Source organism: Calothrix sp. NIES-2100 (assembly GCF_963875285.1).
GTDB lineage: Bacteria > Cyanobacteriota > Cyanobacteriia > Cyanobacteriales > Nostocaceae > Aulosira.
In genome coordinates this window covers 5,050,145-5,165,487 of sequence record NZ_CAWNLA010000001.1, presented here as the reverse complement: position 1 = coordinate 5,165,487, position 115,343 = coordinate 5,050,145, and the positions used below count along the sequence as shown (strand labels likewise).

89 protein-coding genes (1 of these 89 cut by a window edge) are annotated in these 115,343 nt (G+C 42.4%); 56 read left to right on the top strand and 33 right to left on the bottom strand.

What is annotated here, in order from left to right; genetic code table 11:
- On the bottom strand, positions 1–636 hold the 5' portion of the coding sequence (rsmH, locus tag AACU32_RS21210; RefSeq protein ID WP_096608105.1) for a 16S rRNA (cytosine(1402)-N(4))-methyltransferase RsmH. It extends 261 nt beyond the left edge of the window; only the first 636 of its 897 coding nucleotides appear in the window; its start codon is at positions 634–636; its stop codon lies off the left edge, out of view.
- 655 nt (positions 637–1,291) lie between these two features.
- Between rsmH and AACU32_RS21205 the strand changes: the two genes are divergently transcribed.
- The 9 genes from AACU32_RS21205 to AACU32_RS21165 all read left to right on the top strand — a co-directional run bounded on the left by AACU32_RS21205 (position 1,292) and on the right by AACU32_RS21165 (position 10,981).
- Entirely contained in the window at positions 1,292–1,855 is a 564-nt protein-coding gene (locus tag AACU32_RS21205; protein WP_096603006.1) for a hypothetical protein, read from the top strand.
- 14 nt (positions 1,856–1,869) lie between these two features.
- A complete protein-coding gene (locus AACU32_RS21200) occupies positions 1,870–2,259 on the top strand; it encodes a hypothetical protein (protein ID WP_096603004.1) in 390 nt (129 codons plus the stop codon).
- Complete coding sequence (locus AACU32_RS21195) at positions 2,195–4,939, top strand: hypothetical protein (RefSeq protein WP_096603002.1); 2,745 nt, start codon at positions 2,195–2,197, stop codon at positions 4,937–4,939. Before AACU32_RS21200 ends, AACU32_RS21195 begins: the two co-directional genes overlap by 65 nt.
- A gap of 130 nt (positions 4,940–5,069) precedes the next feature.
- Positions 5,070–5,861, top strand: a complete 792-nt coding sequence (locus tag AACU32_RS21190) for a hypothetical protein (protein ID WP_096603000.1) — start codon at positions 5,070–5,072, stop codon at positions 5,859–5,861.
- 252 nt (positions 5,862–6,113) lie between these two features.
- Positions 6,114–7,160, top strand: a complete 1,047-nt coding sequence (locus AACU32_RS21185; RefSeq protein ID WP_096602998.1) for a hypothetical protein — start codon at positions 6,114–6,116, stop codon at positions 7,158–7,160.
- Positions 7,161–7,985 (top strand): hypothetical protein, encoded by an 825-nt coding sequence (locus tag AACU32_RS21180; RefSeq protein WP_096602996.1) that lies wholly within the window; start codon positions 7,161–7,163, stop codon positions 7,983–7,985.
- 3 nt (positions 7,986–7,988) lie between these two features.
- Positions 7,989–8,681 carry a hypothetical protein gene (locus tag AACU32_RS21175; RefSeq protein ID WP_096602994.1) on the top strand — a complete coding sequence of 231 codons (693 nt, stop codon included), beginning with the start codon at positions 7,989–7,991 and terminating at the stop codon, positions 8,679–8,681.
- A 9-nt stretch (positions 8,682–8,690) separates the two neighbouring features.
- A complete protein-coding gene (locus AACU32_RS21170) occupies positions 8,691–10,271 on the top strand; it encodes a TrbI/VirB10 family protein (RefSeq protein ID WP_096602992.1) in 1,581 nt (526 codons plus the stop codon).
- Positions 10,272–10,414: 143 nt separating this feature from the next.
- The gene (locus AACU32_RS21165) at positions 10,415–10,981 is read left to right on the top strand and encodes a hypothetical protein (protein WP_096602990.1); all 567 of its coding nucleotides are present in this window, start codon (positions 10,415–10,417) and stop codon (positions 10,979–10,981) included.
- Between the two features lie 48 nt (positions 10,982–11,029).
- On the opposite strand, the gene AACU32_RS21160 is transcribed toward AACU32_RS21165, so the two are convergent.
- A complete protein-coding gene (locus tag AACU32_RS21160; protein WP_096608104.1) occupies positions 11,030–12,175 on the bottom strand; it encodes an RNA-guided endonuclease TnpB family protein in 1,146 nt (381 codons plus the stop codon).
- Positions 12,176–12,227: 52 nt separating this feature from the next.
- On the opposite strand from AACU32_RS21160, the gene AACU32_RS21155 reads away from it, so the two are divergent.
- Entirely contained in the window at positions 12,228–12,368 is a 141-nt protein-coding gene (locus AACU32_RS21155; RefSeq protein ID WP_096602988.1) for a ribbon-helix-helix protein, CopG family, read from the top strand.
- A gap of 123 nt (positions 12,369–12,491) precedes the next feature.
- Here AACU32_RS21155 and AACU32_RS21150 read toward each other — a convergent pair whose 3' ends face one another.
- Positions 12,492–13,742, bottom strand: a complete 1,251-nt coding sequence (locus tag AACU32_RS21150) for a glutamate carboxypeptidase (protein ID WP_339378143.1) — start codon at positions 13,740–13,742, stop codon at positions 12,492–12,494.
- Positions 13,743–14,104: 362 nt separating this feature from the next.
- On the opposite strand from AACU32_RS21150, the gene AACU32_RS21145 reads away from it, so the two are divergent.
- On the top strand, positions 14,105–15,289 hold the full coding sequence (locus AACU32_RS21145; protein ID WP_096602986.1) for an NAD(P)H-quinone oxidoreductase subunit H: 1,185 nt from the start codon (positions 14,105–14,107) through the stop codon (positions 15,287–15,289).
- Positions 15,290–16,084: 795 nt separating this feature from the next.
- Here AACU32_RS21145 and AACU32_RS21140 read toward each other — a convergent pair.
- The 3 genes from AACU32_RS21140 to AACU32_RS21130 form a co-directional block, all read right to left on the bottom strand.
- Complete coding sequence (locus AACU32_RS21140; RefSeq protein WP_096602984.1) at positions 16,085–16,882, bottom strand: hypothetical protein; 798 nt, start codon at positions 16,880–16,882, stop codon at positions 16,085–16,087.
- Positions 16,883–17,408: 526 nt separating this feature from the next.
- Complete coding sequence (locus AACU32_RS21135; RefSeq protein ID WP_096602982.1) at positions 17,409–18,062, bottom strand: glutathione S-transferase family protein; 654 nt, start codon at positions 18,060–18,062, stop codon at positions 17,409–17,411.
- Positions 18,063–18,070: 8 nt separating this feature from the next.
- A complete protein-coding gene (locus AACU32_RS21130; protein ID WP_339378142.1) occupies positions 18,071–18,325 on the bottom strand; it encodes a hypothetical protein in 255 nt (84 codons plus the stop codon).
- A 198-nt stretch (positions 18,326–18,523) separates the two neighbouring features.
- On the opposite strand from AACU32_RS21130, the gene AACU32_RS21125 reads away from it, so the two are divergent.
- Together AACU32_RS21125 and AACU32_RS21120 are read left to right on the top strand one after the other, a co-directional pair.
- Complete coding sequence (locus tag AACU32_RS21125) at positions 18,524–19,420, top strand: LysR family transcriptional regulator (RefSeq protein WP_096602978.1); 897 nt, start codon at positions 18,524–18,526, stop codon at positions 19,418–19,420.
- A gap of 264 nt (positions 19,421–19,684) precedes the next feature.
- Positions 19,685–20,380, top strand: a complete 696-nt coding sequence (locus AACU32_RS21120; protein WP_096602976.1) for an SHOCT domain-containing protein — start codon at positions 19,685–19,687, stop codon at positions 20,378–20,380.
- Positions 20,381–20,589: 209 nt separating this feature from the next.
- Here the strand turns inward: AACU32_RS21120 and AACU32_RS21115 are convergent, their stop codons facing one another.
- Positions 20,590–22,164 carry a DHA2 family efflux MFS transporter permease subunit gene (locus AACU32_RS21115; RefSeq protein WP_096602974.1) on the bottom strand — a complete coding sequence of 525 codons (1,575 nt, stop codon included), beginning with the start codon at positions 22,162–22,164 and terminating at the stop codon, positions 20,590–20,592.
- A gap of 194 nt (positions 22,165–22,358) precedes the next feature.
- Here AACU32_RS21115 and AACU32_RS21110 point away from each other — a divergent pair, with 194 nt between their 5' ends.
- Positions 22,359–22,958 (top strand): TetR/AcrR family transcriptional regulator C-terminal ligand-binding domain-containing protein, encoded by a 600-nt coding sequence (locus tag AACU32_RS21110; RefSeq protein WP_096608102.1) that lies wholly within the window; start codon positions 22,359–22,361, stop codon positions 22,956–22,958.
- A gap of 352 nt (positions 22,959–23,310) precedes the next feature.
- On the opposite strand, the gene patD is transcribed toward AACU32_RS21110, so the two are convergent.
- Positions 23,311–23,664 carry a heterocyst frequency control protein PatD gene (gene patD, locus AACU32_RS21105; RefSeq protein ID WP_096602972.1) on the bottom strand — a complete coding sequence of 118 codons (354 nt, stop codon included), beginning with the start codon at positions 23,662–23,664 and terminating at the stop codon, positions 23,311–23,313.
- Positions 23,665–23,960: 296 nt separating this feature from the next.
- Between patD and AACU32_RS21100 the strand changes: the two genes are divergently transcribed.
- Positions 23,961–26,231 carry a RelA/SpoT family protein gene (locus AACU32_RS21100; RefSeq protein WP_096602970.1) on the top strand — a complete coding sequence of 757 codons (2,271 nt, stop codon included), beginning with the start codon at positions 23,961–23,963 and terminating at the stop codon, positions 26,229–26,231.
- A 112-nt stretch (positions 26,232–26,343) separates the two neighbouring features.
- Here AACU32_RS21100 and AACU32_RS21095 read toward each other — a convergent pair whose 3' ends face one another.
- Both AACU32_RS21095 and AACU32_RS21090 read right to left on the bottom strand, forming a co-directional pair.
- Positions 26,344–27,225, bottom strand: coding sequence for a succinate--CoA ligase subunit alpha (locus AACU32_RS21095; RefSeq protein ID WP_096602968.1), 882 nt, complete (start codon positions 27,223–27,225; stop codon positions 26,344–26,346).
- Between the two features lie 347 nt (positions 27,226–27,572).
- The gene (locus AACU32_RS21090; protein ID WP_096602964.1) at positions 27,573–28,799 is read right to left on the bottom strand and encodes a succinate--CoA ligase subunit beta; all 1,227 of its coding nucleotides are present in this window, start codon (positions 28,797–28,799) and stop codon (positions 27,573–27,575) included.
- 617 nt (positions 28,800–29,416) lie between these two features.
- On the opposite strand from AACU32_RS21090, the gene AACU32_RS21085 reads away from it, so the two are divergent.
- Complete coding sequence (locus AACU32_RS21085) at positions 29,417–31,408, top strand: hypothetical protein (RefSeq protein WP_096602963.1); 1,992 nt, start codon at positions 29,417–29,419, stop codon at positions 31,406–31,408.
- Between the two features lie 149 nt (positions 31,409–31,557).
- Positions 31,558–31,800: a hypothetical protein gene (locus AACU32_RS21080; protein ID WP_096602961.1), complete on the top strand. Its 243-nt coding sequence runs from the start codon at positions 31,558–31,560 to the stop codon at positions 31,798–31,800.
- A gap of 111 nt (positions 31,801–31,911) precedes the next feature.
- Here the strand turns inward: AACU32_RS21080 and AACU32_RS21075 are convergent, their stop codons facing one another.
- Positions 31,912–32,301 carry a hypothetical protein gene (locus tag AACU32_RS21075; RefSeq protein ID WP_096602959.1) on the bottom strand — a complete coding sequence of 130 codons (390 nt, stop codon included), beginning with the start codon at positions 32,299–32,301 and terminating at the stop codon, positions 31,912–31,914.
- Positions 32,302–32,880: 579 nt separating this feature from the next.
- Here AACU32_RS21075 and namA point away from each other — a divergent pair.
- From namA to AACU32_RS21060, 3 genes are all read left to right on the top strand, one after another.
- On the top strand, positions 32,881–33,948 hold the full coding sequence (gene namA, locus AACU32_RS21070; protein WP_096602957.1) for an NADPH dehydrogenase NamA: 1,068 nt from the start codon (positions 32,881–32,883) through the stop codon (positions 33,946–33,948).
- A gap of 389 nt (positions 33,949–34,337) precedes the next feature.
- Positions 34,338–34,721: a hypothetical protein gene (locus AACU32_RS21065; protein WP_096602955.1), complete on the top strand. Its 384-nt coding sequence runs from the start codon at positions 34,338–34,340 to the stop codon at positions 34,719–34,721.
- A gap of 773 nt (positions 34,722–35,494) precedes the next feature.
- Positions 35,495–36,994, top strand: a complete 1,500-nt coding sequence (locus AACU32_RS21060; RefSeq protein ID WP_096602953.1) for a site-2 protease family protein — start codon at positions 35,495–35,497, stop codon at positions 36,992–36,994.
- Between the two features lie 211 nt (positions 36,995–37,205).
- Here the strand turns inward: AACU32_RS21060 and AACU32_RS21055 are convergent, their stop codons facing one another.
- Entirely contained in the window at positions 37,206–38,456 is a 1,251-nt protein-coding gene (locus AACU32_RS21055) for a family 10 glycosylhydrolase (RefSeq protein ID WP_096602952.1), read from the bottom strand.
- Positions 38,457–38,948: 492 nt separating this feature from the next.
- On the opposite strand from AACU32_RS21055, the gene AACU32_RS21050 reads away from it, so the two are divergent.
- Positions 38,949–39,449 carry a hypothetical protein gene (locus AACU32_RS21050; protein WP_096602950.1) on the top strand — a complete coding sequence of 167 codons (501 nt, stop codon included), beginning with the start codon at positions 38,949–38,951 and terminating at the stop codon, positions 39,447–39,449.
- Between the two features lie 617 nt (positions 39,450–40,066).
- A complete protein-coding gene (locus tag AACU32_RS21045) occupies positions 40,067–41,935 on the top strand; it encodes a hypothetical protein (RefSeq protein WP_096602946.1) in 1,869 nt (622 codons plus the stop codon).
- 257 nt (positions 41,936–42,192) lie between these two features.
- On the opposite strand, the gene AACU32_RS21040 is transcribed toward AACU32_RS21045, so the two are convergent.
- On the bottom strand, positions 42,193–44,070 hold the full coding sequence (locus AACU32_RS21040) for a CAP domain-containing protein (protein WP_339378141.1): 1,878 nt from the start codon (positions 44,068–44,070) through the stop codon (positions 42,193–42,195).
- Between the two features lie 763 nt (positions 44,071–44,833).
- Between AACU32_RS21040 and AACU32_RS21035 the strand changes: the two genes are divergently transcribed.
- Both AACU32_RS21035 and AACU32_RS21030 read left to right on the top strand, forming a co-directional pair.
- On the top strand, positions 44,834–45,586 hold the full coding sequence (locus AACU32_RS21035; RefSeq protein WP_096602944.1) for a peptidylprolyl isomerase: 753 nt from the start codon (positions 44,834–44,836) through the stop codon (positions 45,584–45,586).
- Positions 45,583–48,504 carry a peptidase domain-containing ABC transporter gene (locus AACU32_RS21030; RefSeq protein ID WP_096602942.1) on the top strand — a complete coding sequence of 974 codons (2,922 nt, stop codon included), beginning with the start codon at positions 45,583–45,585 and terminating at the stop codon, positions 48,502–48,504. The genes AACU32_RS21035 and AACU32_RS21030 overlap by 4 nt, the downstream gene beginning before the upstream one ends.
- On the opposite strand, the gene AACU32_RS21025 is transcribed toward AACU32_RS21030, so the two are convergent.
- On the bottom strand, positions 48,480–48,866 hold the full coding sequence (locus tag AACU32_RS21025; protein WP_339378140.1) for a hypothetical protein: 387 nt from the start codon (positions 48,864–48,866) through the stop codon (positions 48,480–48,482). The genes AACU32_RS21030 and AACU32_RS21025 overlap by 25 nt on opposite strands.
- Positions 48,867–48,978: 112 nt before the next feature.
- Here AACU32_RS21025 and AACU32_RS21020 point away from each other — a divergent pair, with 112 nt between their 5' ends.
- Complete coding sequence (locus AACU32_RS21020; protein ID WP_096602940.1) at positions 48,979–50,877, top strand: HlyD family efflux transporter periplasmic adaptor subunit; 1,899 nt, start codon at positions 48,979–48,981, stop codon at positions 50,875–50,877.
- A 252-nt stretch (positions 50,878–51,129) separates the two neighbouring features.
- A complete protein-coding gene (locus tag AACU32_RS21015; RefSeq protein ID WP_096602938.1) occupies positions 51,130–51,726 on the top strand; it encodes a Uma2 family endonuclease in 597 nt (198 codons plus the stop codon).
- A gap of 68 nt (positions 51,727–51,794) precedes the next feature.
- On the opposite strand, the gene AACU32_RS21010 is transcribed toward AACU32_RS21015, so the two are convergent.
- Positions 51,795–52,217, bottom strand: coding sequence for a hypothetical protein (locus tag AACU32_RS21010; RefSeq protein ID WP_096602936.1), 423 nt, complete (start codon positions 52,215–52,217; stop codon positions 51,795–51,797).
- 732 nt (positions 52,218–52,949) lie between these two features.
- On the opposite strand from AACU32_RS21010, the gene AACU32_RS21005 reads away from it, so the two are divergent.
- The gene (locus AACU32_RS21005; RefSeq protein WP_096602934.1) at positions 52,950–55,055 is read left to right on the top strand and encodes a calcium-binding protein; all 2,106 of its coding nucleotides are present in this window, start codon (positions 52,950–52,952) and stop codon (positions 55,053–55,055) included.
- Between the two features lie 90 nt (positions 55,056–55,145).
- Here the strand turns inward: AACU32_RS21005 and glsA are convergent, their stop codons facing one another.
- Positions 55,146–56,111 (bottom strand): glutaminase A, encoded by a 966-nt coding sequence (gene glsA, locus AACU32_RS21000; protein WP_096602932.1) that lies wholly within the window; start codon positions 56,109–56,111, stop codon positions 55,146–55,148.
- Positions 56,112–57,020: 909 nt separating this feature from the next.
- Here glsA and AACU32_RS20995 point away from each other — a divergent pair.
- The 8 genes from AACU32_RS20995 (at position 57,021) to AACU32_RS20960 (ending at position 72,395) form a co-directional block, all read left to right on the top strand.
- Positions 57,021–58,109, top strand: a complete 1,089-nt coding sequence (locus AACU32_RS20995; RefSeq protein ID WP_096602930.1) for a septal ring lytic transglycosylase RlpA family protein — start codon at positions 57,021–57,023, stop codon at positions 58,107–58,109.
- Positions 58,110–58,292: 183 nt separating this feature from the next.
- Complete coding sequence (locus AACU32_RS20990) at positions 58,293–59,906, top strand: bifunctional pantoate--beta-alanine ligase/(d)CMP kinase (protein ID WP_096602928.1); 1,614 nt, start codon at positions 58,293–58,295, stop codon at positions 59,904–59,906.
- Between the two features lie 937 nt (positions 59,907–60,843).
- Positions 60,844–61,446 carry a superoxide dismutase gene (locus AACU32_RS20985; protein WP_096602922.1) on the top strand — a complete coding sequence of 201 codons (603 nt, stop codon included), beginning with the start codon at positions 60,844–60,846 and terminating at the stop codon, positions 61,444–61,446.
- A 943-nt stretch (positions 61,447–62,389) separates the two neighbouring features.
- Positions 62,390–63,289, top strand: coding sequence for an alpha/beta hydrolase (locus tag AACU32_RS20980; protein WP_096602920.1), 900 nt, complete (start codon positions 62,390–62,392; stop codon positions 63,287–63,289).
- Positions 63,290–63,728: 439 nt separating this feature from the next.
- A complete protein-coding gene (locus tag AACU32_RS20975) occupies positions 63,729–65,864 on the top strand; it encodes an AMP-dependent synthetase/ligase (RefSeq protein WP_096602918.1) in 2,136 nt (711 codons plus the stop codon).
- A 194-nt stretch (positions 65,865–66,058) separates the two neighbouring features.
- The gene (locus tag AACU32_RS20970) at positions 66,059–68,428 is read left to right on the top strand and encodes a 3-hydroxyacyl-CoA dehydrogenase/enoyl-CoA hydratase family protein (RefSeq protein WP_096602916.1); all 2,370 of its coding nucleotides are present in this window, start codon (positions 66,059–66,061) and stop codon (positions 68,426–68,428) included.
- 160 nt (positions 68,429–68,588) lie between these two features.
- On the top strand, positions 68,589–69,770 hold the full coding sequence (locus AACU32_RS20965; protein WP_096602914.1) for a thiolase family protein: 1,182 nt from the start codon (positions 68,589–68,591) through the stop codon (positions 69,768–69,770).
- A 252-nt stretch (positions 69,771–70,022) separates the two neighbouring features.
- Positions 70,023–72,395 (top strand): acyl-CoA dehydrogenase, encoded by a 2,373-nt coding sequence (locus tag AACU32_RS20960; RefSeq protein ID WP_339378700.1) that lies wholly within the window; start codon positions 70,023–70,025, stop codon positions 72,393–72,395.
- Between the two features lie 69 nt (positions 72,396–72,464).
- Here the strand turns inward: AACU32_RS20960 and AACU32_RS20955 are convergent, their stop codons facing one another.
- Entirely contained in the window at positions 72,465–72,875 is a 411-nt protein-coding gene (locus tag AACU32_RS20955; RefSeq protein ID WP_096602910.1) for a hypothetical protein, read from the bottom strand.
- Positions 72,876–73,137: 262 nt separating this feature from the next.
- On the opposite strand from AACU32_RS20955, the gene AACU32_RS20950 reads away from it, so the two are divergent.
- The 4 genes from AACU32_RS20950 to AACU32_RS20935 all read left to right on the top strand — a co-directional run bounded on the left by AACU32_RS20950 (position 73,138) and on the right by AACU32_RS20935 (position 74,385).
- The gene (locus AACU32_RS20950; protein WP_339378139.1) at positions 73,138–73,416 is read left to right on the top strand and encodes a hypothetical protein; all 279 of its coding nucleotides are present in this window, start codon (positions 73,138–73,140) and stop codon (positions 73,414–73,416) included.
- A 177-nt stretch (positions 73,417–73,593) separates the two neighbouring features.
- Positions 73,594–73,887, top strand: coding sequence for a DUF433 domain-containing protein (locus AACU32_RS20945; RefSeq protein WP_096602906.1), 294 nt, complete (start codon positions 73,594–73,596; stop codon positions 73,885–73,887).
- On the top strand, positions 73,884–74,252 hold the full coding sequence (locus AACU32_RS20940) for a DUF5615 family PIN-like protein (protein ID WP_096602904.1): 369 nt from the start codon (positions 73,884–73,886) through the stop codon (positions 74,250–74,252). The genes AACU32_RS20945 and AACU32_RS20940 overlap by 4 nt, the downstream gene beginning before the upstream one ends.
- Positions 74,242–74,385: a hypothetical protein gene (locus tag AACU32_RS20935; RefSeq protein ID WP_339378138.1), complete on the top strand. Its 144-nt coding sequence runs from the start codon at positions 74,242–74,244 to the stop codon at positions 74,383–74,385. The genes AACU32_RS20940 and AACU32_RS20935 overlap by 11 nt, the downstream gene beginning before the upstream one ends.
- Before the next feature lie 37 nt (positions 74,386–74,422).
- Here AACU32_RS20935 and AACU32_RS20930 read toward each other — a convergent pair whose 3' ends face one another.
- Positions 74,423–77,977 (bottom strand): NB-ARC domain-containing protein, encoded by a 3,555-nt coding sequence (locus AACU32_RS20930; RefSeq protein WP_096602902.1) that lies wholly within the window; start codon positions 77,975–77,977, stop codon positions 74,423–74,425.
- A 168-nt stretch (positions 77,978–78,145) separates the two neighbouring features.
- Here AACU32_RS20930 and AACU32_RS20925 point away from each other — a divergent pair, with 168 nt between their 5' ends.
- A complete protein-coding gene (locus tag AACU32_RS20925; RefSeq protein ID WP_096602900.1) occupies positions 78,146–78,373 on the top strand; it encodes a hypothetical protein in 228 nt (75 codons plus the stop codon).
- A 585-nt stretch (positions 78,374–78,958) separates the two neighbouring features.
- Here AACU32_RS20925 and acsF read toward each other — a convergent pair.
- Positions 78,959–80,035, bottom strand: coding sequence for a magnesium-protoporphyrin IX monomethyl ester (oxidative) cyclase (gene acsF, locus AACU32_RS20920; protein WP_096602898.1), 1,077 nt, complete (start codon positions 80,033–80,035; stop codon positions 78,959–78,961).
- Between the two features lie 767 nt (positions 80,036–80,802).
- Here acsF and hemN point away from each other — a divergent pair.
- Entirely contained in the window at positions 80,803–82,185 is a 1,383-nt protein-coding gene (hemN, locus tag AACU32_RS20915) for an oxygen-independent coproporphyrinogen III oxidase (RefSeq protein WP_096602896.1), read from the top strand.
- 252 nt (positions 82,186–82,437) lie between these two features.
- On the opposite strand, the gene AACU32_RS20910 is transcribed toward hemN, so the two are convergent.
- Together AACU32_RS20910 and AACU32_RS20905 are read right to left on the bottom strand one after the other, a co-directional pair.
- On the bottom strand, positions 82,438–83,091 hold the full coding sequence (locus AACU32_RS20910) for an SAM-dependent methyltransferase (protein ID WP_096608099.1): 654 nt from the start codon (positions 83,089–83,091) through the stop codon (positions 82,438–82,440).
- A 45-nt stretch (positions 83,092–83,136) separates the two neighbouring features.
- The gene (locus tag AACU32_RS20905) at positions 83,137–84,495 is read right to left on the bottom strand and encodes an APC family permease (protein WP_096608098.1); all 1,359 of its coding nucleotides are present in this window, start codon (positions 84,493–84,495) and stop codon (positions 83,137–83,139) included.
- 660 nt (positions 84,496–85,155) lie between these two features.
- Between AACU32_RS20905 and AACU32_RS20900 the strand changes: the two genes are divergently transcribed.
- The 3 genes from AACU32_RS20900 (at position 85,156) to AACU32_RS20890 (ending at position 87,071) form a co-directional block, all read left to right on the top strand.
- Positions 85,156–85,434, top strand: a complete 279-nt coding sequence (locus AACU32_RS20900; RefSeq protein ID WP_096602894.1) for a GlsB/YeaQ/YmgE family stress response membrane protein — start codon at positions 85,156–85,158, stop codon at positions 85,432–85,434.
- A 119-nt stretch (positions 85,435–85,553) separates the two neighbouring features.
- Complete coding sequence (locus AACU32_RS20895; protein WP_096602892.1) at positions 85,554–86,246, top strand: manganese catalase family protein; 693 nt, start codon at positions 85,554–85,556, stop codon at positions 86,244–86,246.
- A gap of 96 nt (positions 86,247–86,342) precedes the next feature.
- Complete coding sequence (locus AACU32_RS20890) at positions 86,343–87,071, top strand: DUF3891 family protein (protein WP_096602890.1); 729 nt, start codon at positions 86,343–86,345, stop codon at positions 87,069–87,071.
- A gap of 19 nt (positions 87,072–87,090) precedes the next feature.
- Here the strand turns inward: AACU32_RS20890 and AACU32_RS20885 are convergent, their stop codons facing one another.
- Positions 87,091–87,981: an aspartoacylase gene (locus AACU32_RS20885; protein ID WP_096602888.1), complete on the bottom strand. Its 891-nt coding sequence runs from the start codon at positions 87,979–87,981 to the stop codon at positions 87,091–87,093.
- 165 nt (positions 87,982–88,146) lie between these two features.
- Between AACU32_RS20885 and AACU32_RS20880 the strand changes: the two genes are divergently transcribed.
- Positions 88,147–89,043 carry a LysR substrate-binding domain-containing protein gene (locus tag AACU32_RS20880; protein WP_096602886.1) on the top strand — a complete coding sequence of 299 codons (897 nt, stop codon included), beginning with the start codon at positions 88,147–88,149 and terminating at the stop codon, positions 89,041–89,043.
- 189 nt (positions 89,044–89,232) lie between these two features.
- Here AACU32_RS20880 and AACU32_RS20875 read toward each other — a convergent pair whose 3' ends face one another.
- Together AACU32_RS20875 and AACU32_RS20870 are read right to left on the bottom strand one after the other, a co-directional pair.
- Positions 89,233–89,652, bottom strand: a complete 420-nt coding sequence (locus AACU32_RS20875) for an Hsp20 family protein (protein WP_096608097.1) — start codon at positions 89,650–89,652, stop codon at positions 89,233–89,235.
- A gap of 276 nt (positions 89,653–89,928) precedes the next feature.
- Positions 89,929–90,219 carry a hypothetical protein gene (locus AACU32_RS20870; RefSeq protein WP_339378137.1) on the bottom strand — a complete coding sequence of 97 codons (291 nt, stop codon included), beginning with the start codon at positions 90,217–90,219 and terminating at the stop codon, positions 89,929–89,931.
- Between the two features lie 363 nt (positions 90,220–90,582).
- On the opposite strand from AACU32_RS20870, the gene AACU32_RS20865 reads away from it, so the two are divergent.
- Positions 90,583–91,386, top strand: coding sequence for a creatininase family protein (locus AACU32_RS20865; protein ID WP_096602884.1), 804 nt, complete (start codon positions 90,583–90,585; stop codon positions 91,384–91,386).
- 42 nt (positions 91,387–91,428) lie between these two features.
- Here AACU32_RS20865 and AACU32_RS20860 read toward each other — a convergent pair whose 3' ends face one another.
- A complete protein-coding gene (locus tag AACU32_RS20860; protein WP_096602882.1) occupies positions 91,429–91,779 on the bottom strand; it encodes an ArsR/SmtB family transcription factor in 351 nt (116 codons plus the stop codon).
- Positions 91,780–91,859: 80 nt separating this feature from the next.
- Here AACU32_RS20860 and trxA point away from each other — a divergent pair, with 80 nt between their 5' ends.
- The 7 genes from trxA to AACU32_RS20825 all read left to right on the top strand — a co-directional run bounded on the left by trxA (position 91,860) and on the right by AACU32_RS20825 (position 99,147).
- Positions 91,860–92,186 (top strand): thioredoxin, encoded by a 327-nt coding sequence (trxA, locus tag AACU32_RS20855; RefSeq protein ID WP_096602880.1) that lies wholly within the window; start codon positions 91,860–91,862, stop codon positions 92,184–92,186.
- A gap of 193 nt (positions 92,187–92,379) precedes the next feature.
- Positions 92,380–93,492, top strand: coding sequence for an alkene reductase (locus AACU32_RS20850; RefSeq protein WP_096602878.1), 1,113 nt, complete (start codon positions 92,380–92,382; stop codon positions 93,490–93,492).
- A 105-nt stretch (positions 93,493–93,597) separates the two neighbouring features.
- A complete protein-coding gene (locus AACU32_RS20845; RefSeq protein WP_096602876.1) occupies positions 93,598–94,263 on the top strand; it encodes a nitroreductase family protein in 666 nt (221 codons plus the stop codon).
- 102 nt (positions 94,264–94,365) lie between these two features.
- Positions 94,366–95,664 carry an MFS transporter gene (locus AACU32_RS20840; RefSeq protein ID WP_096602874.1) on the top strand — a complete coding sequence of 433 codons (1,299 nt, stop codon included), beginning with the start codon at positions 94,366–94,368 and terminating at the stop codon, positions 95,662–95,664.
- Between the two features lie 23 nt (positions 95,665–95,687).
- Positions 95,688–96,377, top strand: a complete 690-nt coding sequence (locus AACU32_RS20835; protein WP_096602872.1) for an SDR family NAD(P)-dependent oxidoreductase — start codon at positions 95,688–95,690, stop codon at positions 96,375–96,377.
- Between the two features lie 103 nt (positions 96,378–96,480).
- Positions 96,481–97,179, top strand: coding sequence for a glutathione binding-like protein (locus AACU32_RS20830; RefSeq protein ID WP_096602870.1), 699 nt, complete (start codon positions 96,481–96,483; stop codon positions 97,177–97,179).
- Between the two features lie 1,305 nt (positions 97,180–98,484).
- Positions 98,485–99,147 (top strand): glutathione binding-like protein, encoded by a 663-nt coding sequence (locus AACU32_RS20825; protein ID WP_096602868.1) that lies wholly within the window; start codon positions 98,485–98,487, stop codon positions 99,145–99,147.
- 156 nt (positions 99,148–99,303) lie between these two features.
- Here AACU32_RS20825 and AACU32_RS20820 read toward each other — a convergent pair whose 3' ends face one another.
- The 3 genes from AACU32_RS20820 to AACU32_RS20810 all read right to left on the bottom strand — a co-directional run bounded on the left by AACU32_RS20820 (position 99,304) and on the right by AACU32_RS20810 (position 102,759).
- On the bottom strand, positions 99,304–101,538 hold the full coding sequence (locus AACU32_RS20820; RefSeq protein ID WP_096602866.1) for a glycoside hydrolase family 10 protein: 2,235 nt from the start codon (positions 101,536–101,538) through the stop codon (positions 99,304–99,306).
- Between the two features lie 521 nt (positions 101,539–102,059).
- Positions 102,060–102,425 carry a DUF5615 family PIN-like protein gene (locus tag AACU32_RS20815; protein WP_096602864.1) on the bottom strand — a complete coding sequence of 122 codons (366 nt, stop codon included), beginning with the start codon at positions 102,423–102,425 and terminating at the stop codon, positions 102,060–102,062.
- Positions 102,400–102,759, bottom strand: a complete 360-nt coding sequence (locus AACU32_RS20810; RefSeq protein WP_096602862.1) for a DUF433 domain-containing protein — start codon at positions 102,757–102,759, stop codon at positions 102,400–102,402. Before AACU32_RS20810 ends, AACU32_RS20815 begins: the two co-directional genes overlap by 26 nt.
- A 516-nt stretch (positions 102,760–103,275) precedes the next feature.
- Between AACU32_RS20810 and smc the strand changes: the two genes are divergently transcribed.
- Both smc and AACU32_RS20800 read left to right on the top strand, forming a co-directional pair.
- Positions 103,276–106,956, top strand: a complete 3,681-nt coding sequence (gene smc, locus AACU32_RS20805; protein ID WP_096602860.1) for a chromosome segregation protein SMC — start codon at positions 103,276–103,278, stop codon at positions 106,954–106,956.
- 59 nt (positions 106,957–107,015) lie between these two features.
- Positions 107,016–107,996, top strand: coding sequence for a PRC-barrel domain-containing protein (locus AACU32_RS20800; RefSeq protein ID WP_096602858.1), 981 nt, complete (start codon positions 107,016–107,018; stop codon positions 107,994–107,996).
- Between the two features lie 771 nt (positions 107,997–108,767).
- Here AACU32_RS20800 and AACU32_RS20795 read toward each other — a convergent pair.
- The 5 genes from AACU32_RS20795 to AACU32_RS20775 form a co-directional block, all read right to left on the bottom strand.
- Positions 108,768–109,394, bottom strand: coding sequence for a Uma2 family endonuclease (locus AACU32_RS20795; RefSeq protein ID WP_096602856.1), 627 nt, complete (start codon positions 109,392–109,394; stop codon positions 108,768–108,770).
- A 78-nt stretch (positions 109,395–109,472) separates the two neighbouring features.
- Positions 109,473–110,042: a hypothetical protein gene (locus AACU32_RS20790; protein ID WP_096608096.1), complete on the bottom strand. Its 570-nt coding sequence runs from the start codon at positions 110,040–110,042 to the stop codon at positions 109,473–109,475.
- A 174-nt stretch (positions 110,043–110,216) separates the two neighbouring features.
- The gene (locus tag AACU32_RS20785; protein WP_096602854.1) at positions 110,217–111,848 is read right to left on the bottom strand and encodes a tetratricopeptide repeat protein; all 1,632 of its coding nucleotides are present in this window, start codon (positions 111,846–111,848) and stop codon (positions 110,217–110,219) included.
- Positions 111,849–112,196: 348 nt separating this feature from the next.
- Positions 112,197–112,403, bottom strand: coding sequence for a hypothetical protein (locus AACU32_RS20780; protein WP_096602852.1), 207 nt, complete (start codon positions 112,401–112,403; stop codon positions 112,197–112,199).
- Between the two features lie 645 nt (positions 112,404–113,048).
- Positions 113,049–113,366, bottom strand: coding sequence for a hypothetical protein (locus AACU32_RS20775; RefSeq protein WP_339378136.1), 318 nt, complete (start codon positions 113,364–113,366; stop codon positions 113,049–113,051).
- Between the two features lie 372 nt (positions 113,367–113,738).
- Between AACU32_RS20775 and AACU32_RS20770 the strand changes: the two genes are divergently transcribed.
- Positions 113,739–115,343: NACHT domain-containing protein (locus tag AACU32_RS20770; RefSeq protein ID WP_445223186.1), on the top strand; the 1,605-nt coding region annotated here is incomplete at its 3' end.

Here is a 115,343-nt window from a genome sequence, read left to right as displayed (position 1 = left end):
TTGAAAAACCCTGGTAGCTGGGTGAATTCTGCCATAACGATATTTTGGCGGCACACTGGAGGCGATCGCCGAAGCTAATTCCACAGTAGTATGTAAAGGTCGCCGTTCGACAATGCGTCTGGCAATGCGCCGCGATAATCTTTCCTCGCCGTATTTAAAAAATATTTCTGCTAATTCTCCTTCATCCCAATCATTAATTACATCAGCCGCAGTTAATGATTGTCTTTGATCCATTCGCATATCTAAGCTAGCGGCGTGGCGAAAGCTAAAACCGCGCTCCGGTGTATCCAAATGGTAAGAGCTAACTCCTAAATCTGCTATTATACCATCAAAAGTACCGTTGGTAAATTCATAAGCGGCAAAGTTGCAACGAATGAACTTTACTTGATCTTCATATGCAGCTAAAGACTTTTGTGCTGCGGCTAAAGCATCCCCATCTTGATCGATGGCTGTTACCTGTACATTCAACGCCGCTTCTAACAATAGGCGAGTGTGACCACCACCACCTACCGTTGCATCTAAATAATGTCCACCAGGATGCACCTCTAAACCTGCAATTAGCTCCCGACTCAATACGGGAATATGGGAAAACATCCCTGCTTCTGCATCCAGTAGATTTTGCGAATCTAAGTTCATGTTGATTTTTGTGTCTTTAAGAAATGGTAAAGAAAAACTTAACAAATTGCAATTTTGAGGATTTGATAAAGTTTTTTGGAAGATTTAGTTTAGTTCTGCGGATGGATGACATATTGACACAGACGGGATTTGCGGATTTTACTTGCCGGAAATGAGTAGCAATTTACAATGGGTATATCTGTGTCAATAGGCATTTTTGCTTATTTGAATTAGGGTGTTCAGGTATTAAACTAGGCCTGAATAAGATACTCCAGGGTATGGGAAAATAGTTAAGTTTAATTTTGATAAACTAATTCCCCTGATATTTGGCATTTACCACCGTAAATTTACGCAGAATTTTAGTCAAATTGATTTTGAACTAATCTAAGTGTAATAAGTTTGTTGTAGCGGCTCGCGACAAACAACTTTTACGTGTATATCAAATTCATCAGCTACATGGAGGTAGAAAAGATTATGAAGATGTTAAGGGAAAAAGAACACCTAGGGGTGGGAAATCGCACGGAAATAAGTAAAAATCTGGCGATCGCGCATAGATGAAATAATAGTTTCTGTAGGACAGAGCTATTTGAGATTAATCATCAATGGGGAAATTGCTCAAATGTTCAAGCAACGTTCCCATCAGCGGAACTTCTTCACAACCTTACCTAGGAGCATGATGAAAGCAGTCAATCAATTTCGAGGGACGCTGAAATACTGGTGGTTGCAGCTAATTGAATCAATACCCTTTTTGCTAGCCTGCGCAGTACTATTAAGCGTTATTAGCCTGAAAAGCCCTGTGTTACTTTTTTGTTTACTCATGGGGAGTTTAATCACAATAGTAATACAGCGCTTAGGAGAGGCAATAACAATACCAAAAAGCCAACTAATCCCACTGCAAATATTAGCAGCAGTCACCCTGTTGAGCATATTCTGGCTAGATTACTTCGCCGCGCCAGCACAAGGGCAATTTTTCAAAAAAGCGGAAGACTTCTTTCAAAACACCCTGACTCAAGGCACAAGCAACGCTGGAGGTACCCAACTAGCAGTAGGATTAGTCTTTAACGTCTTACGGGCACTATACCTACTATATATAGCTGTCGCCCTGATTGGCGTAGTTAACGCCGTGCGAAAAGACGAAGATTGGCAAAACATCGCCAGAACCCCCTTATTAGTTGTGGTTGCTGTCACCATCGCGGATGTATTAACAGGCTTTGTCATTGGCAATAATAATAGTAAGTAATTGAGCGATTTGTGATGTCTCAAGAACCAGACAAAGACTTTCGTCCAGTCAATCAAATTTTAGGCTCTCAACCATCCCTCGGCCCCATACCAGCAGATCAAATCTTACCGTGGACAGTCATTGCCCTAGCAGCCTATTTTATAATTAACGGCATCTTTGGCGGACTATTTCAAGATGAATTTAAAAAATGGATGTGGACATTCCTAATCGCCGCTTGGGGAATGGCAACCTGGTGGATCTTAACTGGTGGTAGAAGTTGGAGCTTTTTAAGTAAATTTATTGGTGTTCCTGCATGGACAAGAGGCTTTGCACGTTATCAAAGCTTGTTGGAAGTAAATCATGAAGCAAAAAATCGGAAAACAAAGCATCGGTACCGCCGGCAACGCCAGGTTAACACCGTTTGAAGATGCCTTACACCTAGCCACAATGCTGCGCGTCTCCTTTAATAGACGAGATATCGGCGCTTATATTTTAACCAAAGGCAACCAAAAAGATAGATTTTGCTTTGTGTTTGGGTTTGAATGTCGTGGCATTCATAGCACCTTGAGAAGAGAACAAATCGATACAATTTTTGACAACATCGAAGCCGGATTAAAAGACATCCCCAGCGGCGAAAAAATGACGTTGCATTTGGGGTCATTTATTGACGACAAAGAACGACAACAAGAATTAGCCGATTTAGCCAGAAATAGCAGTTCTCGGGATATCAAATACTTGTTAATGGCAGAACGAGCCAGAACTAAAGAATTGACAAATTCCGGGATTCGCAAACCAAAATTTCTGCGGATTTATGTCACATACACCGTGGAACCAAATGCTGCCAATGCAGATGATGTAATTGAGAAATTTTTAGCCAGAACCGAAGCTTGGTGGTTGAAATTTAAAGGGGATATTGCCGAAGTAGAAAACCAGCGCCTAGAAACCGTAATTACCAACGCCTATAAACAAGGTTTTAGTCGTTGGGAACAACTGTTATCTAACAAAATGGGCTTAGATATTAAGCCATTAACCGCCACACAACTATGGGGAGAAATCTGGAGAAGATTTAACGATACGCCCCCGATAGAGATTCCCCAATTGCTCACCTTAGATGAAAGCGGACTGCACGAACAAGTTTATTCCGACTTGCCGAGTACGAAACTTTTAGTCGAGAATATTCACAGTACCACCTTACTGATGGAATCTGGTGTTCCTTGTGCAGACAGGCGGTGGGTGAATGTCAACAATCGCTATATTGGCGCACTCACATTTTTAGATAAACCCGGTGGCTGGGCAAATAAATCCTCCCAACTGCGCTATTTATGGGAAGTATTATCCAGAGAAACTGTAGTAGATACAGAGATATTTTGTCAGTTAACAGCCGCAAATCCGGCATTAGTAAAGACTACCTTACAACGAGTCCTGAAGCAGTCAAATATGACAGCCCTCATGGCTCAAGAAAAAAGTAGAACAATTGATGTCAATGCCCAATTAAAATTAAAGAAATCCGTAGCAGCCCAAGAACAATTGTTTGAAGGAGCCGTACCTATATATACAGGGATAGCTATGTTCGTCCATCGTTCTAGTGTTGAACAATTGGATGCAGCCACAAGATATATTGAAAACTGTTTTCAACGCCCAGCCAAGGTAATTAGAGAAACCGAATATGCTTGGAAGATTTGGTTACAATCGTTGCCGATAGTTTGGGAAGGTTTATTAGTCAAACCCTTTAATCGGCGACAGTTATATTTAACTAGCGAAGTTCCCGGATTAATGCCTTTGGTATTAACTAGAAAAGGTGATAGTCAAGGCTTTGAATTAATTGCCTCGGAAGGGGGTACACCGATACATTTAGATTTATTTACCCAACACAAAAATTTAGCATTATTTGCCACAACCAGAGCCGGAAAATCGGTGTTGGTGTCGGGAATTTTAACCCAAGCTTTAGCTCATAATATTCCGGTGGTCGCCTTAGACTTTCCGAAACCCGATGGCACATCCACCTTCACAGATTATACAGAATTCATGGAGGAGAATGGAGCCTACTTTGATATTTCTAAACAATCGAATAACTTATTTGAGCAGCCAGATTTGCGTTCTTTAAGTGAAGAAGAACAACGGGACAGAATGCTTGATTATACCGCATTCTTGGAATCAGCTTTGCTGACAATGGTATTGGGGTCAGCCACAGAAAGCCCACTGCTAGGACAAACTGTACGCTCCTTAATAAATTTAGCATTAGCGGCATTTTTTAGCGATCGCGGTATCAAACAGCGTTATCAAGATGCAATGGACGGGGGTTTTGGTTCTCTAGCTTGGCAAAAAACCCCAACTCTCAAAGATTTCCTCTATTTCTGTTCCCCAGAACATTTAGAACTCGACTCCCTTAGCAGCAGAGTTGAAGATGCATTGAGTCAAATTCAGCTACGCTTGCGATTTTGGCTTTCTAGTCGCGTCGGACAAGCCATTTCCGCCCCATCCAGCTTCCGCACAGATGCCAAACTTTTAGTATTTGCACTGCGCAACCTCTCCGATAGCGAAGATGCAGCCGTACTTTCCTTGAGTGCTTACTCCGCCGCCTTACGCCGCGCCCTCAGCAGTCCCGCCTCGATATTCTTTATTGATGAAGCCCCAATTTTGTTTGAATTTGACCAAATCGCCAATTTAGTCGGCAGAATTTGTGCTAACGGTGCAAAAGCGGGGATTCGCGTCATTTTATCTGCACAAGACCCCGATACCATCGCCAAATCCAAAGCTGCATCGAAAATTTTACAAAACCTCACCACCAGATTAATCGGTCGAATTCAGCCAGTAGCGGTGGATAGTTTTGTCGATATCTTGAAATATCCCAAAGAAATTATCGCCCGTAATGCTTCCGAAAGCTTCTTCCCTCGCAAAGAGGGGATTTATAGCCAGTGGTTGCTAGATGATAACGGGATTTATACATTCTGTCGCTACTACCCAGGTTACGAACAATTGGCTGTAGTTGCTAACAATCCCCACGAACAATCTGCACGCCAACAATCAATGCAACGACACCGAGATAAATATGAAGCAATTTCTGTATTTGCGCGTCAATTAGTAGCCTCATTGCGCGGGAGTTGAGAGGTAGGGGAAGGGACAAGGGGGACAAGGGGGACAAGGGGGACAAGGAGGATGAGGGAGACGCAGGGACACAGTGAAAAACAAATGACAAATGACAACTAACAACTGACAACTGACAAATAACAAACCTATGAAAAAAACTATTATTTTTACCCTCGGTTTAGGATTGCTAGTAACACTACCAGCAATGGCAGAATTAGGCAATGTTTTAGTTGATTTTCAATCCTACTCCGCCGAATTACAAAACTATCTCAAAAATAATTTAAGCACCACATTAAAGCCTGTAGAAATGCAGTCTCAAAATGCAATTAATGAATCTACAGGACAGTTGAACTTACCCAATCCAGTCGCAGCGGGAGATAGGTTAGGAAATGTGGTGATTGTCAATTCCATCTCAGATAAATTCGATAATAATCCGGCGCTCAAATCTACAGTCGCTACTAATGAAATTAATCGCCTAGTTACTCGCAGTTCTGTAGCCAGTGTTTTGGGTAAAAATGGACAAATTAGAACAAAACTCAAGTTACAAGAAACTCAAGACACTCTAGAAAATATTGCTCAAATCGCACAAGAGGCAGATCAAAGCTATCAAAGTATTCTTAATGGCTTACCATCACAACTCACTCAAGCAGGTGCTGCAAGTATTCCGGGTTTAGGTTCGTTATTCAGTGGTCAATCTGATTTACAACTAAAAACTCTCAAAATTCAAAGTCAGCAATCCAAAATTGCAGGAGAAACCCTAGCTCAGACGATGCAAGTCAACCATTTTATGCAATATTCTAACTTAAATTTAGCCAGCATTTCTCAACAAATGGAAGAAAACAATCGGGCGCGGCGAGTTGATTCATCGGCGGAAGCTGCAAGGCTGTTACGCACAACTTCGCAAATGGATTTATTTGGGAGGAAGGAAATTAAAAAGTGAATAGTCATTTGTCATTTGTCATTTGTCATTTGTCAGTTGCCCAATGCCCAATACCTGGTAGGCTGAGTTTCGACTACGCTCAACTATCGCGAAGTCGTACCCTACGGGAAGCAAGCTACGCGCAGCGTCTCGCAGAGAAGCCCAATGCCCAATTCCTGGTAGGCTGAGCGAAGTCGTACCCTACGGGAAGCAAGCTACGCGCAGCGTCTCGCAGAGAAGCCCCATGCCCCATGCCCTAATTTAAACCTTAAAATGCAGTATATTTTACAAGTTCCTGCGGATACAGGCATTAGAGAATTTATCGGCAATGGCGCGACAACTGCCCAAAGTATTGCCGAAAGCTGGGAGAATCAATGGCTAGATTTATTACAAAAAAATCCCAGTGAAAATATTTATGGCGCTTTAACAAATTTAGGTATATTTTTTGCGGTGGGAACTTTATTATTTTTCCTCATGCAATGGTTGAAAGATGTCCTAGAAGGTGAATTTTCTCGTCCCATATCATCTATGATATGGCCGTTTGTGGTGGTGATTTTGTTAAATAATTCTGGAGATGGCAGTATTCTTTCTAGTTTGACTTTAGGGGTACGCAACTTTATCAATTCGGTAAATCAGCAAGTAATCGCCACAGCAGATGCTAACTCGGTTTATCAGCAGGCGCTAAATATGAGTGTGGCGGAAGAGGTGGCTGGTGCTTTACTACGTCCTTGTCAATCTTTGAATGGTGAACAACAATCTCAATGCTTTACTAAAGCATCAGAAAAAATTAATAATCTCTGGCAAGAATATAAAAATTTATATGGTAATAAAGTCTGGATTGAACGCTTAGAAAATAAGGTAAATCAGATTAGCTATGGCACAGGATATATCTCGGAAGGTTCTTTTAATGCATTGTTAGGTTCTACGGTACAAACTAGTATAAAAAACTTTTTAGTTTCCTTACAATATGCTTTTCAAAATTTAATCGAGGCGACGATGTTGCTGATAGCAGCTTTAGGGCCTTTAGCGGTGGGTGGTTCCTTACTACCAGTAGCAGGTAAACCGATTTTTGCATGGCTGACTGGGTTTATATCTTTAGGGATTGCCAAAATTTCATTCAATATTATTGCTGTGTTAACTGCTGCTGTGATTGTGAATGGCCCAGCCCAAGATCCCAATGCTGACCCTGATTTAATGTGGTTCATGATTTTCTTAGGAATTTTAGCACCGATTTTATCTTTATTAGTAGCAGCGGCGGGAGGATTTGCAGTTTTTAATGCGATTGGGAATACAGCTTCTTGGGTGAAAGAGAGGGTATAAATGGTACGGTTATTAGAGAAAAAACAACGTACTGCCAGTATTTTAACAATTTTTGCGATCGCTACTTTTGGATTGCAGCTATTACTGTTGCTGTTTTTAATCGCCCAAGGCTTGAATATTCGCCAACTGAGTGTGAGAAAACAGCCGAATTTTGTGCAGATGGTTGATGGTAAAGCTGTTGATTCTGGTGATGATTTAGTTAGAGATAGCGAAGCAATTCGCCAATTCATTAGTAAAACGATGACATTAATCTTTGACTGGTCAGGAACTTTACCGCCACAATCCCTGGAAGAATTTGGTAAGCCTAAACCAGATTTGGGAATACTAATTAAAACCCCCAATGGTGGTAGTCAAAAAGTGACTACTAGTAGTTGGATAGCTAGTTTTGCCTTTGCTGAAGATTTCCGCAAAGGGTTTTTAGGTCAAATTGCGCTGATGACACCACCAGAAGTTTTCGCCAATAATCCGCAACAAATTATCTCAGGACAATTAGTAATTAAACGGGTTTATCCCCCGAAAGAAATTTCACCAGGTAAATGGCAAGTGGGGATGGTAGCTGACTTGATTCAAACTAAAAAAGCTGATGGCAAAAAGTTAATTGTTCCTTTTAATAAAGATATATTGGTGCAAGCAGTAGATTACTTTGATTATCCCCAATCTGAACAACTAACAGTTTTACAAAAAGCAATTTATTTGGTGCGGGCTGAGAGATTAGAAATTTATGAGATGCGGAATTTATGTTTAATTGATAAGTATGATAATTTGGAAGGAGCAAAATCAACTCAATGTGAAACCGAACAAAAATCTGGCAATTTTACTAGATAAACAATGCAAATACTGAAAACAGAAAATAAAAAGACTAATATCTTACCATTGTTTGCCATTGGCACATTGGGAGTACATCTGTTAACTTTGTTGGTATTGATGTTTCACTGGTCGATTTTGCAGCGATTAAATCGGCAAACAACATTGCCAAGTTTGGTACAATTGGCTGATGGTCGGGCAATTACAGTCAACCCACAAGAAAATTTAGAACGAGATCAACAAACAATTCGGCGATTTGTGGGCGAAACAATGACTTTAATGTTAACTTGGTCACAGCAGCAACCACAAAATACTGTTTGGGAAATTAGTTCTCAATTAGTAACTGAAGATTTTCAGCCCAAATTACAAACCAAAATTAATAACTTAAATCCCAATAAAAAATTAAATAACTACAATCAATCAGATGAGCAGCTATTAGCGATCCAGAGAATTTCTCAACCCGAAAAAATAGCTGAGGGTAAGTGGAAAGTCGAAATGGTTGCTCATCAATTAGTTTTTCAGGGTGCAGATAGACTTGGCGAGTCGATTCCCGTTAATCAACAAATTTATGTCCAAGCTACAGATGAACAAGTTACTTCTTTACCTCAGTCTGCAATTCCTTTGCAACAGGCTGCTTACCGCCTAGGTTCGGCTAGATTACAAATCTACAAGATTTGTGACATGAAAGATAAAAGTTGTTCGGAAAATTCACCCTAAGACGTACTTATGACTCCCTATTCAAGTTCAGCAAAAATTTCTGCAAGTAAGAATTGCCAACTAGAAGAAATTGATTCTCAAGATTGGGAATTAAGAATGGCAAAATTAGTCGGGTTAGAAAATGGAGAATTCTCCTTTGACCGCGATGAAACAATAGAAGAATCAGGTATCTCAGAGCCTGAAATTTCGCAACCATCAGAAGTAAAAACGGAGCAATCTTTTGCCGGAAATCCCTTTGCTAAATTAGGCTTAGTAGGTACAGCGACTTTCGCTGTGGTTCTGTTTGCTGGTGGGTTTTTAACTCAGATGATGAGTAGCAACAATCAAAAACCAAAAAGGAAGAATATTACTTCCCCAGTGAAAACGCCGATAGTAAATGAATCTCCACCGCAAGAGTTAGAAATCGAAAAGTTGAAAACTAAATTAGCACTCACCGAACAAGCAGAGGCGGTGAAACTAGCACAACAACAACTGAGAAATACACAAATTCAACCACAGTCAATAGCCGCAAAACAAACGCCAAAAAGCAACGCACCGAAAATAGTCACAGTTGAACGCATCGTTAATGTACCGCAACCTCCACAACAAGCGATCGCCTCTCTACCTTTACCACCCTCTCAACCTTTACCACCATCCCAACCCCAGCTTTTAGCTGTCAAACCGGATATTCCCCCAGCAATCAAAGAAACTCCCAAACCTAAACTAGATCCCTATCAAATGTGGACAAATCTAGCTAAGTTAGGTAGTTATGGTCAGGTAAGCCAAAATCAACAGACAGCAAATGTCAATAATGCTGAAACTGCCAATAATCCCAACATACAGCAACAGGCAACTAACCCTCAGCCTGAATCAACCCCAGAGCCAGGAACTCAGAATGCAAGCACAACAGAAGACTCAACTCTGATTGCAAATAAACAAACAAAGCAGGGTTCCAAATCCTTAGCAGTCGGGAGTAGCGCTAAAGCTGTGCTAGCCACAGCTGTATTTGGCGAAACCTCTAATTCCGCCGCTAATAATGGCGAGGAAACCGCCAAAAATACATTTGTCGTGCGGTTACAAGAACCTTTAAAAGGTGTAGATGGAAACGTTGCTATACCTGCGGGTACGGAGTTATTAACAGAAATTCGTACTCTTTCCGAACAAGGGTTACTACAGCTAAATGTGGTGAAAGCGATCGCTAAAGATAGTAATGGAATATCTGAAAATAGCTTACCGCCAAATGCCATCATGATTCGCGGTTCCCAAGGTAAACCGCTGGTAGCAAGACAATATCCTAATCGTGGATCATCCATTGCCAGTATGGATATAGGACTGTTTGTTTTGGGTGGTTTAGGTAAAGCCGCCGAGTTAATGAATCGGACTGAATCCCAAGTTGTCACAACTAATGCAGGCGGTACTGTGGTTAGCACTAATAACCCAGAACGCAACATGATCGCAGCAGCCTTAGAAGGTGGGATGAACACCGTAGTCCCGCAAATTGCCCAACGCAATCAACAAGCAATCTCCGACATGATGCAGCGAACCAACGTTTGGTTTTTACCAGCCGGTACAGAAGTTGAAATCTATATCAATCAGACAATGGAATTTTAAGGATTAATGGGCATTGGGCATTGGGCATTGGGCATTGGATATTTCTTATTTATCATCCTTGTTCTCCTTGTCCTCCTTGTCTCCCTTGTCCCCCTTGTCCCTCCTGCCCCCTGCCCCCCTGCCCACTCCTTCCCAGTTCAGCCATGAAGAAAAACAGCAATTTTCGCGCAAATATCTTAAATAATTCTTATTTTCTACCTCTGGCTTCTTTAGGTTTTGTGGCTGCAATCTTATTAGCAGGACGCGCTGTAGCTGAGAATGCTGTTCTGCGATCGATTTTTTCCTGTCAAGCTCAAGGTTTAAGCGGAGTAGTACCTACTATTAAAGTTTGGTATCAGCAGGGTACAAACCTCAGTTTTATTCCGGCGGGAGAAAAAATTAAAAAAGTTTGGTTAAATGACCCGTCACAGGTAACCATAGATTTTGACGGGCCGATGTGTATGCAGTTCGGTCAAGGAGGTAATACAGGAGATTGCCAAAATTCTTCAGCAAACGTCATGCAACTCAGACGGATTAAAAAGCTGCCAATTCCCGGTTTACCTTATACTAACAATACATTATTAACAGTAATTACCGAAGGGTCAGAAAAAACTAAATTGTATACATTCCGAGTTTTATATGGTGATGACAGCCCGGAGTATCATACTTTAGCTGTATTTCCTGATACTTCTACTACAACTGACTCACCTTGCGCGAGACCGCCGCATTGACATACTCACCGACGTAGAACGTCGGCGATTCTTGACGGCTCCCAGCAACTAGCTACTCTTCGTAGTCTTATGGTCGCTCCCCGTCCGTTTAAGGTCGTGCCGATGCCCCATGCCGACCATTTCTATATTTCGGGACGCATTATCATCTCTGTCGTGTTCAGTGTTGCAATTCAAGCACAACACTGAACGAACAGATAAATCAATCTTGCCCCATCGATACCCACAACAAGAACAAGTTTGGCTGGTGGGTTCCCATCTATTAATTACTCTGAAATCTCGACTAAATTTTTCACATTTAGCCTCGCATAATACCCGAAATTCTCGCCATCCCTGCAAGCTAATCGCCCTTGCCAACTTGCGATTTTTAACCATTCCCGACACATTCAAATCTTCCAAAACAATAGTTTGGTTCTCACTAACTACTTTGGTTGATAGCTTGTGCAAGAAATCTTTGCGGGTATCCGCAATTTGATTGTGTCTGTTGGCAATTCTTATGCGAGTACGTTCACGACGTTGAGACCCTTTCTGTTGCCTTGCTAGCTTGCGTTGTAATTTGCGGATTTTGCGGTCTTTTTTTGAGTAATCGGGACTTGCTGCTTTGTCCCCATTGCTCATAACTGCAAAAGTTTGAATTCCTAAATCAATACCAATGCTTTGGTTTTTGGCATCAATATGAATAGGTTCTATTTCTACAACAAAGCTAAGAAAATAGCGGTCTTCGCAGTCTTTGATGACTGTTACGCTTGACGGGGATGACGGTAAACGTCTAGACCAAATAGGCTTAACGTTACCAATTTTGGCTAGATATACGAACGTACCTTTAATTGAAAAACTGTTGAGCGTAAACCTTGCTCCCTGCTTACTTGTCTTCTTTTTGAATCGCGGAGTTCCTGCTTTTTTCCCTTTTCGCTTACCCTTAAGAAAATCAAAAAAGTTCTTGTAGGCAACGCCTAAATCGGCAACTGACTGTTGCAATGGAGTTACTGAAACATCAGACAACCATGAGCGTTCATCAGTCTTTTTGGCTTGTGTAATTACAAGCTTTTGTAATTCGCTGTTCTTGGGAAGTTTTTCGGACTGCTTGCAGATAGCCAAAGCATCGTTATATACAACACGTACACATCCAAACAACTGAGCTAGGCTTTGTTGCTGTTGTGGTGTTGGATAGAAGCGATACTGGTATCTTGCTTTCACTAATTTTCCTCTTGGTTTGTGATGATTGTATATCATCAAGATATACAAAACAATGAATAAAAGCGTATTTTTTCGATTAACAGAGGAAGAGCTAGCACATCTTGAAGACTATTGCCAAGCAACTAAAAGAACAAAGTCTGATGTACTCAGAGAATTAGTTAGGAAGTTAAAAATTAATAAAAAGTCGCCCTAGAAGGGCGAGGCTTCAGACCCATTATTTTGGTGAGGGGGATGGGGGAGTGTGGGAGAGGGTGGGAGCAGGGGGGCAGGGGGGCAGAGGGGACAGGGAGAAATTACTATGACAATTGACAATTGACTAGTTTGCAGATCCCAAATCCATTAACAGCTTGGTGAGTAAGTAAATTCGCGGTGCAATCCGATCCAAATTGATATATTCATCTGGACTATGCGCACCCCCACCTACAGGCCCAAGTGCATCAAGTGTGGATGTGCCCACGGAGGCAGCGTAGTTACCATCAGTACCACCGCCACTGCCTTCAACTCCCAGCTTGAGACCAATTGTTTGATAAATGGCTTGAGCTTTTTTAACTAACGCATCGGTTTTGGCATTGGGTGGAAACGGTGGACGACCTCGTTCTGAGATCACCTTGATTTCAGTGCAAGGCAACAGTTTGTTTTGTGATAACCGCGTAAAGTCACGTTCGAGGCGAGTGTACTCTTGGGCTTGGAGTACCCGCACATCTGCCTGAACCTTGGCAGAATCGGGAATTATATTTCTGCGATCGCCTGCCTGGAAAACAGTAAAATTAACTGTCGTCTGTTTGTTGCGATCGCCAAGGTTTCTCAGTTGCAAAGTTTGGAAAGCTGCCTCCAATAGAGCATTACAGCCTTTTTCTGGTTCAGCCCCCGCATGGGCTGCTCGACCTTTGACTTCAAGTCCATAGTAACCAATTCCCTTGCGCCATGAGGTTACCTTATCTTCTGGGGAGCCAAATTCTAACACCAGCGCGATATCATGTTTTTTCGCAGTTTCTTTGATCAATTCCCGTGAACCCAACGATCCTTTTTCTTCATCTGGATTAATTAAAAAGGTAATCGTGCCAAATTCCTGAAAATTCAGTTCTCGCAAAATTTTCAGTGCTTCGATACCTAAGAGAATTCCGCCTTTGTCATCCATCACCCCTAGACCGTAGGCTTTGCCATCAACAATTTTAAAAGGATGTTGAGCTGCTTTTTCTTTGTCGAATACGGTATCAGTGTGGGCAAGAAGCAGAATCTTGCGTTTGCCAGTACCTTGAATTGTTGCCAGGATGTTCCGTCCAGCGCTAGGCGTTGCATCTATAGTTTTAACGTCAGCATCTACGGATTTCAGCTGCTCAATCACAAGGTTTTCCACCTGAGTCAGCCCCTGTTGATCGCCCGTTGCTGAATCAATGTTGACGAGGGTTTCCAGTATCGCCAAAAAGCCTGATTGTGCTTTCTGGGCTTTGTCATAAACTACTGTATCAGAGGCTGCTACAACAAAATGAGACTGTAAGAGCAGCAGAAACACTGACAAAATGACACCAAACAAACCCCCTATTACACAAGAAATCCGTAATCGCACAAAAGTTTTTTAGGTAAGATTTATACTCAGTTTTTAAACTTAATTTTGGTATATATAGCTAAAATGCACTATATAAGAGGAATTTAACGATATTAAATCACTATTAAGGCATTTAGTAGCAGATATTTTGAAGATAATCCTATTTTCCGAGTCCAGTCAATAACTTATTGCGGATTCCATATAATAATTGAAGAAGTGCAACAAAATTAAACATCAACCAAAATCCCTCGGCTGCCATCTTCTTTCCAACCTAAACCCATTACTCTCAAGAGTCTGATTGTGGCAGACAATATAAATTGGGTCTGGTTGGCATCTACGCGATCCAATTCTAAATTTTCATGAACGGGAGAACACTATAATCTATGGCCAGAATAGAAACCCGCACTGAACCTATGGTGCTGAATATGGGACCGCACCATCCCTCAATGCACGGGGTTCTGCGGTTAATTGTTACCCTGGATGGCGAGGATGTTATTGATTGTGAACCAGTAATTGGCTACCTGCACCGGGGAATGGAAAAAATCGCGGAAAACCGCACCACGATTATGTATGTTCCCTACGTGAGTCGGTGGGACTACGCAGCGGGGATGTTCAATGAAGCCGTCACTGTCAACGCCCCAGAAAAATTGGCAGGTGTGGCTGTACCCAAACGCGCCAGCTACATCCGCGTGATTATGCTGGAATTGAACCGAATCGCCAACCACTTGTTGTGGTTTGGGCCCTTCCTCGCTGACGTGGGCGCGCAAACTCCCTTCTTCTACCAGTTCCGCGAACGGGAGATGATTTATGATTTGTGGGAAGCTGCTACTGGTTATCGGATGGTAAATAACAATTACTTCCGCGTTGGTGGCGTGGCGGTTGATTTACCTTACGGTTGGGTAGATAAGTGCTCAGAATTCTGCGATTACTTGCTACCTAAAATAGACGAGTACGAAAAGTTGGTTACCAATAACCCCATTTTCCGTCGTCGGGTTGAAGGTATTGGCACAATCACCCGCGAAGAAGCAATTAACTGGGGACTTTCTGGCCCCATGTTACGCGCTTCTGGGGTGAAGTGGGACTTGCGCAAAGTAGACCACTACGAATGCTACGATGACTTTGATTGGGATGTGCAGTGGGAAACTGCTGGTGATTGCTTTGCCCGTTACGTAGTGCGGATGCGGGAAATGCGCGAATCTGTGAAAATTATTCGCCAAGCAATTAAAGGACTTCCCGGTGGCCCTTATGAAAACCTAGAAGCGAAGCGTTTAGCTGCTGGGAAAAAATCAGAATGGGATGCTTTTGATTACCAGTATATTGGTAAAAAAGTTTCTCCTTCTTTTAAGATTCCCAAAGGAGAAATTTACGCCCGTGTCGAAAGCGGTAAAGGTGAACTGGGCATTTATTTAGTGGGTGATGATAACGTCTTCCCCGCACGCTGGAAGATTCGCGCCGCCGATTTCAACAACCTACAAATTCTGCCTCATTTATTACGCGGAATGAAGGTGGCAGATATTGTGGTAATTCTCGGCAGTATTGACGTGATTATGGGTTCTGTTGACAGATAGTGTAGACACAAAGCGGTGAAGCAGTGCGTTGGGCGGGTTCCCCGACTTGAAGCAACTGCTGAACCCGGAGGGCTTGTCGCCAGACATCGCGTTTTTTGTTGAAATCAAACACATGCTAGGGGTGCAACGGTCGTTGTGCCCCTACTGCTTTTTTAGGCGTTATTAAGTATTGTAAAATTTTGTGATTTTCCTAGCTATATCAATCACTTTATGATATTAAAATTGCGTTGAAGAACGCAACCCAACAGTTTAAAACCTTGTATGTATTGGGTTTCACTTCGTTCTACCCAACCTACGTATCTGTCGCCTTCTTTTATTTAATTGGTATAATTTACCTCACGCACTAAGCAAAAGTATTCCAGAGAAAAAATATCATACAGCGCATTTCAGGTAAATGAGGTACGCCGGTAGGGGCACGGCACTGCCCATTGGTGTCAACTTAACACGAAACCCACTTGGTGACAACGTTTTGCCCTCATCTTCCCTCTTCCAAGGGAGCTACGATGTACACACAAGTCGGCAAAGTTCATTCGCAGGAGATGAAGTTGACTTATCCTGTTACTGACCCGAATTCAATAAACGACTACCCCAATTCAATAAACGACTACCCGAATTCAATAAACGACTACCCCAATTCAATAAACGACTACCCGAATTCAATAAACCGGAAGCTATCGGCTTAATGGTCTGTCCCATGATTAAGTTGACACGTATGGGCACTGCCCTGACAATTATCTGTACAATCTGCTGTAATTTCTCTATCCTTTGTAATGAGAAATGACACATTAGCAATCATCACTCAATTTCTTCACAACGAATTAATAATGTTTCCATCGCTTCTGCTAGGGAAATTAAGTCTGTCCAAGAGGAACCACTGACTAAATTTTGTGCGTGCGCTAATCGGTTGCGTAGCTGTTCGGCAGATTTGAGAAAACGCTCTCCAAATCGCTTAGATTTTAGTCCCAGTTGCTCAAGAAGTTCTGGTTGATTTAAAACTAACTCTCGCTTATCACAAAATTGCAGATAATCTAACAAATCTGTGGCTTCGTTTCTTTCTTGGCTTTCTCGCCATAATCTTTGAGCAACTTGTAAACGTTCTGGTTTTAATACTTCTTGCCATGAATCTTGAGGATAGTAAAGCCGCACGAGTCGCAGCAGATTCATTTCTAGCAGTGTTACTAAGCCAAACAGCAGCATTCTTGCAGGTGCTTTTTGCAAATCGCCACAGGTAATAATTCCCGTTACTTGATTGCAGTCAAGCACAAATAATCGGGGAGTTTGTTGCAGAATGGGTAACAATTTCATCAGTGGGGTGGAAATAGCGATGAGTTCTTTGGGATGAAACACTCGCTGATAATCGCTGCACTTACCTGATGTGGCTTTTATCAGGCTGGTGCGTTCTACATAGCCAGTGATAGTATCTCCCGACTCCACACCAATCACATCAAAATCCCGTGCTTGCATCCAATGCAGCACTTCTGTTACCTCGGCTTCAGCCGCAACTGCTTTCAGCGGTTCTGCGACGTATTCAATGGTGATGTTGTTCTCAAACAAACTCCGCAAATCTTGAGAACGCGATTTAAGGTGTTTCATCTGCGCTTATTTATAAGTCATCCGCAGCATAAGTATTTCATAACAGCTGACATTTTTTCGGTGCAAACTGTGTACTACTGTGGATGACATCCTAGCAAAAGTTTAACTCAAGTTACTAGTTATTAGACTTCTTGCATAAGTCGGGAAAAGGGGAACTCGGGGCCCCACTTCGTGGGGATTAGGGGTAGGGGGAAGGGGAAAAGGTTTTGTATTATCCCCTTTACCTTTAACCTTTACCCTTTTCCCCCCTCTTGCAAAAAGGACTTTTGCAAGAGGTCTATTCTACACTATGGCTTCGCGCGGCTTCGCGCTGGCATGTAGAATGACTATTCATGATAAAATCTCCTCCAGAGAGAAATTGGTTGAGGTAGATATTAAATAAAAAATTGTCTCTGCTACGTTAATCGACTCAATAGACTCAGATCCCCGAATTCTTTAAGAAGTCGGGGATCTTGTTGTTCACCTATGTATGGGAATTTGCATTTTAATAGACGAATTTAGGGAACGTTGAGGACGGAAGTCAAAACTACAATTCATATTGAGAAAGAACTTCTGTTTCGGTTTTGGCTGCTTGTATCCATTCTTGAATTGCGGGAAGTTCTAAAATTGTCTCTACATATTTTCTAGAAATACTATCTAATTGCACATCGTAAGTGACAAAGCGTAATACGACTGGGGCAAACATGGCATCAGCAATTGTGAATTTGCCAAATAACATATCCCCATCGGCTGCAAATTTTGACCGGAATTGTTGCCAAATGCTGGTAATGCGGTCAATATCTTTTTGCACTTCTGGTGTTAACCCTTTACCTGGTAATTTAGCTCGGCAATTCATGGGCATATTTTGCCGGAGATTTTGAAATCCTGAGTGCATTTCTGCACTAATAGAACGAGCTAATGCTCTATTTATTTTATCTTCTGACCACCAATCCATATCGGGGAATTCTTCTGCTAGGTATTCGCAAATCGCTAGAGAGTCCCAGATGCTTTGATGATTATGTAAAAGCACTGGTACTTTTTTTGAAGGCGAATATTGCTGAATTTTTGATGCAGTTTCAGGGGTGTAGAGAGGAATGCAAATTTCCTCGAATTCCACCCCGAATTGCTTTAAAGCTAACCAAGGACGTAATGACCAAGATGAATAATTTTTATTACCAATTACTAAGGTAAGTTGCGTCATGTTGATTTTTACTGTCTGTAAAGCTGCTCAATCCACATAGTTACATCAACTTCTGAACCGGAAGCGTAGGACTTTCCGGTTACAGGATCGTAAGCTTGCCAATAGATATTACCGTGTCGGTCTACTTTTTGGATAACTTGTAATTCTTGAGGGTCTGCTAGTAGTGTTTTTACGGTATTGTCCCATAAACCATGCAATGCTTGCCCGATTGACGCGAGGATATTACTAGTTTTAGAAGTTATTTTTATCTCTTCGGGTTGCATGCATCTAATATCATTTCTCATAGCATTATTTCCGATAGATGCTCATTACAACAAAACTGTAACAACCCTTGAGTGAATAATCAAAACATGGCTTGTATAGTTTCTATAAATGCCATTTATAGATATCAAAAATCCGAATAGAATATTTTTGACACAATTGAGTCAGGATTTTTCTCACTCTTATCTTTTCAATTCGCCATGAAACTCTCCCAACTTCGAGCCGTAGTTGCTGTAGCAGATTGTGGTAACTTTAGTGAGGCAGCTTTGGAATTGCAACTTTCACAACCAGCAATTAGCCATGCGATCGCCACCTTAGAAGCAGAATTGGGTGTCCCCTTATTTACGAGAGGTCGTCATGGTGCGGTACTCACACCTGCGGGAGAGCGCATTTTATACCATGCCCGTCAGTCATTGCAACATCTAGAGATGATGCAACAGGAAGCGAATATGTATAAAGGGTTACATGGTGGACATGTGCGGGTTGCAGCTTTTCGCAGTGTTGCTACTCATTTATTACCAAAAGCGATCGCTCAGTTTCACGATCAATTCCCAGAAGTGGCTGTAACAATCATCGAGTGTCTTTCTTACCTGGAGGTAGAACATTGTTTGCGCGAAGGACGGGCTGATATTGGGGTGACTTATTTACCGACTAGTGATGAGTTTGAAGTATGGGAAATTATTAGAGATGAGTATGTGGCTTTGCTACCACCAACCGCCAAAGTTAGCACTCCGAAAATTACTTGGGAAGACATAGCTGTCTATTCACCAGTTTTGCTGTCTTGTTTACCCTGCGGACGCAATCTCCACAGCCACATGAAGGTTGTAGCAAATTTCATTCATACTATTAGTGATATTCAGGAAGACTCTACTATTGTCAGCCTGGTAAATCAGGGACTAAGAGCTGCTATTATTCCCCAGCTAGCAGCTGTACCGATTCCGCACAATGTCCAAGTATATAGTTTACCAACACCCCTAGAAAGAGTCATGGGAGTTGCGATTTTAGCTAATGGTCTTCAGATTCCGGCGGTATTCACGTTTTTAGAAATGCTGAATAAATTTGACTTTTATAGTCTGGCTAAATCCGCTTATTTATAATATCAAAAGCTCATTCACGAGTAACAAAGCCTCGTTAATGAAGCTCAAAGCCTGATTTTTAGGTTGGATCTGAACGAACGTTTAGAACTTGATGTGGCATAAAAATTTCAACAATTTTGATGTAATTAATTCTGGGTAAAGGTTGCAGCCGTCGCCTCGCGGCTGGTGACAGCTGCAACCTTTACCCCTTGTTGCTGATTTTACTGGTATATTGTAAACTTCTTAAAAGTATAAATCATGCAAACTAAAACACATTAATAAATAATGAAAGTAAAAATTTTCATATCAGCAGTATTGTTGGCTAATTCTATAGCACTAAATCCATCCTCTGCCATAGAAAAAAATAGTAGTTTGATTGCTAATGATATTAGTTCTCTAAATCAGACACCAGGGAAAATAGTACAAGCTATACCACCAAAAGTGATTAAACTTCGTCTAGCCGATAGTGGTGTTTCAGTAGGTAGCGTTATCACTTGGGGATTTGGGGGTTTGATACAAAAAAGGTCTACTGATTGGGTTCGTTTAGAAATTAGTGATAATCAAGTAAGAGTCATACATACAACCAGAACTACTAATTGGTTAACTCAGTTTTCTAAGTGGTGGGATCATCCTGTGAGAAAAATAGCCTTTAAACCAGATTCTTGCCAAATAGATAATACACAAACCCAAGGGAGTCCAAATATAGAAAACCAACTAAGAGAAATTAAAAGACTATACGATTCTAAATTGATCACAGAACAACAATATCAAGAATTACAGCGTAAAATCATCAATCAAATAAGTATAAATCCCAGCCCAAATGCCACTGTTAATTCAGAATGCGTTGTCTTAGGAGAAAATGGAATAGTAAAACTTCAAGATATGAATTTAGTAACTAAAGGGGAATTTAAAATTGAATATTTAGAGGGTGATGAATGGAAATATGCAGCTTTTAGAGTACCTGCAAAAAACTATGAGTAGTAGATATTGGTGCATTAGGCTGAGGTTTGGATAGGAGTTTTTCCGTCCGGAGAATGTACATTCTATAAGCTTCTTAGGAATTTTGTGGAGACCTACGAACACGCTTATTGCTGGAAACATCAAAGACGTTCATCTACCTTGCCATGATTCGGATCATGGTGAGGCGATTGACCTAAAATGTAACCTTTCAAAACTTTTCAAACATCCTCTTAATGACCCACTGGTGCTTTTGCTCCTGCTCCACCTTTACCTAAAAACAGCAACAAAGGCAATGAGCAAAGAAACGCTACACCCACTACTCGAAATATATCTGCAAAAGATAAAACTGCTGCTTGGACATTTACTGTTTGACTGAGTATAGCTAGTGCTTGTTGCTGTGCTGTGGTTGCGTCCATACCTTGGCTTTGCATCGCCCCAATTAGTAACTCAAGACGCTGAGTTGTTTCTGGATTATAAGGGCTAAGGTTTGTTAACAACATAGCTCGATGAAAAGCTTCGCGTTTGTCCAGTAAGGTAGTGAGAATAGCAATACCAACGCTACCACCCAATTGTCGGGTGAGGTTGTAAAAGCCTGAGCCTGCTGAAATATCTTTTTTGGGCAGCGATCCCAATGTTGCTAGACTCAGAGGTAAAAACATGAGTACGGTAAAAGCCCCACGCCATACCAAAGGCCAAAATAAATCGTCGGCTCCAGTTTGGGAAGTGAGTTTTGATAAATCAAACATCACCATAGCTGTTCCCACACCACCGATCGCAATTAAAATTCTGGCATCGATTTTGGTGGACAATTTACCTAACATCACCATGACAATTGCTGAAGCTAAAGCACCAGGGGCGAGTAAAAGTCCTGTCTGGCTGGCGGTAAAGTGCAGAATACTCTGAGCAAAAATCGGCACAGCAAATAGTGCGCCATACAATCCCATCCCGACGATCGCAGATAAAACACTCCCCGCAGCTAAGGAACGGTGATGTAATACTCTTAAATCGACAGCAGGATGAGGCGTTTTCAATTCTTGCCAAATAAACAGTACCAATCCGACAACGCTGGCGATCGCTAAACTGGTGATGAAGCCAGAAGAAAACCAGTCTTCTTTTTCCCCTTCTTCTAAGAAAGTCTGCATACAGCCAATCGCAATTACCAAAAACCCGATCCCCAACCAATCGACAGCTTGGCTTTGTGTCCGACTTTTGTCTTTATCTTTGGGTAAGAACATCCAACACATCACCACAGCCAAGATCCCAAAAGGAATATTAATAAAGAAAATCCAGCGCCAACCTAAAGCGTCGGTGAGGTAGCCGCCTAAAGTTGGGCCAATTGCTGGGCCGGAAATTACTCCTACCCCAAAGACTGCTTGGGCTAAACCTTGTTCAGCAGGAGGAAAGGTTTCAAATAAAATGGCTTGGGCTTTGGCTAGTAGTCCCCCACCAAATAATCCTTGGGCGATACGGGAAATAATCAGCATTGGGAGATTAATTGATAGCCCACAGATGACTGAGGCGATGGTGAAGCCAATCAGCGAAAAAATAAAATAGGTTTTTTTACCAAAGTAATCTCCCAACCAAGCAGATAAGGGAATTAAAACAACGTTAGCGATCGCATATCCGGTAACTACCCAGGCAATTTCACTCACAGTTGCCCCTAGGCTGGCTTGCATCGAGGTCAGCGCCACGTTGACAATGCTGGTATCAATTACCTCTAGAATTGCGCCTAGGGCAGCAGAAAAGGCGATCGCCCATTTCAGCGGCCCCTGAATATAACCACCTTGATTTACATGAGTTGTCATTTGTCATTTGTCATTTGTCATTGGGCATTGGGCATTGGGCATAAGTTATTTCTTCTCTGGTTCCTTGTCCTTCTTGTCCCCTCTCTTACCCATACGCTACGGTAGCGTATCGTATATAATTAGTCAAGGGCACTGAAGGTTAAGAAACTGGGCGTTAAATTGCCAAGATGTTATTGCTGAGAGAAGATGCGTTTATGAGTAAGCAGATAAATAGCCCTACTGGACGACCACGTAGCACCCATGCTGACCAGGCTATTCTCCAAGCAACCTTGGATTTACTGGCAGAGGTGGGATATCAAAGTATGAGTATAGAAGCGATCGCCTCTCGCGCTGGAGTTGGCAAAACTACCATCTATCGCCGTTATTCTTCTAAAGAAGAACTAGTTGCAGATGCGATTGAAAGTCTCAGGGCGGATTTAACGATCCCTGATACAGGAAGTTTCTGGGGAGATATGGATATTGCGATCGAGAATGCGGCGAAAAAAATCCTCAGTCCCCTTGGTCGTCAAACACTCGCCTTAATTATCAGCACCGCATCTAGCAATCCTCAATTTGCCCAAGTTTATTGGACAAAATACACTATGCCCCGCCGTGAGGCCTTTGCCATAGTCCTGCAAAGAGCAAAGTCTAGAGGAGAAATTCAGGAAAATGCCGATGTCGATCTGATCTTTGATCTGCTGAGTGGGTCGCTATATTACGCAATTATATTTAAACCCACAGATGAGCCGGTAGAAACCTATATGCGCCGGATTACTCAGCTTTTACTTCAAGGTATTGGCCATCAAGAAGAATAAGAGTTGGAGAGGTTTTTTGCGAAAGTCCAATAAAATTTAGTTTTATATAATATCTCTGAACAGAGAAAAATATTATCTGCCCAAAGAAGTTTTTTTGAGTGAGGTGTGCAATTGATTAAAACCTTTGCGCATAAGAATTTCCGATTTTGAGCATCAGAAAATCATATCTTTGGGGATCAAAATTTTGGGTAATTTTTGCCGCTGTTCTCATTCGGGACTCTGCCAAGGGAAGCGTTGGGATCGCACAAGTTCAGCTAGAAGATAAATGATTGTAGAACTTGTTGCGAAAATAGCTGTCAACAATCAGATTTAGGTGGGATGATAAAGAAACACAGAAACAAGGGATTAATAATTATTGTTCCCCCATTTCTTCTCGTCGCAGGATAGCATCACAATATCGGATGAGAGTCGTCAAGCGATCGCTAATTGTTTGCAGCCTAGCTTGTGCAGTTGATACCTGCCTTGCACCTTGGAAAAACATAACGTCAATTTCCAACAGCCGCAGCTGCTTACTCATCTCTGTCCGATAAGACTGCTCCCGCGAGTCTGCCTCAGTTAAAGGTACAATCTGCTGTACAAACAATTGTTTTAAGGAGGCTAAACGCTGTCGCAGTTGATTGCCATCAAGTTGGGTGTTTGTAGCATCAGAGCGGAATTCCTCTAGAAAGCTAGCCAATACCTGATATTTATCTGTATTTAGAGACATCCAGTGCTAGTTAAGATAGTATTAATGTCAAGCAATTTTTTTTCTACAATAAACTTTCTTAAGCTCTTTTTAGAACTAGAAGCCTCAAATCATGCTTTGAGGCTTCATTTGCCAGCAATATATTTTTGGGATGATGAACCGAGAAACAAGCACTGGATGATTACCATAGGCAATACAGGCATCAAATTCATCTGACTTGATTAACTAGCCTTTGGGCAACAGCATTTGCTATCGGCGATGCTGTGATTTTTGTCCATATTTGAACTTATCCACAGATCACCTCTAGTCCCCTTTGTATGAGCACCATAGTTCTCAATACCGCAATTGATGTTCCACTTCCGGAGTGGCTTAAGAAATGCTTAATCCAATCTTCGGTAAGTAGCAGCGAAGCAGAAAATGACCGAAGGTATCATGATGCAAATTTAATCTGTCGAGCATTTGAATTTGCTTATCAACTGCATCAAGGACAATACCGGAAATCCGGCGAACCATACATTTGTCATCCTGTCGCCGTAGCTGGATTACTGCGTGATTTAGGCGGTAGTCCTGCTATGATAGCAGCTGGATTTCTCCATGATGTAGTCGAAGATACAGATATCACAATTGAACAAATAGAAGAGCTTTTTGGAGCAGAAGTCAGGCAATTAGTTGAAGGTGTTACCAAGCTTTCTAAAATAAATTTCAAAAGTAAAACTGAAAGTCAAGCAGAAAACTTTCGGCGGATGTTTTTAGCAATGGCACAGGATATTCGAGTCATTGTAGTGAAGTTGGCAGACCGTTTGCATAATATGCGAACTTTACAATTTATGCCAGAGGAAAAACGCCGCCGTATTGCTCAAGAAACACGAGATATTTTTGCTCCCTTAGCAAATCGTTTGGGGATCTGGCATTTAAAATGGGAACTAGAAGATTTATCGTTTAAGTATTTAGAGCCAGATGCTTTTCGCCAAATTCAACAGCATGTTTCAGAAAAAAGAACATCGCGGGAAGAAAAATTGGCAAAGGCTACAGCAATTTTGCGCGATCGCTTGCAACAAGCTGGGATTAAATGCCTCGATATTAGCGGCCGTCCCAAGCACCTATATAGTATTTACCAGAAAATGCAACGACAGCAAAAAGAATTTCATGAAATTTATGATTTAGCAGCGTTGCGGATTATTGTTGAGACTAATGAGGAATGCTACCGTGCTTTAGCAGTGGTTCATGATGCCTTTCGCCCAATTCCTGGTAGATTCAAAGATTACATTGGTCTACCAAAACCGAACCGTTACCAATCATTACATACTGGCGTAATTGGGCTGACTGGTCGTCCTTTAGAAGTGCAAATTCGCACAATGGAAATGCACCATATTGCGGAGTACGGAATTGCAGCTCATTGGAAATATAAAGAAACTGGTGGTTCTAACACTAGCCATTTAACGACAACAGATGAAAAATTTACTTGGTTACGCCAGTTACTAGAATGGCAAAGTGACTTAAAAGATGCGCAAGAGTATTTAGATAGCGTCAAAGATAATTTATTTGAAGATGATGTTTATGTCTTCACCCCGAAAGGAGATGTTGTCCCTTTAAGTCCCGGTTCTACTAGTATAGATTTTGCTTATCGCATTCATACAGAAGTAGGAAACCACTGTGCAGGAACCAAAGTAAATGGGCGCATGGTTCCACTATCAACCCGATTGCAAAATGGGGATATTGTGGAAATTATGACCCAAAAGAACAGCCATCCCAGTTTGGATTGGTTGAACTTTGTCAGAACCTCCGCCGCCAAATATCGGATTAAACAATGGTACAAGCGATCGCGCCGGGAAGAAAATATTGCCCGTGGTCGGGAATTACTAGAAAAAGAACTGGGTAAAACTGGTTTTGATAGTCTGCTGAAATCAGATGCAATGCAGAGTGTCGCCGAAAAATGTAATTACCATAGTGTGGAAGATTTACTCGGCGGTTTAGGTTACGGTGAAATCACCCTGAATTTGGTGCTGAACCGTTGGCGAGAGGTAGTCAAAGGCCAACAACCGCTTGCTGTCGTCCAGCCATTTCTACCAAAAGAGTCAGCAGCAGCAGCAAAAGCTTTACGAGAAGCGCCGACAACTTCCCGCGCTAGTGATTCGCCAATTGTTGGGGTAGAAGGTTTGGTGTATCATCTGGCTGGGTGTTGTACCCCAATTCCTGGTGAACCGATCATTGGTGTAGTCACACGCGGCAAGGGAATTTCCATTCACCGCCAAGGGTGTCATAATCTCGAAAGTGTAGAGTATGAACGCCTAGTACCAGTACGCTGGAACCCAGCAGCCGAACATAGTTCCCGTCCTCATACTTACCCGGTGAATATTCAGATTGAAGCACTTGACCGCGTAGGCGTTTTAAAAGATATTTTATCTCGGTTAAGCGACCAGGGGATCAATGTTCGCTATGCGCAAGTGAAAACAGCGATTGGACAACCAGCGTTAATGGACTTGGGTATAGATATACGCGATCGCCCACAACTAGAACAAGTGTTTATCCAAATCAAAAAAATGAGCGACATTCTCAATATTCGTCGTGTTGGTCAGATTGACGAGTAGGTCAACAGTCAACAGTCAACAGTCAACAGTCCATAGTCTAAAATTTCTTGACCATGTACCCTGAGCGCAGCCGACGCACCAGAAAGGTTTACCATTGACCATTGACATGATATTATATCATTCCTTTTTTCACCAATTCGGGAATTTGGGAAGGACGTTCGGCTACTGGAACTTGTGCTTCTTGGAAAGCAACTAATTTATTTTGTGCTGTACCAAAGTTAGGATCGCGGCCGATAATGGTTGCTAAAGTGCCAGTTTGCCGCCAATGTTTTCCTGGTGGTGCATGTTTACCTGCAATATAGGCAATTACTGGTTTATCAATGGCTTCGGTAATGTAGCGCGCCGCCGCTTCTTCACTACCGCCACCTGGTTGACCTACTAAGACAATTGCTTGTGTAGTTTCATCCTCATCAAGAATTTGCAGCCATTGCAAAAACGAGGAACCAACAATCGTGTCACTACCAATACTCACACTAATTGATTGCCCTAAACCAGCTTTGGTTAATTCCCAAGCAACTTCGTAGGTGAGAGTACTGCTGCGACTGACAATACCCACATTACCAGGGGTATAAAATTCACCAGGATGAGTACCTAAGAGAATTTTCCCAGGAACAATGATCCCCGGACTATTAGGGCCGACCACCAGCGTTTCACAAGCCTCGGCTTTACGCAGTAATTGCACCATATCTAAAGGAGGCACGCCAGCGGAAATGATGATAATCTGGCGAATATTAGAGGCGATCGCTTCCAATGCTGCATCTAGCACTTGGTAAGGGTTGACACATATAATTGTTGTGTCAATTGTCCCAAACTGTGCTACCACTTCCTCAACCAAATCGAAGACTGGAAGATCGTACAGTTGTTGTCCACCAAATCCAGGATTTACACCAGCAACTAAATTAGTACCATAAGCTTTCATTTGCGTAATATGAGTTGCTGAGATAAATTCACTGAACCCTTGGATTAACACTTTACTGTCTGTCGTTAAGTTCATAAAAAATTAAGGTAATTTTGGCATCCCTGTACCATAAGTTACAGGGAAGAGATTGAGATATGCATAGTGTTACATGATGCAATTTTGACTATATTTTACAAATATTGTCAGAAAAAACTGATTAAATCTAGTTTATGCTGGGAAAATGTCAAATAAGTATTGTAGATCACATTAACTTATTGCCACTACTTTTCAAGTCGCTCAATAATTGGGAAATTTTCCGCCTCTTTTCCCACAGTGCTGAGGCAGAAATCTATACAGATTATTTGCGATCGCAATACTTATTCAACCAACATTTGAACGCCTGTATTCATTTCGGGGATTTTTACTTGCAAGGTAAAATTTTATTACCTTTTATAAGTAGTTAACTTTGCCAGACGGACTGATTCGGCCACTGCCTCATCTAAATTTTCTACTAATATCAGGGTATCGCCTTGGCTTTTAAGTGTGGCTAAATATTTTCTAGCGGCGTTGAACTCAGAACCAGCAAGACGAACTACTAAGCGCGGGAAACCGCCTTCACGACGGTTTTTGTTACCATTTGTACGTACAGCCTGCGGTTGAACTGCACTTTTGTCTTGTTGGAGAAATCTGCTGAGAATTTCCGCAAATTCTGTAGATTCGGGAATACTACCCAAGAGATTGATCAAGATCACTTGTACAGTTTTATCAGCAGCCAAGATTTTCAAACTTGTATCTAAGCGATCGCAGAATGTAGTCTGGGCAGTATCACTTAAAAAAGCATGGCGTAAATTCAAGCACAGACCAGGCTTACCTCCAGCATTGACGACTAAATCTAAAGTTGCCAATACCGAACCAGTACCATTACCCAGAATGCCGATTTTACCGTGCATTTCTAAGTTATCCCATTTGCCCAAATGCCCATTAGTCTGACTATGACCATTAGTTTTGACTATTTTTGCTGCCATTTGGGCGATTTCTGGATGACGACCAATCGCCCGTTGATTGACTCTCACTTTACCATTCAGCGCCATGACTTGACCGGAGGCACTGATTGCTAGGGGATTAATTTCTACTAAGTCTAAGTCTTTTTGCATAAATAGCTGATACATCTTTTCTATAACATCGCTAATCGATTGCATTAGCGTGCCCTCTAAACCTAGTTTCAAAGCTAGTCGGCGGGCATAAAATGGAGAAAATTCCTGTTTGACAACAACATACTGCATTTTTTCTCCTGCCGATTCCCAATCAATATCTGCTTCCTTGCAGCCTAAAAGTACTGGTCGGCAAACAGCGGTATCTAAAACCACTGCTAAATATAATTCTTGCTTAGCATCATATTTTGATTCTGCCAGCACAACCTCTGGTAACTCGCCCCAAATTGGCAAATTGAAGATTGATTGTGCAGCGGCGATCGCATCAATTGTTGTTTCGACAATCCTAACTCCACCAGCTTTAGCCCGTTCAGCTGCATGGACTTGGGATTTGAGGACTACGGGATAGCGAATTTTTAACCGCTTGAGATCTGTGGGATGGTCAATTCGTTGAGAGGGTAATACAGGAATGCCTATTTTCCCAAACCATTCTTTAACTTGGTATTCTAATAAATCCATGAACACGCACCTGGTAGCGACATTATTTGCAAAGTATTGCTGTGAGTATTGTTGTGAATAAAGTTCTGGCTTAAGTCCTAAGCTATAAAAATTTATTTTTCATCGTTCAATTTTATCTAATTCAGCCAGTAAGGTAAATTAAATTTCCCAACCAAAAATTCGGTGGTCACTCAACAAGATGTCATCAATCTCCTCAGTAAATTTTCTAGGTTGTCAGCGAACCACCATATTTATGATTATTTTCAGTCTACTGGAAAAATCTCCATTCCCTTGTGGGTGGAGATTTTGTTAGTAGTAGAGGTTTAGCAATGGTTTTGCCCTACAAATGACCCGCGCAGTGAGGGAGAATGTCCAAAAATTTTATTATGCCCATTTTTCTGCTGTAATTTCTACTTTAAGCACGATTGTCAAATATTACTTTTAGCAGTAGCCAACTTAGCAGCCGCAGATAATTCCAGTCCGGTGGATTTTTGCTCAAAAGTCAGAAGTTGTGTTAGAAAGTTGGTCAATCTGATTATCTGGCTCTGGTTGCTTAAACTGTGCATCTGCATTCAACAAACGAAAGTCCTTCCTTTCCCACCCTCAAAGATAAGAAACACAATATAGAAGAACCCTCTATGAAAGTAGCAGTTCAGCCGGATGACTTACAGCTGCTAACCAAAACTTTGCAGGAACTCTTCCTGTCCGAAGTTTCATCTGGCGGAGTCTTCCAAGTAAAGTGTGCCGTCACTAATGACGAACTGATGATTCTCATTCAACATCCAGTAGGTTTGACAGTTGACACTCCAACACTGTTTCAACTGGTTGAGGATGTCATCCAGTCACTAACAAGCGATCAAGAAGAACAAATTGTACAATGCTTTCTGAGAGTATTGGGTGAACAACGTCCTTATAGCAAACGTTCCCTCTATATTAAGCAGAGGGTGGAAATCGATAAGATAAATGCCTACCCGACTCTACAAGCGAGTGATTTGGACGAGTCAAAGGGTAACTCCTTTGGTAATCGATTAATCTTCCCTTCATTCTCTGACCCCATGAGAGCAGCTACAATCGATGAGAATGATTCAGCATTCACGCCTGGTATCTCCACAAATTCATTCATTGATGAAAATGATTCACCATTTACGCCTGGTGTCTCCACAAATTCATTCATTGATGAGAATGATTCACCATTCGCCCCTGCTGTCTCCACAAATTCATTTATCGATGAGACTGATTCAGCATTCACGCCTGGTGTCTCCACAACTCCAAAGAGCGATGACTCTGAAGAAGAAGCCTTTGACCCCTTCGCAGGCGGGCCAGATTTGTTGATTTCTAAGCCAGCAAAACCAATTAAAGCGATTTTGTTGGGTGTAGTGTGTGTCGGAATTGTTTTGTTAGGTTCCGGAACTTATTTACTGACTAATCCTTGTTTAATATCACAGTGTCAGGCAATACAAAATGCTGAGCAATTGAAAACAGAATCTAGACGATTGATGCACCAAGCTAAATCGGAAAAACAATTATTATCGGTGCAACAGCAAATAGAAGCATCAACTTTAGAATTATCACAGATCCCACCTTGGTCTATTCATCACCAAAAAATCGAGGAGCTACAAGCAAGTTTATCTGGAACGGTGGAAAAAATCGATCAGGTAGTCAAGGCTTTGCAAGCAGGATCTTTGGCGATGAGGAAATCTAAATTGCCTACTACTAACTTAGAGGAATTGCAAGCTAGACAAAAACTGTGGCGACGGGCGATCGCACCATTAGAAGCGATCGCAGCCAATAGCGAATTGTACAATCTAGCACAAGGACAATTACTGGTTTATCGTGCCGGATTAAACAGTATTAACCAGCAATTACTCGTAGCAGAAAAATGGTTAAAGAAAGTCGAAGCTGCTAAAGCTGTAGCCAATGCCGCCTCAGGGCAAGAAACAACAACCAAATCCTTAAAGGACTTACAAAAAGTTCAGTCTACTTGGCAGGTAGCAGTTAATGCTTTGAATATCGTACCCCAGACTAGCTCTGCATACCCAGAAGCACAACAACTGTTGATAGAATACAAACCAAAACTGGCAGCAGCAACCAATCGCGCCACAAAAGAACTATTAGCTAGCAAAACTTACCAACAAGCAATCAACGCTGCAAAGCTTGCCAAGACATATGAGCAAAAGCAACAATGGCAGGCGGCTGTAGCCCAATGGGAATTAGCTGTACAGTCTGCCAAACAAATTGCCGAGAATAGCTTTCAATACCGTCAGGCTCAATCTTTAATAGAACCATACTCTGCCACACTCAAACAAGCACAAGCAAAACTAGAAATTGCGAATAGGTTGCAACAAACCCGTACAGATCTGAATAAAGTTTGCACTGAGGGAATGCGGATTTGTACTTTTATCATCAATAATCAAGAGATTACTGTGCAATTAACCCGTGAATATGACCTAGCACGGCAAAGTAATTTACCTCCTAATCTACCAGGAAAACCAAACATAATTACTAACGGGAATAAGCACTTGGAACTTTTGCAGCAAGCTCTAGGAGTCATCAGTGACAATGCGAACTTGTCCTTGGCTATCTATGATTCCCAAAGAAAACCAGTATATAAGCGATCGCTAGAAGGGTAGCTTTGGGAATGGGGCATTTGTCCTGATTGCCCCCCTAATCCCTATTTTCAAGTTAGATGGTCATGTGATCAATCAGACAACGAGGGTAGGAAAATCTTTCTTCCCTAGTCCTGGTTCCCCTAGCCCCTATTTTCAAGAGAGATGTATTCATGGCTTCTGGGATTTACGCGATCGCTAACATTGGTCGCTTGAAAGTTTTTATTGGAGATATCCACAGTATTCAACTAAATTGGCCGCGAATGTTGGAAATGCTCAACAGTGGCAAATATCCGCACGCAGCGTTACAACAAGAGTGGCAAAAAGTCGGACAGCATCGACATTTCACATTTCATACCCACAAAGAAATTGCAGGCGATCGCGAAATCATTGGCATTGAACAACTCGAAAGATAGCATTAATTTTCAGGTACACAGAGGGTGGCAAATTTTCGACTTGCTAGGGGGTTGAGATTAGCGATCGCTTGTAACATGCTTTCCACTTCCAGAATACTTTTGTTGTAGAAATTAGAATCTTACTCCTAGTTGTCCATTGAAACCACGAACAGAATTGTAACCTGCACCAACAAAAACATGATCGGTAGCACCCACCTGAACACCACCAGAAACCGCAACACCTTTATCTTCTGAGTAATATCCTAGTCCCACATAAGGTGATATAACTGGTAAATTGAGAAATTTCAAAACATCTACTCCTGTAGAACCGTTGGGGCCTGCGCCTACTTCCACACCTAAATTTAAAGCTCTAGCTCCCACCGCATAGGTGACATCGCCATCATTCCCACCCACTGACACCCAAGGTTGTGGTATTAGTTGCGCCCCAGCCTGATTTGGGGTAAACAAACTCAAAAAACCTAGCGATGCAATTAATGTTTTGACAATTACTGCTGTTTTCACGTTACTCTCCTCAAATTAAGTGGCACATTTTAATTGTTTTTTTGAGAATCTTCCTGGTTTTACAGCACTGTTAACCCAGATGTATCTATGATGTGTAATGGTGACGAGTTTAACTTTGCTTAAGTGCCCACTCTCATGTGACAAAATGCGGTCAATATCATCTTACTGGCGCGATCGCAATTTTGTCTTTCTAATTGTCTGTTCCTCTTTGCTTTTGTCATACTTTGAATATATGAAACTCATTTGATGAGTTTATTAGCAGGGATGCTGATTCTTGATTTAGACAGGCACATAGCTGACCTCTTAAACCAAATCTGCATCTTCAACTTGGTATCAAATATCGAAAGCTGTTTGAGTCTGGCTGACATAACTACTAACTACACATGTGATGTAATTGATGATTTTCTTGGCACTTACAACTGTGGAATGTAGCAATGCGATCCTGTTGATTGTTGCTTTGCTTCCCAACTTCAGTGTGTTTAGGAAAACATCTATCTATAGACGTTTCAGCTAATGTGAATTTACTGCGTAACTCTATTACTAATTTCTTTCACCTACCAAGAGAAGGAATCTATAACAATGGCACACCTGTTTGAAGCATTCAGGATTCGTGAAGTTACCTTTCGTAACCGCATTGCGGTTTCACCGATGTGTCAATATTCCAGTACTAATGGTTATGCTAATGAATGGCACAAGGTACATCTAGCTTCTCGTGCAGTTGGCGGTTCTGGTTTAGTCTTAACAGAAGCAGCAGCAGTAGAGGCTAGGGGACGCATTAGCCCCCAAGATTTGGGAATTTGGTCCGATGAACATGTGGAGAATTTAGCCGAAATTGTGGAATTAATTCATAATTTTGGTGCTGTTGCGGGGATTCAACTCGCTCATGCGGGGAGAAAAGCCAGCACGGCTAAACCAAGCAAGGGCGGAAAATACTTGGATGAAAATCAGGAGGGTTGGCGACCTTTAGTTTCCAGTAGTGCGATCGCTTTTAGTAAAGATAGCCCCATCCCTGAAGCCCTAACTATTGAAGGTATTCAACAAGTTACAGATGCTTTTGTCCAAGCAGCCAAACGTTCTTTAACAGCTGGCTTCAAAGTAATTGAAATTCATGCTGCTCATGGTTACTTGCTGCATCAGTTCCTCTCACCCTTGGCTAATACTCGCACAGATGATTATGGTGGTAGCTTTGAAAACCGTACCCGTCTGCTAAGGGAAGTCGTTCAAGGCGTGCGAGAAGTTTGGCCACAAACACATCCATTATTTGTCCGGATTTCTGCTACTGACTGGGTTGACAAGGGTTGGGATATAGAGCAAAGTGTTGCTTTAAGTGACAAACTCAAGTCTTTAGGTGTAGATTTGATTGACTGCTCTTCAGGTGGCATTATACCGGGGATTAACATCCCACTGAAACCAGGCTATCAAACTCAATTTGCTGAACGCATCCGCCGGGAAGCAAATATTGATACAGGCGCAGTCGGCTTAATTACATCTGGTGAACAAGCAGACCAAATTATTCGTACAGGAAGCGCTGATATTGTGCTGTTAGGACGTGAACTACTTCGCAATCCTTACTGGCCGCACCTAGCAGCTAAACAGCTGGGACATGATAAACTCTGGCCGGTTCAATATGACCGAGCTTGGCAATAATATTAAGTCTATCTAAGTTCATCTGCTATCTCGCTCAAGCTGCGGATCACAAAAAATTCGCTTTTTTCTCTGGATATGGTGGGCAATGCCCACCATACTTAATATTTCTTTATATTGTCCAATTGTTAATAACTCTACCGGAATTCCTGTTTAAAGATGTGTCATGAGTAACACATAAATGACATATCAATGACATATCAATGACATATCAATGGTACTTCCACAGATATATATTTGATAAATTGCTTCTGCTAAAATGCTTCTTAATCTTTTATGTTTTACTTTCAAATGTAAAAAAGTTTTGGATGAAAATGTAAAAGATTAAACAAAAATTAGGCAACAAATTTCCGGATTTAGTTTTACTGAATTGAAAAAGGTTCTTGATTGATATGAATAGAAAATTTCTGTTGCATTTGCTCTCCACTCCTACAGTATTTACATCGATGCTGTCTATGGTGATGATGGGTCACCCTGCTCATGCAGCTCTTCGTTCAACCGAAGTCATTTATACTGCTGATGGTCGTGCATGTGTACATTCTCCTCACGGTGCTTATCCCACACCTTTGGTCTGTATTCGGCGGAGTAAAAATAACGCTGTTGCTGCTCAATCAACACAAGTTGTGGCATCAAACCAAGGAACAACTAGCGATGCTGCCAAACTCGAATTTAGTGAAGCAGAGAGTAATGGAGCTATAGCTTTATTTGGTTGTGATTGCCCTGCTTGCGTTAGTGCTTATCGCAATTTACAAGGATTACCTGGATTACCCCTCTAGAATTGCATCAAGAATATTTTTAGATTAAGTAACACATCTATTATCTCAAATAAAAAGGCAAAATTCAACACAATATTGCTGAATTTTGCCTTTTTTTTAGGGCGCGAAGCTGTGTCACTTGTCAGTTGTGTTTGGCTCGGATTTCATGCCTTCCTTGTGATACCAAGGGATTTAAAAAAAATAAATTACCCATATTCCGTAGTGCGAGCATCTTGCTCGATGAATGAACATCAGCTTCCGAGACGTTTGTCCTTCCTTGCGGGAGGCTGCGCCAACGGACACGCTCTCGCGTTCGCACTACAAATTTATTGGGTATTTAAAAAATTGGATGTCCCCAATTCTATGTGAGTTTGCACATTAACGCCCTCACCCACCAAGTTTGGGGCTATACAAACAAAGCCTGCCTAAGCAGGCTAATTATATGCATCTTCATAGAAAATTAGTATGAGCAGTTTTTAAATCTTTTTTTTCACTGACCACTGACACAAACTCCGCTTTGTTGGTGGAGTTTTTTATATTTAATAAATTCATGTGTAACAAATATTTTTTGAATTTGTCTTACATACCCGTAACCCGCCCTAATTAAGTTCGTAGTTAGCACTAAAGTACTGACTACGAAGAACGCAAAGTTTAAATGGTCAAATGCTAGGTCGGGTGAAACGCCAGAATTTATGATGAAAATTTGGGTAAGCCACAGGCAACGTTATAGATTAATTAATGTACCTGCAATACCGCAGCTGTACTAGCTCGGTCTCAAAATCAAAGGTTTAGAGATGTTTACTCTATCAGAAACTTCTATCGTTACAGCAATTGTGCTGGTAGCTTTTGGCATTTTGGGTTGGGGCTTTTATCGCGCCAGACCTTTTGGTAAGCTGGGAATCTTGGCCTGGTTACAGTCGGTGGTGTTGATGGCTCCTTGGCTGTTGTTCTTTGGTTTGTTTGCCGCTGGAGTTTACATCAACATAGTGGGTATATTGTTTTTGGTAGTAGCTTCCGCTGGATTGTATGTTTTCTTAGGGAAGCAGTTGCGAAAAGCTGGACAAGATGCACTACTTCAGCAAAGAGCAACCCAAAGACTGGCTGCTGAGGCTTCACCTGAACTCAATACCGCACCAGATTCCCAGTCTTCCCCAGGAGTTGGGGAACTGAAAATTGAGGTTCTCTCAATTCCAGAAGATGATTTGAATGCAATTAAAGGTATTTTTGGCATTGACACATTTTTTGCTACAGAAACAATCCCCTACCAGGAAGGTGTAATTTTTAAAGGTAACCTGCGAGGAGAAGCGCAGGAAATTCACAATCGGTTGAGTGGAAGTTTGCAGGAGCGTCTAGGCGATCGCTATCGCTTATTTTTAGTAGAGAATACAGACGGTAAGCCTGTCGTAATTGTCCTACCCAGCCGCAATGACCCGCGCCCGATGTCGTTACCCCAAAAAGCTTTTGCGGGTATCTTATTCATCGCTACTATTACTACAAGTTTGGAAGCTGCGGGGTTACTGCTGAATTTTGATTTATTGGGACAACTACAACGTTTACCAGAAACTTTACCCCTAGGTATTGGGACAATGACGATTTTGGTGGCTCATGAAATTGGTCATTGGGTAATGGCTAAACGTCACCAAGTCCGCCTTAGCTGGCCGTTCTTTCTCCCGGCGGTGCAAATTGGCTCTTTTGGTGCAATTACCCGCTTTGAGTCACTCTTACCCAACCGCACGGTACTATTTGATGTGGCTTTGGCGGGGCCTGCGGCTGGTGGTATAGTTTCTTTGTTAATGCTGATTGTCGGCTTGTTGCTTTCTCATCCAGGCAGTTTATTTCAAATCCCCAATCAGTTTTTCCAAGGTTCGATTTTGGTGGGTAGCTTGGCGCGAGTTGTCCTTGGTTCGGCTTTACAGTCTCCTCAAGTAAACGTTCATCCTTTAGTTGTCATTGGTTGGCTGGGATTAGTCATTACCGCGTTAAACTTAATGCCAGCCGGACAATTAGATGGTGGGCGCATTGTCCAAGCGATTTATGGACGCAAAACCGCAGGAAGAGCAACCTTGGCAACTTTAATTTTGCTAGGTATTGTATCTCTTGCCAATCCTTTAGCTATGTACTGGGCAATTTTAATTCTGTTTTTACAACGGGATTTAGAACGCCCCAGCTTGAATGAAATTAGCGAACCTGATGACGCTAGGGCTGCTTTAGGTCTTTTGGCGCTATTTTTAATGATTAGCACCCTGCTTCCCTTGACTCCTGGCTTGGCTGGGCGGTTGGGAATCGGCGGGTAAGAGGGGATGAGGGACTGTGGGGAGAAATGGGACAAGGGAGACAAGGAGAGAAGTCTGAGCGGAGGCTTCCTCCGCTCAGAACTTCGGAGGGACAAGAAAGAATAAGAATTTTTTGCTTGCTTACTCCCTGCTCATTTCCCCCTGCTCCCTGGTCACTGAGCGTAGTCGTTCGCGGAGCGTCTCGCAGAGAAGTGCTGCTCCCCTGCTTCCCCTAAGGTTTCCAGCCTGTGAGCAGATTCGGGTAGGCTGTGCGGGTGGGGAAAATTTGCTGGAAGCTGGTTTGACGATCTAAGGGTTTTTCTTTACTGATGTTCCAGAGGCTTTCATAGAAAAAGAAGGCGACGCCAGCAAAATTGCGATCGCGTACTTTTTGCACTTGTGTTTGAATTTGTTGCATGGGGATAGATTTACCTTTCAATCCAGATAATATGCCGATACTCACGGGAATATGGCTCTTGGCAGCTTTTACTTCTGGATACTCTAATTCGCTGACAAATACATTCAGATCATCCCGATAGATCTGCAAAACTATATCTTCTACCAGTCCCATCCGTTCCCATTTCTGCCAGTCTGCTAAAAAGAATTCGTAGGAAAAACGTTGGGGATTTGGTGCTACAGATACTATACAGTCTTTTTTCACAGCTTTGATGGCTGTGAATACCTGCTTCATATAGTCGGTAATTTTATTCGCTCTCCAGCTTACCCACTCTGGATCTTTAGGATTAGACGAAGGCGCAAGACCACGGTGTTCTTTTCTGTAGAGCGCTACTGTATAAGGATCGTAGCCTAGTTCTGAGGGTAAGCCAAAATGGTCATCAAATTGAATACCGTCGATATTATAGTTTTTAACAATTTCAACGATTAAATCTTGGATAAATTTTTGCACATCCGGACGAAAGGGACTCAGCCAAACTCGGTCGTGGGTTCCTTCTTTGACAATTCGCTCTCCGTTTCGGCGATTAGTCAGCCACTGGGGATGACGTTTGGCTAATTCGGAATCAGCCGGCGCCATAAAACCAAATTCAAACCAGGGAATGACTGTTAAATTTTGTTTATGTCCTTCTTCCACAACTTCTTTGAGCAGATCTCGCCCTTGGAGTCCGGGGGTGGGGTCGAGCGATCGCCCGATGGCTGTGGCAGCAACTTTGCTAGGATACAAGGTATAGCCCCAGTTCCACACTGTTGGGTATACAGTATTAAAATTGAGTTCACTCAGCCGTTGTAAAGATTTTTTGAGGCGAGTCTGTTCAAATAGCACATCACTATCAATATTTGTTAACCAGACACCTCTTAATTCCGCTCCAGGCGATCGCAAAGGCGGACTTTGAGCATTTAAGGGTAAGGAAAGCATCACAGTAGCTACCATGCTCAAAGTCAATATTATGGCAAATATCGCCCGCTTTCTACTTTGGTAAAAATTCCCTCTGACAACAGTCACTAACCGCTTCACCAGTTTGTTCATCATTTGTTACAGGCGTTCTCCAACACAAACCATGACTTAAATAGCCCAACAGAAGTTGCTTTGTTACCTGCTGGTTAAATATTTATACCAATTGTTGTCATGAGTTTACGCCGATGATGTAACCTGATTTTTACCACTCCTAGGAGAGTTTTGCAGAAAATCTGGACACCTGAAGCTTCTTTCCCTGACTTTCCTGTTCTCTGTGCGCTTTGGCAGGGTAATGTAGCCAACAGTGATTTTTAGGTATCAACTACTCAACAATCCTGGAAATTTGGCTGTGTTGTTATTTGAATTACATACCTTCTATCTATTTACCGTAAATGCGGGGTCACACACTCCATCCTCAATTATTAAATCTTGCGTAAGATTACTGTAGGTCATCAAATAAATTGTTATCGAATTTTACCCAAAAATACTTTGGATAACTACTTGGTGAACGAATTAAACTGAAAAAGCTAAGGTACTTTTAAAGACCAAAGGCAGGATTTTATAATGATCAGCAGCTTTAACAATTCACAAGACGGTATGGGGAATACTGTCGCAGCCACCAAACGACTCGCAAGAGCGATGATGGTTTCTGCTGGTGCATTTTCATTAATTTTGGTATCTTGTAACTCTGCTAATAGGCAACAGCAGGTACTAAATCTGTTAACAGAATTCTCATCGGCCCATATCCAAGAGATTGTACTTCCGCCTGCAACGGAAACACTGTATACAACCATCTCAACTACAGTAGGTTTTAACACACCTGATGTATTGATGGTCAGAGGTTTAGAATCTGTAATTGATATTAACGAACTCATCATTAGTACCAATCTGATGCGAGATGAGTTCCGCAAACAGTTTCATTGCCCTTTAGTATTGTGGGTGAATGATGAAATTCTCCGCAAACTAGTTTGGCTAGCACCTGATTTAAAAGATTGGGCAGCTAGTACGATTAGATTTGATGTCCCAAATAATCAGACGATTGAACAACAAGTTCTCAGTGCTTAATACTTCTCAGTGCTTAATACTATTGTGGATTTTAAGTTTGATATTAACTGGGGCTTTTGGTGTGGTATACCTCAAGCCACTCAGTAGAAATTTATGAACGGCTGAATTTTAGATCGCAACACTACATTTAATAATTTAGGAACAAATCATCAACATAGCAGCGTCTATCTTCACATCTGCATCAGAAGATTGACGCTTGTTTAATTTCCAGCTGTTTGGCTTTAGATTTTGGCGTTGTTGTGTGTCAAGTAGCAAGATTGACTAAAAACCTCTCTCCTACTTCTCCTAGCGCCCCTCTCCTCTGAGAAGAGTAGCGGTAGGAGCAGCTTTGATGATTATAGAGGCTTTGAAACTCCCATTCCAGTTAAAAAAGTTTTGACTCACAAAGAAGTGGGAAGGAAGATCAAATAATTTGGAATTTTGCTTGCAAGGATTGTAGTTGGATAATATAATCCAAAATCTAAAATCTAACTTGAAAAGTTCAGAACGTCGGCTTGCGGCGAGCGAACTTTTCGCAAAATCTAAAATTTGGTGAGGGGGTGAGGTTGCAAACATCCTCTTAGGTATTTATTTGCAGAGTAGCAATTATTTGAGTAGGAACTGATTATAACTAGAATATGAAAGGATCTTTGGGTAATTATTCTACCAGCAATCAAGCACGGATTTTCACTGCCTTAGTGTTAACTGGAATTTTATCAGTTGGTAGCGGGTTGACATTAATCAAAAACAGTAGTGCTGCTGCTCTTGAGACTTCACCAGACACAAAAAATGAAGTTCTAACACAAAATTTAAACCAAAACCAATTACCACGTTCAATAGTTAATGTGGTGCTACAGGATTTATCTCGGAGAACGGGAATCTCAACACAAAAACTGCAAATTATTAATTACAGCCAACAAAATTGGCGCAATAGTTGCTTAGAACTATCTCAGCCAGATGAATTCTGTACACAAGCCATAGTTCCTGGTTGGCGATTTGTAGTATCTGATGGTAGACAAAATTGGGTTTATCACACTAATAACAATGGGCGTTCCATCCGGTTAGCTTCCGCACAGACTCCTACAAATAACCCCACAACCCAATTACCACAATCTGTCAAAAATCAAGTTTTGCAAGCTGCATCTGCACGTTTGCAACAACCGATTTCTCAGCTAAATATTATTCAAGCTCAACAACAAGATTGGAGAGATGGCTGTTTAGAATTAGGTAATGCTAATGAAGGTTGTCTCAGAGCTATAGTACCAGGTTGGCGGATAGTTGTGGGCGCAGTTGGACAAAGCTTGGTATATCACGCTGATGAAACAGGTTCCGGGCTGAGGTTAAATGAAAAAGCTAGCCAAACTGCTAGTCAAAAATTACCCCAAACAGTGAAAGATGGAGTTTTGCGCCAAGCTTCCCTGGTTTCCAAGCTATCTATCAGCGAACTTAACATTGTTGCTTATAAGCAAAAACAATTTTCTCGGGGTTGCGAAAATCCAACTATTCGTAATCTTTGCGATCCAATACTAGTATCTGGCTGGGAAGTATTTGTAAAATCAGCTAATAGAATCAGTCCTTGGGTATTTCTCAGTGATGAAAGTGGTTCCCAAATCCAGCTTGCTAGTAGTGATAGGCCAAATGGTAATACTGGTAGCGTTACACCAGTACCAATCCCTCAAGATGAGTTACCACCACCGTTAGATCAAAATGTCGTATTTCGCCAAATCTCTAGTGGTGGCTTGGCGGGTACAACCTATGAAACTGTTTTACTCAATGATGGGCGCTTGATTCGGGTAAAAGTTGGTGATGCTAACGATTCTGAACGTACAGTTCGCCGTGTTTCTCTCCAAGAGGTACAACAGTTTCAACAATTATTAACTCGCAAAAAATTTGGTGAATTCAAAAATTTAAGTTATCCTGCACCCAGCGGCGCAGCTGATTACGTTACCTATACCCTCACCAGCCCAGAAGGTACTGTCAAGTACAACAATATTACTCTATATCAACTACCGCAAAATTTACGAATTGTCTTAAAAGGCTGGAATCGGCTGCGGAGTAATTCAATTGCTGATAGCGGTACGGGTGGTGCAGTAGGTGGTGGAGTACCAATTCCCACAAATGAACTCCCAGCACCGTTAGATAGAGATGTGGTGTTTCGGCAGATTTCTAGTGGTGGGTTTGCTCCTAGAACCTATGAAACTGTTTTACTTAAAGATGGAACCTTGATTAGAGTGCGGATTGGCGATGCTAATGATTCTTCTCGGAGTGTGCGCCGGATTTCTCAGCAACAGGTGCAACAATTTTTGCAGTTATTAGAGCGATCGCGCTTTGCCAAATTCCAAAATTTGAGTTATCCAGCGCCACAAGGATCTGCTGATTATATTACCTATACCCTGACCAGTAAAGAAGGTACGGTGAGATATAACGATATTTCTCAAAAGAACTTGCCGAAAAATCTCTTAGAAGTAGTGAATGCTTGGAATCAGATTGGTAATATTGCTAAATAATCGCTAGTTAGCCTCTGTGTTTTCTGTGCTCTCTGCGGTTAAAAAATCATTTATCGAAAGTTTAACAACCATAGAGAAAAGTTCGAGCGGCGGAAGTCGTCGCTCGAAACTTCGATGAACGCTACACGACACAGACTAAAAATCTAAAAGAGCTTGTAGAGCTTTGACATTAATAGGGAACGAGTTTGAGTCAAAATTTAAGAAATAGCGGGGTTTCCCCCGCCGATTCTGCAAACGGAGCGGAAAAACTGGATTAATTAGACAAGAAAGTTACCAGCATTTAAGCTAGAGGCATTAACTTTTTCCAAGAGAACTAATTTCTCGAAGCCGCCAGATTTTGTACTACCATTAACGTCCAAGTTAACAACGGTATCACTACCAACTTGTTGCAATTTCAGGTAATCAGAGAATTTGTTCTTGCTGGTGAAAGCTGGGCCAGCCATAATATCGCGCAAGTCAATCTTATCCTGATTGGTGCTAAAATCGGTAATAGTATCTCCTTTTTCTTGCACTTGTTTAAAGACAAAGGTATCTTTTCCAGCACCACCAGTTAATTTATCTTGCCCTAACCCACCAATGAGGCGATCGCTTCCAGCACCTCCATTTAGGGTATCGTTACCTTTACCACCCCAGATTCTGTCATTACCAGTACCACCAGTGAGGACATCGTTACCGTTTGTGCCTTTGAGTTCCTTACCAGCTTGAGAATCAGGTGTGGGTTGAGAACCTGAGTTAGATACGGAATTGGGAATTTTGGTGTCTGGGTTAGTATCATCGCTACCAAAGTCTTGCACCCAATAGTTGTGATCAAAACCAACACCGAGTTGGGTATAATTACGATTCAGGATATTAGCTCTGTGTCCAGGGCTATTCATCCAAGCTTGCACCACTTCTTCGGGTGTTTTTTGACCGGCGGCGATGTTTTCCCCCATCGTTTGAGCATCAAAGCCTACTTTTCTCATTCTATCCCAAGGTTGAGAACCATCCGGGCCTGTATGACTAAAGTAGTTTTTCGATGCCATCAACTCTGCGTATTTGTCCGCCGCATAGTCAAGTTCTTTATTGTCTTTGAGTGGTGCTAAACCGTTCTTGGCGCGTTCTTTGTTGGTTAGTTCGAGAACTTGTTGTTCAAACGTACCATTATTATTGCCTGGAGTGGGTGTTGGTGTTGGTGTTGGCGTTGGCGTTGGTGTTGGTGTTGGTGTTGGTGTTGGTGTGGGTTGAGAACCTGAGCCAGAAGAGGAACCAGGAATTTTGGTGGCTGGGTTAGTATCATTACTACCAAAGTCTTGCACCCAATAGTTGTGATCAAAACCAACACCGAGTTGGGTATAATTGGCATTCAAGATATTAGCTCGGTGTCCGGGGCTATTCATCCAAGCTTGCACCACTTCTTCGGGTGTTTTTTGACCGGCGGCGATGTTTTCACCCATCGTTTGAGCATCAAAGCCTACTTTTCTCATTCTATCCCAAGGTTGGGAACCATCCGGGCCTGTATGGCTAAAGTAATTTTTCGATGCCATCAACTCTGCATATTTATCCGCTGCATAGTTGAGTTCTGCATTGCCTTTGAGTGGTGCTAAACCGTTCTTGGCGCGTTCTTTGTTGGTTAGTTCGAGAACTTGTTGTTCAAATGTGCCGTTATTATTCGTTGGTGTTGGTGTTGGTGTTGGTGTTGGTGTTGGTGTTGGTGTGGGTTGAGAACCTGAGCCAGAAGAGGAACCAGGAATTTTGCTGGCTGGGTTAGTATCATCACTACCAAACTCTTGCACCCAAAAACCGTTATCTTTTTTATCAAAACCAACACCGAGTTGAGTATAATTGCGATTCAAGATATTGGCTCGGTGTCCAGGGCTATTCATCCAAGCTGTTACTACTTCTTGGGGTGTTTTTTGACCAAAAGCGATATTTTCTCCAATTATTTGCGCTTCAAAGCCAACTGCTTTGGCTCTATCCCTAGGTTGGGAACCATCCGGGCCTGTATGGCTAAAGTAATTTTTCGATGCCATCAACTCTGCATATTTGTCCGCCGCATAGTTGAGTTCTGTATTGGCTTTGAGTGCTGGAAGACCCTGCTTGGCTCGTTCTTGGTTGGTTAGTTCGAGAACTTGTTGTTCAAAGGTTTTTGTAGCCATCAATCAATCCTCATAAAGATTTGTTCGCATGAACTCAACAGCGATCGCAATTCCGCTGCAACTTTTGGTAGAAGCAAACCTGAAGAGGTGTCAATTAGAGTAGTTAGAGCAAAGCTGTCACAAGCTGTTGTGAATGGTAAAAATCTTGTACTAGAGACTTCAAAGTTACATGTTAGAGGGTTTTTCCTCTCTTGCGACTTCCATATTTAGGGGTCTATTTATACGCCTCAGCGCTGGTAGTTGAATTCAGACCCGTAGGTTAAAAGGAAAAAGATGTAAGTAGTAATACATCAATCGCTTCACCTCAGCATAAAAGATACAGTAGCTTGATTGATCCTTACCTTGTGTCGGTCAATAAACCGTCACATGGTACTTAAAATATATTTTATACTTTGTTTTTTAAGTGATAATTTTTGCAAATATCTTCACCTGTAAGGGTTTTATTAATTTAAAGCCATTGTTATTTAAGTAATAAAAGTATGTTTTACTACTTAAATATTTTTAAAAAACAGTGTAATTAATATAACCTTGTAAAAAAAATACTTGAAAAAGAATATATAATTTGAAGTTTTGGCTAAGTTTGGTAAGATTAACGATGAAAAAATTTACAAAGGCTTATTGAAAAATATCCGGATGCAGTTAAAAATACCTGAACAGAAAAAGAGATAGGGGTAAAACCCTTAGTAACTTTAAATACTCTTAGGCAAGAGATATACAGATTTCTGCCCCAACCTTAGAATGCCAAACGTGCTAGTCAGGACTTATGACGACACAAACATTACAAGTGGGTAACGAAATTCTTCATAGCGAAAAATTACTGTCTTTACTAAATCGTTATCAACTGTTACCACAGGTATTACGCGCCAAAGTGATAGACGAAGCGATCGCATCTTTCTCTTGCACCGAAGCAGAACATCTAGCCGCGATCGCCAAGTTTCGGGAACGTCACCAACTTATTTCACCAGAGGTAGAACAAGCATGGTTGCAAAAAAACCTACTAACTGAAGCAATCCTAGAGGAGATAGCAATCCGTCCGCTATTAATCCAGAAATTCCAACTTGCAATGTGGGGTAATAAACTAGAGTCTTATTTTCTGCACCGCAAAGCAGATTTAGACCGGGTAATCTATTCCATGATTCGTACCCAAGATGAAGGTTTAGCCCAAGAGCTATATTTTCGGATTGTTGAGGGAGAGCATCCTTTCGCAACCATAGCCCAGCAGTATTCCCTAGGCTCGGAAGCACAAACAGGGGGAGTTATCGGCCCAGTTCCCCTGTCTCAACCTCATCCGACAATTCAGCAAATTCTCTATGTGAGTCAACCAGGTCAAATTTGGAAACCGCATTTAATAGCCGATTGGTATGTAATTATTCGCTTAGAGCAATTACTACCAGCCCAGTTAGATGAAAATATGCAACAGTATTTGCTAAATGAACTCTTTGAAGCTTGGATAGAAACACAAATACAAACTCACTTAGAATCTGCTAACCATTGTGTGGAGTATCTCTTGGCATGATGCCAGTTATCACCCAAACCGAAATTGTCGAATTCCTCGCCGCAACTCCCCCGTTTAACACACTCAAAATTGATACCTTAAAAACCGTTGCTCATAACTGCCAACTGTTGCAATATCGCACCGGACAATGGATGCTGGTAAAAGACAGAATGCCAGCACATGTCATGGTGATTTATCAAGGAACTGCGCGGGTATTGGCTGACGACCAGTGGACTAACTCGCAAATTAGTTTAACTGTCGTCGAACAAGGAGAGTTTCTGGGGTGGTTAGGATTGGTGCGGGGGATAAGTTGCGAGGCGGTAATGGCCTCGACAGATGCGATCGCAATTACTCTAGAAGCAGCAGAATTTCTGCAATTGATGGACAAAGAGCCAGCATTTGCCGAATCTGTGCGATCGCGTCCCCACATTAGTGAAGTTTTTGAACTCTTAAGTCGGGAAATCCAGCGTTACGCCGATGCAACCACCGATACTAAAGATTTAGCACGCCAAGTTTGGCAAGAAACACAGGTAGTAAATTTACCGCCTGGAACAGTGAATTCCCAGGACTTTGACCAACAGCGTTTATGGCTAGTGAGTGCAGGTAGCATTGAGGGTATGACTGTTGGCTATCGATTAGCCTTGAGTGACTCTCACCAAACTTGGCAAAACCCAACCCCAGTCCGCTTATTGGGGATTCCGTGGAATATTCCTGAGGAAAATGGTGCGAGTTTAAAAATTGCGCCAGCACCAGAATATCCCCCAGACCCCATAACCGAAAATCTCGCCCCAGCACAAACTATATTTGTAGAGGGGAAGGGCAAAATTGATACCCCTTTAGCCTGTTTCCAGATGTTGAATCAGATATTGGGGGGTACTTTTCGCCGCGATTTAATCCGGAAGTTTTTAACCAATCACCTGAAATCCCAAAAACAGATTTCCTTACCTTTAGCAGGCGCAGTCATCGAAATGATGGGTTTGCAAGCCCATTTAGTCAAAGTTCCTGTTAATGTGATCAACCGCTTGAGTGCGCCAGCCCTAATTTATTGGCAAGAAAATCTCGCCCTGCTGTATAAAATTACAGAGCGGGAAATTGTTGTGGCTGCTCCCGAAACAGGAGTATGTCAATATACTCCCACAGAATTTGCCCAAATTTGGGGACAATCAGGGCAGGTATTGACGGTGGAAATAGCAGAAAGCGATCGCCCCGAAAAATTCAGCCTCCGTTGGTTCATACCTTCCGTCTTTAAATACCGTCTAGTATTGGTTGAAGTTTTGGTGGCTTCGTTTTTTGTCCAGATATTTGGATTAGCAAACCCCATCGTTACCCAAATCATCATCGACACCGTCTTAATCCAGAAAAGCCTGGATACTCTCGATATTTTGGGCATTTTTTTGCTGGTGATTGGCGCATTTGAAGCCGCTTTAACGAGTCTACGGATTTATCTATTTGCTGATACTACCAACCGCATCGATATCCGTTTAGGTTCAGAAGTTATTGAACATTTACTGCGACTACCTCTAAGCTATTTTGAACGTCGCCGCGTCGGCGAATTAGCTGGACGGATTAACGAACTAGAAAATATCCGCCAATTTCTCACAGGGACAGCATTGACAGTAGTCCTAGATGCGGTGTTCTCTGTAATTTATATCGCCATCATGCTGTTTTACAGCTGGATGCTCACCCTCGTGGCTTTAGCGACTGTACCATTATTTGCCATCCTCACAACCTTTGTTGTGCCGATTGTCCAGCAACAGTTACGCAAAAAAGCCGAACGCTATGCTGATACTCAATCTTATTTAGTTGAAATACTGACTGGGATTCAAACAGTCAAAGCACAGAATATTGAATTAAAATCTCGTTGGCAATGGCGCGATCGCTATACTCGTTACATCAGCGCCGGCTTTAAGAATGTCCTGACATCTAGCACCGCTAACTCTATCAGTGGATTTCTAAATCAATTTTCCAGCTTTGTGTTGCTGTGGGTAGGGGCACATCTAGTCATCTCCAATCAATTGACTGTCGGACAGTTAATCGCCTTTCGGATTATAGCTGGTTATGTGACCAGTCCCTTGCTGCGGTTAATTCAACTATCCCAAAACTTCCAAGAAGTAGCATTATCCATCGAACGGCTTGGTGACATTTTAGATACAGCGCCCGAAGTCAAAGCCAGCGATCGCCATAATATTCAACTACCAGAAATTGCAGGTGCAATTAAATACACAGGAGTTTCCTTTGGGTTTAACCCAGAAGATAGCTTAAAACTGATCAACATCAATTTAGATATTGCCCCAGGAACCTTTGTCGGGATAGTCGGACAAAGCGGTTCCGGGAAAAGCACATTGACAAAATTATTACCCCGGCTCTACGAACCTGTAGCTGGAAAAATTCAAATAGATGGTTATGATATCAGGAAAGTAGAATTAAACTCCCTGCGCCGGCAGATTGGCATAGTGCTACAAGATACCCTTTTGTTTGAAGGTACAATTCAAGATAATATTGCCTTAATTCGACCAGAAGCAACCACCGAAGAAATTATCGCCGCCGCCAAAACCGCTGCTGCGCATGATTTCATCATGGGTTTACCTGATGGCTACAACACAATTGTCGGTGAACGCGGTTCCGCCCTTTCTGGGGGACAACGCCAAAGAATTGCGATCGCCCGTACCGTGTTGCAAAATCCGAGATTACTGATTCTCGACGAAGCCACCAGTGCTTTAGATTACGAATCTGAACAACAAGTTTGTCGCCATCTCATGGAGTTTTTTCATGGACGAACAGTTTTATTTATTACCCACCGACTTAACACCGTCAAAAACGCCGACACAATTATCATCATGGATCAAGGTGTAATTGCCGAGCAAGGAACTCACGCCGAACTCATGGCCATGAGAGGGCGGTATTACTGTCTGTTTCAACAACAGGAATCGCAGTTATGAGAGGGATGGGGCATTGGGCATTGGGCATGGGGAGGTGGAAATAGCTTTTGCTCCGGCGTAGCCCGCCGCAGGCATCGCTTAAATAGCTTTTGAGTTCTCCGAAATAGCTTTTGCGATCGCCGAAATAGCTTTTGAGTACTCCGAAATAGCTTTTGCGATCGCCGAAATAGCTTTTGAGTACTCCGAAATAGCTTTTGAGTACTCCGAAATAGCTTTTGGGTTCGCCGAAATAGCTTTTGAGTACTCCGAAATAGCTTTTGCGATCGCCGAAATAGCTTTTGGGTTCGCCAAAATAGCAATTGAGTACTCCGAAATAGCTTTTGCGATCGCCGAAATAGCAATTGAGTACTCCGAAATAGCAATTAAAGCTACAAAGCAGAATTAGCAAAAAACTCAATCACCAATGCCCAATGCCCCATGCCCAATAACAACTGACTATTGACTCTTGACTATTGACAACTACCAAGTAGAACCATGCCAGATTTATCTTTACTGCTAGCTTGCACACAATGTTCCAATATTTCGCCAACACCGGCTAATCAGTGTCAAGAAATTCGTACTGATGAGACAACAAAAGCAAAATCTGATATTGGTAATTGCGTTAGTGAACCAGAAAGCATGGAGTTAGCTTTTTCACCGCCGATTAATCAAGAGACTAGTCCGAAAGATTCGCGAACAGTGGCGCAAACGCAATCTCAAAATCAACCATTATTGCAGCAAAAGAGCGATTATCACAATAATTATGTTGATGCTGTGGGATATCGTCCTTTACAGATAGAAATGCTTTTATCTACGGGCGGTTTTTTATTATTGTTTGCCGTTGGCGGCATATTTTTAATCTGGAAGCGCTTCCCACAAGCCCAGCGTCAATGGCAACTTCTCCTGCAAGGGGATACGGGTATTTTCGGTTCAGGATTGACTTTACCTGAAGAGAAAGAAGAGTTCGATCAGCCCGTCATCCTCAAACAATCTCGTGCTTGGTCTCATGCTATTGTCTGGAGTATAGTTGGAGTCACAACTTTTTCTCTTATTTGGGCTGCTACTGCCAAAATTGATGAATCTGTTCCCGTGCAAGGTAAACTCGAACCCAAAGGTTTTGTCAAAGAGATCCAAGCACCAGTAGGCGGAGTCATTTCTAAAATTCACGTCCAAGAAGGACAAAGAGTCAAAAAAGGCGACTTATTAGTTAGCTTCGATCGCACTACTAGTCAGGCGAAATTAACTTCCCAGCAAGCAGTTCGCGCCAGCTTAATGGCAGAAAATCAGTTTTACCAGATGCAGATGCGATCGCTCACAGCTAATTCTAGCCCCCAGCAGTTAAAGGAAGTACCAGAATTAGCCGCACTCACAGAAAACCGTGCAGCTTTGGTGCAAGAAAATCAACTTTTTCGCGCCGAATTAAACGCAGGCTTGGGAATACGCGACTTAAACCCGCGTTCTCGAGAACGCTTAGTCAATAGACAATTAGAAAAAGAAACTCGGATTGATTCAGTGCGCTTGGATCGGGAACAATTAACCCGCCAGTTAAATCAAGTGCAAGCCCAACTGATTAGTGCTAGAAGTAGTCTGACAACAAACTTAGAAATTGCCAATAACATCCAAACGCTGGTGAAAAAGGGAGCATTCGCCCGTTTACCCTACCTAGAACGACGACAAGCCGCAGACACTAGCCAAGCTGAAGTTAACCGCCTAGTGCAAGAAGAAGAACGTTTAAAATTAGCGATCGCCCAAGGAGAAAAGAAACTACAAAATGCGATCGCCCTTTCCAAAGAAGATTTACTCAGCAAAATAGCCGATAACGAAAAGCGCATCGCTGATATAGATAGTCAACTTACCAAAGTCATTGTTGAAAATAAGAAAAAAATCCAAGAAATTAACAGTGAAATCAGCGAACTTCAGTTGAATATGAAATATCAAGAACTGCGAGCCTCAAATGATGGTGTTATTTTTGATTTAAAACCTCGCAATTCTGGATACGTTTATAACAGCAGTGAAACCATTCTCAAAATTGTCCCTCCAGAAAACCTTGTAGCACAAGTTTTCATCACCAATAATGATATCGGTTTTGTCAAAGCTGGAATGCCTGTAGATGTGAGAATTGACTCTTTTCCTTACACTGAATTTAGTGATATTAAAGGGCACTTAGTTCGTATAGGTTCCGATGCTTTACCTCCCGATCAAACCCATCCATATTATCGTTTTGCTGCTGAAATCCGCTTAGAAAAACAAGCCCTTAATGTTAATGGTGCAGACGTACCTCTCCAATCTGGGATGTCTTTGAGTGCTAATATTAACGTCCGCAAGCGCACTGTCATGAGCATTTTCACAGACAAGTTTTTAGGGAAAGTTGAAAGTATAAAATATACACGTTAGCGGTTGTTTACAAAGTAAAAATAAAATTTTTGTAGGGGCACAGCAATGCTGTGCCCTGAGAATGCTATATATACCTGATACCAATTTGAAAAAAGAATTTGACAAATGGGTAGGGAAGATTGTTATGCCCTTATGAATTAATTTATGTGTCGCAAACATTATTTGAATTGGTATGAGTTTATTCAAAAATCAATAAGGGTTCTATACTAAAATTAGTGAGCGTAAGATTATTCCTGTTCAGAAAGTGTTGTTATGAGCATCCCAGTTGTAGAGTATTTCACCGAAGAAAGACTGGTAACTCTCAAGGATGTTTCGTGGGAGCAATTCAAAGGAATTGAGGCACAGTTAGAGGACAACCGCAATGTCCGACTGTCTTATTTGTCAGGGATATTAGAAATTATGGCTCCCATTGGTGAAAAACATGAGAAAGTGAAAAGTACCCTTGGCTTGCTGCTAGAAGCTTACATGAAACAGTTGGGCATTCGATTTTACAAACGTGGAGGTTTCACACTAGAAGCACCAGGCTATGCTTCAGGTACACCAGATGAGTCTTATAGTATCGGCACAGAAAAAGAAGTTCCTGACATTGTGATTGAAGTCATTGTCACCAGTGGCACAATTAACAGGACAGAGTTGTACAAACCCAAAAAAGTCCCTGAAGTTTGGTTTTGGAAATCTAACGAAATTAAAATATTCCGGCTTACTGAGGATGGCGAGTATCAAGAAGTAAACCGGAGTGGGTTTTTTCCCGAATTAGATCGTGCATTGCTGCTGCACTATATCGCCATACCCGATCAGTACGATGCTGTTGTTGAATTTGAGCAGGCTATCCGCAATCAGCGCAAATAATCTGTACTTTATATAACTAAAAATTTTAGTTACATTCCATGTAAAGCGATCGCTGAGAAATTATAAATTCAACCCCAACCAGAATCGAACTTGGAAGCTACAGATGAATAAAAAGGGTTTTGTGGCTGGCCAATTTTTGCGTATACACTCACTAGAAGATCAGGGTCAATAACTGGTACACCATTGCTCTGAAAATTAGCGTTTTTTGATAGAACCAGCACTACTTGACCTTGGTAAACAACAAAAGGCGGATTTATGCAATAAGTATTGTAAGGGCTGTAAATTCCATACGTCCCGCCATATACCCCGTAAGGATTGCTGATACTGTAAATTCCATACGTCCCACCATACATCCCGTCAGGATTGTTGATTGAGTTTGAGTCATATCGGTCACTTGATAGCACTCCCAAAAATTGACCATCAGCAGCCCATAGCTTACCTACTCCATTAATAGAAACTAGAAAGTCGAGTATTGAAACTAAGATTGACATATTTATTGTTAAAGTATTTTCTTCAGCTTCACACTTAGTATTTTATATAACTACTGTAATAGCACTGAACTTTGAAAATAGTTGGTATTCCACAATATTAGAAGCATCAGCGGAATTCAAGACGCTCCACAATGCCAGGACTTACGGACACAGAGTATACACACACAAGTCACCAGATAAGGCTTCCTTAGATCAGCACTTCGGTGGTAATGAGAGTTTGAGAGGTTTTTTGCGTAAGTCCTAAATGCATCAAGCTGTGATTATTTAGTATTTTGACAACATTTGTGGGTGCGAGTAGACAAATATTTTTTAGCTATCAAATTTTCTCTGTAAAACGAATTTACAGATTTAGAGCATCAAGGTATTTTCATTGAAAAATTAGCCATGAAAATAGAGATTTGTATCCTGGATTATCTATCTTCATGAAGGCACTTTTACACCATCTAGTCACAAGCTAAACACGTCTTTATATAATCTTTAAAAATCTCTTAAAAGTACTTTTAATATTTTATTAAATTTATTTATTGACAAATATTATGATAACTATGGCTAAATCCAATACTTTTCGGTTCAAACATTTCAACTCTTAATTTGCTTTGGGTTAAAGGGTAAAGGGTAAGGGGTTAAAGCTTATTGCTTTTCTTTTTTGTTACCCCTTGGCCGTTTTTTTGCTGCACGTTTTACTCTTGACCAACAAGTATTTTCATTAAATCCAATCATAGGTAATAAAAAATGGTAGAAAAACTTGACCAATATCAAGCCTATATTCCGGCTGCTGTATCTGCACAAGAGTTATCGCTGATTGATAATCTAATTGTCGGAACTCCCTTGGATGACATCCTCCCCACCACTGCGTTGAACGATCTTGTAATTGCCCTAGCCGGAAACGATCGCATTATTGGTAGTACCGGCAATGATATCTTTATAGGAGATACTGGCACGGATACAGTTGACTATAGTGAGTTGGGTCAAGCCGTTACTTTAGAAGCTGCCGGGTTTGTCAAAAAAGGCACAGAAGGTACAGATCGGCTGTTTGGAATTGAGACGATTATTGGGGCGAAAGGAAAAACCAATATTATTGATGGTTCCACCAGTACCAGCACAACCACATCATTAGATGTCAATTTGTCAACTAACAGTCTGGTTGTGAACGGAGTTCCGGGGATTGGGACTTTGAAGTTTCAAGTTCTCAACTTTGCTAGAGTAACTGGGACTTCACAAGCCGACCAAATTATCGGTAGTCAAGGCAATAACTTGCTGACTGGAAAAGAGGGCAACGACCAAATTTTTGGACTCAACGGCAATGATACCATCAAAGGCGATGGTGGTAATGATGTGATTGGTGGCGGTAGCAAAAGTACCATCGTTGGTTCTGCTAGTGACGGGAACGATAGCTTAAACGGTGGCAGTGGCAATGATACCTTAATTGGTGGCAGTGGCAATGACATCTTAGATGGGGGTACTTATTTCGATACCGTTGACTATAGTAATGTGGGTAACGCAATCACCTTACAAGCTGTAGGTGTTGTGAATAAAGGCGCATCTGGTATCGATCAGATCCTGAACATAGAATCAATCATTGGGGCGACAGGAAAAACCAATGCGATTGATGCTTCTACTGGTACGAGTACAACCACATCATTAGATGTTAATTTGTCAGTCAACAGTCTAGTTGTGAATGGGATTCCCGGACTAGGTTCAGTCAAATTCCAAGTTCAGAACTTTGTCAATGTCACTGGGACTTCACAAGCTGACCAGATTCTCGGCGATGGTGGCAGTAACTTACTCATTGGCAAAGACGGTAACGACCAAATCTTTGGACTCAATGGCGATGATACCATCAATGGCGATGGTGGTAATGATGTAATTGCTGGCGGTAGCAAAAGTGGTATCAACTTATTTGCTCGCAGTGACGGGAACGATAGCTTAAACGGTGGAACTGGCAATGATACCTTAATTGGTGACACTGGCAATGACATCTTAGATGGGGGTACTGATTTCGATACCGCTGATTACAGTAATTCGCGTAATGCTATCACCCTAGAAGCTGTCGGTGTTGTGAATAAAAACGGAGCTGGTATCGATCAGATCCGGAACATAGAATCAATCATTGGGACGACAAATCAAGCTAATGCTATTGATGGTTCCACTGGTACGAGTACAACCACATCATTAGATGTTAATTTGTCAGCCAACCGTCTAGTTGTGAATGGAATTCCTCTGCTAGGCGCAGTTAAATTCCAAGTGCAGAACTTTGTCAATGTCACTGGTACTACCCAAAATGACAGCATTTTTGGTGACAGCAAAGATAATCTGCTTACAGGTAACAAGGGAAATGACAACATTTCTGGTCTTGGTGGTCAAGATACCTTAATCGGTGTTGCTCCTGGGAGTGTTAACCCAGGTATTAAAGAAGTAGATATCCTCAGCGGCGGTGCTGATGCTGATAAGTTTGTCGTTGGCGATGCAAAAAATTCTTACTATGTAGGAGGTGGCGGATTTTTTGGTCTCAATGACTTCGCCTTCGCTCAAGATTTCCAGACTGGTCAGGATAAAATCCAATTGAAAAAACTGGCAAACTATATCTTTGGACGAAACTACATTGCTATCCGCCCCCTATTCGACTCAACTACTGGAGAGATAGCCATTGGTAGCGACTTTAAAGATTCTCAGGTGACAGCAACTGTAGATCAGATCGTCAAAAACAATGGTGTCTACGATGCTTCCAAAACAAATATTGCCCAAGACAGTCTCAATTCATCTCTAATTTTCCCTGGTTTTGATATAGTCGCGATCGTTGGTAATGGCTATAGCCTGAATGATATTCAGTTTGTTTAAGTAGCTGGGTGCAAGGAAAATACGGGATAGGGTTGTCATTTGTCCTCTTTGTCCCCCTAGCCCCCTCATCCTTCCCTAGCCCTGGTTCCCCTAGTCCTTAGCGCCTGAACACTCAAATAAATGTAACCCAAGCTGCTGGGAAAGTTCCTCACATACTTTCACCCCCCGGACGCTATTACCACGTCTATCTAATGGCGGCGAAAATACTGCAATTCCCATCTGCTGGGGGACAACGGCCAGAATTCCCCCACAAATTCCACTTTTCGCAGGAATACCGACTTTATAAGCCCATTCACCTGCAAAGTTATACATCCCGCAAGTGTACATCACACTCAGAATGTCTTTAATGTAACTTTTCTTTACCGCTTGTTCTTGAGTAATGGGGTTGATACCTTTATTAGCTAAAGTCGCCGCCATCACTGCTAAGTCACGACAATTTACCATCACCGCACACTGCTGGAAGTATAGATCCAAGGACTCTTCTATATTCTGGTCAATCATGCCAAAGTTGAGCATGAGATGTGCCATTGCGCGGTTGCGATGTCCTGTACTGCGTTCTGAGGTGAATACGGAAATATCAACGAATACATCATGACCAATGTATCGTTTAAACATATCCAGCATCCGGTTCAGGCGATCGCTTGCCCCTGTACCTTTGATTAAACTAGTAGTAGCGATCGCCCCAGCATTTACCATTGGGTTTAATGGTCGATTTGATTGTTCATCAAGGATAATGGCATTGAATGCATCTCCCGTTGGTTCCACGCCAACTCTGGTCAAAACATAATCTCTTCCATGATCCTCAAGGGCCAGTCCGTATGCAAACACCTTGGAAATTGACTGAATGGTAAACAGTTGCTCAAAATCCCCAACTTCGTAAATCTGGCCATCTACAGTCACAATGCAGATGCTAAACAAATCCGGATTTACCTTTGCTAGTTCTGGAATGTATTTTGCTACTACACCTTCTTTTAGTGACTTGTACTGGGAATGCAAGTCCTTGAGAACTTCTAGAAAAGGCAATGCGACTGTTTCTAAATCTCCTTGAGTTGCCATGAGGCTTACAGCTTGTTCTAAAAAATCATACTCGATCCACTATAGGACTTATGCAACAGTCAATAGTTAGTTGTCAGTTGTCAGTTGTCCCTTGTCTCAATGACCATTGACCCTTGACCATTGACCGCCTCAACTAGAAATTAAAAGACACCTGCGTAATTGCTGAACTACAATGTGATTCTATTTTCTCAGTTGGCAAGTTATTGTGTTATTTATCTTGATATATTTTCTTTTTTGTAAAAAATAATACATATGATTATTTTGCCGTTAAGACGTTAGGGATACGGTAATTACTAGTGCTTTATATAACTAATTTTTAATGATTATTGAGTTTGTCATAGCTAAATAATATGTAGTGATTGTTACTTTTTTTATCAAAATTAATTTTGTGTCATCCCTCTGAAGAAAAAGCTGTAACTACTGTTACAGGATGTTTAGTAACAAATGTAAAGATTTGATAAAAATGATAACTTTCAGTATTTATTCGCAAGTTTTAATTTATAAAGTTTTTATATGATTGAGTTTATATAGTCAAATATTAGGGAATGAAAAATTACATATAGAGTCAATATTTGGGGAAATATTTGCAGGTAGCTGGCTCAATTTAATGCTCCGAGAATGTTAATTTTTCATAAGAAAAGTTTTACTTATCAAAAAAAACGTTACACAGTTGAAATCCGCATTTGAGCAAGGTTTGCGGCTTGAAAACAGCAGAAAAATTTGCTAAAGTTACCAAGACTTACGCTAAAACCCTGATCCCCAAGCTCAAAGGTTCGTGTTAGTCTGTTGCAGTTATGAACAAAAAGTGAAAGCGGAACGAGTTCGAGTTGTCTGGGGTGTCACTTTTACAGGTGGAAAATCCCACGAACCGTAAAACTTCTGTTCTACAGTCGCTTTAAAATCGGACGCATGAATCAAAGACATTTGTGGACTATTGTCGCCCTGTTTCTGACTGTTTTAGGGATGCCCTCAGTCGGTCGCACTCAAACTACCAAGGGAACTGCGCTTGCTTCCCAACAATCGCCAGCAGGTGATGTTGTCAAAGTAGGAGAGTATCAATCCCCAGCAGGGAAACCTACCTCTGATGCTGCGATCGCTCTAATTCATTCTCACAGCATTGAAGGTCGTCAGGCGGCAACACTTTTTATCCGAAATATTCCTGTTCTTACCTTTTTGAGTTCTTTACCATCAGCTAGTGCTGATAGTAAAGTCGGCGTAATAGGAAATTCTGGGGGCGTGCAAATGTACGCCCCTATTGCTAGCAACTCAACCAAGGTAGCAAGCATTGGCAATGTTTCGGATGTAAGTAACCAAATTACTGCGGCTCAAAATGACCCGGTACAAAAAGCTGGTATAATAGCAGCGAAAATTAACGAGCTGTTTCGAGACAATGTAGATGCCAGTCAGATTAGTGTCAGCTGGAAAGGAGGCGGCGAATCGCTTTCTAAAGCCGTTGACTCAGAGCAAAAATCAGGCGATCGCTACACCATCAAGGTAAATGGCGAAGAATTGGTGGAAATCAATGATCATACCCGACTAGCCAATTCCACCAACAATCTGGCGCAAGATGCATTGCAAGCGACTAATCGGATGCGCAGACTCATTGGTAACGCCTCACCGATCGGCGAGATTGCTAATTTACCAGTTCGTTCCCCCTTATCAATACCAAAATTGCCACAACAAGTTGCCATTGGCCCAGTGCGAATTACACTCAATGGCATGGCTTCCTGGTATGGATATGATGGTTCTGGTAGCCGTACTGCCAGTGGTAAAAGATTTCATCCAGAAGGAATGACTGCCGCCCATCGTAGCTTACCCTTTGGTACAAGAGTTCGTGTGACTAACACCCGCAATGGTCGATCTGTAGTGGTGTCTATTACGGACAGAGGTCCGTACATTCGGGGTCGAATTCTTGACCTTTCTGCTGGTGCAGCGCGAATATTAGGAATGATGGGTAGTGGTGTTGCTCCAGTGAAGATTGAAGTCTTAGGCAGATAAAGTATCAAGGCTAAAGGATGAAGTATGAAGTATGAAGTAGTTTCATACTTCATCTTTTAAACTTCACACTTCTTTTCTCTAGTTTCCGTTAGTTATTACTTAAATTCCCCTAGTTGAGCATCTCTGCCCCCTATTTCAGATATAAACTAACGGGGGAGGGATCAAGAAAACTAGGGGTATTTTGTGCGCCTGTTGAGAACAGTTGCAGCTTTAAGCTGCTATTTAACTAAAAGCCGCGCGGAAAATAAGTGTGCGGTTCTAGAAGATGTCGTACTAGATGAAATGACTAGCTTTGACCAAACTGCTGTCGGTTTAGTGCCGACAATGGGAGGGTTACATGAAGGTCATTTAAGCTTGATTCAACGAGCTAGGCAAGAAAATTCTACGGTAATTGTCAGCATTTTTGTCAATCCGCTGCAATTTGCCCCCAAGGAGGATTTTCAACGTTACCCCCGGACTTTAGAGTTAGACATGCAACTATGCGAGCAAGCTGGGGTAGACGTAATTTTTGCGCCGACTCCGGAAGAAATGGGAGTTCCCCAGAAGAGTATACAAGAAGCGAAGGTTACACAAGTAATCCCTCCATCTGCTATGATAACAGGCTTGTGTGGTGGGTTTCGGCAAGGGCACTTCCAGGGTGTGGCCACGATCGTGACCAAGCTTTTCAACTTGGTACAGCCTGACCGAGCCTACTTTGGGCAAAAGGATGGTCAGCAACTAGCAATTATTAAACGCTTAGTGGCTGATTTGAATTTTCCCCTAGAGATTGTTGCTTGTCCAACGGTGCGGGAAGCGTCTGGTCTGGCCTTAAGTTCTCGCAATCAATATTTGACTGCAACTCAAAAAGAGCAGGCTGCGGTTTTATATCGTGGCTTACAGCAAGCTGAGGCTATTTTCAAAGCAGGGGTTCGCGATAGCAGTCAGCTAATCGCAGCGGTGCAGCAAGAAGTAGCAATTGTCAGTGCTGTCTTAGTGGAATATATTGAATTGGTTGATCCGAATACATTAATGACTTTAGAAAAAGTTGAGGAGGAAGGAATGCTCGCGATCGCAGCTCGTCTTGGTTCTACACGCTTAATTGACAATATTCTCCTGTGCGATCGCCTACCGATCATCGCCATTGATGGCCCCGCAGGCGCAGGAAAATCTACAGTGGCTCGGCAAGTGGCAGCCAAATTAGGTCTAGTGTATTTAGACACCGGATCTATGTATCGGGCTGTAACTTGGCTGGTACTGCAACAGGATATTCCCCTTGACGATGAATGTGCGATCGCTGAATTAGCCAATTCTTGCGAAATTCAACTGACTCCTAGCCAGGATTTACAATCTCCTGTCCAGGTTTGGATTAATGGTACTGATGTTACCCAAGCAATTCGCACTCTGGAAGTGACATCAAAAGTATCCGCGATCGCTGCACAAAGTGCTGTCCGTAAAGCCTTAGTCAAACAACAGCAAAGCTGGGGTAAAAGAGGTGGTTTAGTAGCTGAAGGTAGAGACATTGGTACTCATGTCTTCCCCGATGCGGAAGTAAAAATCTTCTTAACCGCCTCTGTCAGCGAACGCGCACGCCGCAGACAACAAGACTTTAAAAAACAAAACCAGCCTGAAGTCAGTCTAGAGCAGTTGGAGCGGGATATTGCTGAACGTGACTGGAAAGATAGCACGCGCAAAGTTTCACCCTTACAAAAAGCCGCAGATGCGATTGAAATTCAAACTGATGGTCTTTGCGCATCTGAAGTCACAGACAAAATTGTTAGCTATTGTCAACAACAGTTACCGCAATGGTCAGCCCTGTAATTTTCTGTTAATTGCTGACTTGATGTACAGAGGTGAGTGACCTAGAACCCACTCACCATTCTGAAAATCTAGAGAGTTCGCTTTTTTTAATACAGCTTTGTGTATTTGAATAATAACTAATTTGGCAATTAATTCATCTAGCTTAAGACTGATTTTAAATATCTGAATTACTACTACCAAGGTTAGAAGATTTAGATTCATTTATAGTAAAAAATAAAAAAGCTCCGAATCTGTGAGTGGAGTTTTTTGTCAATAGGGGCGGGTTTATTTAAATCATGTGTAGGGGCGGGTTTATTTGGATCTTTGTTAATGAATGAGGATATGTGTAAACCCGCCCGTACGGATATCTGTGAAGGCGCTCGTATAGTAGTCAGTGGCAAAGATATTTTAAAACCGCCCATAAAGCGATCGCTTATTAAGCTACTTCAAAACAATTGACAATTAACAACTGATTTTTGACACAGCTTCGCGCCATAAATTAGACCTCTTTTGGGATGTCCTGAATATTCTAAGGGTGGGGACACCCATCCTCAAAGAAAATTTCCGATGTTTTTTTATTTGGCATATCCCGCTTGCTGCTCCTTAACAAGAGGTTAAAAGCGAGGTACATAGATAAATTTCTATTGTTCCAGAAATTAGAGTCGGAAATAGATCCGATACCTATAATCAGGGTAAAGAATTTTGCGAAAACTGGCGCTGATGGTTTGCTGATGTCACAAACTTTTCCCGAGGAATTTGGAAATTCCCTCCAGCCCCAGTGGGGATTTAACTAATTTTAAAAGTCCTGTGTTGTAATTTTCACTTTAATAGTAGAATGACGATGTTAAGTTTTATGTTCCAGGATAAAGGACATCAAACTTATCACCACAAAACCTGTAATTTCCTAAGCTTCTCAATAGCTTGAAACTGGAAACCGGTCAAGAGAGGATTTCACACAATGACATTTCAACAGCCCGCCCTACCCTACGACTTTAATGCTCTAGAGCAGTATGGCATGAAAGGTGAGACTTTCGAGTATCACTATGGCAAACACCACAAAGCTTATGTAGACAACCTGAATAAGCTTACCGAAGGTACAGAACTGGCTGATAAGTCACTCGAAGAGGTAATCAAAACCTCTTTTAAAGATGCTTCTAAAGCGGGAATCTTTAACAATGCTGCTCAAGTTTGGAACCACACCTTCTTCTGGAACTCACTGAAGCCAGCAGGCGGTGGTCAACCTTCAGGCGCACTAGCCGATAAAATCGATAAAGATTTTGGTAGCTTCGATAAATTTAAAGAAGAGTTCACAAACGCTGCTACAACTCAGTTTGGCAGTGGATGGGCTTGGCTGATTGATGATGGTGGTACTTTGAAAGTAATCAAAACACCAAATGCAGAGAACCCCCTAGCTTATGGACAAAAAGCACTTCTCACCCTAGATGTTTGGGAACACGCCTACTACATCGACTACAGAAATGCTCGTCCTGCATTTATCAAGAACTTCCTTGAGCAGTTAGTTAACTGGGACTTTGCTGCTGAAAATTTAGCCAAAGCCTAAGAGAATACCAAAAAATAAATCAGCCCTAGGGGCACAGATCCCAAAAATTTCGGTAAAACGAACATTTTATCGCTGCACCCCACCCCGCCAAAGCTACGCTTTGTCTCCCCTCCCCGTAAACGGGGAGGGGATTAAGGGGTGGGGTGCAATTACTATGGGAATCACGACTAATTAAGCGAACATAATATTATTGTTGAGTCTGCGAATTTCGTCAGGGAGTCTTTGAGCCTGATTAATCAGGCTTTGAACTGCGTTAATCAGGCTTGGAACTGCGTTAATCAGGCTTTACAGCTATTTTTAGCTAAATAGACCAGGTTGTAGGGAACAATGCTGTTAATTTACGATAGATGTGGTGCAAATACGTGAAAACTGCTCTAAGTCTTATTAATGAAAAAGAACCCAGTTCCGAGGAAAAAATTTTCATCGCCATGTATGAAAGGAGGACAACTGATATCTTGCACCTACACCCTATAAGGGTGAGGCTATACAAACAAAGCCTGCAAAGGCAGGCTAATAAAGTTGATTTTTCGTTTTATTGCTAAAATATAATGTTTATTAAAAACTTATTCCTCAGTATAAATACTTTTGTGCAAGATGTGAGACAAGGGGATAAACAGACATAGGGACGCATAGAAATAACTATTGCCCAATGCCCCATGCCCCATGCCCCATGCCCCATGCCCCATGCCCTTATTACTAAAGGTAGATTCTAGCGCTAATAATTGTTGAGACTTCCAACTGAATTCAATAGAATTAATACAATATAAAAAGATGCACAACGACTTTTGAAACCTAAGTCTTGAGACCTGACAAATTTCTCAATCAATTTGGATCAAGGTCTCAAGATGTAGATTGTTAATACCAGCATTTATACTTAACCCAACAATCTCCAATTGCGTCTTGAGACATCAATTCTAGAAAAACGCATTTGGTAGGTATAGCAATGACACACATTGAAGGCACCTTCACGGGAGCAGGAGGGCTAAATCTTTATTACCAAAGTTGGCAGCCAGAGGGAGAATTAAGGGCAGTGATTGCTATGGTACACGGGTTCGGTGCCCATAGCGGATTGTTTAACGATGCTGTGCAGCATTTACTGCCTTTGGGTTATGCTGTCTACGCTTTTGATCTGCGGGGACATGGGCGATCGCCTGGACAACGAGGACATATTAATTCCTGGGCAGAGTTACGAGAAGATTTACATACCTTTTTAACCAGGATTCAGGAACGAGGGCCGAGTTGTGCATGTTTTTTGTGGGGTCATAGTTTAGGAGCTGCGATCGCAGTTGATTATGCTTTACGCTTTCCGCAAAGTTTGCAAGGGCTAATTCTCACAGCACCTGCTTTGGGAAAAGTTAACCTTCCTGTGCTGAAAGTTGCATTGGGGCGAATGCTTTCACAAGTCTGGCCAAACTTTAGCCTGAAAGTCGGTCTTGATCAGGGCACAAGTTTACGCGGTCAGAATTATATTCTCACCCAAGATCCATTACGTCACGAGTATGGAACTGCACGACTGGCTGCGGAGTTTTTCGCGACTGAAAAATGGGTTGAAAACCATGCGAGTGAGTTACAAGTCCCTTTGTTAATTATGTATAGCAGTGGCGATAGGATTACACCGCCAGAAGGTAGTGTGGCATTTTTCCAAAAAGTCAGCTTCCCGGACAAAGAAAGCTATGAGTATCCTGGAGACTATCACGACTTCCACCAGGATATCAATTACCAAAAAGTACTTGTAGATTTAGAACATTGGCTAGAAAAGCATTTAGATGGAGAAATAGACAATCCTGCATCTAAATGTCTGATAAAAATACCTAGTTTACATACTGAAACTTTTACTATGTGAAGGGTTTCTTTGCGAAAAAGATACAAAGCTTGTCGTTGATCCCCACCATGATCTACATTATTATTAGTACAGATAAGCTACGTTTAAGGCATTAGGTATGAAATAGACCTATATCTTAAATAAACACTTGTTCTGTCTTTAATAAATCCGAAATCGCGAGGAGAAATTTGGCAAACAACAGGACTTGGGTATCAGAAGTCGGCATCTTAGACATTACCTGGTCTGGCATTTAGTTTCGCTGAAGTATCTGAATATAACTGATTATTCAATAGAGACTTATATCAAGTGAGGATGAACACTTGTAATTCAAACTAACACGGAGACTCTGTGACAGGGGGATGCGTACAGTTTTGAATTAGCAGAAATTAACCGAACTTGAAGCAAACGATGATTAATAACTGATAACGAGGGGAAGAGTCATAAAATCTTCTGGGATAAAATGTTATCTACAAATAAGACTTATAGAGCGCCTCCAAATTCTGGAGAAGTAGTCTTAGGGCGGACTTTGCTTACCTTATTAGATGAAGCGTGCGATCGCTTTCCTAACCCCCGCGCTTTAAACCAGTTTACAGATACAGGCTGGCAACCTTTATCTAATCACGAATTGCGCACAGCGGCGGCGGAATTAGCCTTAGGCTTGCTGGATTTGGAACTAGAAGCAGGCGATTGTATTGCTTTACTCATGCACAGCGATGTTAACTTTTGCATTGCTGACATGGGTTCTTTACTCGCAGGTTTGGTAAATGTGCCAATTGATGTAACTCAGACAATTGAACACATTATTTTCATCTTGCAGCACACACAAGCAAAAGCGCTGATTATTTCTAATCTAGAATTGCTGGCACAAATTATTCCTTATCTGGAAAATGTAACTCATGTCCAAACAATAATAGTTGCTGATGTTCCTCAAGAATGGCATCAACAACATGATACAGGGATGAAAGTATTTTCTTTGGAGGAAATTCGCTCTCAAGGCAGAGCAAAAAATTCTGAATTAACTGTAAACGAACTCCAATCAAAAATAATAGCTGATGACTTAGCAACTATTATTTACATTCCGGGAATTACAGGCGAACCTCAAGGGGTAATGCTCACCCATGAAAATCTCTCTGCAAATGCCCTAGCAATGTTTACAGGAATTCCTAATTTAGGATTTGGATCGCAGGAGGTAATTCTTTCATTTCTACCATTAACTCATGTTTTAGCTCGCGTCTTTATTTACGGTCATATTAACTATGGACACAGCATTTATTTTAGTAATTCTAATCGGGTTTTAAAACACCTGAAAGAAGTTAAGCCGACAATATTTGCTACAGTCCCTTTGCTGTTAGAAAAAGTTTATGCCAAGCTGATAGAAGCAGGAGAAAAAAGTCAGACACAAAGTAAAAAAGTAACGGAGAACCGGGTAAGCTTACCCTTGAGGTTTCCCAGCACCTGGAAGGGGAAAACAGCACTTGCTACCCTGCGGGAAGCCACTATCAAATTGTCGAGAACGGGGAGAACTTTAAAAGCACATTTACTGTCTCCGCATAATGCTATTTCCGCCCGACAATTTTATCTTCCCTTATCCCAATCGATGATGAAGTGGGCAGTAAAATTAGCCCAAAAATATGAATTGGGTAAAACACCAAAACATCAAGATGCTTTGATGCTGAAAGTGGCAGATAGTTTCATCTTTTCTCAATGGCGTGCTGTTTTTGGCGGGAATATTAAATACTTACTTAGTGGAGGTGCAGCCTTAAAACCAGAAATTGTGAATTTATTTGCAGCTGCGGGAATAAAAATTCTCCAAGGCTATGGTTTAACTGAAACCAGTTCAGCCGTAGCTTGTAATCGCAGTCAATTCAACCGCCCAGGAACCGTAGGTGTACCAATTGCTGGGGTGGAAGTGACTCTTGCTGAAGATGGGGAAATTCTCACGAGAAGTCCCTACATCACCCAAGGTTATTATAAAAATACAGCAGCTACCCAACAATTAATTGATGCTCAAGGTTGGTTACATACAGGCGATTTAGGAGAATTTACCTCTGAGGGTTTTCTCAAGATTACTGGTTTGAAGAAAAGCCGCTTTAAACTCTCCACTGGAAAGTATGTCACGCCACAACCGATAGAAAGCAAGCTGGAAAAATCTCCTTTAATAGCGCACGCTGTTACTGTAGGTGCTGATTGTAAGTTTTGTTCTATGCTGATTTTTCCAGATGTAGAAAACTTGCATCAGCAGGCTTTATTAAGTGGAATTGATTTACCTACTGAAGACTTGCTGCAACATCCTTGTATTATCGCTTTATATCAAGCATTGGTGGATGAAGCGAATTGTCATTTACCTCATTGGTCAACGGTAAAAAGGTTTCAGCTTATTAATTATAGCCTGACTGTTGAGAATGGAATGTTGACATCTACTCAGGAGGTAAATCGAGGCAAGATTTTACGGGTGTTTACTCAAGTAATTAATGCAATGTATGAAGAAAAGAGGGTACAAAGGGCGGGAGGTGTCACAATAGAAAAAGTAAATGATTTATGTCCAGAAAATCAGACTTTTTCATGTCCTACGTTTGCGCAATCTCTTAATTCGTAAGATTTAGTTTGGCTGGGAAGGTTCAAGGTGTGAAAGAGAATTAGGAAACGAACCGCAGAGGGCGCAGAGGGCGCGGAGGGAAGAGAGTTATAAAGAGTTTTTGCGTCAGTAGCGTGATTTTTTGCGAGTTAGGTAGTTAATTTAATCCAAAATCTAAAATCTAAAATCTAAAATCGAACAAGGAAGGGTGATGTATGTTTAAGCCGTTCCGAACAGCAGCAGTATTGGGTGCGGGGGTGATGGGAACTCAAATCGCCGCACATTTAGCGAATGCGGGCTTAACAGTTCATTTATTGGATATTGCGGCTAAAGGTGACAATAAAAACGAGGTTGTGGAAACAGCTTTTAAAAAAGCACTCAAGCAATCTCCACCAATTTTCTTTACAGAAAAAACAGCGCGCAGGATTATTTTGGGAAATTTTGACGAACATTTCCACCGCATTGCTAATGTTGATTGGGTAATTGAAGTTGTAGTCGAAAATCTCGCTATTAAACAAGATTTGATGGCGCGAATCGAAAGTACAATTCGTGATGATGCTGTGGTGTCTACTAATACTAGTGGCTTACCCATCAATGAAATTGCTCAAGGGCGTTCGGAAGCTTTTCGTCAGCGGTTTTTAGGTACTCACTTTTTTAACCCTCCTCGCTATCTTAAATTATTAGAGTTAATTCCTACACCTGATACTGATCTGCAAATCCTGGAAAGAATGCAATGGTTTGGGAGGATACATCTGGGTAAAGGTGTGGTAGTAGCTAAAGACACACCTAACTTTATTGCCAACCGCATCGGGATGTATGCAACGATGTTGGGGATTAAGGGTGTGACTGAGCAAGGTTACACAATTGAAGAAATCGATACGTTAACTGGAGTAATCGCTGGACGACCAAAATCAGCTACATTCCGCACTGCTGATGTAGTAGGGTTAGATACATTGCTGTATGTAGCGAAAAACCTTTACCCAGCGATTCCTCAAGATGAAAGCCGGGAGGTTTTGCGAGTTCCGCAGTTAATGAAGAAACTCGTAGAAACTGGGACATTGGGCGCAAAAACAGGTCAAGGATTTTACAAGAAGCAAGGTAAGGAAATTCTTTCTCTTAATCCGACAACGTTAGGGTATGAAGCCGCGAAACCGCTGGATTTAGGGGATATTGAGGGAATTGGGAAAATTGGTAATTTAGGCGATCGCCTACGCAAACTCTACCACGATTCTGGTCGTGCTGGTAAATTCTTCCGCCAATCCACCTTAGAAATCTTAGGTTACAGCGCCCGTCGCATCCCCGAAATTGCTGATAAACCCGCAGATATAGACAGGGCGATTCGTTGGGGTTTCGGTTGGGAACTCGGCCCCTTTGAAATTTGGGATGTCCTCGGCTTTGAAACTGTATTAGCAGACATGAAAGCTGCTGATATATCTGTGCCAGAGTGGGTAGAAAAGATGCACAATTCTGGTGTGCATAGTTTCTATCGCCAAGACCGACTATCTTGGGCGGAACAAAAGGTAGTTGAAGCCTGTGCTGTATGTATTAGCGAACAACCCAAAGCCCCAACAGACGAAATTAATATACCAGCTATCAAAGAAGATGCCAAAAATATCTTGTGGGAAAATTCAGAAGCTTCTTTGTTAGACTTGGGTGATGGAGTTGTTTTATATGAGTTTCATTCCAAAGGACATACCCTAACTTTAAAAGTCGTAGAAGGATTAGCTGCGGTATTAGATATTATTGAAAACAGTGATTACCGAGGTTTAATCATTGGAAACGATAGTGCAAACTTCTCTGGTGGCGCGAATTTGGCAGAAATGGCCATGTTGGCGCAAACAGATAACGGTAAAGGTATTGCCGATTTAATTGTCAAATTCCAAGCATTACTGCAACGGATTAAATATTTCCCCAAACCAATTGTGGCTGCAATTGTTGGGCGGGTGTTAGGTGGAGGTTGTGAATTAGTTTTAGCTTGTCCCCATGTAGTCGCAGCGGCGGAAACTTACATCGGATTAGTAGAACTCAGCGTAGGTTTGATTCCTGGGGCTGGCGGGATTATGCGCATGGTTACCTGGGCGGTTGACAAAGCCGCCAGCGAATCACCACAAGATATTCAACCCTTCTTAAGGAAAGTATTTGAAACTGTTGGAATGGCGAAGGTTTCCAGTAGCGCCCATGAAGGACAGGAATTAGGTTTCCTTTCTCCATCAACTAAGATTGTAATGAATTCCGACAGGCTTTTATCTGTGGCGAAAGAGGAAGTGCTGTGTTTAGATCACGTTGGTTACACACCACCAGTAGAACGTAACGCCATCATGGTGCTAGGTCGTCCGGCGCGGGCGATGTTGGAACACGCAGCTTATGTGATGCAGCAGGGTGGTTATATTTCTGAATATGACCATTATTTAGCTAGTCGTTTGGCGTATGTGATGACTGGAGGAGAATTAACTGCGCCTGCTTTGGTTGATGAAGAGTACTTATCAAAATTGGAGAGAGAATCCTTTTTACCACTATTACACCAACCAAAAACGCAAGAAAGATTTGCTCATACTTTGAAAACTAAGAAGCCTCTCAGAAACTAACGCAAAAACCCTTTTAATCCCTCTTACCTTTGCGACCTTCGTGTCTTCGCGGTTCGTTCTGAATTTTTTTAAACGAACCGCAAAGGCGCAAAGAACACGAAGGAAGAGGAGGAAGAGAATTATCTCTTTTGCCTTATTTATCAATAGGTGGGAGTTATTTATGAAAGAAGCGTATATAGTGAGTAGCGTTCGCACGCCTGTAGGCAAAGCACCACGAGGAACTCTACATAATATGCGTCCTGATGATATGGGTGCAGTTGTTGTGAAAGCAGCAATTGAAAAAGTTAAAGATTTAGAAGCTGTATATATTGATGATGTCATTATGGGTTGTGCTTTTCCAGAAGCAGAACAGGGGTTTAATATTGGACGGTTAATTGCTCAACGTGCAGGGTTACCTGATTCCGTCGCCGGGATGACTGTGAATCGCTTCTGTGCTTCGGGATTGCAAAGTATTGCGATCGCATCTCAAGCAATTATGGCAGGACACGCAGAGGTAATTGTGGCTGGTGGTGCGGAATCGATGAGTTTGATTCCAATGGGCGGGCATTATTTAGCCCCCAATCCAGACATGATGGTGGATATACCCAAGGTTTACTGCACGATGGGGATTACAGCCGAAAATGTCATGCAGCATTACGAAATCTCTCGTCAAGAACAGGATGCTTTTGCGCTGCGTTCACACCAAAAGGCTGTGGTTGCTATTAGACAAGGGCGGTTTGCAGAGGAAACTGTACCGCTAAAAGTTCAGGAAGTTCTCTATGTTGATGGTACTCCCAGACCGATAGAAAAGGTATTGACGGTAGATGAAGGGCCGCGTCCAGATACCAGTATGGAAGCCTTGATGAAATTGCAGCCTGTATTTCGCATGGGTGGTGCGGTGACAGCCGGTAATTCATCGCAAATGTCCGATGGTGCAGCTGCAACAGTCGTGATGAGCGATCGCATGGTACATATGCTCGATGTCCGTCCAATGGGTAAAATGTTAGGCTATGCGGTTGCAGGTGTCGCCCCGGAAGTGATGGGTATTGGCCCGGTGGAAGCTGTTCCCAAAGTCTTAAAACAAGTTGGTCTTACTTTAAACGATATTGGTTTAATCGAACTTAACGAAGCCTTTGCAGCTCAAAGCTTGGCTGTCATTCGCAAACTTGGACTTAATGAAGAAATTGTCAATGTTAACGGTGGTGCGATCGCTTTAGGACATCCCCTCGGTTGTACTGGTGCGAAACTTACAGCTACCTTATTCCACGAAATGAAACGGCGTAGCGTCCGTTATGGTTTGGTGACGATGTGTGTAGGCGGGGGAATGGGTGCTGCGGCGGTGTTTGAGAATTTGATGATTTAGGGACTGAAGATGACGCGGGGACGTAGGGACGCGGTGACGCGGAGAGAAAGACATAAAGAAAATATCTCCCAATCCCCGTGTCTTATTACTTTGTCTGAGTCATCACGACAAATATTTAATTGCACATGGGATTAGTAAAAAGGTAAAGCTATGATTACTTCCTTTTTTTCACAAAACTACTTACAAATAATCACCGCGTCCCTCAGTCTCCGCGTCGCCGCGTCTATTTTATTCATACTGTTTCTTGGTTACATCGGCGTTCCTTTATGGGTTTGGTCGCTATATTTCGCAGCATTACTAGTAACTGTTCACGCCCCTATTTGGACTTGGGTGATTTTTGGTGCGATCGCTCTTATTTTCAATATCCCAATTATCCGCCAAAATATCATCACATCACCATTAATCAAAGCCATTAAAGCTTTTAATTTATTACCCAAAATCTCTGATACCGAACGCGCAGCTATTGAAGCGGGTAATGTTTGGGTAGATGGGGAATTCTTCTCAGGTAAACCAAATTTTCACAGAATTAATCAAGAACCATATCCTCTAGTTACACCAGAATTGCAAGCCTTTCTTGATGGTCCCGTTGAACAAGTTTGTCGCATGGTGAGTGATTGGGAAATTTACCGCCGCAAGGATTTACCGCCTGAAGTTTGGGACTATCTCAAACAAGAACGCTTTTTAGGAATGATGATTCCTCAAGAGTATGGCGGTTTGGGATTTTCTAATTTCGCCTACAGCAATGTGATGACTAAGTTAGCATCGCGTTCTTTTACCCATGTGGCGACTGTTGGCGTAACAAATTCATTAGGCCCCGCAAAATTATTACTCCGCTATGGAACAGAGGAACAGAAAAATTATTACCTACCCCGCCTCGCCAGGGGTGAGGAAATTCCTTGTTTTGCGCTGACAGAACCGACGGCTGGGTCAGATGCAGCTAGTATTAAGTCAGAAGGAACGGTATTTAGAGGTGAAGATGGTAAGCTTTATCTGCGGTTGAATTGGAAGAAACGATATATTACTTTAGCTGCGATCGCCTCTCTTTTAGGACTAGCTTTTAAATTACGCGACCCGGAAAATTACTTAGGCAAAGGTAAAGAAGTTGGCATTACCTGCGTTTTAATCCCCACCGACACACCGGGCGTAATTATGGGTAGAAGGCATGACCCAATGGGTGTACCTTTTTACAATTCTCCTACAGAAGGACATAACGTTATTATCCCTGTTGAGCAAATTATCGGCGGTGTGGAACAGGCTGGTAATGGCTGGAAAATGTTGATGCAAAGCCTAGCCGCAGGTAGGGGAATTAGCTTCCCGGCTAGTTGTACGGGCGTGGCGAAGTTAGTAGCGAGAGTTACCAGCGCCCATGCTGTGGTACGACAACAATTTGGTTTAGCGATTGGTCGGTTTGAAGGTGTAGAAGAACCTTTAGCGAGAATTGGCGGTTTAACCTACTTAATGGAAGCAGCGCGAACTTATACCTGCGGTGCGGTAGATCAAGGCGAACAACCTGCGGTAATTTCGGCGATCGCCAAATACAGTTTGACAGAATTATCCCGTAAAATCATCAACGACGGTATGGACATTATGGGCGGTGCGGGAATTTGCCGAGGCCCCAGAAATTTATTGGCAAATATTTATACAGCCACTCCAATTTCCATTACCGTAGAAGGTGCAAATATTCTCACCCGTACCTTGATGATTTTTGGACAAGGGGCGATTCGCTGTCATCCTTACGTCTATCAGGAAATTACAGCCCTAAGTCAATCAGATGTGACTGCTTTTGATCGCGCTTTTTGGCATCATTTAGGGTTGACGGTGCGTAATGGTTTCCGCGCCAAACTTCTTTATCTTACCCGTGGGAATTTAGCAGCTTCACCAGTGTCAGGTGCGACAGCTAAATATTACCGCAAATTACAATGGGCTGCGGCTACCTTTGCCTTACTAACTGATATTGCGATGTTCTCCTTCGGTGGAACCTTGAAGCGACGGGAGAAACTGACAGGAAGGTTTGCGGATATTCTCACCTGGATGTACCTAGCAACTGCTACTCTGCGCCGTTTTGAAGCCGAAGGACGAAAACCCGAAGACTTACCTTTTGTGCATTGGGCGATGCAATATGCTTTTGCGCAGATGCAGTTAGCGTTTGAGGGGATTTTCCAGAATTTATTTGTGCCAGTATTAGGTAATTTCTTGACTTGGTGGTGGCGACTTAATCCCATTGGTTCATTACCTGATGACAAACTTGGTGCTGAAGTTGCGCATAAATTACAAACTCCAGGAGAAATACGCGATCGCCTCACCGCAGGTATTCATATTCCCCGCAGCAGCAATGAAGCATTGGGACGCTTGGAAAAAGCTTTCACCTTGTTATCCCAAGCTGAACCAATCATCAAAACTATCAAAAATGCTAGCCATGCGGGGAAACTACCACACCTAAAACCCGATGAGTTAATTTCCGCAGCCTTGAAAGCTGGGGTAATTAGCGAGAAAGACGTTGAACTTATATGTGAAGCAGAGTTTGCCCGTAATGATGCGATTCAAGTAGATTCCTTTAGTTTAGAGGAGTATATGCAAGGAAGTCAAAGCTTTGGAGATAAAGTAATGACTCCCACTGTTGGATAACTTTGCTCTTATGCTAGATCCCCGACTTCTCCAAGAAGTCGGGGATCTAACCAACTTCACCTATCAGAATTAATGTGGTGGACTACTAGTAGTTGGATCAGACTTAACAGCCGCTTGCTCTGCACCAGTTTTTATCCGAGTTTTAGTACCTTTGCGAATGCGATCGCTTTTACGCACACCACCAGCCTTGACATATTCCGCGCTGTCTTTGCCGTATTTGCCTGCAACTGACATCAGCATATTTTCACACAAAACGCTCAAGCTTTTTTCTAGCTGTTCAATATCAGTTCTAGAAGCATCAATTACAGACAGAGCATTGTTGTGGGTGTTGAGCTTGTTGCGTAATTGCTCAATTTGTTGTAGCATGTTGTGCAAGCTATTAGAATCACCAAAATCAAGATTTGCATCGATAGTTTGCATTCCAGAAACTCTCTGTTGAGCTTTTTCGAGAATGCGAGATGAACGTTTGGGTAGAGTCATAGATTACTCCTCATGAACTTTTCTCGGACAGCACGGCGTAAAAAAATCAACTTTATTTTGAATTTTGAACTCCGCTTCGCAGTACTACTGTTAGCTTGTCTTAAAACAGCAGTCTTCCGGCTCAGGGAAAATCACAAATATTTGGCTTTTTTTAACAATATTTTGGGGATATAATTCTGTAATTATGCGTAATCAATAGCGATCGCTCCTTGGAGTTCCCCAACTTGGAGCAGCGCCATATCCCATCACCTGGTGCAGCCTTTTGGCGCAGAAAATTAACTCGTTGGTTGTGAATGAGATCTGGTTCTGTATGAATGAGTACTCATTGATAGACAACCCGATCTCGTTGGTTGTGAATGCGATCGCCTTCTCTATGGATGAGTACTCGTTGATAGACAACCCGATCGCGTTGGTCATGAATGCGATCGCCTTCTCTATGGATGAGTACTCATTGATAAACAACCCGATCTGGTTGGTCATGAATGCGATGAGGTTCTCTATGGATGAGGTGATTTTGGTAAAGAAAGCTGATTTTGTGTAGATGCTGCATCGCTTGGTGGTAAAAATCGCAGCGAAGAGATGGAGTGCGAATCTTACAAGGTTAAGCGATCGCCTCTGAGTGATAAGCGATCGCATTTTGTCGAGAAGCGATCGCATTTTCTGGAATACTAACTTTGTAATAATGATATTGAGCGTGAAATAATGGGGAGAATAAGTTTTGGCAACTATTACCGATATCGGCACACTAATTAATCATAATCCTGAAGTACACGGAGGTTGCCCGATTATTGCTGGTACAGGGGTGACAGTCCGGCGTATAGCTATTTGGTATAAACAAGGTTACAGTGCAGAAGAAATTGCCGAGCAAATTAATCATCTAAATTTAGCCCAGGTTTATGCAGCTTTAGCTTATTATCATGCGAACCGTGAAGAAATTGATGCTGATATTGCAGCCGAAGCAGCCGAAGCTGAGAGATTAGAAAAACTGCATCAGACTCAAAAACTTTCATGAGCCAAATTCGATTGTACATGGATGAAGATTCTACGGCACATTCTTTAGTTATGGCTCTACAAAATCGTGGTGTAGATGTAATCACAAGTTTAAGTGTTAATAGACTGGGCTATACCGATGAAGAACAACTGAGATGGGCAACAGAGCAAGGTCTAGTTTTATATAGTGCTAATATTAGGGATTTCTACCGTTTACACAGTAAATTTTTGAGCGAAGAACAATCCCATGCTGGAATGATTTTAGTACAACAGCAACGTTACTCAGTGGGCGAATTAATGCGCGGGATTTTGAGGTTAATTGCAGCTAAGTCAGCAGCAGAAATGCAGAATCAGGTGGTATTTTTAAGTACTTGGATTGAAGAATAGGTTGAGCGATCGCATTTTCTGGAGTAGTGAACCGCGATCGCATTTTGTCGAGCAGCGATCGCACTCCATACTTTTGAGGCTAGGAAGGCGATCGCACTCCATACTTTTGAGGTGTAAATTACGAATTACGTAGCGCTTTGCGCTTCCCGGATGGTACTACGAATTACAAATTATTTCCACCATCGCCCTACATCCATAATTGCACGGGCAACTTCTGCTGTTGCAACTTTGCCACCTAATGCAAATATAACTGGAAACAATGCTTTGATATCTCGCAGCAAATGGGGACGAGTGCGAGCAGATAACTCATTAAGTGTATCTTGCCACAGAGGGAAAAGTTTAGCATTCAGCATTTGTGACAGCCCCAAAGCTAAGGCACTGAGGGCAGAGGAGCGATAATACTCATCCTGAATCGGCCTGACTGCAGCGAGTGCTTCTGGCAACAACTCTGGTGGCAGTTTATCGGCTAAGGCACTGAGGGCTAAGGCGCGAAAATACTCATCCTGAATCGCCCTGGCGGCAGCGAGCGCTTCTGGCAACAACTCTGGTGGCAGTTTTTCTACTAAGGCACTGAGGGCAGAGGCGCGATATTCCTTATTCAGAATCGGCCTAGTGGCAGCGAGTGCTTCTGGCAATAACTCTGGCAGTTTTTCTGCTAAGGTACTGAGGGTTAAGGCGCGATATGACTCATCCTGAATCGCCCTAGCGGCAGCGAGTGCTTCTGGCAATATTTCTGGCAGTTTTTCTGCTAGGGCACTGAGGACATCAGCACTATATTTTTTATCCTGAATCGCCCTAGCGGCAGCGAGTGCTTCTGGCAATAATTCTTGTGGCAGTTTTTCTACTAAGGCACTGAGGGCTAAGGCGCGAGAATACTCATCCTGAATCGCCCTGGCGGCAGCGAGCGCTTCTGGCAATAATTCTTGTGGCAGTTTTTCTACTAAGGCACTGAGGGCTAAGGCGCGAGAATATTCATCCTGAATCGCCCTGGCGGCTTTGAGTGCTTCTGGCAATAACTCTGGTGGCAGTTTTTCTGCTAAGGCACTGAGGGCATTGGCACGATAATACTCATCCTGAATCGGCCTGACGGCAGCGAGTGCTTCTGGCAATAATTCTGGTGGCAGTTTTTCTGCTAAGGCACTGAGGGCATTGGCGCGAGAAAACCCATCCTGAATCGATGTGGCGGCACTGAGTATTTCTGTCAATAATTCTGGTGGCAGTTTTTTAGCTAAGGCTCTTAGGGCTTGTGCCCAAGAATACTCATCTTGAATCACCCTGGCGGCACTGAGAGCTTCTGGCAATACCTCTGGCAGTTTTTCTGCTAGGGAACTGAGGGCTAAGGCGCGAGAATACTCATCTTGAATCACCCTGGCGGCACTGAGAGCTTCTGGCAATACCTCTGGCAGTTTTTCTGCTAGGGAACTGAGGGCTAGGGCACGAGAATACTCATCCTGAATCGACTTGGCAGCACTGAGTGCTTCTGGCAACAACTCTTGTGGTAGTTTGTCGGCTAAGACACTGAGGGCAGAGGCGCGATCAGACTCATCATGAATCGCCCTAGCAGTAACGAGTGCTTCTGACAGTGCTAGTCTTTCTAAATTTGGCGGCAAATAGTTGGCTAGTTGTGCAAAGGCATCAACTTTCTGCTTTGGTTCAGGGTTTTGCAAAGCGTAAGCTAGTCCTTGTTCAGCAGTCCACAGATTATTTTTGACCAACGCAACCAGCAGTTCTATTGGTACATTAGCTGCCAAACTATTAAGAGATGCCGTAATCAAAGCATAGCGACATTGCCAACCCACCACTTGCGGCGTAGTTGATTCATTCCAATTCGCTTCTGCTAATTCCCAAGCACGAGATATATCTGTAATGTAACCCCCAGTTTGTGCTAATTTTTCTCGTGCTTCATACCAGCCATTGTTACCAGTTGCCGACTCTTCCCGCAATAAAGAGTGAATCTCTTCAACTCGTCCCGCTTTCTCCAAATGCCAAACTAAATGCTGATGAATGTAACCATCATTAGGCAAGGTATGCCATAAATTCTTGTGTATTTTCTGCCGATATTTCTCCAAAAAAGCAGCGTGAGCATCAACAAGTTGTAAACCTAACCCTGGCAAATCTCCTATCCGCTTTGGCTGTGGCGCAGCAGTTAACAAATTACAGGCTAAATCATGGAATAAGTCATGTAACCGATAGGTAGGCGTACCATCAGCAAGGGGTACTCCTGTTAATAGCAATGCCTTATTCCGTAAATATTGCAACATCTTAGCAGCATCACGCTCACCCATTCCCCACAGCGTCCCTGCCATCATCTTATTAATGTTGACATCCTCCGGCAACACCCCTAACCGAGCAAAATGCTGCTGCTTTTCTTGAGGCATTCGCTTGACACTCAAATTTAATGATGCCGTTAAACTCAGGCGTTTTAAACTCGCCTCATCGGTAATTTCTTCCGCTTCCGGTCTGTCAAAACTTGTTAATCTCGCTACCTCTTGCCGAATATCCGCCAATAATTCATCCCAAGTTGTACCACTAGCAACTTCGGCGGCTGCAAGTTCCAAGGCTAGGGGGAGATAACCAACGCCTTGAGCTAAATTTTCGGCTGACTGACGTTCTGCACCTGTAATTTCGCGTCTTAATTTCTTCGTCAGCAATGCCATAGCCTGACTTGGTTTCATGATATCCAGGCTGTACGTGCTAGCTGCTAAGGCTTCGGCAATTGCCCCTTCACGAGTTGTGACTAAAACCTGACACCGCACCCCACCCACATTAAACGCTTGTGCATCTTGCGTATTCCATGCATCATCAACCACTAACAACACAGCTTTGTCATAAAGCAGCGTCCGTAAATGAGTAGAAGTAGCTTCTACACTGGTAGGTTTAAAGCTATAGTCTCCTAACGCTTGCACCCAGCCACTAATTAAAGACAGCACATCAGGCTTTTGACCTAATGTAGCCCACAAAATCCCATCACAAAACCGCGTTTGTACTTCTGCATCTACTGCTAAAGCTGCGGCTAAGGTCGATTTACCCACAGAACCCAAACCGTGAATCGCCGTAATTACCAAAGTGCGATTATCTTCTGTGAGGAAGCGCGTCTTTAATTCATCGCTGTATTCTGGGCGTTCAACAAAGTGTGCAGGTAAAGGTGGCGCTTGAAATATTGCCAGCTTAGTTTGGGGTACAACAGCAACACCCTCATCTTCAGTGTAATTAGCTTCTAGTTCTTTAGATTTCTTTGGTTTGTTGCTTTCCCATACCTCATCAAACCGTTTCAGGTTCTTTTCTTTATCCCTTGACCATAGCTTTAAAGTAAAGTGCCAGTCATCAGAACCCTGGGTATGAATCCGGTTATCTTCCAGAATTTTCACAAAATCCTTCAGTAAATTCAGCGCTTCTCGAATTTGCGCTTTAGTTAACTTCTCCCCCCCATCATCTTTTCCCCTCCTCGCTTGCGGAGAGAAGTTGCGTGCGGGGGTTCCCCCCGTTGAGCAAACTTCGGAGGAGGGGTTAGGGGTGGGGTTCCGGACTGCACCAGTCAACGCCTCCAACCTTACCAGCGTTGTTTCAATAGTCAGCTTGGGGTTAGCGCTGTCTTCTTCTGTCCAGCGGTACTTAATCTTAAACTTATCTTCCTCAACTTCCCCATCTGCAAAACAAAGCAACGCCTCTAACAGACGCTTAACTCGCTTTTGAATTACAGGGCCTTTACTAGATTCTCGCGCCATTGCATTGCCAAAATCGACCAGAAAGTTGAGGGCTACCCCAATTTAAAACTACTACCCCAAGCTTATTGAATCCTGATTTTAAAGCATTTTCCCTGAGTTTGGGGTATTTGCTTAGGGACACAACCCCAAAGAGATGCTTTAGCTACCAACTCTTTGAGGGGCAAACACATGAAACGCCAACGCCAAGATATTCTGGGTAAAACTATTGCTTTGTTACTGGCAATGCAACTATTCCTAATTGGCTTACAAGCCAAAACCCGTATTGACCAAGGTAACTCAACTCTTGAGACTTTAACATGGTTGATTCAACAATATATTCCAGTATTGGTCAAAGTCAAAAGCTTAGAGGAAAAAACGCCGAAAAAGGAGGACAGCAAGCCAAAGGTGAAAAGGTAATAAGTAGGTCAACATAATTAAACGTCAGATGTCATTGCGAGGAGGAACGACGAAGCAATCGCTGTGGACTGGGATTGCTTCGTTCCTCTCTTCGAGACGCTGCGCGTTAAGCGAAGCTATGCCGTTCGCGCAGCGTCTCGTAGAGAAGGCTTTACGCAATGACAAAAGCATATGATATTTATTTAGGTTGAGCTACTTAGTCTGTCAATTTTGTTTTGAGGGGTTTTTGGTAGTGCGGGCATCTTGCCCGCGTGAGCGAGACGCTCACACTACTGTCCCTCATTTCAACCCTGGCAGACTAGTAATTAGTAATTGCGAAAGATTACACGGTAGGCGCACGGCGCTAGTCATAGGTGTCAACTTAACGCGAAACCCTTGCCAAGACGTTATTTAGAATCAAATTGCCTACCATCACGATCCGCGTTACCCCACCCCAGTTTTGTCTAAAGCCAAAACGTCCCCTCCCCGTTTACGGGGAGGGGATTAAGGGGAGGGGTAAAACGCTTGTGGGATAAGCCTTTTAACTTAAGTTGACACCAATGGGCGTTAGTAACATTGTCAAAGTTCTTCTGCTTCCTGCTTTGTTCACAGAACTGTTTCCCGTGTCAACTCCGCGTTAATTGGTTTAACCAGATAAATCCGCAACATGTGCCAGATAATTGCGGTAATCGCTGGTACTTTTAGCCAGAACTTGACAAAATTAGAGCGATCGCTCTTGTTAATCTCTGCCAATTTCTGATTATTTTGGTAACACTGCTCTAATCGCCAGAAAAATGCCGGGTGATTGGTATCTAAAATGATGGGGAATGCTCTGGCGGCGGTGTTATTTGTCTCTTGAATGACTCTGTTATTATAATGGCGCGGATGTATGCCAATAGATTCATAGAAACTGGCGCGTTCAAATACTGTAATTGTATGGGTGACAAACACCGTCAGCAGGAAGAACCGCACCCACAACCGCGCTTTCCAATTCTTCCATAATTTTGGTTGTGACCTGAGCAATGCTTTAAAGAAATCTCCATGTCGATTCTCATCCTGGCACCAACTTTCAAATTTTCGGAAGAGGGGATAGAATTGATATTGGGGATTTTTCTGCAAATGGCGATACATTAAAATATAGCGCCAGTACCCTATTTTCTCCGATAGGTAGACTGTGTAAATAATCCACTCTGGCGGGAAAAATGTATAGGTACGACTTTTGGTCAAATAGCTTAAATCTAAGGAAAGATTAAAATCAGCCATTGATTTATTGAGAAAACCTGCATGGCGTGCTTCATCTCTTGCCATTAATTGAAAAGCTTCTGCCAAAATTGGGTTCTTTTCTTTCAGGCGGCGCGACAATTCTTTAAACAATAAAAACCCAGAGAACTCTGAAGTACAAGAACGTTCTAAAAAGTCAATAAACGAACGCCGCGTTTCGCCATCAATGTGATCCCAACATTGTTTAAATTCATCATCACGCACAAAATGATGGCGGTTATAATCAGCCCTTAACTCCTCAACAATTGCTAATAACTCAGCCTCATTGGCGGAAATATCTAACTTCTCCATCGCGTCGAAGTCAGTAGTATAAAACCGGGGTGTTAATAATGTTTCCTGCACAGGTGCTTTAATACCTGGCTTCAGTATCTGAGGCTCCGGCGTTTCCAGGGACTTCACCATGCGAATCCTTTAGTAAGTTAATCTCCCAATAGTTATATAAGCATAAAATATTGTTCTGAATAGTTAAGTTCTGCAAATCGAAGGGTTGACGGTTGACGGTTGACGGTTGACTGCGGTACGGGCGGGTTTACAAATATCTTCGCTTTTATAACCCGAATCTCGGTAAACCCGCCCCTACAGACTGTTGACGGTTGACGGTTGACTGTTGACTGTTAACCAATGCCCTATGCCCAATGCCCCATGCCCCATTAATATGTGCCTTCACACACAGACAAAGATAAAGAAATATTAATAGCTTTATAGTTATACAAATAGAAATAGTTAAATAATTTTGGGAGAAAGAAAAATGGCAGCGATACCCCAGGGTAAGAACCTTTGGTTCTACGCATCGGCATAATACTTGCTGGATAGAGTGATGCGAATCTTGCCTAACCCCAGAATAACAATTCTCGAACTCTGGCATTGACTGTGAACTAGCAGACATCCTGAGTCTGTGGCTCTTTTGCCTAGAGTTCTAGCGATTGAACATGAAGGAAGCACAAATCCACAACACCTGCGTAAGTCCTGAGTTCAATAAATTTTTCGAGACTGATTACCAATGGGAAAAGATGCGGACACAAGAGCAGATGAGCGCCTACAGCAGCCGGGTATCCCCCCATATCCCCGTTGGTGAGTTTCGGCTACGCTCAACTACCGCGCAGTCGTACCACATCCCCATACAAGCAAAAGCCGCAAGGTCGCATTGTCGCATTACTTCGGAGGTTTTGATGGTTTTTCTCTTACCTGGTGTCAAATTTGATTTGGAAATGATCCAAAAGTATGATGCACCTGCACCCAGATACACCAGTTACCCACCTGCTACTGAGTTAAGCGAAGCATTCACCTTAGATGAATTACAAAATGCGATCGCCGCCTCAAATCAAAGAAAAACGCCCCTATCTTTATATTTCCACATCCCCTTTTGTCAAAGTGCTTGCTACTTTTGCGGCTGTAATACGGTAATTTCTAACAACAAGAATATTGCCAAACCTTACCTAGAGAATTTGGTTAAAGATATTCAGCAAACCGCCGCTTTAATCGATTCCGAGCGCAAAGTACTGCAAATCCATTGGGGTGGCGGTACTCCTAATTACTTAGAGCCTGAGCAAGTAGAATTTATCTGGAAACACATCACGCAACACTTTACTATTGACCCAAAAGCAGAAATTTCGATTGAGATTAATCCCCGCTATGTAGATAGAGACTACATTTTATTTCTGAGGAAAATTGGGTTTAATCGCATTAGTTTTGGCATTCAAGATTTTAATCACGAAGTTCAAGTAGCAATAAATCGCATCCAGCCGGAGGAAATGCTGTTTGATGTCATGAGTTGGGTGAGAGAAGCCCAATTTGAAAGTGTGAATGTAGACCTGATTTATGGTTTACCTTATCAAACTCGGCAAACTTTTCGGGAAACTATCAAAAAGACAATTGAATTAGATCCTGACAGGATTGTTGTTTTTAATTTTGCTTATATACCCTGGATTAAACCAGCACAAAAAAATATTCCTGAAGAGGCTTTACCACTACCACAGGAAAAGTTAGAAATTCTCAAAATGACCATTGAAGAACTGACCAATAACGAGTATATGTTTATTGGGATGGATCATTTTGCTAAATCTAATGATGAACTAGCGATCGCGCAACGCAATGGCACTCTCAAGCGTAACTTTCAAGGCTACACCACCCACGCGGAAACGGAACTTTTTGGGTTTGGTGCTACATCTATCAGCATGTTAGAAGATGCTTATTTTCAAAACCACAAGCAACTGAAGGAATATTATCAGGCAATTTCTGAGGATACTTTACCTTTGAGTAAAGGAATTAAACTCACACAAGATGACATTATTAGACGCGATGTCATCATGGGTATTATGTCTCACTTTCAGTTGCACAAACAAGACATCACTGATAAATATCAAATCTGTTTTGATGAATACTTCGCCCACGAATTAGAGATTTTAAAGCCTCTAGAAGCTGATGGGCTGGTGAGTTTATCCAAAAACTACATCTTAATTACAGATATTGGTCGATTGTTGGTGAGAAATATTGCTGTCATCTTCGATAACCATATTCGAGCCAAAGAAAAACACTTCTCACGAGCAATATAACTACCTTGGCGCAATGTGAAGGATGAGATACCCAAATTTTTAAACTAGTCGGGTATCTTGTATCCCAGAAAATTGATGTGGTTGACTACTACTCGTATTGCTCACAAACGGTAGGGGCGGGTTAACCCAGATATTCGTAAATGATTGGATCATATCTGTAAACCAGCCCCTACGACCTCTCAACAAAAAGAAAGCTTAAGTTGAAAAAAGCCGTTAACAAATAACAAATGACAAATGACAAATGACAAATGACTATTGTAAATTCGTGGGAATATTTTCCGGAACTACCCAATAATAAATAGTTTTGCCATCAACATTTAATGTCTGTTGGGGTTTCCAATCACCCATATCAAAGGCGTGGGAAACAATCCGAGTACCGGGTTTGAGTTCTTTAAATAGTTTGGGGCGAAGCTTGAGATTGACATCAGGTAGCAAGTAGAGTGTGACTACCGTCGCTTTACTCAAATCAGTGTTGAATAAATCTTGCTGGACAAACTTGACGCGATCGCTTACTCCAGCTTTTTGTGCATTCTGATTAGCTTCTTCAATCCGTTCTGGGTTGATATCTACACCTACCCCTTGTGTACCAAATTTTTGGGCGGCGGTAACTACAATTCTGCCATCACCACTACCAAGATCATAAAGTACATCATTTTTGCCAACTTTGGCGACTTTCAACATTGCATCCACCACAGACTGTGGCGTTGGAACGTAGGGAACATCACCAGGACGTTCTTGGGGTTGGGCTGTGGTTGTGGGTGTTGGTGTGTCGGTTTGCTGAACAATGACAGCGGGTTGTTGGGTTTCTGCTTCTGAGTTTTGCTGTGGAGTTGTACAGCCAGTAATTCCGAAGCTGACAACACTAAACCCTGTAGTTAGTAAAAGCAGAATTTTGGAGAAATTCATCACTGTACTTCCTTTTGGTATTTGGTATTTGGTATGTTGAATCAATTAAGCTCTACCTTGACGGTAGTTATTCCAGAGCAGTAGAGGTATCCCTGCTACCACAACCACAACGCCGACAACTGCTCCGACACCGGTATAAACTAAGCTCGAATAAAGCAGATAGGCGCAAACTGCACAAAAAAGTAAAGGTGTGAAAGGATATAAAGGGACACGAAACGATCGCGTGATTTGGGGATCGCGTTGTCGTAACACCAGCAGCGATATCCCTGAAAGTAGGAAGAAAAACCAAAAAACTGGGGCGGTGTAATCTACCATTGTTTCAAAGCCTTTGCGGGTGAGAGTACCCAAGACAACCAGCGCCATTGCGATCGCACCTTGCAAAAGTAAGGCATAGGTAGGAGTGCTGGGGCGTTGTCGCCAATGTCCCATAAAACCAAACAGCGCGAAATCTTGTCCCAAAGCGTAATTAGTCCGCGCCCCGGTAAAAATTGTGGCGTTGGTTGCGCCTAAAGTACAAATTGCAATCAATAGACTGACAAAAAAGGCTCCAGGTGCGCCCCAAAGCGATCGCATTAAATCTGCGGCTACGGCTTCGGATTGAGCCATGTTCGCTAACCCTAAGCCTCGCAGGTAAGCCCAATTGATCAGCAAGTAAATGGCGGTAATAATCCCAATACTTAATAAAAGCGATCGCAAAATATTGCGTCGTCTATTTTGAATTTCTGCCGCAATGTAGGCTGCTTCGTTCCACCCACCGTAGGACAACAGCACAAACACCATTGCTAGTCCCCAGTTACCTGATGCTGTAGGTTCTACAGGGGCGGTGGTATTCGGTATGGCAGTTAACCCGATAACTACCACCAGCAACAAACCTAAGACTTTCGCCGCAGTCAGCAAATTTTGCGTCCATTTACCTTGTTGCAAACCGACAATATTCAAAGCAGTCAAAAGTGCGATCGCTATTGCTGCATATATCGATGGTGAAAATGTGCCTAGCCGCCATATCTGAGAAGCATAATCACCAAAGACAAATGCCAACAGTGCAATCGAACCTGTTTGAATTACTGTCATCCGCGCCCAGGCAAATAAAAAGGCGATTCCCCTCCCAAAAGCCCGTTTCAAATAATAATAAACACCGCCAACATCAGGATAAGTTGTTGCTAACTCTGCATAGCATAATGCTCCCACTAGAGATACTGCGCCACCCAATAGCCAGAACAGCAGAACAGCAATATCACTACCTGCATAATTTGCTACTAAAGCGGGGGTTTCAAAAATCCCCGCCCCGATGACAACTCCGACAATCAGCGCCACAGCATCCGGTAATGTTAGCGATTGCTTGGGCGCAGCTATTTCTGGCGATCCTACCTGCTCAATTAAACCGTAGTTTTCACGTCTAGTCACTAGAACTCCTGATTGTTGTTGAGTAATCAATGGGGATTCTGCACTTGAGTTTCATCATCTTGACTGCAACAGAATGATTCTCCTTTTTGATACTCAAGACTTGAAAAGGCACTTAGCCCGCATTTCTCACAAGCGGTAGGGGCGGGTTTAAGCAGATAGTCGCAGATGATGGGAGCATATCTGTGAACCCGCCCCTACGATTTTTTGACAACGAACAAACTTGTGAGAAATCCAGGTTAGGTTTAGTTAAGGCTTATTATCGCGATGAGCAAAAAAGTTCAAATCTTCAATCAATCATTTAGCACCTATGTCTCATTTTATTGAGATTGAATTAAATTGCTACTGACACAGATTAATCAAATTTTTTGTGCAGCTTAAATAGACAATATACATATCTAAAAGGATTTATTTTCATTAATACATCTATAAAAAGATAGATACGTTCTTTATTTCTCAAGATAGAAATAAGCAGCCGAAATTTTTCTTAGTATTTGGCAATACAGCACAAAATGGACAAATATAAATTAACCCAGAGGCTGCTAAAAAATAGGCTGAATTTTCTCTATCTTCTGGCTGTAACATTTATCTCAACTGGTAGAAACAATTTTGATTTTTTCTCGATAAATTAAGTACAAACCAGATGAAATTTCTGAGGATTGTATGAATATTATTGCTTGGGTTGTTTTAGGACTTTTAGCTGGTGCGATCGCCAAAGCAATTTATCCAGGTTATCAGGGTGGCGGCATACTTTCGACAATGGTATTAGGGATTGTCGGCGCTTTCATTGGTGGAAGTCTGTACACACTTTTACAAACAGGAACTCTACAAATTACTGCCGCTGGTGCTGGCTTTAGTCTACCAGGTCTTTTTATAGCTGTAATTGGTGCAATTATTGCTATTTACCTGTGGGGACTATTGAGCAGACGCAGTAGGATTTAATAATTAGTAATTCGTAATTCGTAATGAAATTAAGTACAGTTTCCCAACAGCCAGCATTGATTGTAAGTACGAATTACGAGTTACATTGACCACATCATTGTTTTAGGGAGAACCAAAACATGTTTTTTCATAAAAAAGAACCAATTCATGCAGTAAACGTTAGTGATGCAAATCCTCGTTTCGCTCAGTTACTCCTAGAACAATTTGGTGGAGCCACAGGAGAACTTACAGCTGCTCTACAATATTGGGTGCAATCTTTTCATGTCGAAAATGCTGGCATTAAAGATATGCTCCAAGATATAGCTATTGAAGAGTTTAGCCATTTAGAAATGGTGGGTAAACTAATCGAAGCTCATACCAAAAATACCGATCAAACACAGGCTTATAAGAGTACCCTGTTTGCTATCAGAGGAGTAGGACCTCACTTTCTAGATAGTCAGGGTAGCGCTTGGACTGCAAATTACTTGAATGAGGGTGGCGATGTAGTTCGTGATTTGAGAGCTAATATTGCAGCCGAAGCTGGAGCGCGTCAGACTTACGAAGAGTTGATTAAATTAGCAACAGATGATGGCACTAAACAAACATTAGTACATCTGTTAACCAGAGAAATTTCGCATACCCAAATGTTCATGAAGGCGCTGGATTCGCTGGGTAAATTGACCGACCCCTTATTTGGGAATATTCAGCCTGATGAAACCGTTGCTCTCTACTATAACCTATCTACAAATGGTAATGGTCATGATGAGCGCGGCCCTTGGAATTCTGAACCCACATTCAAATATATCGCCGATCCGCTACAAAAGCACTCCTAATTAACTGAAGTAGGAGAATAAGATGAGCCAGTTAGAAGTTGATTCTCTGGCTCATTTTTCCGGAAAATTAAAATTTAGATTATGGAGAATTAACTAATGATTGTCAATCCTACACTCAACGGTTGGGAAATTATTTATCATCGCGCACATGCTTTATTAGCGGCTCAATTAGCGGGACAGTGGCGACGCAAAAATGCTCCAGCCAGGTTATATGAAACCCTAGCAGCCATCTCTCATCATGACGATTTAGAGAAAGAATGGGAAGAGGATCTTCTCACTGAAGTTGGTGCGCCAATGGACTTCATGCTGAATCCAGACATCGATATCGAGAGAATGGCGAATCTGGGGAAAAATGCTCGCTATCGAGGAAGATGGGTAGCTTTATTAATTTCTAAACATATGAGTTGGTTGTTAGAGCCAAGCCGTGGCAAAATGCCAGAATTAGACAAATTTTTAGATGAACAACTAGAAAACCAAAAACTTTGGACTCAGGAATTAGATATTGAAAAGAAAGACGTAGATGCGGCTTATGCATTTATGCAATGGTGCGATCGCTTGTCGTTGATTCTCTGTCAAAAACAACTACCTGATGCTGAACGATGGTTAGAAATTACGACAGGCCCTGACGATGAACGTTATGACATTATGCAACGCAGCGATTCTTTATTAACTGTTAAACCTTGGCCTTTTGAGGACGAGAAATTTACAGTCAATATAGAAGCCTGCGATATAACTCAGTTGAAATTCAAAAGCAGCAGTGAACTTTCCCAAGTCCTCCAAGAAGCACCCATCAAAATATTGGAGTGGACGTTTGTCAAGAGTTAGTTATCAGGTTGACTGTTGACTATTGACTATTGACCTTCCTATGGCTTAATTGCGTTATACACATTGCAATAGCTTTTTCGTAATAAGCTGCTTCGTTGATGAAGACAGGATACACAGTCAATTCACCATCATAAACAATTTCTTTACCCTCAAAAGTTAAAAACATCGGCTCTCCCGGATGAAGTGGTTGATAATCCTTAAATTGCAATTGAGGATGAATCATCGCTTGAATTTCTCCTAACTCATTTCTGGGATAGTCGATTGTTTCAATGCTGTGATAAACGTTGATGGTATCTTTTGTCAGTGGTGGTGTTCCCTGATTATAGGCTTCTAAATAATCTAAAATTTCCTGAATAATTGCTTCAGTTTCCTGAAATAAGGCAGCATCTAAAACATTTTGCGCAACTGCACCAACTTCCAGGGTACAGCCAAATTCGCAAATTGAATCTAAGTGAGGTCTGACTTTATGTTGGCTTGTGGAGTAAAGTATCTTAACTTTGGGATTTATTGATGTAAGATAAGCTGCTAAGCTAATATTTAATAAATTCTCATTACCTAAAATAATAGACAGCCCCATATTGGCTGTAGAACTATGTAAATCAATGACAAAATCTGCTGGCTGGCTACCTTGAAAGCCAAAGGTTTGATGAATTATTTTTGCTTGTTGTGCTTCATAACTAGTCAAACTAGGGTTTTCTAAATCTTGGCTCAGAAAACAGCGATTTAAGTCTGTATCAACATATCTTTTACCGATCGCACAGGCTTGCGGATTACCAATCAGCGTCACACTCTCAAAACTTGAGCGCTGAATTAAATCAGGCGATCGCTCAAATTTTTTGACTAGATAAATTCCTGTAATTTCATTTCCGTGAGTTCCACCAACAATCACAACACGCTTGATTTTGCTCATAGTCCTAGTGATTACCCCGATAAACTAACAAGTTCTGGGGATGAATCTCGATCAATAGTCTCTATTTGTCAATAGTAAGGGAAAGCAACTATATTTAAGATATTTTTTGCACAAGTACACTATATATAAAAAATATAGTAATAAATATAGTAGTTCAGGCAAGTGATGGAACTTCGACATTTGCGGTACTTTATTGCTGTGGCTGAAGAAAAGAACTTTAGCTACGCAGCCCAACGTCTGCATATTGCGCAACCTCCCCTCAGCCAACAAATTAGCGCCCTCGAAGCGGAAATTGGTGTAAAATTATTTGACCGCAAAAAGCGCCCACTGCAACTTACATCTGCGGGAGAAGTATTTTTAGAAGAAGCCAGATTAGTTTTAAATCAACTCGAACGCGCCATTTTCCAAACTCAAAGGGCTAGTCGCGGCGAGATTGGACAGATGATTGTGGGTACTAATAGTTCTATTGCTAATAGTGTTTTACCGGAAATGTTGCGGACATTCCGCGATCGCTTTCCTCATGTCAAACTAGTATTGCGCGAACTCACAGCTTCCGAACAAATTCAAGAACTGCTCAATCGCCGTCTAGATGTCGGATTTGAGCGCTTACCCCATTCCCATCAACAAAATCCTAACTTGAGTTATCTGCCAATTGCACGCGAGTCTTTGGTGATTGCATTACCAGCTACCCATCCCCTCACCAAACTAACAGAAATTCCCCTCGCGGCAATGGCTGATGAACCTTTTGTTTTACCCTCACCAGAAATCGTTCCTTCCTACACCGAGATTATTAACCTCTGTCAGCAAGCTGGTTTTTTCCCTAAAGTAGTCCAAGAAGCTACTTGGATGATCACCGTTCTTAGCTTAGTTGCTGGTGGTATGGGAGTAGCACTTTTACCTAGCAACGTGCAAAACCTGCAACGCACAGGCGTTGTTTATCGACCAATCAAAGGTGCAAATTTCTCACGAGAGATTGTAGTTGTGTGGCGACAAGAAGATTCTTCACCTGTCTTACAGGAATTTCTCAATGTAATTCGGGAATTGACCGCCGCTGCGTCTTAATTTCTTAATAAATTGGTAGTAGGAGCATCTTGCTCCCATTGGTCAAGTCAGCGCCAAGGGAACCATCACTACAAAAAAATAAATTTACATATTTGGGATGCTCCCCAAACAATTATAAAAAAAGAGCTTGGTTATTTTGACCAAGCTCTTAGCTATCTCAATCAATCATTGGAGAAAAATAGTTTCACCTTAAGCAGCAGGTTGTTCCAGATTAACTTTAACTACCTTGTTCTTTTCTTGCTCGGATTTAGGCAGTGTTAGATTCAAAATCCCATCTTTGTATTCGGCGGTGACATTAGTATTTTGAATTCTGGCTTTTAGAGGAATTACACGCTGGAACTTGCCATAGTAAAACTCAGAACGAGTTCCTTCTTTATTTTCTAATTTGCGTTCTGCTATCACCTTAACTGCATTCTCGGTAACTTCAATATCTACATCTTTTGCTGAAACACCAGGAAGTTCGAGTCTCAGATGCAATGCATCTTCAGTTTCAGTCAATTCGGCTGCTGGAGTTTTAAATGTTGGTACTTGTAAATCTTCAAACATTCTGTCAATTTGATTTTGTAGTGCAGTCATTTCAGCCCAAGGATTGTAACGTACAATAGCCATATTATGTTTACCCTCTAACTGTTTATCTACTTGATTCAAGATGTAATTTGTTGCTTTGATTCTTATATTAACCATGATATAAAGTTGTGTAAATTCGGTTGTTATCACCGAATATTTCATGATTACCGCACTAAATTACGCAGGAAGTTATATTACGGTTTACTCGAATCCTGTGGTTCGGTAAACTCGAATAATAACTGTTAAGACTAATAATAAAAGTCAGCCTCAAAAAAGATTAAAAGCAGTCCAGCGCCGCGAAAGAGTAGCAGAGTTGCGCTACAAATTGTTACTAGAAGCACTCAGTAAAACTGTTCTTCCTGATGGCGATCGCAGTGCAGCAACAAAGGGTGGTGCAGAAGATAAATTTTGCAATGATTTCAGACACCATTTCCCAGAAAAAATTTCCTTTCCATCCCCGTGAGGGGAATAGGTAGCTGAAGTTACGGGGCTTCCACCCTTCCCGCCTATTCCAGGTGAGACTTTACAAAAGGCGTTCGTCTTTGACGTTCCCGTTCGACAAAGTCGTTCCCGTTCGCGTAGCGTCTCCGTCAGGAGAAGGGTAGGCATCGCAGCACTCAAGGTAAAGATCTTAGAACTATTTCAAGCTTTTTCTTAGGGGAAATCTAAAGTAGCGATCGCCTTGACTATTCTTACTAAAAGCAATTCTTTGTGTATATGAAACAAAAAACACCTGGGAGTGTTGCCGTGTTTCCACCCCGGGTGTTTTTCGTTTTAACTTGCTCCTCACACACAACTAAACAATATCACCCGTTCTCTTAATAGTCGGTATTCTAGATCACAGTTTTAGAAAATCTTTCAATTGTCATTAGGCATTGGGCAATAGTTATTCCTCCTCTGCGTCCTTGTCCCCTTTCCCCTTTTCCCCTGCCCCCCATCCCATTAAGATAACAATGGCGCGATATTAATCAAATGCATAGCTTCATACCCCCAGAACGCTTTTTTCCCTACCTCAGTTGGACTGACATCCAAGCGATGCCAAATAAGGAAAATGTGGTAATTATTCAACCAGTGGGCGCAATTGAACAACATGGCCCCCATCTACCCCTAATTGTTGATGCAGCTATTGGCGTTGGGGTGTTGGGAAAAGCTTTGGCAAAACTTGAAGCTAGTATTCCCGCTTATGCTTTACCCAGTATTAACTATGGTAAATCTAACGAACATTGGAACTTTCCCGGCACGATTACCTTGAGTACAGAAACTCTCACAGCAACAATTATGGAGGTGGGAGATAGTATTTACCGAGCTGGGTTTAGAAAATTAGTGTTGATGAACTCCCACGGCGGACAGCCGCAAGTTATGCAAATGGCAGCGCGGGATTTACATGTAAAATATGGTGATTTTTCGGTGTTTCCGTTGTTCACCTGGCGTGCGCCTAATATTACCAAGGAATTACTAACGCCCAAGGAAGCTAAGTTAGGTATGCACGCTGGTGATGCGGAAACTAGTTTGATGTTGGCACTTTTACCAGAGCAGGTAAAACTAGATAAAGTTGTGGCTGAGTATCCGCCAGAACAACCACAAAGTACATTGCTGAGTTGGGAAGGTCAATTACCTGTAGCTTGGGTAACAAAAGATATCAGTAAAACTGGTGTCATTGGGGATGCAACAACCGCTACCAAAGAAAAAGGCGATCGCATCCTCGAATCCCTCTGTGATGGCTGGGTGCAAGTTATTCGCGATATTTATCACTTTCAACCACCCCAAATTGGTTAATAGTCAGTTGTCAGTTGTCAGTTGTCCCCAATGCCCAATGCCCTAAACTTTTGAAGCTGTTTGCTTATCAGCCGAAACACAAATATTTAATGGTTGGGCTGATTGTAAGACTGCATCTAATAATCCAGGGAATAGGGCTTCTAAATCTTCTCGCCGCAATTGGTTGATGTGCTGTGTTCCTTCTTTATGAGTCAGTACTACGCCTGACTCCCGTAAAATCTTAAAATGATTGGACATGGTTGATTTGGCGATCGCAAAATCAAACCCCGCACAGCATTGCTCTCCCTTCGTTGCTAAAAGCCGCACAATTTCTAGCCTTACCGGATCGCCTAAGGCATATAGCACTCCCGCTAACGATATATCTTTTCGGTCTGGATGATACAAAAATCTCATAGTTGCACTATCTCATAAAATGGCATATATTTTACTTATTCGATATTATCGAATAATAGAATTAAATCAGGAGGACGATTATGTCATCCGTTACAAATGTCACAGAAGCTACATTTAAGCAAGAAGTCCTTGAAAGCCAAGTTCCAGTCCTAGTTGACTTTTGGGCACCTTGGTGTGGCCCTTGCAGAATGGTGGCTCCGGTTGTCGATGAGGTAGCTACCGAATACGACGGCCAGGTGAAAGTAGTGAAACTGAACACAGATCAAAATCCCACCGTCGCCAGCCATTATGGTATTCGGAGCATTCCCACGTTAATGGTATTTAAGGGAGGCCGACAAGTCGATACGGTCGTGGGTGCCGTGCCCAAAACCACTTTAGCTAAGACTTTAGCACAGCATATTTCTTAAAGTTAACTGCCTAGAGTCAGCTGATTGACAGACTCAAAATAGGGGAATCTTTGTTTTTTTTGAATAGTCAGTGGGCATTGGTCATTTGTCAATGGTCATTTCCCCTTTTCCCCTTTTTCCCCTTGTCCCCCTTGTCCCTCTGCGACTAGATGGTGGCATAATTCGGTCGATTACTTATTTGGAGATGTGACCAATGAATACTAATATCAACTTGTTCTCTCCTTACCAATTAGGTGATTTAGAACTACCCAATCGGATAGTTATGGCTCCCCTAACTAGGCAAAGAGCAGGTCAGGGAAATGTACCCAATTCGCTCAATGCTACATACTATGAGCAACGCGCTTCGGCTGGACTAATTATTGCAGAAGCAACTCAAGTTTCTCCTCAAGGACTGGGGTATCCGAATACACCAGGTATTCATTCACCAGAACAGGTGGCGGGTTGGAAGTTGGTAACCGATGCTGTGCATCAGCAGGGAGGAAAAATATTTCTGCAACTGTGGCACGTAGGCAGAATTTCTCACCCTGACTTGCTACCAGATGGGGCTTTACCTGTAGCACCTTCGGCAATTACACCGCAAGGTCAAGCATTCACATTCGAGGGATTCAAACCTTATGTTACTCCCCGCGCTTTGGAAACTTCCGAGATTCCAGATATTGTGGAACAATACCGTCAAGGGGCAGTCAATGCTCTAGCGGCTGGGTTTGATGGCATAGAAATTCACGGAGCTAATGGTTATTTAATTGACCAGTTTCTCCGGGATGGTACGAATCAACGGACAGATAAGTATGGCGGTAGTATTGAGAACCGTGTGCGATTTTTATTAGACATTGTAGAAGCAGTTACTAGCGTTTGGGATAGTAAACGGGTAGGAGTTAGGCTTTCGCCTAGCGGGACATTTAACGATATGCGTGACTCTAATCCTTTAGAAACCTTTGGTTACACTGCGCAAGTACTGAATCAATTTAATTTAGCTTATCTGCATATTATTGAGTCCACAGACGCAGATATCAGGCATGGTGGGACGGCAGTACCAACCGATTATTTACGGGAAAGGTATACAGGTACACTGATTGTTTGTGGTGGCTATACAAATGAAACGGGCAATGCTGTTTTAGCTAACAAAGAAGCCGATTTAGTCGCCTTTGGCACTCTATTTATCGCAAATCCAGATTTACCCCGACGCTTGGCTTTAAATGCACCGTTGAATCAGCCAAATCAAGAAAGCTTCTATGGTGGTGGTGAACAGGGATATACAGACTATCCGTTTTGGTCGGCTGCTGGGGAACAAGTAGTCAGTCTATAATTACTCTGGCGTGTTGGGTGGCAACCTTTTACACCAAAAAAGCATTTAGATTGATAATGAAAAGCGCTATTACAGCGTAGGAAGTTCAACAATCAGGAGAATCTCATGAGTGCGATCGCACAAACTCAAGTCTTAGATGTACCCAGTGCTATTCTTCAGCGTCGTTCCATTAAAACTTTCAAATCAGACCCTATACCAGAGGAAATACTCAAGCAACTAGTAGAGTTAACCGTAGCCGCACCTAGCAGTTTTAATATGCAAGGTTGGCAAATTATCCTGGTGCAAGATGAAGCGCAAAAAGCAGCATTGTCAGCAGCATCTTGGAATCAACAACAAATTGTCCAAGCACCTGTGACATTTGTATTTGCAGCCGATCCCTATGCGGGAGAAAAAGACTTAACACCGGTTTATGAGCAAGCACTGCAAACTGGGGCATGGAATGAAGGTACAGTCAACTACTTTAAAAATGCTATACCCCAATTTCAAGCTGGTTTAGCAGACAAGCGGCGCGAATATGGGATCAAAGATGCAATCATTGCGGCTACTCATTTAGTACTTGCAGCCGAAAGTTTAGGTTTATCCACCTGCTTTATGAATGGTTGGATTGAAGAGCAAGTGAAGGCTGTGATTGGTGCAGCAGACGATCCAGATTTAGCGATCGCAGTTTTAGTACCTGTTGGTTATCCCGCAGAACCCCGCCTCAATCCCGGTCGCTTGCCTTTGTCTGCTAACGTTTCTGTAGATAGAATTGGTAACCCTTATCAGGGGTAATTTTTTGTTGTCTCAGCTATCAGAATTGTAGAAATTAGGCCACAGATAAATACAGATGAATATCTGTGTTTATCTCTTCCCTATCCCAAATCCCTTGGAACCATGTCCTTAGCCTCGTTTTTAGCACGTCGTTCGCTTCATTATGGCTGGCTCGTAGCGGGTTTAACATTTTTAGCTCTATTAGTAGCCGCCGGGATTCGTTCTGCACCAGGAGTTCTCATCGTGCCTTTGGAGCAGGAGTTTGGCTGGAGTAGAGCTACTATATCCTTAGCAATCTCCATCAACTTAGTACTGTATGGATTGATCGGCCCTTTTGCCGCCACTGTCATGGAGCGCATCGGTATTCGCCGGACAATGGTATTCGCATTGGCTTTCATCGCTATTGGCGTTGGCTTGACCACTTTCATGTCAGCTTCCTGGCAGTTAGTATTGCTGTGGGGAATCATTGTCGGTAGTGGTAGCGGAGTTATCGCCTTAGTATTAGGTGCGGTTGTTGTCAATCGCTGGTTTGTAGAGCGGCGGGGTTTGGTTCTGGGGATGCTTACCGCCAGTACAGCTACCGGGCAATTAGTATTTCTGCCCATGTTGGCGTCGATAGTGGAGAGATTTGGATGGCGAACAGCTACTTTAGCCCTGGCTGGCGTTGCAGTTTTAGTGATTCCGGCGATCGCCTTATTCATGCGCGATCGGCCAGTGGAAGTTGGCTTGCGAGCTTTTGGAGATAATAGCGAAACTGTGGAATTAATACCGCCAAAGGCAAATTCCATCACTTCCACACTCAGCAAACTCTGGCAGGGCTGCAAATCTCGTGACTTTTGGTTGTTATTTAGTAGTTTTTTTATCTGTGGTGCGAGTACTAACGGACTTATCGGCACTCATCTAATTCCCGCCTGCATTGATCATGGCATCCCTGAAGTTAAGGCTGCGGGACTGTTAGCGATTATGGGCATCTTTGATTTTTTTGGGACAACTCTCTCCGGTTGGCTGTCTGATAGGTGGAACAATCGCTACTTACTCTGCTGGTACTACGGATTGCGGGGTTTATCCCTAATTTTCCTACCCTTCAGTTTTCACTTCTCATTCTACGGACTCTCAATCTTTGCCGTCTTTTACGGACTCGACTGGATTGCTACTGTACCGCCGACAGTTCGCCTTGTAGCCAACGTCTTCGGCAAAGAGAATGTCGGCGTTATGTTCGGCTGGATTGTCGCCGGACATCAACTCGGTGCAGCTACAGCCGCCTTCGGAGCCGGAGCGCTGAGAACTTGGCAAGGTACTTATGTTCAAGCATTTATTTTGTCAGGTGTTTTGTGCTTAATAGCAGCAGTCTTAGTACTGCGAATTGGTCAAAATCCTACTAAGAGTAATTCACTTTTATCTTCAGCCACAATTAATCCCTAGTCAGCAAAAGGACAATTGCACCTATGCCAAAAACAGCTTTGATAGTTGGAGCAGGTAATGGATTAAGTGCTTCTATCGCTCGCTTATTTGCCAAGGAAGGACTGAAAATAGCCTTAGCATCTCGTAGCATTGAGAAACTGACTCAGCTTAGTAGTGAAATCGGTGCGGTTAGCTTCGCTGCTGATGCGGCAAAACCAGAGGAGGTAAACCAGTTATTTATCGATGTCGAAAATAAACTTGGTAACCCGACAGTTGTTGTTTACAATCCCAGTTTTCGAGTCCGGGGGCCGCTAATTGAACTAGACCCCAGCGAAGTTGCCAAAACCCTAGAAATCACTGCCTATGGTGGCTTTTTGGTTGCCCAGGCTGCCGCTAAAAGGATGTTACAGCAGGGAGGTGGGGCGATATTTTTTACCGGAGCCTCAGCTAGTGTTAAGGGTTATCCGCAATCTGCACCGTTTGCAATGGGTAAATTTGCCCTCAGGGGTTTGGCTCAAAGCATTGCGAGGGAATTAGCACCTAAGAATATTCATGTAGCGCATTTTGTAATTGATGGTGCTATTCGTTCCGCCCAACGCCAAGATCCAGCCGATAACCCTGATAGTACTCTCGATCCGGATGCGATCGCTCAAACTTATCTCAGCATTTTAAATCAACCCCGCAGCGCTTGGACTTGGGAAGTAGAATTGCGCCCTTGGGTTGAGCGTTTTTAAAAGATGAGGGGACTGTTGACGGTTGACGGTTGACGGTTGACTGTTCGCCTTTTTTACAACTGACAACTGACTATTGACTATTGACAAATCAGGAGAAATCACCATGATTGACCTTTATTATTGGACAACTCCCAACGGTCATAAAATTACAATTTTCTTGGAAGAAGTTGGACTTCCTTACAATATTATTCCGGTAAATATTGGTGCTGGCGACCAATTTAAGCCAGAGTTTCTCAATATTTCACCTAACAATCGTATCCCGGCAATTGTTGACAATGAACCTGCAAATGGCGGTGCGCCGATTTCTGTTTTTGAATCGGGTGCAATTCTGCTGTATTTAGCAGAAAAAACTGGGAAGTTAATTCCCCAAGATTTGCCCAAACGTGTTGAAGTTTTACAATGGTTATTTTGGCAAATGGGAGGTTTAGGGCCAATGGCGGGACAGAACCACCACTTTAGCCAATACGCACCAGAAAAAATTGACTATGCTATCAACCGCTACGTCAAAGAAACAGGACGCTTGTATGCAGTGTTAGACAAAAGATTGGCAGATAGAGAATTTGTAGCTGGCGATTATTCCATTGCTGATATTGCTGCTTATCCCTGGATTGTGCCTTATGAACGCCAAAGCCAAAACTTAGAAGATTTTCCGAATTTAAAGCGTTGGTTTGAGGCAATTAAGGCACGTCCGGCAACAATTCGCGCTTACGAAAAGGCAGAAGAGTTTAAAAATCAGGCATTAGATATTGAAAAGTCACGGGATTTATTATTTAATCAATCTGCGCAGACTATTCAACGTTAGGTAAATCCAAATTGCCGCTTGACTAGTTTCAGCGGCAGCCTTTCTCTATTAATAAAGCAAACAGGATAAATCCTGTTGAGTCGCGTTTCATCCCCTCATGTAAAGGCAGGGGTTCTCACGCTCCCATTATGTTTTGATAGTCTGAGTGGTTTTTGAATGCAGCGTCCTGGGAGGAAAACGGTGTATCGTTTATATCTACGACTCTGAACTACCCCTAGTTTCGCTGTAAATTAAGATGCCTAATAGTGCGATTGCACCGCTGGACATCGTTCATACTTAACACCTATGGCTGCAATGTCAAACAATCCCCGTGTTATCAATACAATCACACGAAGATGTACAAGCGACATCAATCATTAACTGACTGTAATCACCACTCCTAATACCATTTCACTAAAACGCTGATACATATAGATTTCGCGTCGGGGGCACGGCATTGCCCATACGTGTCAACTTAAGCCGAAAGCTATATCGGGCAAGCGTTGTACAAATTCCCACGCCCTCATCCCCTAACCCCTTCTCCCCACCGGAGTTGGGGAATTGGATTTCTAGCTCCCCTCTCCCCAGGGGAGAGGGGCTGGGGGTGAGGGCGAAACCTTTTCACCAAGCGGGTTTCAGGTTAAGTTGACACCAATGGGCATTGTTCCCTACCAATGTATTTGTATCATAATTAAAGTTAAACGGTATAAACTCTCACTTGCTAACCTGTTAACTGCGGATACAGCATAGGTTCCTGTCCCCACAGGGGCAAAGTTTGTACCTTATCATGGCGGCTAGCTCTTAAACCCTTCGCTTCAGTCAAAAGTCAAAAGTAAATATTTATTAATTTTGACTTTTGACGAAAGCGAAGCGATCGCCTGAGTGAAAATACGGTAAAATACTAAAATAGTTAATATATACGCAAATATCAGCAAAATTTTGCGGTAATGTTAAGGTTTCATGTACTTACAAGTGCTGGTGTTTAATATATGACCAAGAGTCGATATCTACAGTACAACCATGCAACTAGTAGAAAAGCGCATCATAAGTGGGTGTGTGACTCCTAGAATAATCAAAATTGCCAGAAAAATATCCGACACCGATTTTCCCAGTTCACCATAGAGTTTGGGGTGCGATCGCTAAATCATCGCATTCATCAACAACATTGGCTAGTGGTTTATGTCATTAATTATTTACAGATACCTAGTCAGCAGTGTCCTGGAAATAAGGACTGAAGCGCTGACTAAGAAATTATTGTGGTGGACTACTAGCAGCAAAAGAAGTCTAAGTTCTCAAAACAATCACAAAAATTCGGGAGAATAACCCATGATTGACCTTTATTATTGGCCAACACCAAACGGTAATAAAATCACAATTTTCTTGGAAGAAGTTAGACTTCTTTACAATATTATTCCAGTAAATATTATGGCTGGTGAGCAATTCAATCCGGATTTTCTCAAGGTTTCTCCTAACAATCGTATTCCGGCAATTGTTGACCATGAACCTGTAAATGGAGGTGAGCCAATTGCTATTTTTGAATCTGGTGCTATTCTGCTGTATTTAGCAGAAAAAACTGGGAAGTTAATTCCTCAAGATGCGCGCCTAGAGGTTTTACAATGGCTATTCTGGCAAATGGCAGGTTTAGGGCCAATGGCTGGTCAGAACCACCACTTTAGCGAATACGCACCAGAAAAAATTGACTATGCTATCAACCGCTACGTCAAAGAAACAGGACGCTTGTATGGAGTGTTAGATAAAAGATTGGCAGATAGAGAATTTGTAGCTGGCGATTATTCCATTGCTGATATTGCTGCTTATCCCTGGATTGTGCCTTATAAACGTCAAAGTCAAAACTTAGAAGATTTTCCGAATTTAAAGCGTTGGTTTGAGACAATTAAGGCACGTCCGGCAACAATTCGTGCTTACGAAAAGGCAGAAGCATTCAAAAATTCAAACCCGTATAATGACAAGGTTATGCTTTCACCCTAGAAGGGTGGGGGTGAGGGAATTCCCCTTCTCCTGAGGGAGAAGGGGTTAGGGGATGAGGGCAAAACTTTGTCACACAGAGAGTTTCACGTTAAGTTGACACGTATGAACTGCCGTTGTGCCCCTACATTTGCGATTTGTAAATACAACTGTCAACCATCAACTAACAGTAATCACCACTCCTAAACTCTCACTCCCTAATCTATTAACTGCGGAAACTGCATAGATACCTGGCCCCACAGTGGCAAAGTTTGTCCCAGCCGATAAAAGTCGCTGAATTTCCCAATTATCCCCAACTTGTCGATAAAGCGCCCAAGAACGAACTGGTTGATTATCACCAGGTTGCCAATTGAGTTTACCGTTAACATATTGCAAGGCGGTGGGGGGTGCTGGTGGTGTGGTATCATGCCAAGGCAAAATTGGCGGTAAGGCAGGCTTTTTATAAAGCAGACTTTGGAATTTATCCGCAATGCCTTGACTGTTTTCCATTAAAACGCCCACATTAAAGAAGATGTTCCCTAATGAAAACTGTCCAGTTTGGCTACGGCTAATTATTACCTGCTTTTCAATCTCTTCACTCTCCCGACTCTTGTTACTTGGTTCTGTTAAATTGTTACCAGCGTAAACGTGTTTTTGCTTAGTGTTTACCTGTGTCCACCATTTGAGTAAGGCAGGATAACTTTGTTGTGTTTGGTCGGTACGCCAGTAGAGTTGAGGGGCGATGTAATCAATCCAACCTTGTTCTAGCCATTTTTTCGAGTCGGCATAGAGGACATCATAGGCATCTAAGCCGGTAATTCCTGGCGGTTGTCCGGGTCTGTAAATACCGAAGGGACTGATGCCAAATTTAACATGGGTCTTGGCGGCTTTAATTCCCTCAGCCAGACGCAGTACCATCAGATTGACGTTTTCTCTGCGCCAGTCAGCCAAGCTGAGTCCGCCACCGGCTTCTTTATACGTTGCGTAGGTTTTACTATCGGGGAAACTTTGACCTGTGATGGGGTAGGGATAAAAATAATCATCTAAGTGAACGCCATCGATGTCATAACGGCGGACAACATCGAGAATTACGTTATAAGCCCTATCTTGAACAATTTCTAATCCTGGGTCCATCCACAACTGATTACCCCATTTATAAACAACTTGGGGATTAGTTACAGCTATGTGGGGAATGACATTCGACCCTTGCTGAATCGAAGTCTTAGCGCGATAGGGATTGAACCAAGCATGAAGTTCTATATTACGTTTGTGGCATTCTGCGATCGCATACTCTAAGGGGTCATAAAATGGATCTGGTGCTTTCCCCTGGGTTCCTGTCAACCAAGCACTCCACGGTTCTAAAGATGAAGCATACAACGCATCCCCTTCTGGTCGCACCTGCAAAATCAGCGCATTAAAATTGAGCTGCTGTAATTTGGTGATAATCGCCAGTAATTCTGATTTTTGTTGCGCTACAGGTAGTCCAGCTTTAGAAGGCCAATCACTATTCCATACTGACGCTACCCAAGCGCCGCGAAACTCTCGTTGATGATTTACCCTGATTGTATTTGATGGTACTGGGGTAGGTGTCGGGGTTGGCGTTGGCGTAGGTATGGGAATGGGTATTGGCGTTGGCGTGGGTGTCGGGGTTGGCGTTGGCGTAGGTATGGGAATGGGTATTGGCGTTGGCGTGGGTGTTGGTATTGGCGTTGGCGTGGGTGTGGGAATGGGTATTGGCGTTGGCGTGGGTGTGGGCGTTGGCGTGGTGCTTGGTGTTGGTGTGGGCGTTGGTGTGGGCGTGGGCGTGGGTGGAATTACTAAGTAAGCTGAGGTAATTTTGTCTACTCGCCCCAGATAGACTAAAGCTTGATAAACTATTACTGCCACATCTGCACGAGTGGCGGCGATATTGGGGTTGAGAAATTTGATATTTGGATAGCTAGCTACTAACCCGGTACTCGTAGCAATGGCTACTTGATTTTTGGCATAGGCGGCGATCGCAGTTGCATCTTGATATAATTGCGGCAGTTTATTTACCAAGTCAGGTTTGATTTTAGTAGCAATATCCAAGCCGTTGACTATGGCAACAAAAACATCGCCCCGGGAAATTCTATTATTAGGAAGGAAAGTGCGATTGGGATAGCCACTAATAAATCCTGTTTCATAAGATTTTTGTATAGCACTAAAAGCCCAATGGTTAGTAGGGACATCAGTAAAAGCGACATATTGCCGTTTTGGCGGTACTGTAAAGACTGCGCCAATGATGGCAGCAAATTCCGCACGAGTTACTGAGTTATCTGGGCGAAAAGTTCCGTTTGGATACCCATTTAAAACGCGACACCCTGATAAAGCTTCAATAAATAAGCGTGCCCAATGGTTTTTAATATCCGAGAACGGTGTAGAAGTAGATACCATTGTCGATTGCAGCTAGCTAGCTTTGATTTTATTCTATTTTGTTAATTTAGCAACATAAAGGCGATCGCGGCTGATTTATCAGCTTATAGCTAGAAGTGAGGGAGAGTCTGGGGGGTGTGGGGTGCTTCTGGAAGCAGGGGGAGAAAAATTTTCATTGATGACGACTAAGTAAGTCGGTAATTGCATCTAACTATGTGTTTTGCGATGTAAAAATCTCTTAATTCATTTCGTAGTAAGGACTTCAGTCCTTATTTGAGGACTTTAGTCCTCACTACAAACCTTTAAAATCATCATGTGGTTACCACAGCGTACCTTGTGGTGACCACAGCGTACCTTGTGGTGACCACATCGTACCTTGTAGTGACCACATCGTACCTTGTGGTGACCACATCGTACCTTGTAGTGACCACAGCGTACCTTGTAGTGACCACAGCGTACCTTGTGGTTACCACAGTAAGTCATCCCCGTATCTGAGGTAAAATATCCAGAAGCGATCGCGGATTGCGGATTTAGCTTTGATTTTACTGAAGCAATGGTAAATGCACTATTTGGTTTTGATATTCATCATCAAAAGAGGCTTCAGCAATGATAATTAATTCATCAATATTTTGACCAATAGTTAATTTATCATTCAAAATAAAAATACCTGGTACATTCTGCCCAAGGGCGATATGTTCAGCCAAATGTACAGGCATGGATTTACGATTATTTGTAACTAAAATAAAGTTGTGTTTCTCACACCAGCATAATATTTCTGGATCTAGTGTGCTTTTAGGAGGAGTAGCAGGTTCTCCCACCGCCCAAACAACCAAATCACGTTTTTGTCGTCTGAGTTGAACTTGAAACAGAGGAGCAACATTTTCATCCAGCAGATATTTGAGAGTCATTGTCCTTTGCTTTTTTCATGGCTTCTCTTTCAGCTTTGAATTTTATCAGCTTGGCAACAACTGGTGGAGGATTACGTCTTTGTTCTTCCTGCATTTTATGACTCCACTCTAACCAATCAGCTATATAATTGCTGACAGCTTCTTTGTTATGCAGGTAATAAAGAATAGTGGCGTAAACTTGTTCTAATGTTAATGAAGTATAAATGTTGGCAATCTCTTCTGGCGTTCGGGCACGATAGATGTATTCATAAAGAATAGTTTCAATTCCTACTCTTGTACCTTTGAGTCGAATGTCATCAGGACGCTGAAAATCAAAGTAATCTTCTAGTTGCATAATTTACCTGATTATTTAACAGCTAAGATAATTTTACAAAAATTAAAACTGTGTCTATAATATCAGTTGAAAATTATTTTATAAAGTTTCATTGCTGCATATCCCGCATTTCTCACAAGCGGTGGGGGCGGGTTCACAGATATTATCAATTTTTTACACAGATCTAGGTTAACCCGCCCCTACTACCTCTAAGCAAAGGAAAAGCTTTGATTTGTGAATATTTATTTTGCAAACATGATATAAGTAAGGCTGCTGTCTAAACTATAGTACAAATGTTCAGCAGGAGCATTACAGGAAAATGCTTGAGGATTTTACTCACTCACGGAAATAGAAATGCCCAAAGACAGAGTAAAAGTATACCGATTAATTAGTAGTGTTAATTAAATCTCCTGAGTTTCATGTGGGTTGTTTGCGCCGGGAGTGGTTCAATAAATCCTAAATTCTCTCGCTGAAATAGTAGACAATCTATATTTACTTGCTACACTTTTACTTCATTAGCCCAGCAGCATAGCGCCTATGGTTCATGTAAAGCGCGTCGAACTTACCAACTTCAAGTCCTTCGGTGGTACTACCCAAGTTCCTTTACTGGGGGGGTTTACTGTCATATCTGGGCCTAATGGTTCTGGTAAATCTAATATTCTCGATGCGCTGCTGTTTTGTCTAGGGCTTGCCAGTTCTAAGGGAATGCGCGCTGATCGCTTACCGGATTTGGTTAATAATACTCAAACGGCTAAAAGTCGGGCGACTGTGGAAGCTAGCGTGACGGTGACGTTTGATATCACTGATGCAGTTTCTCTCAACGATACCAAGCCGCAAAGCTATGAAAACCTAGAGGAAGTAGAAGTAGTAGAAGTTGAGGAGGTGGAAGAAGTTGAAGACGTTGAGGAAGTTGAGGAAGACAAGTCAAACTCAAAATTTCCCAATCCAGAAACTTCAGCAGAGTGGAGTGTTACCAGAAAGCTGCGTGTCACACACCAAGGAACTTATACATCGAATTATTATATCAATGGTGCATCTTGTACCCTGACAGAGTTACATGAAGCCTTAGAGACACTGCGGATTTATCCTGAAGGCTATAACGTGGTACTGCAAGGGGATGTTACCAGTATTATCTCCATGAACGCCAGAGAACGGCGAGAAATTATTGATGAATTGGCGGGAGTAGCGGCGTTTGATCGAAAAATTCACCAAGCGAAGGCGACTTTAGATGAGGTAAAGGAGAAGGAAGACAGTTGTCGGATTATTGAAACTGAATTAACTGTACAACGCGATCGCCTGGCTCAAGACCGCGCCAAAGCGGAAAAATATCAAAAACTCCGCACGGAATATCTTTCTAAACAATCCTGGGAAGCAGTTTTATCTTGGCGTTCCCTCCAAGCACAGCAAGAAAAATTAGCTAACCAAATTCAAAATGGCGATCGCAAATCTCAAGAACTTTCTACTGAATTGACCACGCTGAATACTACAATTGAGCAAACCACTGTTGAATTAGATCAACTCAATGCCCATGTAAAAGCTTTGGGGGAAGAGGAACTATTAGCTGTACAATCTACCCTCGCCACCCAAGAAGCAGAACACAAACAACTCCAGCGTCAGCGCAGCGAATTAGAAACCGCAATTCAAGAAACGACGAAACGCCAAACCCAAAGTCAGGAAGAAATTCAACAACATCAACGTTCCCTAGAACAAATTGCTCAAACTCAGGTTGTAGAAAAGCAATCAATCGTTTACTGTCAGCAGCAACGAGATGAGACGCAACAAGCTTTAGAAACTTCTCGCCAAGCAGCGGCGGAAATTGCTTCGGCTTCGGAAGCTTGGGTACAGCAACAAACGGCGTTAAACCGACAAATTGAAACGCTGTTGCAAACTCTCGAACCCCAACGCACCGAACAAGCGCAGCTAAGAGAACGGAACGATCAGCTACAGCAGCAAATTCAAGAACAAACCCAGCTTGTTGCTAGTTTAGAACCAGAATTAGCCACAAAACAAGCTGATTGTAGTCGCCTAGAAACAGAATTTAACGCCGCTAGCGAACCCATCCAAAATTTAGCGCAAAATCTCGCAGCCACAGAACAAGAACTGCAACTTCAACAAGATACCCAGAAGCGCTTACTGCAAGAACAGCGGGAAAAACAACGCCAGTTAGATAAACTAGAAGCACAGGCGCAAGCACAGCAAGAAATTCAAGGAACCCAAGCCAGTAAAGTTATTTTGCAATCGGGAATGCCGGGACTTTGTGGTTTAGTGGTACAGTTAGGCAGAGTCGAACCCCGGTTTCAACTAGCTTTGGAAACTGCCGCCGGTGGGCGTTTAGGACATATAGTGGTGGAAGATGACGGAATCGCCGCTGCGGGAATTGAACTGTTGAAACAGAAACGCGCCGGTAGAGCCACCTTTTTACCCTTAAATAAAATTAACCCTCCCAGATTTACCCAAGATGCTACCCTACGTTTAGCCAGTGGTTTTGTGAACTACGCGGTGAACTTAGTTGAGTGCGATCGCCGTTATCAAGATGTCTTTAGTTATGTTTTTGGTAACACCGTCGTCTTTTCCACCCTAGAACAGGCGCGGAAAAACCTCGGCTTATACCGTATCGTCACCCTAGACGGGGAATTGTTGGAAACTAGCGGGGCGATGACTGGCGGTAGTAACAACCAGCGTTCATCCTTGCGCTTTGGAAACAGCGAAACAGCAGAACCGGAAGAAGTCGCCGCTTTACGCCGACGCTTAGGGGAAATTGAGAGAGTTTTAGAACGGTGTGGTGAAGCTATTAATACTCTCGCAGCCAAAACCAAAACCTTGACGCAGCAAGTTACAGAAGCCCGTCAAGCAAGGCGAGAACAACAGCTGCAATTAGAACAGTTGCAAAAAGAAATTAAAACCTTGACGACGCAGTTAGAAAATACGCGATCGCAATTAGGGCAAAATAGTGAAAAGTTCGCCACTTCTCAATCCCGGTTGGAGATTTTGGATCGGGAATTACCAGGTCAAGAAAATCAGTTGCAACAATTGCGACATACTTTAGCCGAGTTAGAAGCCTCCCAAACCCCTAGTGAATGGCAACAAATCCAAGCCACCATTAAAACCCAAGAGCAACAATTACAACAAAGAGAAACTTCTTTACGGGAAGCGGAACAAAGATTAAGAAATCTGGAAAATCAACAGCAACGCTTACAAGAAAAAATCCAAGAAGCTGAGGAAAGAATTACCCAGTACCATCAGGAGCAAGAGACACAGCAAAATCAATTAACGACAATCAATAGCCAACATTCAGCACTCAGCGCCCAAATCACGGAAATAAAGGCGAGATTGAGCCAGATGGAACTGAATTTAGGCGAAGAGAAACAAAAACGCGATCGCACCGAACAAGAACTGCGATCGCATTTACTGCGTCAACAACAACTAGAATGGGAACTGCAAAAACTCCAAGAAACCCTGGTAGCAAAGCGAGAAGAATTAGTTAACGTCAGAGAACAACTGCAAACCTTAGCCCCAGAATTACCCGATCCACTGCCAGAAGTACCCGATCAAGTAGACTTAGAAGAATTGCAGAAAGAATTGCGATCGCTTGCCAAACGTTTACAGGCAATGGAACCAGTAAATATGCTGGCCTTAGAAGAATACGAACGCACCCAAAACCGCCTGCAAGAACTGACACAAAAGCTCGAAACCTTAGAAGCAGAACGTACAGAACTACTTTTGCGGATTGAAAACTTTACTACATTGCGTCAGCGTGCCTTTAAAGAAGCCTTCGACGCAGTGAACGAAAACTTCCAATCAATTTTCGCCACCCTTTCCGAAGGCGACGGCTACCTGCAACTAGATGATCCTGAAGATCCCTTTAGCAGCGGCTTAAACTTAGTCGCCCACCCCAAAGGAAAACCAGTCCAAAGATTAGCCTCCATGTCTGGGGGTGAAAAATCCCTCACAGCCCTAAGCTTTATCTTTTCCCTCCAGCGTTATCGCCCCTCTCCCTTCTACGCCTTTGACGAAGTCGATATGTTTTTGGACGGGGCAAATGTAGAACGATTAGCTAAAATGATTAAACAACAGGCAAAACAAGCACAATTTATAGTTGTGAGTTTGCGCCGACCGATGATAGAATCAGCCGAACGCACAATAGGCGTTACTCAAGCACGGGGAGCTTACACCCAAGTTTTGGGAATTAAATTGCAAACCGACCATACATCTGCTTGAGTTTTTGTTAATAATAGTGTATAGATTAACCGGATTCGAGATCAGGACTCGGTATTAGAATGACCTCTGAACAGATAATTAGGCGTTCCGACATATTAAATACCCAGGTGATTACCCGCGACAACGGTAAGCGAGTAGGTATCGTTAGTCAAGTTTGGGTGGATATTGACCAACGAGAGGTTGTGGCTCTTGGCTTGAGAGACAGCCTGATCTCTATTTCTGGTATACCACGCAATATGTATCTGAGCAGTATCAGCCAGATTGGGGATGTCATCCTGGTAGATAACGAGGACGTAATCGAAGATATTGAAGTTGAAACCTTAAGCAACCTGATTAACTGGGAAGTAATTACAGAAACCGGTGAAGTACTAGGAAGAGTGCGGGGCTTTAAATTCAATGGTGAAAATGGCAAACTCCACTCCATAGTCATCGCTTCTTTGGGATTACCACAAATTCCTGAGCAAGTGCTAAGTACTTACGAACTTTCAATCGAGGAAATCGTCAGCACAGGCCCCAGTCGATTGATTGTTTTTGAAGGCGCTGAAGAAAGAACCAATCAATTGACAGTTGGAGTCCTAGAACGTCTCGGTATTGGTAAACCACCTTGGGAAAGAGATGCTGATGAAGAATACTACGCCGCACCTCGTACCGTCGCCCCAGGAAATCAACTCCCAAGTGGTGTACCATTACAGCCACCCAAGCCCAAAGTCCGCGCCCCCGAACCCGTAGCGCGGGAAGAATGGGATGAAGACTATGTAGAAGAAGAAAGACCCCAGCGCCAAGTCATGCAAGCGCGTCAGTACGAATCAATTCAATACGAAGAAGACGAAGAAGAAGACAACTGGAGTGAGGCGACAGACAAAGACAGGTATCAACAGCCTGTTAAATTTGAAGCGCAACCCTACAAAAAGCCATACGTCGATGAATACGACAATTACGATGACGTAGAAGGCGATGCTTGGGAAGATGAACCACAGCCTGTGAATATTCCTAAGAAAGTCAAAGAGAAACAGCCAGAATACGAAGAAGAAGGATATTAAAATAATTCGTAATTTGTAATGACGCTCGGTCCTCGCTACCGCTTCGCTAACGTAATTCGTAATTAAGTTTAAAGTTAAACCCCTCCTCGCACACGAAGAGGGGTTTAATTTATTGTAGTCAGGACTTCAGTCCTGAATTATGCATGGGAATAAAGTGCGTAGCGACTGTCTTGAATGATAAGGCGATTTTTGAAAAATAATCTACCAGCCGGGTGTTGGCTTCGACTTCGCTCAGCCAACGACTTCGCTTAGGGACTTCCAAATAAAAAAATATTCCAATCATTAACTTACCAAACCCGCAACTCGTAGGGGCGGGGTAACCCCCATTGGTGTCAACTTAACGTGAAACCCTTGCCTGGATATGATTTGATACAAAATCACGTACCACCAAGATCCGCGCTACCCCACCCCAGTTTTGCTGACGCAAAACGTCCCCTCCCCGTAAACGGGGAGGGGATTGAGGGGTGGGGTAAAATGCCTGTGGAATAAGCGTTTTGACTTAAGTTGACACCAATGGGTAACCCCGCCCCTACAATTTGGCATAATTTATTTTTTGGAGTTCCCTTAGCCTTCGACTTCGCTCAGCCAACACCGCACCCTGAGCGAAGTCGAAGGGTGCGGTGTCTAAGGGTGCGCAGTGTAAGGGCACAATCACAATTGGGACAATTTTTTCTGAAAATCTCCTAAAGTAAGGGTGTGTTTAACCAACATATCTGTTTTCTCGATACATATCTCACAGAACCCGCCCCTACAGACTATTGAATTGCGGTACTAGCTTGGTAAACCGCCAATTTGAAAAATTTGTTCAGCAGACAAATTTAATTCGGGGAAAACTTGTGAGATGATCCGTTCTCCTTGTAAAAACTGCTGAACTTGGTATTCCCCCTCAACTAACGAATAAACTGAGATAGTCGGTTGTTTGGGGTTACCGATAAACCGCCTACCACCTAACGCTGCATAATCGACAATCCAGTATTCGGGGATACCTACCGCCTCATAGTCAGCCGCTTTTTTTAAATAATCATCTCTCCAGTTTGTACTCACCACCTCAATTACCAAGGGAATTGATTCAGCTTGGCTAACAGTTGATTCTTTTTTCCATCGCGGTTCATTCACTAAATTAGGCTGATTTAATAGCAACACATCAGGTGAATAAGCAGAATCACCTTCTAATGGTTTGATGAATGCTGTTTTGGGAAGAAAGTAAGGTAGTTTCAAACGTTTATATTCTGCAACGATTTCTCCAACTAAAAAACCGATAATTTCTTCATGATCGCCTGTAGGTGGGGACATTGCAACAATTACTCCATCATGCAGTTCATAGCGTTGTTGGGAGTTTTCTGGATACCAAGCGATAAATTCATCAAATGTTACTAGCTTCCGTAAGGCTTGAATCATAATTTTTTGCCTTCTATATCGCCTTCCTATCTCCTTAAAATCTACACCAACAAGCCACTGCACAACTGCATCGATACTCTAGGGATTAATTGCAGAATTAGCCATTTTGATCAACGAAGCGCGATCGCCTGCTTTTATTCCCACAGTATATTGCACTCCCCGTTCCCGCCAAGTCAAGGTAGAATCTGAGCAATTAGCACCACAAGTAGCATCAACAAAATAGCCTCTGATTCCTTTGGCTAACGTAACAGGTTTCCCAGTTAGGCGAGGTGTTTTACGTGTTACAGCTTCCGCCGTGACAATACCTAAACGGCAAGCAGTTCCCCCAGTACAATCGGGACTAAAACCTAGTAATATTTCGTATTTTTTTAGAGTAGCGTTTTCTACAATTGCGTAAACTTTGTTTTCTCCATCCGACTCAGGAACAAACTTTGGTAATAAAATCCGAATTCGGCTTTTTTGCTTTAATTTAGCAAGAATCGGTCTAAAAACTAGATTGGGTTCAGTAGTACTTGTTTGAACTTGGCTTTGGGCAATTTTTTGACCTTGATTGTTTACAGATGCTATAGCTGCATCCGGTAAACTGTTAGTGCTGGCTAGCAAAAGTGCGGTACAAGCAGCAGTGAAATATTTGAAACCTAAAATCATCATCAACCACCTATTTAAAGATAAATACTTAACTTTTAATTCAATTTTAGTAGCAAATAATGCTGAGTGTCTATAAAAAAAGCGATCGCTCAAAAACAGGGTAAAAGTTTTGTAGTCAGCACTTCGGTGCTGAAAATACAACACTCAAGTCCTGACTACGAATTTCTTCAGCTACTAAAAATTTAAAATATCTAAAGATTGTTCAATTTCTAAATCTAAAATTTTTTCCCTTGTATCGTTGTGTTCGGCTATCTTTCCTTCTTGCCAATAAATGTGTGCGGCTTTTTGAAAATCTTCTAGTGCGCCTTGCTTATCTCCTAGCCCAAAACGAGCATGACCACGGTTATAATAGGCATCTACATAATTAGAATTCATCTTAATTACTTGAGTAAAATCCTTCATGGCACTGTGATAATCGCCTAAGTCAAAATGAGCATTACCACGGCTATAATAAGCATCGGCATAGCGAGGATTAATCTTAATTGCTTGCGTATAATCGGCAATTGTCCCCTCATAATCTCCTAAATCAGCACGGGCTTTAGCACGATTATAATAAGCAACAGCATCATGGGGATTAATCTTGATTGCTTGGGTAAATTGTTGTTGTTCTATAAGCAGATAACGAGAAATACTGCTATTTTTGTCAGTAATGGCATAATGGGGATTAATTTTGATAGCCTGAGTATAATCTTCAATTGCACCTTGATGATCGCCAATATGGGAACGAGCATCAGCACGGTTTCTATAAGTCAGGGCAACATGAGGATTAATTCTGATAGCTTGAGTATAATCATCAATGGCTGAATGATAATCTCCTAGCTGATAACGAGCTAAACCACGCTGATGATAAGCTTTAGGGTGATTTAGATTAATTTGGATAACCTGAGTATAATCTGCGATCGCACTTTCGTAATCCCCCAGGTGATAGCGCACCATACCCCGTTTGTAATACACTTCCGCATTATCAGGATCAAGTTGCAAGGCTTGGTTGTAGTTGGTAATCGCTGTATCCGACTCGCCTTGCTCAAAAGATTTATCACCTAAGTTGACATACAATAAATTTAAATTAGGCTCTTGTTCTAAAAAAACATCTGCTTTTTTCGGAGATGCTAAAAGCTTAGTTATTTGATGATTATTTTGATGACTTGGTGTAACTCGCTGATGATTGTAATTATCAATTGCCGATGGTTTCTCAATCGGTTTCTCAGCTTGTAACTGTTCTAAATAACTCCACAAACCACCACCATAAAGTAATTGATTAATCCCAAAAGAAATTTTCCCCCTTTTGAGTTTAATCATTTGCGTCGGTAGAAAGCCAGCCAAGAAAAGATGATATTCCGGTTGGGCTTCATGCACCTCTTCTTGGATTAAAATACAGACAACAACTGCATTTTTTTCCACTTCTTCCGAACTCACAGACCATCTCACCTTATCAATACTGCCGTGGCGAGATTTCACCTCAACCCCAATCGCTGGGTCAGAAGTCAGAGTAAAATCAATTTTACCATCACCACCGAAGCGTTTTTCATAATCTACTTCGGTAATAAAATCAGCTAACCGTTCCTTAACAACCTCCTCACCGAGTTTGCCCTTTAAATTATTAATAAAAACATCACGCACAGGCGAAGTACGTTTATATTTTTCTGCCATCTGCCAGCAAAAGTCCCGTAGTGCTTTTAACCTTTCGCCAGAGATTATAGTTAATTCACTATATTGCCCTTCTGTTTCACAATGAAGCAGACAACCAGACGTTAACCTCTTAATAAAATCAGACTGTAGCGATCGCAGTAAGGTAATCCAATCCATTTATATTTCTGCGAGTCTTTTGATGAGATTATATCAGGTGGCATTTGTCATTTGTCATTTGTCATTGGTCATTTGTCAATGGTCAATGGTCAATGGTCAATGGTCAATAGTCAATGGTCAATGGTCAATAGTCAATAGTCATTTGTCCCCCTTCCCTCATCCCCCTCATACCCCTCATCCCCCCTAACCCCTACTCACAATTGATCCCCCCTTGCTAGCCTGATAAAAGGTAAGCCAGGGAGGATCACTGAGAGATGATTAAATTAACTGGAAGTGCGATCGCGTGTACAACATCTCTCAAGGAGTACACTCAACTGCTAACTCTCGGTTATCTTGACTATCAACTAATCAAAATACCTCATCTTCAATACCGCGCCACCATTCGCCCAAATTCATCAAGTCTTGGAAAATATCTTGTAATTCCTCAGCATAGTCATCTTCAGGAATCAAGGCTTGACGTTCTTGGAGTTTCTTGAGGCGAAGTTGCACTAATAACCAAGGTTTAGCGATACCATCCGTAGCTTCCATGTATCGAGCCAGTTGTCTACTATCCATATTTTTATATCTGTAATTGCCATTACCTTTTACGATACAAGACCTAGCCGGAAGTGGCCATATTTTATCGATAAAGAAGTAAGCGATCGCACTTTTATTTTCAATGCCCAATGCTATCAGCCCATTTGCATTGAGACTACCCTATTTCCAAATCTTCGGAGCGATGTCTGACGTAGCGTGTCCGTAAAGCCTGCGGCATAGCTACGCTTAGGGCGCAGCCTCCCGCAGGGAAGGACAAACGTCTCGCTCGCTGGTGTTCAAAAGCGAGCAAGATGCTCGCACTACGGAATATAGCGGTTTTCGGTTGAGTCTAATACACTCTTGAGGGCACGGCAGTGCCGTGCCCCTACCCGCCACGATATAATTTTGTATTGCATCCAACTGAGAATCGCTATATGGCAATACGGTTCAGTTAACGTTTTAATCTTCTGAAGATCCCCCCAACCCCCCTTAAAAAGGGGGGCTAATAACCCTCTTTTACCCCCTTTTTAAGGGGGTCGCCGCAGGCGGGGGGATCTTAACTGAACCGTATTGCGCTATATGGGTAATTTATTTTTTGTAAGTCCCTAGATGAGCCAAAATATTTACAGTCATTGCGATCGCTTCACTCGCAATGACATTGTGTAATTAATTCTGGTTGAGTATTTAATACTGGTTCACGGAGCTAAAAGCCTCATTAATGGAGTTCAAAGCCTCATTAATGGAGCTAAAAGCCTCATTCACGGAGTTCAAAGCCTCATTCACGGAGTTCAAAGCCTCATTAATGGAGTTCAAAGCCTCATTCACGAAGCTAAAAGCTTCATTCACGAAGCTAAAAGCCTCATTAATGGAGTTCAAAGCCTCATTAACGGAGTTCAAAGCCTCATTAACGGAGTTCAAAGCCTCATTAACGGAGTTCAAAGCCTCATTAATGAAGTTCAAAGCCTCATTAATGGAGTTCAAAGCCTCATTAGAGACATTCAATTACAAAAATACCGCAATTATAGGGGCAAGGATGCGATCGCAAATCTGCTTCACCAAAAATCTTTCTCCGCCATCCCCCCACTCACCAAATATAGCCGTTCTCACTTGCATACAATCCAAAATTATATCGTCCCCTGTAGGGGCATCGGCACTGCCGTGCCCTTAAGATTGTGTGGACTCAACCGATAACCGCTATAACTAATATTTTATTATCCCCTTCACGAAATTTTACGCTACCTCAAGCAAAACGCCGTCACGCACCCTCAACAACATAATCTGCGACGCTAAACTTATAATAAGCTGCGTTTTCCTTACCAATCAGCAATCACCACCGCTTACTCTCTACCCAACCACCCCATATTGTCCCGCCCTATGGTTGACTGGACTGGCTATTTAGAATCGCTCTGCAATGATGATAAATACGTACAATGGTTGAATGCTTACACGCTGACAGATGTAATTGGACACCAGCGAGTTGAACAAAAGCGATCGCCCTTTCTGCTAGATTTTATAGTGGAGACTCTCAAGCCAGCCAAGGGAGAACCCAACGCAGCACAGGAGAAAACCGAGCGATTGGATGTGCTGGAAGGCTTGCGGAAGTATGCTAAAGAACACGTATTACTAGTAGGGCGTCCTGGTTCCGGGAAATCCACAGCCTTAGCGCGGTTATTGCTCGAAGAGTCCCAAGCCTGCCGAGAAATGAATTTCCCGGCTAATAGCGAAAGTCGTCTCAAGACAACTGAATCTCCTGCTATCAGTCCGTTTCAACGGACTTCACCTATGAGCCAGGGAATTAATTCCCTGGCGGACTCACCCATCCCTGTGCTGGTAGAGTTACGCTATTACCAGACTTCCATACTGGATTTAATTCGAGACTTTTGCAAACGCCATCGCCTACTGCTGGATACTACAACCATAGAACAACTGCTATTTGCTGGCGACTTACTGCTGTTAGTCGATGGTATCAACGAATTGCCCTCAGAAGCAGCGCGACAAGACTTGTATAAATTCCGGCAAGACTACCAAAAAACCACGCCGATGATATTCACCACGCGGGATTTAGGCGTGGGGGGCGATTTGGGCATTACCAAGAAGCTGGAAATGCAACCCCTGACAGCAGAACAAATGCAGCAGTTTGTCCGCGCCTATCTCCCAGAACAGGGAGAGCAGATGTTGCAGAAGTTAGGCGACAGGTTGCGGGAGTTTGGAGAAACGCCACTGCTGCTGATGATGCTTTGTTCATTATTTAACGCCACAGGTGACATACCGCCGAACTTGGGTTTAGTGTTTCGCCAGTTTACCCAAAGCTATGAGCGTCAATTCCGCCAAGATATCCCAGTTACAGATGAGTCTCGGCGGTGGTGGTTTCCGTTATTAAAACATCTGGCTTTCCACATGAGCAAAGGGGATAAGCTGATAGACTTAAATGTTGCCATACCCAGGTCAGAAGCAGAAGAAGTTTTAACGCAGTTTTTGCAAGCTGAGAAATTTGATCGACCCCGTGACAGAGCATTAGAATGGTTGCAAGATTTACTCAACCATCATTTAATTCAACTTGGTGCAAATAACCAAATTGAATTTCGCCACCAACTAATTCAGGAATATTACACCGCCGAATGCTTGCTCAAGCAGTTACCAAACCTTAGCGATGACTGTCTCAAGCTAGAGTATTTGAATTATTTGAAATGGACAGAACCCCTAGTATTGATGCTGGAATTGCTGGATAATGAAGTGCAGGCTTTGCGAGTGGTGAAGTTAGCCTTAGAGGTAGATTGGCAATTAGGGGCAAGGTTAGCATGTGCAGTAAAGTCAGAATTACAGCAGCAGACAGTTAATTTAGTTGCTGAGTTAGAAATTCCTCTGTTATTTAAAATCCGGCTTTTAGGTTTAACAAAATCGGACAAAGCTATTCTTTATCTAAATCAATTCCTCGAAGATGAAGACTCCGATGTGCGTAGAATTGCGGCATCTGCCCTA

Bases quoted from the DNA above. Each gene is read 5' to 3' on its own strand.
- AACU32_RS21205 (WP_096603006.1), top strand. From the start codon at position 1,292: ATGAAAGCAGTCAATCAATTTCGAGGGACGCTGAAATACTGGTGGTTG.
- AACU32_RS21200 (WP_096603004.1), top strand. From the start codon at position 1,870: ATGTCTCAAGAACCAGACAAAGACTTTCGTCCAGTCAATCAAATTTTA.
- AACU32_RS21195 (WP_096603002.1), top strand. From the start codon at position 2,195: ATGAAGCAAAAAATCGGAAAACAAAGCATCGGTACCGCCGGCAACGCC.
- AACU32_RS21190 (WP_096603000.1), top strand. From the start codon at position 5,070: ATGAAAAAAACTATTATTTTTACCCTCGGTTTAGGATTGCTAGTAACA.
- AACU32_RS21185 (WP_096602998.1), top strand. From the start codon at position 6,114: ATGCAGTATATTTTACAAGTTCCTGCGGATACAGGCATTAGAGAATTT.
- AACU32_RS21180 (WP_096602996.1), top strand. From the start codon at position 7,161: ATGGTACGGTTATTAGAGAAAAAACAACGTACTGCCAGTATTTTAACA.
- AACU32_RS21175 (WP_096602994.1), top strand. From the start codon at position 7,989: ATGCAAATACTGAAAACAGAAAATAAAAAGACTAATATCTTACCATTG.
- AACU32_RS21170 (WP_096602992.1), top strand. From the start codon at position 8,691: ATGACTCCCTATTCAAGTTCAGCAAAAATTTCTGCAAGTAAGAATTGC.
- AACU32_RS21165 (WP_096602990.1), top strand. From the start codon at position 10,415: ATGAAGAAAAACAGCAATTTTCGCGCAAATATCTTAAATAATTCTTAT.
- AACU32_RS21155 (WP_096602988.1), top strand. From the start codon at position 12,228: ATGAATAAAAGCGTATTTTTTCGATTAACAGAGGAAGAGCTAGCACAT.
- AACU32_RS21145 (WP_096602986.1), top strand. From the start codon at position 14,105: ATGGCCAGAATAGAAACCCGCACTGAACCTATGGTGCTGAATATGGGA.
- AACU32_RS21140 (WP_096602984.1), bottom strand. From the start codon at position 16,882: ATGAAACACCTTAAATCGCGTTCTCAAGATTTGCGGAGTTTGTTTGAG.
- AACU32_RS21135 (WP_096602982.1), bottom strand. From the start codon at position 18,062: ATGACGCAACTTACCTTAGTAATTGGTAATAAAAATTATTCATCTTGG.
- AACU32_RS21130 (WP_339378142.1), bottom strand. From the start codon at position 18,325: ATGCAACCCGAAGAGATAAAAATAACTTCTAAAACTAGTAATATCCTC.
- AACU32_RS21125 (WP_096602978.1), top strand. From the start codon at position 18,524: ATGAAACTCTCCCAACTTCGAGCCGTAGTTGCTGTAGCAGATTGTGGT.
- AACU32_RS21120 (WP_096602976.1), top strand. From the start codon at position 19,685: ATGAAAGTAAAAATTTTCATATCAGCAGTATTGTTGGCTAATTCTATA.
- AACU32_RS21115 (WP_096602974.1), bottom strand. From the start codon at position 22,164: ATGACAACTCATGTAAATCAAGGTGGTTATATTCAGGGGCCGCTGAAA.
- AACU32_RS21110 (WP_096608102.1), top strand. From the start codon at position 22,359: ATGAGTAAGCAGATAAATAGCCCTACTGGACGACCACGTAGCACCCAT.
- patD (WP_096602972.1), bottom strand. From the start codon at position 23,664: ATGTCTCTAAATACAGATAAATATCAGGTATTGGCTAGCTTTCTAGAG.
- AACU32_RS21100 (WP_096602970.1), top strand. From the start codon at position 23,961: ATGAGCACCATAGTTCTCAATACCGCAATTGATGTTCCACTTCCGGAG.
- AACU32_RS21095 (WP_096602968.1), bottom strand. From the start codon at position 27,225: ATGAACTTAACGACAGACAGTAAAGTGTTAATCCAAGGGTTCAGTGAA.
- AACU32_RS21090 (WP_096602964.1), bottom strand. From the start codon at position 28,799: ATGGATTTATTAGAATACCAAGTTAAAGAATGGTTTGGGAAAATAGGC.
- AACU32_RS21085 (WP_096602963.1), top strand. From the start codon at position 29,417: ATGAAAGTAGCAGTTCAGCCGGATGACTTACAGCTGCTAACCAAAACT.
- AACU32_RS21080 (WP_096602961.1), top strand. From the start codon at position 31,558: ATGGCTTCTGGGATTTACGCGATCGCTAACATTGGTCGCTTGAAAGTT.
- namA (WP_096602957.1), top strand. From the start codon at position 32,881: ATGGCACACCTGTTTGAAGCATTCAGGATTCGTGAAGTTACCTTTCGT.
- AACU32_RS21065 (WP_096602955.1), top strand. From the start codon at position 34,338: ATGAATAGAAAATTTCTGTTGCATTTGCTCTCCACTCCTACAGTATTT.
- AACU32_RS21060 (WP_096602953.1), top strand. From the start codon at position 35,495: ATGTTTACTCTATCAGAAACTTCTATCGTTACAGCAATTGTGCTGGTA.
- AACU32_RS21055 (WP_096602952.1), bottom strand. From the start codon at position 38,456: ATGAACAAACTGGTGAAGCGGTTAGTGACTGTTGTCAGAGGGAATTTT.
- AACU32_RS21050 (WP_096602950.1), top strand. From the start codon at position 38,949: ATGATCAGCAGCTTTAACAATTCACAAGACGGTATGGGGAATACTGTC.
- AACU32_RS21045 (WP_096602946.1), top strand. From the start codon at position 40,067: ATGAAAGGATCTTTGGGTAATTATTCTACCAGCAATCAAGCACGGATT.
- AACU32_RS21040 (WP_339378141.1), bottom strand. From the start codon at position 44,070: ATGGCTACAAAAACCTTTGAACAACAAGTTCTCGAACTAACCAACCAA.
- AACU32_RS21035 (WP_096602944.1), top strand. From the start codon at position 44,834: ATGACGACACAAACATTACAAGTGGGTAACGAAATTCTTCATAGCGAA.
- AACU32_RS21030 (WP_096602942.1), top strand. From the start codon at position 45,583: ATGATGCCAGTTATCACCCAAACCGAAATTGTCGAATTCCTCGCCGCA.
- AACU32_RS21020 (WP_096602940.1), top strand. From the start codon at position 48,979: ATGCCAGATTTATCTTTACTGCTAGCTTGCACACAATGTTCCAATATT.
- AACU32_RS21015 (WP_096602938.1), top strand. From the start codon at position 51,130: ATGAGCATCCCAGTTGTAGAGTATTTCACCGAAGAAAGACTGGTAACT.
- AACU32_RS21010 (WP_096602936.1), bottom strand. From the start codon at position 52,217: ATGTCAATCTTAGTTTCAATACTCGACTTTCTAGTTTCTATTAATGGA.
- AACU32_RS21005 (WP_096602934.1), top strand. From the start codon at position 52,950: ATGGTAGAAAAACTTGACCAATATCAAGCCTATATTCCGGCTGCTGTA.
- glsA (WP_096602932.1), bottom strand. From the start codon at position 56,111: ATGGCAACTCAAGGAGATTTAGAAACAGTCGCATTGCCTTTTCTAGAA.
- AACU32_RS20995 (WP_096602930.1), top strand. From the start codon at position 57,021: ATGAATCAAAGACATTTGTGGACTATTGTCGCCCTGTTTCTGACTGTT.
- AACU32_RS20985 (WP_096602922.1), top strand. From the start codon at position 60,844: ATGACATTTCAACAGCCCGCCCTACCCTACGACTTTAATGCTCTAGAG.
- AACU32_RS20980 (WP_096602920.1), top strand. From the start codon at position 62,390: ATGACACACATTGAAGGCACCTTCACGGGAGCAGGAGGGCTAAATCTT.
- AACU32_RS20975 (WP_096602918.1), top strand. From the start codon at position 63,729: ATGTTATCTACAAATAAGACTTATAGAGCGCCTCCAAATTCTGGAGAA.
- AACU32_RS20970 (WP_096602916.1), top strand. From the start codon at position 66,059: ATGTTTAAGCCGTTCCGAACAGCAGCAGTATTGGGTGCGGGGGTGATG.
- AACU32_RS20965 (WP_096602914.1), top strand. From the start codon at position 68,589: ATGAAAGAAGCGTATATAGTGAGTAGCGTTCGCACGCCTGTAGGCAAA.
- AACU32_RS20955 (WP_096602910.1), bottom strand. From the start codon at position 72,875: ATGACTCTACCCAAACGTTCATCTCGCATTCTCGAAAAAGCTCAACAG.
- AACU32_RS20940 (WP_096602904.1), top strand. From the start codon at position 73,884: ATGAGCCAAATTCGATTGTACATGGATGAAGATTCTACGGCACATTCT.
- AACU32_RS20930 (WP_096602902.1), bottom strand. From the start codon at position 77,977: ATGGCGCGAGAATCTAGTAAAGGCCCTGTAATTCAAAAGCGAGTTAAG.
- AACU32_RS20925 (WP_096602900.1), top strand. From the start codon at position 78,146: ATGAAACGCCAACGCCAAGATATTCTGGGTAAAACTATTGCTTTGTTA.
- acsF (WP_096602898.1), bottom strand. From the start codon at position 80,035: ATGGTGAAGTCCCTGGAAACGCCGGAGCCTCAGATACTGAAGCCAGGT.
- hemN (WP_096602896.1), top strand. From the start codon at position 80,803: ATGGTTTTTCTCTTACCTGGTGTCAAATTTGATTTGGAAATGATCCAA.
- AACU32_RS20910 (WP_096608099.1), bottom strand. From the start codon at position 83,091: ATGAATTTCTCCAAAATTCTGCTTTTACTAACTACAGGGTTTAGTGTT.
- AACU32_RS20900 (WP_096602894.1), top strand. From the start codon at position 85,156: ATGAATATTATTGCTTGGGTTGTTTTAGGACTTTTAGCTGGTGCGATC.
- AACU32_RS20895 (WP_096602892.1), top strand. From the start codon at position 85,554: ATGTTTTTTCATAAAAAAGAACCAATTCATGCAGTAAACGTTAGTGAT.
- AACU32_RS20890 (WP_096602890.1), top strand. From the start codon at position 86,343: ATGATTGTCAATCCTACACTCAACGGTTGGGAAATTATTTATCATCGC.
- AACU32_RS20885 (WP_096602888.1), bottom strand. From the start codon at position 87,981: ATGAGCAAAATCAAGCGTGTTGTGATTGTTGGTGGAACTCACGGAAAT.
- AACU32_RS20880 (WP_096602886.1), top strand. From the start codon at position 88,147: ATGGAACTTCGACATTTGCGGTACTTTATTGCTGTGGCTGAAGAAAAG.
- AACU32_RS20875 (WP_096608097.1), bottom strand. From the start codon at position 89,652: ATGGCTATTGTACGTTACAATCCTTGGGCTGAAATGACTGCACTACAA.
- AACU32_RS20870 (WP_339378137.1), bottom strand. From the start codon at position 90,219: ATGCCTACCCTTCTCCTGACGGAGACGCTACGCGAACGGGAACGACTT.
- AACU32_RS20865 (WP_096602884.1), top strand. From the start codon at position 90,583: ATGCATAGCTTCATACCCCCAGAACGCTTTTTTCCCTACCTCAGTTGG.
- AACU32_RS20860 (WP_096602882.1), bottom strand. From the start codon at position 91,779: ATGAGATTTTTGTATCATCCAGACCGAAAAGATATATCGTTAGCGGGA.
- trxA (WP_096602880.1), top strand. From the start codon at position 91,860: ATGTCATCCGTTACAAATGTCACAGAAGCTACATTTAAGCAAGAAGTC.
- AACU32_RS20850 (WP_096602878.1), top strand. From the start codon at position 92,380: ATGAATACTAATATCAACTTGTTCTCTCCTTACCAATTAGGTGATTTA.
- AACU32_RS20845 (WP_096602876.1), top strand. From the start codon at position 93,598: ATGAGTGCGATCGCACAAACTCAAGTCTTAGATGTACCCAGTGCTATT.
- AACU32_RS20840 (WP_096602874.1), top strand. From the start codon at position 94,366: ATGTCCTTAGCCTCGTTTTTAGCACGTCGTTCGCTTCATTATGGCTGG.
- AACU32_RS20835 (WP_096602872.1), top strand. From the start codon at position 95,688: ATGCCAAAAACAGCTTTGATAGTTGGAGCAGGTAATGGATTAAGTGCT.
- AACU32_RS20830 (WP_096602870.1), top strand. From the start codon at position 96,481: ATGATTGACCTTTATTATTGGACAACTCCCAACGGTCATAAAATTACA.
- AACU32_RS20825 (WP_096602868.1), top strand. From the start codon at position 98,485: ATGATTGACCTTTATTATTGGCCAACACCAAACGGTAATAAAATCACA.
- AACU32_RS20820 (WP_096602866.1), bottom strand. From the start codon at position 101,538: ATGGTATCTACTTCTACACCGTTCTCGGATATTAAAAACCATTGGGCA.
- AACU32_RS20815 (WP_096602864.1), bottom strand. From the start codon at position 102,425: ATGACTCTCAAATATCTGCTGGATGAAAATGTTGCTCCTCTGTTTCAA.
- AACU32_RS20810 (WP_096602862.1), bottom strand. From the start codon at position 102,759: ATGCAACTAGAAGATTACTTTGATTTTCAGCGTCCTGATGACATTCGA.
- smc (WP_096602860.1), top strand. From the start codon at position 103,276: ATGGTTCATGTAAAGCGCGTCGAACTTACCAACTTCAAGTCCTTCGGT.
- AACU32_RS20800 (WP_096602858.1), top strand. From the start codon at position 107,016: ATGACCTCTGAACAGATAATTAGGCGTTCCGACATATTAAATACCCAG.
- AACU32_RS20795 (WP_096602856.1), bottom strand. From the start codon at position 109,394: ATGATTCAAGCCTTACGGAAGCTAGTAACATTTGATGAATTTATCGCT.
- AACU32_RS20790 (WP_096608096.1), bottom strand. From the start codon at position 110,042: ATGATTTTAGGTTTCAAATATTTCACTGCTGCTTGTACCGCACTTTTG.
- AACU32_RS20785 (WP_096602854.1), bottom strand. From the start codon at position 111,848: ATGGATTGGATTACCTTACTGCGATCGCTACAGTCTGATTTTATTAAG.
- AACU32_RS20780 (WP_096602852.1), bottom strand. From the start codon at position 112,403: ATGGATAGTAGACAACTGGCTCGATACATGGAAGCTACGGATGGTATC.